Origin of the sequence: Kribbella sp. VKM Ac-2571 (genome assembly GCF_004362255.1) — a bacterium.
GTDB lineage: Bacteria > Actinomycetota > Actinomycetes > Propionibacteriales > Kribbellaceae > Kribbella > Kribbella pratensis.
The window spans coordinates 115,344-228,854 of the sequence record NZ_SNWS01000011.1; the positions used below are offsets into that span (position 1 = coordinate 115,344).

Below are 113,511 nucleotides of genomic sequence, written 5' to 3' on the forward strand. Positions count from 1 at the left end.
GCCGGCGATCTCTTCGTTGGTGAGTGCTCGGGGCGGGTCCTTCGGCCGGGCCTCGATCGCTTCGACCTCGCGGACCGGGTTGACGGTCAGGGCGCCGTACCGGACGGCGAGTTGCATCATGCCCGACACGACCGCGCGGCAGGTCTTCGCTGTGGATCGGCCGGCGTTGCGCTTGATGGTTCCGATCACTCTGTCGATGCGTGGTGTGGTTGCCTCACCGATCAGGAGTTCGCCGAGGGCGGGCCGTACGTGGTTCTTGATGGCTGTGCGGTACGTCGTCAGCGTCGTCGGTGATCGACGGCCGTCTTCGATGCGTTCCTCGAGCTTCTCGATCCACAGGTCGATGAGGTCGTTGATCTTGTCCGTCGGGCTCAGCTCGCCGTACTGCGTGATCTTTGCCCGGTCTCGCAGCTTCGTGAGTAGGCGGTGCTCGGCTGCGCCCTTGGTCTTGGCGGACGCGGTGACCTCACGGGTATGTCCGTCGTGGTCACGGAAGTACGCGGACGCGCGCCAGGAGACCACCTTGCCCTCGGCGTCCTTCCTCTCAGCACGGGATCGGACGTTGCCCCACGTTCCGATCGGAAGGTGCGGTCTGCTCATCTCAGCCCTCCACAGTCCAGCTGCACGTGGCAGCTCAACGTCTGGGCGAGCCGGAGATCGGACGAAACGAGACCAGTGCGACAGGATGCGATACGTCGCTCAGCAACGCGCCGCCAGCTGGCTGCGCGGAGCCGCCGATCCCCCTCAGATGGGCATGCATCGGCCACTCTGAGTATTGGCAGAGTTTGCGCAGACCCAACTTTCCAGACCGAGGCGCCAATGTGCGCCTGACCTGCGGAAAGAGGTAGGCCCCGTGGGACTCGAACCCACAACCCGCGGATTAAAAGTCCGCTGCTCTGCCAATTGAGCTAGAGGCCCTCATCTGGTGAGGGGAACAGTGTGTCAGGTTTGGTGGGGGTTTGCTTGGTGGGGGGTTGGGGTGAGGGGTTGCGTGGCTACCCGGTGTGGTGGTACAGATCGGAATTCGCTCGGGTTGTCCGGGTGCTGACAAGTCCTGCCGCGGGGGGAACCGACGGCGGGTTTGGGGGATGGATCGTGTTGTTGGTTCGTGCTGCGTTGGGGTCGGTTGCGGTGGTGGCGCTCGTGGGGGCGTGTGGGGCGAATGGGGGTACGTCGGGGATGGGTGAGCCGGCTGCGGTCGCGAGTGTGCAGGTCAGCGTGACGCCCACGCCGGTCAGGACATCCGCTCCGGTTGTGACGCCGACGAGGTCCCGTTCGCCCAAGGCGAGTGTCACCACGGCGAAGGAGGTCGTGGAGGTTCGGGTGATTCCGTTCAAGAAGAAGACGGTGACGGATGACTCGTTGGCGAAGGGTGAGCGGACGATCCGTACGGCGGGGGTCGACGGGACGCGGCGGCTCGTGTATCGGGTGACCTACGTGAACGGCGTACAGACGGCGAAGCGGCTGCTTCGGCAGGAGGTTGCGAAGGAGCCGCGTTCGCAGGTGACCGCGGTGGGTACGAAGGTCGAGGCGCCGGAGCAGTCTGGTGGGTGCGACCCGAACTACTCCGGTTGCGTTCCGATCGCCAGTGACGTTGATTGCTCGGGCGGGAGTGGGAACGGGCCTGAGTACGTCGACGGACCGATCGACGTCATCGGCTCCGACATCTACCGCCTCGACGCCGACCACGACGGGATCGCCTGCGAGTAGGTCCGGGTGGCGGTGAGGGACAGGGCCAGGGCTACGTCGGGCTGGATCAGGGCTGTCGTCAGACGGTTCGCGTTGGCGTTCCAGGTGTGGCGGTTGATGGGGTGGGACGCCTTCAAAACCAGTTGGTTGGGGCTTTCGGTGAGGGCGAAGGGGATGGTGACGGGGTGGGTGGTGCCCCGGATCGTCAGGTCGCCGGTGACGTCGACGCGTTGGGGTCCGGTCGGTACGACGGCGGTCGCGACGAAGGTCATCGCCGGGTAGGTCGGCGTACCGAAGAAGTCGCGGCGCAGGTGGGCGTCGCGGCGGTCGTTGCCGGTGTCGACGCTGTCCATCTGGACGCTCAGCCAGCCGGTTGAGGCCGCCGGGTTGGCGCTGTCCACTCGGAACGCGCCCTCGAAGGCCGTGAATCGGCCGTGGACCTTGCCGCCCACGCGGTGTGCGGCCACAAACCCGATCTGGGTCCGCTCCCCGTCGAGTACGTAATAGTCGCTCATACGGGGTACGACGAGGCAGCGCGGTGGACTGTCAGTCGATGATGGCTGAGGTGATGCGGCGGGGGGTGATGTCGAACATCGAGTCCTCGGGTGGGTTGGCCAGGTACGCCGCGCGGTTCTCCTCCGGCAGGTACTTCTCCACCATCGCGTTCAGCAGGTCGGGGTCGAGGGGAAGGAATCGCGCCACCCCCTGCATGTTGACGTACTTCGCCGTCGCCCCGTCGACCGTCTGGATCGAGAGTGACAGCTCGCCTGTGCCGGTCCGGTGCAGTCTGGTCTTCTTCGACTTGGCCGGCGTCATCACCTGGAATCTGTTGTCGTCGGGCAGGTGGCGGAACCACACCGGCGTCACATGCGGCGACCAGCCCGGTTCGTCGACCGCCAGCACGGCCACCAGCGGCTGCGCCAGGAACTCTGCAATTTCGTCGTCGTCCATCGCTCGAAATCCCATGGAAACCACGCTCCCACCAGCCACCGACAATTCCGCCATACTTCGTGTCGTGACTGAATGCGAGGCGCCGTGCTCACCTACGTCCTGAACTCGCAGGATCTGGCCGACGTGCGGTTCGCGGTGTCGCCGGTGGCCGAGATGGTGCTGTCGTTGCGGGCGCTCCGGGATCCCGGCCGCTTCCCGCTGCAGCTCGGCTGGGTTCGCACCGTACAGCCGCAGGTCGCTGCCCTGGATTGGTCCGTACTGCGCTGGCTCGTCAACGACACCATGGGCAGTCCGGACTTCCTGACGCCACGACCGACCTCGCCGCTCACCCAGCTCTCCGACGAGCTCAACCTGATCGCGACCGTCAACCCCGAAACCTTCGAGCGCCAGCTGGTAGCGGTCAACGGCGAGCTGCCAGGAGAGCTGACCGTGGACAAGGTGGTCGAGGCACTCAGCGAGTACTGGGACGCTGTAATGGCGCCGTACTGGAGCCGCATGCGCACCCTCCTCTCCGCCGACATCAGCTACCGCGGCCACGTCGTCACCCAGCAAGGGACGGGCGCGATGCTCAACGGACTGGGCCCGGCAATCACGTACGCCGATGGCCTGCTCAAGGTCGACCGCGTAGCCGAGCAGAGCCGCACCGAACACGTCGATGGTCGCGGGCTCGTACTGCAGCCGACCCTGTTCGGACCGCACGCCGTCATCCCGTTCGACCCCGGCGCCGAACCGCTGCTCGGCTACCCGCCACGCAGTCAGGCCAACCTGTGGTCCGTCGTCGAGCCACCGTCGCGCCACGACCTCGCGCAATTGATCGGTACGCCGAGAGCGCACATCCTCGCGCTCCTCACCTATCCCCGTACGACGACCGACCTGGCCGGCGAACTGAAGGTGACGCCGTCCGCGGTGAGCCAGCACCTGCAACTACTGCGCCGTACCGGCCTCGTCGAACCGCAACGCACCGGCAAACAGGTCCTCTACCGCCCGACGGAGCTCGCGGCCCTCTTGACCGGGACAGCCGTCGATTGAGCTGTCAGCTATAGTCGAAGCGTCCGCGGGAGCTCGCAGGAAGTGGGCTGAGAGGGTGACCGGACCGTCACCGACCGCTGAACCTGAATCGGGTAATTCCGGCGTAGGGAGGAAGCGATGGAATCCGTCTGGGTGAACGGTACGGCGGTCGACGTACCGCCGGGCAAGTCGGTGGCTGAGTTGATCGCGGAGTACTCCGATCGCTCCACCGGGATCGCGGTCGCGGTGAATCAGAACGTGCTGACCAAGGCCGAATGGGCGCAGACCACCCTGCGACCGGGCGACCGGGTCGAGATCGTCAGCGCGACGCAGGGAGGCTGACCATGGATGATCCACTGGAGCTGGGCGGGCGCACGTACACGTCGCGCCTCATCATGGGGACCGGCGGTTCGGCCAACCTGGAAGTGATGGAGGAGGCATTGATTGCCTCCGGCACCCAACTGACCACGGTCGCGATGCGCCGGCTCGGCACCGGTCACGAAGGCTCGGTGCTCGACGTCCTGAAGAAGCACGGCATCGACGTACTGCCGAACACGGCCGGCTGCCACACCGCGGCCGAGGCCGTGCTGACCGCCAAGCTGGCCCGCGAGGCGCTCGGGACCGACCTGATCAAGGTCGAGGTCGTTGCCGACGACCACCTGCTGCTGCCGGACCCGTTCGAGCTGCTCGATGCCGTGGAGGCGTTGGTGGCCGACGGTTTCACGGTGCTGCCGTACACGAACGACGACCCGATCCTCGCCCGCCGCCTCGAGCAGGCCGGTTGCGCGGCCGTGATGCCGTTGGCCGCACCCATCGGTTCGGCGCTCGGGATCCGCAACCCGCACAACATCGCGCTGATCGCCGAGGCGGCGAACGTTCCGGTGATCGTGGATGCGGGCATCGGTACGGCGAGTGACGCCGCGCTGGCGATGGAACTCGGATGCGACGCGGTCATGCTCGCGACCCCGGTGACCCGTGCGGAGAAGCCCGCTCTGATGGCCGCCGCGATGCGCGACGCCGTCTCGGCCGGCCGGAACGCACGTCTCGCCGGCCGGGTGCCGAAGAGATGGCAGTCGGCGCTGGCGTCGTCGCCTACAACCGGCCTGCCAACGTTCTAGCCTCGGCCGCGTCGACCGCCCGGTCCAGCAGGAGCGCGGTGAGCGACAACGTCAGGTCCTGGTTGGGTTGCAGCACCAACGGCTGCTCCCACGCGAGCGCCGGGCACGCGCCGACGTACTCCTCGGATCGCAAGAACCACGGCCAGACCTCGTCCGGCTGCAGCAACAGCAGGCTGACATCGCCTTGGACGAACGCGAGCCACGGGCTACAAGACCCGAAGGCGGCATTCAGCCCTTCGCCGTCGGCGCTGAGCACCGTCGTCTCCGCGGCAGGCAGTCGCCAGAAGAGACCGCCGTACGCCGCTCCCTCGCGACCGTTGGTGGCCGGGCTCTCGATCCGGATCGAGCCGTAGCGGGCGGTGAGGACGCTGCGCCAGTCGAGCCGCCAGCCACCGAACGCGAGATCCCCGAACAGGCGCCGGCGTTCGACGAGTTGCGGCCGCCCTTGCTCGTCGTACCAGGTGATGTCGTCGACCAGCTCGCGGTCGTTGACGGTTACGCCGCGGCTGCGTTGCTGACCGTGGTTCGTGAGGAGGGTCGGGCCCTGACCGCGGACGTACGTCCGGCCGCCCCAGTGCGAGGTGCCGTTGACCTGCGCGACGGCGAGCGAGACGCCGTAGTGATGCCGATGGTCGACCGGGGTGACCTCGGTCAGCGGGTGGCCGCCGAGCGTCCGGACCGGGTGCAGATAAGGACGTGGCGCGTGGACCTGGGGCATGCGCCGTCCGAACTCGTACCGCGCGAGCAACCCCGCCGAGCTCCCGAGCGCGAAGATGTCCCCCTGCTGCTGCCACCCGACCTGATCAGCTGACGCGTCGGAGCGCGGCTCCTGCGGCACCGGCCCCGTACTCGCCCGCACCGCCAACCGCAGCTCGGGTACGCCGCCCACCTCGTCCGGAAGCCCCGTGACCGACGCGTGCAACCGCTGCCACGCCAGTTCGCCGAGGTCCTTCTGCGGCACCCGCACAGTCGTCAGCGACGGTACGGCGAAGCGCGCGAGCCCGATGTCGTCCATCCCGGCCACCGACAGATCGGCCGGTACGGCGACCCCGACCTCGTTGAGCCGCGCGAGCAGCCCGAACGCCACCAGATCGTTGAACGCGACGACCGCGGTGACCTGCGATTCGAGCACCCGCTCCACCGCGGCGTACCCGTCCTCGATCGACCGGCCGCACTCGAGCCGGACGAGCTCCAGCCCCGGGATCTCCCGCTCGGCGACCGCGAGCGCCTGCAGCCGCAGCACGTTGGACGTGCTCGCCGCCGGACCGGACAGGAACGCGAGCCGCCTGTGGCCGAGACCGACCAGGTGATCGACGACGATCCGTACGGCGCGACCGTAGTCGACCACCACCGACGTCACCTCCGCCGGCCCTTGGCGGTTGACCAGGATCACCGGCTGCACCTGGGGCAGGAGTTCGAGCAGCCCCTCCTCGTCGATCCGCGGCGAGACCATGATCAGCGCGTCGCAGCGCCGCCGGGCCTCGATCGCGATCGCCGCCTCGGCCTTCGGGTCCTCGTCGGTCTCGGCGACCAGCACCTTGTACCCGGCCGCCGCGGACGCGTTCGTGATGCCGCGCAGGATCTGCTGGAACAGCGGGTTGCCGAGATCCGGGACGACCAGCGCGACCATGTTCGTCCGGCCCAGCGACAGGCTGCGGGCCAGGTCGCTCGGCCGGTAGTTGAGGCGCTCCGCCGCGGCGCGCACCCGGGCGACGATCTCGGGTGCGACACCGAGGCGCCCGTTCATCACCCGGGACACGGTCGCGCGCGACACCTCCGCCGCCCGCGCGACGTCGGCAATCGTGATCGAGTCCTTCGGTGTCCTGCCCATCAAGCCGTCTTTCTCGCACCCGGGCGGGTCCGAACAAACCCCGCCATCGTCCATGGTCGCCTGTCGCGTTGGGAAACCGCATTCCGAACTCTAGGCGAACTCGGTGCGTCGCGGCGCCGGCGGCGGGTGGAGACGGCGTCCACGGGAGTGAGCTCGAGTGGTCGACCGGCTTCGGTCCGCCGACGCGCGCCTGGTTGCTGCGTCCCGCGGACGGCCCGCTCGGACCCGGTCTGCTGGGGCTGCACTGCCACGCCGGCGTGAAGTCGATCGGCGCGGAGCGGATGGTCGACACGCCTCGGCCGAGCACGAAGGCCCTCCGGGTGCGTGCGGACCTGTACGAGGACCGAGCCGTCGCGAACGAACTCGCCCGCGCCGGTTTCGTGGTGCTGTGCCACGACACCTTCGCGTGGGGCTCCCGGCGATTCGGCCTGGATCCACTGCCGCGGGGCTTGCGCGACCTGATGGCGGCGTACGAGGCCGCCTGGCTCACCGCGGGCCACTCCCCCGATGACGACGAGCGGTACGACGTCGCTGCCGTGCACCACGAGCACACGATCGCGAAGGCGGCCGGAATCCTCGGTACGTCGTTCGCCGGGATGGTCGCGTACGACGACCTGGTCGCACTCGAAGTCCTGCGTGGAATCGACGAGGTGGCTGACGTCGGCGTCTTCGGATTCTCCGGGGGTGGTGCGAGGGCGGCCGCACTGACCGCACTCGATCCGGGCATCCGGGCCTCGGCGGTGGTGTGCATGATGACCACCTTCGAAGCGCTCGTCCCGGCGTACGTCGACGCCCACTCCTGGTTGTTCACGACACCCGGCCTGGCTCGGGATCTCGACCACCCCACGCTGACCGCGGGCCGGGGCCGCCACCATCAGCTCGTCGTCTATGCCGAGGAGGACGAGCTCTTCCCGCCGCGAGGCATGGTCGCCGCCGACCGCGAGCTCACCGAGCACTTCCTCGACCGTCCCGGCACCTACACGGGCACCTTCCTCCCCGGCCCGCACCGCTTCGACCGCGAGATGCAGGATCTCGTGAAGAACTTCTTCGCGGATCGGCTGCTCCCGGCGTAGTTCACCCGCTCATGTGGTCGGATGGGACGGACATCGGTTGGAGGAACATGTGAGCGAGCTGGAGTATCCGCAGGTCGAGGGCGTTGCGCAGGGCAACGGGTACAGCCACGTCGTCACCGGCCGGGGGCAGTGGGTGGCGATCTCCGGGCAGGTGGCGCTGGATCCGGACGGGCAGTTCGTCGGAATCGGGGATCCCGAGGCGCAGGCACGTCAGGTCTTCGAGAACCTGCGACGTTGCCTGTCGGCGGTCGGCGCGACGTTCGAGGACGTCGTGAAGCTGACGTACTTCGTCACTGACATCGGGTTCCTGCCGGCCATCCGTACGGTCCGCGACGAGTACATTCCGGGCACCAAGCCCGCGAGTACTGCGGTCCAGGTGGCCGCGCTGTTCAGCCCGGATGCCCTGCTCGAGATCGAGGCGTACGCGATCGTCTAACGCAGCAGGTCGACGGCTACCCGGGCGGCCTCGCCGATGGCGGCGTCGACGCGGGGCTGGCGGAAGTCGCCGCGGGCGGCGAGTGTGAGGACCGCGATCGCGAACGCCGCTCCGCCGGGCAGGGTGACCACGCCGGCCTCGTGCCGCAACGCGCCGAACGTTCCGGTCTTCCCCGCGACACGTACGCCGTCGTGCGGGAAACCGGACGCCAACCGGTGCAGGAAGACCTGCCGATGCATCGTCGTCTTCACGAACTCGGTCTGCGACGCCGACAGCAACTCCCCCGCCCACAACCGCCGTAGCAACAGGGTCAGGTCGCGCGCACTGGCCGCTGACCCGTTCGCGGCCTCGTACACGCCGGCCGGATCGGTCCTGTCGTTGTCCGCGAGTACGGCGAGGGCCGCATCCGCATCGTTGGCACCCGTACGGCGCTGCAGGTCACGCAGGTTGCCCGCCGTACCGCGGCGGACCCAGGTGCGGCGGAGGCCGAACGACTCCAGGATTTCCGCGAGCCGGCGCAGCCCGACGATGTCCAGCAACGCATCGGCCGACGCGTTGTCCGACACCGTCGCCATCGACAGGGCCAGATCGCGCAGCGACACCGTCACCGGATCCGCGAACGCGGACAGCCCGGTCGGTCCGGCGGTTCGCGCCGAGGGCTCGAGCGTCACCCGCTCGCGCGGATCGAGTTCGCCCAGGTCCACAAGCCGGCAGAATCCGGCGAGCAACGGCAACTTGTAGACCGACGCCAGCGGTACGACGACGTCCGCATCCAGCTCGACGCTCGCCTGCGGATCGTCGAGCGAGATCGCGTGCATCCAGCCGCGGACACCGGCGTCCTCGAAGATCCCACGGATCCGGGCGTTCACGACGCCAGCGCTTCCGTGAGCTGAGCCATCACGTCGTTCGGGCGGAGGAACGGCGTACGCGTCCTCGACCAGACGAGCCGGAGACGCAGCGGCAGCGGATCGTCGGCCAGTCGATGCCGCCCGACGCCCGGTGCGATCAGTGCCGGATCGGCGGTCACCACGATCGCCTGGCCGGCGGCCGCCATCGCGAGTCCGGCGCGCTCGTCCGTCACCACGACCGTCCCACCGTCAGGCCGGTGCAACGCCAACGTGTCCAGGAACAGGTCCCGCGCCGCCGGCGCCTCGGCCCGCGGCCGTACCGCGATCGGCAGCCCTTTCAGCTGCCGCAACGCCACTACCTCGGTGTCGACGGTCGCGGCCGGCACGAGAGCCCAGGTCGGCAGGAGAGATACAGGTCCGGCCTCCAGACCATCCAGAACAGCCGGATGCAGTACGGCGGCCAACGTCAACCGGCCCGTGCCGACCTGGTTGACCAGCGAACTCGTCGGCGCGGTCACCACCGTCACCCGACTGCCCGGAATCACCGAGCCGCAGGCCGCGGCCACCGCCGCACCCGCCGACGGCGGAACCTCGGGCGCCAGACCGAGCCGGATCTCGGGTCCCTCCGGATCACGTGCGATCGCCGCCTGGTGCAGCTCCTCGATCGAGGTCAATGCGCGCCGCGCGTACGGCAGCAGCGCGACGCCCGCGGGCGTGAGTTCGACGCGACCGGCGCCGCGTTCGAAGAGCTTCGAGCCGACCAGCGCCTCCAGGCGGCGCAGGCCCTGGGACAACGGCGGCTGAGTGATGCCGACGGCCCGCGCCGCGTCACCGAAGTGCTGCTCCTCGGCCAGCGCGATGAAGATCTGCAAGTGCCTTTCAGTGATCATGACGTGAATGACCTGCGGTGATATCTCCAGCCAATCGACTCATGCGCAAGAGCATATTCGACATGCCTGCTCGGGCTCGCCTTGACTGAGGTTTCAGACGACGAGAGGAAACAGCGTGAAGGTGAGTCGGAGAGGGATGTTGGCGGGCGCGGCGGCGGCCGGTGCTGCGGGCGTGGTCGGGGCGATCGGGCTCGAGAACCAGAGCGAGGCGGCAACCACGTCCGCGAGACGGTCGACGCGCGAGCAGGTGGAGCTGACCTGGTTCGGGACGCACGCGTGGCAGATCCGATGCGGCAAGAGCGTCGTACTGACCGATCCGTGGCTGACCCGGTTCCACACCGGGACGTTCACGCCGGAGGGCGCCGACCCGAAGACGAAGCTGGTGATCAAGCCCGACGTGATCGACCGGCACCTGAGCGCCGCCGACGCGATCCTGGTCCACCACGGCCACTACGACCACATGGCCGACGTCCCGTACGTCGCACAGAAGACGCAGGCCACCGTGCTCTGCACCGAGACGCACGCGAACATGCTGCGCGCGATGAAGACGCCGAACGACCTGCTGTCACCGGTCCGCGGCGGCGAGTACCTCCCGTTCGAGGGCTTCACGATCGAGGTGTTCCCGTCGCTGCACTCCTGCGGCGGCAAGCGGCACACGTACGCGTACCCGGGCTACCGGTACGAGGTCCCGCCGCGCCCGCGCGTGATCGAGGACCTGGTCGAGGGCGGCACACTCGCGTTCGTCATCACGATCGGCGGCCTGCGCATCCTCAGCCTCAGTACGGCGAACTTCGACCCGAACGCACTGCGCGGACTCCAGGTCGACGTCGTACTGGCTGCTCCGGGCGGCGAGCCCGGCATCACCGACCGCCTGCTGCAGACGATCAAGCCGGTCCGGAAGGTGATCGCCACCCACTGGGACGACTTCGACAAGCCCCTCGACGACCCGGGCATCCCGTGGACCGACCTGACCCCGCTCCGCACGTCGGTCGAGAAGACGGGTGCCGAGTTCGTCGTACTCGATCACCTGCAGCAACTCAACCTTTAGGCAGGAAGTCGTCCAGAACGCCCGCGATCAGATCGGCACGCTCCAGCGTCTGCATATGCGGTACGCCGGGGAGCTCGCGGAACGCCGCGCCGGGAATGCCGTCGGCGACCTGGCGCAGGACGGCAGTCGGCCCGGACACGTCCGCACCGCCGGCGACCACCAGCGCCGGCGCGGCGAAGTGGCCGAGCTTGCCCTGGGCATCGAGTTCCTTCATCGAACGCCACGCCGCCGCCCAGTCCTCGGACCTCATCGCCTGCAGACAACCCCGCGCGTAGCGCACGCCAGCAGTCTCGGCGGCGAGGGCTTCCGGAGTGAACCACCGGGACAGCGTCTCGTCGACCTGGGCCGCCATCCCGTCCACCTCGGCGCCGGCCGCGCGCCGCTCGAAGACCTCCGGGAACGCGCGGTCGGTCGTCGCCAGCAGTGACAGGGAGGCGAACCGATCGGGTGACTCGATCGCCGCGGTCTGGGCGATCGCTCCGCCGTACGACAGCCCGATGACATGTGCGGTCTCCAGTCCGAGCTCGTCGAGGACAACGATCAGGTCCGCGGCCGTGTCGCTCAACGTGAACGGGCGGGGCGGTCCGGCTGCCTCGCCGTGACCTCGCAGGTCGTACGCGAACACCCGGCGCCCGACCGCGAGTTGATCGATGATCGGCTCCCACATGTGCTTGTCGAGCCCGAGCGAGTGCAGGAGCACCACCGGCGGCCCGCTCGTACCGCGTTGCAACAGGCCGGTCCGGTGATCCGCGAGAGTCAGCACGCCGACATCCTCTCCGATCGCGGGGCTACGCCGAAGGCTTCTGCTCAGGGCAGAGGGCGGACGCGGTAGTGGTAGCGCGAGACGGTCTGGAAACCGAGGCTGTCGTACAGGGCGCGGGCCGGTGCGTTGGCCTCGACCACCTGGAGCCAGACGTGGTCGACGCCGACGGTCGTTGCCTTCTGCAACAAGCCGTGGATGGTTGCCTGGGCGAGGCCCTGGCGGCGGTAGGCCGGATCGACAGCGAGGCAGTAGATGCCGGCCCAGTCGTCGACCAGAGCGAGGCGGCCGACGGCCTGGGCCTGCCGGCCGGACGAGACCGTGGCGTACAGCGCGCGGCCGCGGTTGAGGATCTGCCGGGCGGTGGGCTGCGCGGCAGATCCTCCGTGCCCGTCGACCGCCCACCAAAGGTCCATCCAGTCGTCATCTGGTGCCGAGGAAATATTCACTGCAGCTGTCGGCTCGGGCAGCTTCGCGAGCACGTCCGCGACCTCGGCGCACATCACCAGCGTCGGAGTGCGAAGCTCGTAGCCGCGCGCCGCCAGGTAGTCGTCGAGGTCACCGGGCTGCGCGGCCGGACCCACCTGGAAGGACGGTGCGATCTGGTGCGCGGCGTACAGATTTTCCACGTAATCCAAGGCCCTGCCGAGGTCGAACGGCGCACTCGCGGGCAGGACGGAGTTGGCGCGCATGGTGACGCCTGCACTGCGGCGGACCAGCCAGCCGTCCAGCTCGGTGCTGTCCGCGGCGGGCCAGCCCTGGTTCATGAGGGCGTCGATGCTAGCTGTGGCGATCACCTCGCCAAGACTAGAACCGTCCGGATCGAATTGCAACGAAGTGGATAATTATTCATCGGCGGCGGATCGTCGCGACCACGTCCGCGAGCAACTCGATGCCCTCGACAACTTCCTTCTGGGAGAGCGACCCGTACCCGAACACCAGCCCGGCGGGCCCGTCTCCCGACACCCAGTACGGCGCCAGCCCGTACACGCCGAGCCCGCGCTGCAGGGCCGCGTCGCGCAACGCGTCCTCGCCGAGGTCGGGCGGCAGCCACGTCATCACGTGCAGTCCGGCCGAGACGCCGACCGGCTCGAGCTCCGGCAGCCGCGCCGCCAGCTGCTCGACCAGCGTGTCCCGCAGCGTCCGGTACCGCGGCCGCATTCGCCGTAGATGCCGGTCGAACTCGCCCCGCGCCACGAAGTCGGCGAACGCCAGTTGGTCGAGCACCGGCGACCCGCGATCGTCCATCAGCTTCGCCTGCGTCATCGGCTCGACCAGCCACGACGGCAGGATCAGCCACCCCAGCCGCAACCCGGGTGCCAGCGTCTTGCTCGCGGTCCCGGCGTACGCGACGCGGTCGGGCGCAAGCCCCTGCATCGCGCCGATCGGCTCCCGGTCGTAGCGGTACTCCGCGTCGTAGTCGTCCTCGATCACCAGCCCGCCCCACGCGAGCAGCGCGGCCCGCGTTTCCGCCGACGCCACCGCTCCGGTGGGGAACTGATGCGCAGCCGTCACGAGTACGACGTCCGCACCCGACCGCTCCAACGCGTTGACGTCGATGCCCGTCTCCAGCATCGGTACGCCGACCACCTCGAGCCCGGCCGCCTGGGCGACCTCCCGCAAATCGTTGTCGGACGGGTCCTCGACCGCGAGTCGCCGGCGTCCGTGGGCGGCCAGCACCTGCAGGAGCAACCGTGAGCCCTGCGCGAACCCGTTGCAGATCAGCATGTTCTCCGGGCGCGCCGCCGTACCGCGGACCCGGTTGAGATAGTCGGACAGCGCCGTGCGGAGTTCGATCGTTCCGCGTCCGTCGATGTAGGCCAGGCTGCGGTACGGCGTCTCGTTGAGCACTCGCCGTACCGATCGGAGCCACGCGGCGCGCGGGAACTGGGAGACGTCCGGGCGGCTGTAACGGAAGTCGATCCGCGGCGGACCTGCGCCGGGCTTCAGAGCGGTCGCCGCCTCGGTCACGGCGATGTCGGCGACCTGCGTGTATCCGCCGGCGCGGCTGATCAGGTACCCCTCGGCGACGAGCTGCTGGTACGCCTCGACGACCACCCCGCGGGACAGGCCGAGGTCGTGCGCGAGGGCGCGCGTCGACGGCATCACGGTCTCGGCGCGCAGGAGGCCGGCCCGGATCCTGGTCCGGATCCCGCTCTCGAGCTGCTGGTGCAGTGGGACGCCGCTGTCGCGCTGCAGCTCGACTAGGAGCTCGCCGGCCCCGGAACTGGTCCTCATTCGGCTCACAGAACTGGACCTTATCGGCGGACCGCTCCGCTGTCAGGGTTGTGGACAGACCAACTCATCCAGGGAGCTGAGACCGATGACCGTAATGCTGCGCACCGGAGACGCCGGGTACGACGAGGCCCGCACCGTCTGGAACGCGATGATCGACCGCCGCCCCGCCGTGATCGCGCGCTGCGCTTCGACCGCGGACGTCGCCGAGGCGGTTCGGTTCGGGCGCGCGGCCGGTCTGGAGATCGCGGTCCGCTGCGGCGGGCACAACATCGCCGGTCTCGCCGTCCCGGACGGCGGGCTGATGATCGACCTCACGCCGATGAACACGGTCCGCGTGGATCCTGCCGCCAAGCGGGCCTGGGTCCAGGGCGGCGCGCTGCTGGGCGAGCTGGACAACGCGGCGCAGCAGTACGGGCTGGCGACGACGGCCGGGAACGTGTCGCACACCGGGGTCGGCGGGCTGACACTCGGCGGCGGGATGGGTTGGCTGGCGCGGCGGTTCGGACTGGCCTGCGACAACGTCAGCTCGTACGAGGTCGTGACGGCAGACGGTGACGTCGTACGGGCGAGTGCGGACGAGAACCCCGAGCTGTTCTGGGGGCTGCGTGGCGGCGGCGGCAACTTCGGGATCGTGACGTCGTTCGAGTTCCAGCTGCACCAGGTCGGGACGCGGGCGCTGATCGTCGAGTTCAGCTACCCGGTGTCGGCGGGATTCGACGTACTGCGCGGGTGGCGGGAGTTGAACGCCGAAGCGCCGCGAGAGGCGACGTTCACCGCCAACATCACGGCCGAGTCGGTGACGGTCGGGTACGTGTGGGTCGGCGAGGGTGGGCACGAACTGCTGCCGGCGTTCCGCGCGCTCGGGCCGGTGAGCGACGAGCTGGTCGAGGAGACGACGTACCTGAAGCTGCAGACGCGCGACGACAACGTCCAAGGACACCGTTTTCGGCGGTACTGGAAGGGTCACTACTTCAAGTCGCTGCCGGACGCGGCGATCCGCGCGTTGCTGGACAACCCGGGGGTCTCGGCGAGCCTGCAGGCGTACGGCGGCGCGATTGCCGACGTCCCCACGGAAAACGCTGCATTCAGTCACCGGGACACGTTGTTCGAGTTCGTCACCGCGACACGCTGGGAGAACCCGGTCGAGGACGAGGAGCGGATCGGCCGGCTGCGCGGGTACGCTGCGGCGCTGGCGCCGTACGCGAGCGGGGCCTACGTGAACACGCTGAACGACGACCCGATCCACCGGGCGTTCCCGCCCGCGACACTGGACCGCCTGGTCGCGCTGAAGACGGCGTACGACCCGGCCAACGTGTTCCATCTCAACCAGAACATCCGCCCCGGCGAGCCGACCAACGAGTCCGCTGCCTGACTGGTAACTGTGAGGGATGGACTTCGAGCGGGTCTTCGCCGGCGTCGCCCGGACGATCGAGGGCGCCGGCGTGGTCATCATGGCGATCGGACTCGCCGTCGTCCTGATGCGGTACTGCTACGACGTCGTCCGCAAGGGCACCGGGAGCTACCAGCAGCTGCGGGTGAATCTCGGGCGGGTGATCCTGCTCGGGCTGGAGATCCTGATCGTCGGGGACATCATCCGGACGATCATCGTCGAGACGTCGGTGCAGAGTGTGCTGGTGCTGGGCCTGATCGTGGTGATCCGGACCGTGCTCAGTTTCGCGCTCGAAGTGGAGATCTCCGGGTCGTGGCCGTGGCAGGCCCGCCGGACCGACGCTTCATGACGGCGCGGCATGATGGAACTGTGACGACTGAGCTGACGCCGGAACTGGCGGCGACGATCGACGAGGCGTTCGCGCGGCGCGACCGGGCGAACATGGGCCCGACGATCGCCTTCTTCGAGAAGCTGCTGACCGAGCATCCGGACAATCCGTACGTGCTGTACGAGGTCGGCGGGTCGTACGACACCGCCGGCGACGAGGAGACAGCCGTCAGGTACTACGAGCGCGCGCTGCCCGGACTGACCGGGGAGACCCGCCGCAAGTGCCTGCTGCAGTACGGCAGCACGCTGCGCAACCTCGAACGCTTCGACGAGTCGCTCGCGGTGTTCAAGGGCGCGTGCGCGGAGTTCCCCGAGTCGGACTCGCTGCGGGTCTTCAAGGCGCTGACCCTGCACGCCGCCGGGGCGAAGGACAAGGCGCTCGCGACGCTCCTGCTGGTGATCGCCGACAAGGTCGACTCCGCCGAGATCAAGCGTTACGAGGCCGCGATCCGCGGGAATGCCGACTACCTGGCGGGCCTGAGCTAGGACCTAAGGCTTGTGCGCGAGGCCGCCGTAGATGGCGTCGCGGATGTCGACCGGCGGGTCCTCCTCGACGCGGCCGCCCGGAACATGCCAATCGGCCAGCCGGACGACCCCCGGATCGAGGATCTCCAGCCCGTGGAACAGGGACGAGATCTGCTCGACCGAACGGAACGCCAAGGTCGGGAAGGCGTCCTTGACCTTCTCGAGGAGCTCGGTCACGAGTACGTCGACCGGACCGCCGTCGCCCGGGTTGCACGCGTGCGTGATCGCCAGATAGGAGCCCGGCGGCAGCGCGTCGACGTACCGGCCGGCGATCGCCAGCGTCTCGTCGTAGTCGGCGATGTGGTGCAGCATCAGCGCCATCACCAGCGCAACCGGCTGACCGTCGGCCAGCATCCCCGCGACCGCCGGGTCCGCCAGCACCTCGTCAGGCTTGGTGAGGTCCGCCGCGGTGAACTGTGTCCGGTCGTTGTCCAGCAGGAGCGCCCGTCCGTGGGCGACCACGGACGGGTCGTTGTCGATGTACAGCACCGACGCGTCCGGGCTCACCTTCTGGGCGATCTGGTGCGTGTTCTCGGCGGTCGGCAAGCCGGATCCGGCGTCGACGAACCGCCGTACGCCGCCCTCCTCGGCCAGCCAGGTGACCACCTGGTGGAGCCAGCGGCGGTTCGCCCGCGCCCACACAGGCGTCTCCGGCGCGATCTTCATGATCTGCCGGTACAGCTCGCGGTCGGACTCGTAGTTGTCCTTGCCGCCGAGGGCGTAGTCGTAGACGCGGGCGACGCTCGGGCGCGTGGTGTCGATCCCGTGCGCGATCAGCCCACCGTCGTACCTCGGCTGATCGCTCACATTGTCTCCTCGCATCGGCGCTGCAACGAGCGTAACGCACGGAGAGTCAGTGTTTCACCACAGCGAGTTCGATCTGTGTTAAACCTCAACACTCACAGGGATTTCAGCACGCGCACGCCACCCCGCGCGGCGCGGTCAGCGGGTCGGCGAGGCGCCGCTCGATGCCGTCGGCCGTCTCCACCGGCAGCCCTTCACGGACCCAGTACTCGAACCCGCCGATCATCTCTTTCACCGGGTACCCGAGCTTGGCGAACTCCAGAGCCGCCCGCGTCGCACCGTTGCACCCTGGCCCCCAGCAGTACGTCACGACCGCGACGTCGTCCGGTACGACGCTCCCCGCCCGCGCCGCGATCTCCCGCGTCGGCAGGTGCACGGCTCCCGGCACGTGCCCCTGGTCCCAACTCTCCTGACTACGGCTGTCGATCAGAACCCACCCGGTCACCCCGGCCCCGATGTCGGCGGCGACATCGGACACGTCCGTCTCGTACGCCAGCCGTCCGGCGAAGTGCGCGACGGCAGCCTGGTCGATCTGCCTGGTCGTGGGGTCGGTCATGGAGTTGGTCATGGAGTTCGTCATGCAGCCAAGCGTCGAGGATCCGGCAACCCGGCAACAGTGGCAGAAATGCCCTAGTACAACAAGATTCCGCCATCCGTCTTCAGCTATGCCGCGCGGTGATCTTCGCCCGCGCCCGTGCCACCTTGATCGCCTGCTTCAGCGTCTCCACGTCGTATGCCCCGTAATGCCGCTGCCCGTTCACGAAGAACGTCGGCGTACCCGACACCCCGCTCGTGTCCGCCGACTCCACGTCCTGCGCGACCCGCGCCGCCGCCACATGCCGCTTCACGTCGTCGTGCAGCCGATCGATGTCCAGACCGAGCTGTTCCGCGTACCCGATCAGGTCCTTCGGCTGGAGCTTGTCCTGGTTCGCGAGCAACAGGTCGTGCATCTCCCAGAACGCCCCCTGCGCGGCCGCCGCCTCCGCCACCTCGGCCGCGATCTGAGCGCGCGGGTGTACGTCGGACAACGGCAGGTGCCGCCACACGTACCGCAGATCGTCGTCCTGCAGCAGATCCCGTACGACGGGCTCGGCCCTCCCGCAGTACGGGCATTCGAAGTCGCCGTACTCCACCAGCGTCACCGACGCCGTTTCCGGGCCGCGGATGTGGTCCCGCTCCGGATCCACCGGATCGGTGAGGTCGACCAACTGCTCCGAGTTTCCTAGCAGTGCCAGCGCTTTCTTCGGAGGCGACAGCAGCTTCGCCGCGCGGAACACCGCCCAGGTCAGCGCCGACGCGACGATCACCGCGGAGAGCAGCCCGACCTTCGCCTCGGCCAGTTGCGGCCCGTCGAACGCGATCGTTGCGATCAGCAACGACACCGTGAACCCGATCCCGGCGATCGTCCCGCTGCCGACGACCGCGGCCCAGCCGACCCCCGGCCGGATCCGCCCGCCGCTCAAACGTTCGAGCAACCAGGACACCGTCGTCACCGCGAGCGGCTTGCCGACGACGTACCCGAGCAGGATGCCCAACGTGATCGGCGACCTGAACACCTGCCCGAGGAACGCCGCGTCGATCGTGACACCGGCGTTCGCGAGCCCGAACAGCGGGACGATCAGGTAACTGGTCCACGGATGGTACAGGTACTGCAGGCGCTCGTTCGGTGAGATCGTCGTGGTCAGACCGACGGTCGCGGACCGCGCCAGCTCCGGCGTCGGTTGCTCGCGGAACAGCCGGAACCGGCCGGTCGCCTCCTCGAGCTCCTCACGACCGGGCGAGTACGCCGGCGCTGTCAGCCCGATCGCGAGACCGGCGACCACCGGATCCACGCCGCTCTTCAGGAGGGCGGCCCACATGAGGACGCCGAGGATCGCGTACACCCAGGCCTTGCGGACATGGAACAGCGACAACACCAGCACGATCACGAACGCGACGAACGCCAGCACGAGCGGCATCACCCTGATGTCCTCGCTGTAGACGACCGCGATCACCACCAGCGCGAGCAGATCGTCGACCACGAACACCGTCAGCAAGAACACCCGCACGCGATCCGGCACACCGCGGCCGACCAACGCGAGCAGACCGAGCGCGAGCGCGGTGTCGGTCGACATCGCGACACCCCAACCGTGCGATCCCGGACCGCCGACGTTGAACGCCAGATAGATCAGCACCGGCGCGACCATCCCCGCGATGCCGGCCAGCATCGGCAGCACGAACCGGCTGCGATCCCGCAGATCCCCGAGATCGAACTCGCGACGCGCCTCGAGCCCGACGACCAGGAAGAACAGCGTCATCAGTCCGCTGTTGATCCACTCCTGCAGATCCAGACTCAGTACGTCGTGCCCGAGGCCGATCGACAGGTCCGTCCGCCACACCTCGTCGTACGTCCCCGGCGACACGTTCGCCCACACCAACGCCAGCACGATCGCGGCCGCGAGCACGCCCGAACTACCCGACTCTGTCCGCAAGAACGCCCGCATGGGCGCCGCAAACCCCCGTCGCCAGTCAGTCCGCCCACTGAGAAGACCGACCAACTCCGCCATGCCGCACACTGTAATCCGCACAGCACCACCTCGCGGCCAACTGCAGGGCCGTGAGACACGCTCGGGGTGGGATCGGAGCGCGTTGTGGTGGGTTTTGGTCACGGCTAACGCTGGGGGGCGGTTGGGCTGCATTATTACCTTGCCCTACTGCGTGACATGCCCTGGAGTTTCCAGTGACTGAGCCTGAGCTTGCCCGTTCGGCGGATACGTTTGCCCGGCTGGCGATCGAGTTGCACGATGCGCCTGGCGTGGAGGAGACGATCGATGCCGTGGTGCAGTTCGCCTTGCAGGCGGTGAACTGCACGTACGCCGGCGTGGCTCTCTACACGCGTGGTTCGCGGGCCGAGATCGCCGCGGTCACGGATCAGGTCGTCACGGACATCTCCGAACTGCAGATCGCTGCGGAGAGTGGCCCGTTGATCACGGCACTCCGCGAACGCACCACAGTCCTGATCCGCGACACGACCTCCGACGACCGCTGGCCCGAGTGGAGCACGAAGGTCGCGGCGCTCGGGATCCGCAGCGTTCTCGACGTACCGCTGGCGACCGGTGACGCGCCGCGACGTACGGTCGGCGTCCTCGGGCTGTACAGCTCGGAGCCGGAGGCGTTCAGCACCGACGACGAGGCGATCGCGCACATCCTCGCGCGGCACGCGTCCGTGGCGGTGGCCTCGGCGCGGCACGAGGAGACGATGGCCCAGGCGGTCGACGCGCGGAAGCTGGTCGGTCAGGCGATGGGAATCCTGATGGAACGCTTCGACGTGGACGGCGACCGGGCGTTCGCGATCCTCAAGCGGTACTCGCAGGACACCAACACCAAACTGCGCGACGTTGCTCAGCAGCTCATCGATACGCGCAAGCTTCCACACTGACCAGAATCTGACACCGTTGTCCCGGCGCTACCTGCCTCAAACGCCTGCATAATTCGAGATGAGCCTGACGCCGGGACTTGTGCGGCCAGTACCGCGGACCGGGTCACGTCCCGGCGTCTCCGAGGGTTCTCGGACACCCTCTCGAGCCCAGGCTAGTCTGACGCAATGGGTGCGTGGCGGCCGTTGGCGGGGCCCTCGCGGCAGGTGGCGTTGGAGATCCTGCTGGACGGGCCGCTGTCGCGCGCCGAATTGTCCCGCCGGGTCGGCCTGTCGCCCGGCAGCCTGACCCGGTTGACGAAACCGATGGTCGAGTCCGGGCTGCTGGTCGAGGTCGAGGGCGGCCCCACGGACGCCCGCGTCGGCCGGCCCTCGCAGCCGCTCGACCTGGACGCGAACGCCCACCACTTCGTCGGGATCAAGCTCACTGCCGACTCCGCGATCGGCGTACTCACGACGCTGCGCGCGGACGTCCTCGCGAGTGTCGAGCGCCCGATCACCGATCCCACGCCGTCCGCGGTTTCCGACCTCGTCGTCCAGCTCATCGACGAACTGACCGTCCAGGTTCCGGGAGGTACGGCGATCACCGGCGTCGGCGTCTCCCTCGGCGGTCGCGTCGCGGACCGTACCGAGGTCCGCTGGGCGCCGTACCTGAACTGGGTCGACGTACCGTTCGGACAGCTGCTCGCCGCGCACACGAGCGTGCCGATCGTGATCGCGAACGACCTGACCTCCCTGGTCGAGGCCACCCACTGGTTCGGCGCCGGGCGGAACGCGCACCGCTTCGTGCTGCTCACGATCGGCGCCGGTGTCGGGTACGGGCTGGTCGTCCACAACCGGGTGGTCGACAGTCCGGACGTCACGCTCGGACTGGTCGGCCATCACCCGTTGCTCCCCGACGGCCCGCGCTGCGACCGCGGCCACCGCGGCTGTGCGCTCAGCCTGCTGACCGTCAGGGCCGTCACGAGTCAGGTCGGCGCCGCGATCGGCCGGGAGGTCGGGTACGACGAAGCGCTCGATCTCGCGGCGAAAGGCGATCCCGCGGCGCGCGAGATCGTGGGCCGGGCCGGTCGCGCGCTGGGTCAGTTGATCGCGGCGTCCGCGAACTTCACCATGCCTGAGCTGGTCGTCCTCGGTGGCGAAGGCGTCCGGCTGGCGGAGGTCGCGCACGACGAACTGCTGGCCGGTCTGCACGCCGACCGGCACCCGTCGGCCGCCGAAGTGCCGATGGTCCTGCAGCCGGCCGACTTCAGCGAGTGGGCCCGCGGCGCCGCCGTGGTCGCGATCCAAACCTTCGTCCTCGGAACCGAGTAACTGGCTATTTATTAATAGACAGTTACACTAGCGCCATGATGAGGCGATGGCTGGAAGGCTGGCGGCTGTGCCGCGGCCTGGAGCCGGTGATCGAGTACGACGACGCGTACGCCGCCGTACTGGGACTCCCCGGCCGCGACCGCGAACTGTTCACCCGCACCGATGACCCGACGACTGTGGACCGGCTCGCCCGTGCCCTGCCCGCGGACACCTGGCTGACCGTCACCACGCAGCACGGCGCGGAGATCGCCCGCCGGCTGGCCGCTGCCGGGACCCGGCCGTTCGAAGAACAGAAGACGCTGATGTCGATCGACCTCCTCGCGCATCCCCACGCGACGGCCGAGATCGAGACGGACGGCCCGCTGGAGTACGTGAACGTCCTGGTGGACGGCACCGTCGCGGCGCACGGCATGGTGGCGATCGTCGGCGACGACGCCGTCATGCACGACATCCAGACCGAACCGGCGTACCGGAGGCGGGGACTCGGCAGCGTCGTGATGGGCGCCCTGGCCGGGCGAGCGCTCGAGCGCGGCGCACGGACCGGGCTGTTGATGGCCACGACCGACGGCTTTCACCTGTACCGCAAGCTCGGTTGGTCGCCGGAGGCCACCATGGTCACGGCCTCAGGAGTTGCGGACCCGCGCCCGATGGGCGGCGACCTTGGCGCGGTTCTGACAGGCGGTTGAGCAGAACCGCTGGTTCCCGTTCCGCGTCGAGTCCAGGAACAAATCGTCGCACCGGCCCGCCTCGCACCGGCGGAGCCGCTGCCCCTCGTCGCTCCCGAGCAGCATCGCCACGGCGGTGGCGAATTCGGCCAGCCAGCCGGTCGCGTCGTCGGGACTTCCGAAGTGCAGGTGCCAGGGCGCGCCCCCGTCGCGGGTCAACTGCGGCGCGGCCTTGGTTTCCTTGAGCAGTGCGTTCACCAGTTCGACGGCACGATCGACGGCGGGGAGGCTGCCGAGGGCGTCGTACAACGTCTTCCCTCCGGCGGCGTAGTCGGCGGGATCGACGGCGGGCGGTTGGTTGGTGGTCAGGCGCAGTACGGCGTCGACCGCCGCAGCGTCCGGGGGAACCGCCGGGCGCCCCTGCCGCTCGGCTGACCCGAAGGTGTTGGCCAGCGCGATCGCGGCCTGCAAGGACGCCTGCAGATGATCGGTGGCTTGCACCGCTCCAGTATCGCTCATTCTTGTGGAGGAGGTGCGTCATACCAGGGTCGTAGACAGACATCCGCCCGCACTCCGATGATTCCGACCGTTGCCAGAAACAACAATGACGAGTATGAAGGTCGCGGTGGTGATGGGTGGGCCGGGTCCGGAGCGCGACGTGTCGCCGGCCAGTGGCAAGGGGATCCTGAAGGCCGTCGAACTGCTGGGCCACATGGCGATCCCGCTGGTGATCGATGCTGAGGGCAACTGGCTGGACGGGCAGCACGAAGCGATCGAGCTCCTGCAGGCGTGCGATGTCACGATCCCGGCATTGCACGGCGAGGGCGGCCGATTGCAGGGTTTTCTCGAACAGCTGCACATCCCGTACGTCGGCAGCGGGATCGCCGCCAGCGCGGTCGGACTGGACAGGCACCTGACCAAGGCAGTCCTGAAGGCACATGGGATCCCGGTGACGCCCGGTGTAACGCTGCGCGGCACTGAACTGACCGACACCGAAGCGACGTTGCAGAAGCTGAAAGCAGCCGGTCTGGACTTCCCGCTGTTCGTGAAACCGGCGGCCGGCGGCTCGAGTTCGGGCGTGACCCGCGCGACGAACCTGCCGACGCTGCTGGCCGCGATCGCGGAAGCCACCGCGTTCGGTCCGCGGGTGCTGGTCGAGCGCGAGATGGAGGGTCGCGAGATCGACCTCGCGGTGCTGGAGTTTCCGGACGGGCGGGTGGAGACGGCGCCGGCGCTGGAGATCCATGCGGATCCGGAACAGCCTTTCTTCGACTCGACCGCGAAACACAACAGCAACGGCCCGCGGTCCGTCGCACCGGCCCGAATCGATCCCGAACTCGCGGTGCGACTACGCCGTACGGCGATCGACGTGTTCGAGGCACTCGGCTGCGCGGGGATGGCCCAGGTGGACTTCTTCGTACCCCGCGACGGCGAGCCGGTCGTCAAAGAGATCAACACCTTCCCCAACTTCACGCCGGCGTCACAGTTTCCCCGAATGTGGGCCGCGGCAGGCATGTCGTACACCGACCTCGTCAACACCCTGATCCGCACGGCGATGGGGCGCACAGCCTGAGTTGATAGGTGATGGCTATCGGCTCATAGGCAGCATTGCTTTGACCGGGGTGGGTTGGCGACGGAATGTTGTATACATGACGAGTGAGGTCGTGGCCGCCGCCCCTGTCCCGGTTCCCGCGCGGGCCCAGCGAGTGCGGGAGATCGCGGAGGAACTGTGCGGTCTCCGTGGTGCGTTGATGCCGATCCTGCACGCGGTGCAGGAGGAGTTCGGGTACGTCGACCAGCCCGATGTCGCGGTGATCGCCGACGTACTGAACCTCGCGGTCGCCGAGGTGCACGGCGTCGTCACGTTCTACAAGGACTTCCGGCGTACGGCGGCGGGCCGCACGACCGTCGCGATCTGTCAGGCGGAAGCGTGCCGCTCGGTCGGCGCGGTCGAACTCGCCGAGTACGCGCAACGCACGATCGGCTGCGGGTTCGGCGAGACGACGTACGACGGTCGCGTCACCCTCGAAGAGATCTACTGCTTCGGCAACTGCGCCCTGGGCCCGGCAGTCCAAGTCGGCGGCAAACTCCACGGGCGGGTCACCACCACCCGCCTGAACGCGCTCCTCGGGGAGGCCCGATGACAACACCGGCGTCCGGCCTTCCAACTCGGGGAGTCACCCGCGTGTACGTACCGCGCGACTCCGCGGCCCGCTCCGTCGGAGCGGACGAGGTCGCGGAGCGGATCGCGGTGTCGGCGGCCGGAGTTGAAGTCGTCCGCACCGGGTCTCGAGGGATGTTGTGGCTGGAGCCGCTGGTGGAAGTGGAGACGGCCGCGGGACGGGTGGGGTACGGGCCTGTGGCGCCGGAGGATGTGGATGGGCTGATTGCCTCCGGGATGCTGTCCGGCGACGGCGACTCTCTCGGGCTGGTGGAGGAGTTGCCGTGGATGAAGCGGCAGCAGCGAATGACCTTTCAGCGAGTGGGTGTGGTTGACCCGTTGTCGACCTCGGACTACGTGGCGCACGGCGGGACGCGCGGATTGCTAGCAGCGCTAGCGATGCCGCCGGCCGAGGTGGTCGAGACCGTCGTGGACTCGGGGCTGCGGGGACGTGGTGGGGCCGGGTTCCCGACCGGGATCAAGTGGCGGACGGTGCTCGGCGCCGAGGCGGACCTCAAGTTCGTCTGCTGCAACGCGGACGAGGGCGACTCCGGCACGTACGCGGACCGGATGCTGATCGAGGGCGACCCGTTCACCCTGATCGAGGGAATGACGATCGCGGCGTACGCCGTCGGCGCCGCGGAGGGCTATGTCTATCTGCGCTCGGAGTACCCGGACGCCGTCGCGACCCTCAGGGACGCGATCGAGCGAGCGCGCGACGAAGGCTGGTTGGGGCCGGACATTCTCGGCTCAGGGTTCGGCTTCGACCTGCACGTCCGGGTCGGCGCGGGTGCGTACATCTGCGGCGAGGAGACCTCGATGCTCGAGAGCCTGGAGGGCAAGCGCGGCATGGTCCGTGCGAAGCCTCCGATCCCTGCACTGGAAGGGCTTTTCGGCCGCCCGACCGTGGTCAACAACGTGTTGTCCCTGGCAACGGTTCCGATCATCCTCGCGGACGGGGCCGCACACTACACAGCGCACGGCACCGGACGCTCACGAGGCACCAGCGTCTTCCAGCTCGGCGGGAACGTCGCCCGCGGCGGGATCGTCGAGACCGCGTTCGGGATCACGCTCGGCGAACTGGTGAACGACTTCGGCGGCGGTACGTCGTCCGGTCGGCCGGTGCGGGCGGTCCAGGTCGGCGGTCCGCTCGGCGCCTATCTCCCGGTCGAGCAGTTCGACCTGCCGATGGACTACGAGGCGTTCGCGGCGGCCGGCGCGATGGTCGGTCACGGCGGGATCGTGGTGTTCGACGAGACCGTGGACATGGCGGCGATGGCGCGGTTCGCGTTCGAGTTCTGCGCCGCCGAGTCGTGCGGCAAGTGCACGCCGTGCCGGGTCGGCGCGGTCCGCGGCGTCGAGACCGTCGACCGGATCGTGTCCGGCACCGACCGCGCCAAGAATCTGGTCGTTCTCGAGGACCTGTGCGAACTCATGACCGACGGCTCGCTCTGCGCCATGGGCGGCCTCACCCCGATGCCAGTACGCAGCGCCGTCCGCCATTTCGGAGAGGACTTCCACGTATGAACGAGCGAAGCGAGTTCATCATCAAACACAGCCCCACTTGCGCCTCATTCGCGCCCGGAGCGAAGCGAGGACGTGAATGAGCTTGCTCAAGGAACCTGACTTCGGTACGCCGGCCCGCGCCGGTGCGGCAACGGTCGAGCTGACCGTCGACGGCGTTCCCGTCAAGGTGCCACCCGGTACGTCGGTGATGCGGGCGGCGAAGGAGGCGGGCGTCGACGTACCGAAACTGTGCGCGACCGACAACCTGGAGGCGTTCGGGTCGTGCCGGCTGTGCGTGGTCGAGATCGACGGCGTGAAAGGTACGCCGGCTTCCTGTACGACGCCGTGCCGGGACGGCATGGTGGTGCGGACGCAGAACGAGCGGCTCGGGAAACTGCGCCGCGGCGTGATGGAGTTGTACATCTCCGACCACCCGCTCGACTGCCTGACTTGCTCCGCGAACGGTGACTGCGAACTGCAGGACATGGCCGGCGTCACCGGGCTGCGCGAAGTCCGCTACGGCTCCGGCGTGGAGGCCGGCGCCAACCACATGGACCTGCCGACCGATTCCTCCAACCCGTACTTCGACTTCGAGGCGTCCAAGTGCATCGCCTGCTCGCGGTGCGTGCGCGCGTGTGACGAAGTACAGGGAACGTTGGCGCTGACGATCGAGGGGCGTGGGTTCGATTCCAAGGTCGCGGCCGGTGCCGGGGTGTCGTTCTTCGAGTCGGACTGTGTGTCCTGCGGCGCCTGTGTGCAGGCCTGTCCGACCGCGACGTTGCAGGAGAAGTCGGTGGTCGAGCTCGGGATGCCGACCCGGACGGTGCTGACGACCTGCGCGTACTGCGGTGTCGGGTGCTCGTTCAAGGCGGAGCTCCGCGGTGACGAACTGGTCCGGATGGTGCCGTACAAGAACGGCGGCGCGAACGAAGGCCACTCGTGCGTCAAGGGCCGGTTCGCGTTCGGCTACGCGTCGCACCCGGACCGGGTGCTGGAGCCGATGGTGCGGAACACGATTTCGGAACCGTGGCGGAAAGTTTCCTGGGAGGCCGCGATCTCGTTCACCGCGAGCCGGCTCCGGGAGATCCAGGCCGCACACGGCCAGGGCTCGATCGGGGCGATCACCTCGTCGCGGACCACGAACGAGGAGGTGTACGCGGTTCAGAAAATGGTCCGCGCAGTTTTCGGAAACAACAACGTCGACACCTGTGCGCGGGTCTGCCACTCGCCGACCGGGTACGGGCTGAAGCAGACCTTCGGGGAATCGGCCGGAACGCAGGATTTCCGTTCCGTCGACGAGTCCGACGTGATCCTGGTGATCGGGTCCAACCCGACCGACGCGCACCCGGTCTTTGCCTCCCGGATGAAGCAGCGGATCCGGCAGGGCGCGCAGCTGATCGTGATCGACCCGCGCCGGATCGACCTGGTCCGGTCGCCGCACATCGAGGCGGCGTACCACCTGGAGCTCAGCCCGGGCACGAACGTCGCGATCATCAACGCGCTTGCGCATGTCGTGGTCACCGAGGGACTGGTGGATCGCGAGTTCGTCGCGAGCCGGTGCGAGGACTTCGAGGCCTGGGAAGAGTTCATCGCGCAGCCCCAGCACAGCCCGGAAGCGGTGGCCGAGATCGCCGGCGTACCGGCGGCGAAGATCCGCGAGGCGGCCCGGCTGTACGCGACCGGCGGGAACGCCGCGATCTACTACGGCCTCGGCGTCACCGAGCACAGCCAGGGCTCGACCATGGTGATGGGCATGGCGAACCTCGCGATGGCGACCGGCAACATCGGCCGGCCGGGCGTCGGGGTGAACCCGATGCGCGGGCAGAACAACGTGCAGGGCTCGTGCGACATGGGTTCGTTCCCGCACGAGCTGCCCGGGTACCGGCACGTGTCGAACGAGGACGTCCGCGACATCTACGAGAAACTGTGGGGTACGCCGATCCTCGACGAGCCCGGGCTGCGGATCCCGAACATGTTCGACGCCGCGATCGAGGGCTCGTTCAAGGCGCTGTTCGTACAGGGCGAGGACATCGCGCAGTCCGACCCGAACACGCAGCACGTGTTCGCTGCACTCGGTGCGCTGGAGTTCCTCGTCGTCCAGGACCTGTTCGTCAACGAGACGGCGAAGTTCGCGCACGTGTTGTTGCCCGGGACATCGTTCCTGGAGAAGGACGGCACGTTCACGAACGCGGAACGGCGGATCAACCGGGTGCGGCCGATCATGGCGCCGCGCACCGGGAAGCAGGAATGGGAGATCATCTGCGAGATCGCGCAGGCGATGGGATACCCGATGCGCTACGACTCAGCGGCGCAGATCATGGACGAGATCGCCATGACGACGCCGACGTTCATGGGCGTCTCGTTCCAGAAGCTCGACGAGCTCGGGTCGATCCAGTGGCCGTGCAATGTGGAGCATCCGGAAGGTACGCCGATCATGCACGAGGACGAGTTCACCCGCGGCAAGGGCCGGTTCATGGAGACCGTGTACGTGCCGACGTCCGAACGGTCGACGCGCAAGTTCCCGTTGATCCTGACGACCGGGCGGATCCTCTCGCAGTACAACGTGGGGGCACAGACCCGGCGTACGGCGAACGTCGCGTGGCATGCCGAGGACGTGCTGGAGATCCATCCGCACGACGCCGAGGTGCGCGGCATCACGGACGGGGACACGGTGGCGTTGTCGAGCCGGGTCGGACGGACCGAGCTACGCGCGACGATCTCGGACCGGATGCCGGTGGGCGTCTGCTACACCACGTTCCACCATCCGGTGAGCGGCGCGAACGTCGTCACCACGGAGAACTCCGACTGGGCCACCAACTGCCCCGAGTACAAGGTGACCGCGGTCCAGGTCGACCTGATCCCGGCGCCGGTCGCCGCTGAGTCCACCCGGAAGCCTGTCGTTGCCGGCGGCAATCGATGAGCGGCGGCGTACCGTCGTACGTGCGGCTGGCGAACGAGATCGCGGCGCAGTTCGCGCACCGTCCGCCCGCGGACGCCGCCACCGCGATCGCGAACCACCTGAACGCCGTGTGGGACCCCCGGATGAAACGGGCGCTGATCGCGCACGTCGCCTCCGGAGCCGCCGACCTCGACCCGGCCGCAGCGCTCGCCGCCCAGCAGCTCCAGGCCCCCGCATGACCCAGCCCGACGCGACCAAGGCGGGGATACCGTCCGGCGTGCGGGATCGGTTCGACAAGCGGGGGCGGGTCGGAGAGGGTGGGCCTGTGGAGGACGGGCCTGGGCGCAGAACTGAACGTCGGCCACGGCGGGACGTGGTGCCGTGGGACGTGGCTCGGGCCTTGGCTCATGCTGTGGCGCGGCCGGGAGCCGTCGTACGGCGCGCATTGGACGAGGCTGACGGGTGCGTACTGGCCACGCCGCTGGTGTCGCCGGTTGCGGTGCCGCCGGTGGATCGGGCGGCGATGGACGGGTACGCCGTACGTGGCTCCGGGCCGTGGTGCGTGGCCGGGCAGGTGAAGGCCGGGACCGCGGATCCGGGTGAGCTGGCGGACGGTCAGGCGACCGGGATCGTCACCGGTGCGGCGGTGCCCGCCGGTGCGACGTCCGTAGTGCGGTCGGAAGACGCTGTGGTGACGGGCGACCGGCTGGACGGACCGTCCGAGAACGGGCGGCACATCCGGCGCGCAGGCGAGGAATGCCGCCCCGGCGACCAGCTGCTGCCGGCCGGAGTTGTCATCGACCCAGCCGTTCTCGGCCTCGCGGCAACCGTCGGCCTGAACCGTCTCACGGTCATCTCCCCACCCACGGTCGCCGCCCTGGTCACCGGCGACGAACTGGTCCGCCAAGGGCAGTCAACCCCTGGCCGGGTCCGTGACGCCATCGGCCCCATGCTCCCCGGCCTCATCACCCGCTCCGGCGCCAAACCGATCGCGGCGGTGCGGCATCTGCCGGACTCGCTCGATCAATTGCTGAGCGCGCTGCGGGAAACCGAAGCCGATCTCGTCCTTGTCTCCGGCTCTTCCGCCTCCGGACCAGCCGATCACCTCCGGCCGGCCCTCAAGACGCTGGGCGCCGACCTGATCGTCGACGGAGTGGCCTGCCGCCCCGGGCATCCACAGGCGCTCGCACAACTTCCGGACGGACGCCTCGTAGTCGGCCTCCCCGGCAACCCGTTCGCCGCCCTCGTCGCGTTCCTGACCCTGGGCGTCGCCGCCATCACCCGTATGCGCGGCCTCCCGCTCCCCGAGCTCACCAACATCGCAGTCCCCGGCGGGATCCCCTGCCACCCCACCAGCACTCGACTGGTCCCGGTCCGGCTCACCGCGCAAGGCGCCGTACCCGTCGGCCACGGCGGCGCCGCCATGCTCCGCGGCCCTGCCACCGCCGACGCCCTCGCCGTAGTAGCTCCTGGCCCCGCCGAAGCCATCGCTGCCCGCCTCCTCCCCCTCGACCCCGGGTCCCGTCCATGGGGCGGTTGATCGCGCGGCGGCCGGTGGTGCAAGTCACCCCGGCCGGCAGCCGCTCCCGGCCCGACTCGATCGCGGTCGAGGAGCCGCTCGAGTTGCGGGTCGACGGGAAACCGCTGGCCGTGACAATGCGTACGCCGGGCCACGACGTCGAACTCGCACACGGTTTCCTGCACACCGAGGGCGTGATCGGAAACGTCGACGACATCCGTGACGCGCGGTACTGCGACTCCCGCGACGACGAGGGCCGCAACACCTACAACGTCCTCGACGTCGGCCTCGCGCCCGGCGTACCCGCGCCCGTCACCGGCGTCGAGCGCAACTTCTACACCACCTCGTCCTGCGGCGTCTGCGGCAAGGCGTCCCTCGACGCGGTCCGCACCAAGACCCGTCACTCCCCGGCCGCCGACGACGTCACCGTCAGGTACGACGTACTCGCGACCCTCCCCGACGCACTCCGCGCCCGGCAGCAGGTCTTCGACCGCACCGGCGGCCTGCACGCGGCCGGTCTGTTCACGCCGACCGGCGAACTGCTCGTCGTCCGCGAGGACGTCGGCCGCCACAACGCGGTCGACAAGGTCGTCGGCTGGGCCTTGCTCAACGGGCGGATTCCCGCCCGCGGACTGATCCTGATCGTCTCCGGCCGAACCTCGTTCGAGCTCGCCCAGAAGGCGGTGATGGCCGGCATCCCGATCCTCGGCGCGGTCTCCGCCCCCAGTTCACTCGCCATCGACCTCGCCGCCGAGTCCGGCCTGACCCTCGCCGGCTTCATCCGCAACGGCAATCTGAATCTCTACAGCCGCCCCGAACGGGTAAATGTCGAGTCGGCTGAGGTGCGTACGACGTACCGGGCATGAACGACTACGGAGTGACCGGTGCGACCACCGGCGTCGAGGTACTGATCAAGCTGCCGATCCACGAGGTCTGGTCCGGCATCACCGCGATCGAGCGGTACGGCGAGTGGAGCCCGGAGTGCATCTACGGCGCGTGGCTCGAGAAAGATGTCCGCTTCGAGGCGCGGAACCGATTCCCGGACGGGTTCGAGACGTACGTGACCTGCACGGTCACCGTCTTCGAGGAGCACAAGCGCTTCGGCTGGGACGTGTACGGCGACGAATCGGTCCCGTTCGCGCACTGGGAGTACGAGCTGGAGGACCGCGGCGCCGAGACCCTCGTCCGTCAGTCGTTCACCCACGGCCCGGGCCTCAGCGGGATGCGTCTGGGCGTCGTACAGGATCCGGACCACGCAGCCGAGTCCATCCAGCGCCGCCTCGACCAACTGGCGGCGAACATGCGGTCCACGCTCGCAGCCATGGAGTCGGCGCTCAGGTGATCAGGACGCCTCGCTGGCTGTCTGTGTGGTCGGTGTGGTCGGTGTGGTCGGTGTGGATGGCGTCACCCACACACAGTCGGCGGTGCCGGCGTTCACATGCTCCTCGTAGATGTCGACCTTCCAGGTGATCACGTTGAGGCACTCGTTGAGTTCCTCGATCTGCGCGCGCACGTGGTCCTGATGACTCTTGAGCAGGGCCAGCCGGTCCGCCTCGTTGCCGGCCCCCTGCCGGACCAGGTCCGTGTACTTACGGATGGTGTCGAGCGGCATCCCGGACGAGCGGAACTTGATGCACATGTTCAGCCAGTCGACGTCGTCCTCGGTGTAGACGCGCCGCCCGTTCGACTCCCGCCGTACCGGGTCTGCCAGCAGGCCCTCACGCTCGTAGAACCGCAGCGCGTGCACGCTCAACCCGGTCCGCTCCGCGACCTGCCCGATGCTCAGTCCACCCATGTCGGCACCTTAGGGCATGTCTCCCAATCCCACGCCGTCGCGAGCAGGTGCTCGGTGCGGTGCATCGGCGTGCGGGGGTGAAGGTCTCGATGCGGAGCATCGTGGCCTTTGCACCCGTGCGGCGAGGTGCCGTGCCGAGTGCCGCGCAGTAGGCGTGGGGTTGGGAGACATGCCCTAACCCCGGATCAAAGGCTTCAGCGCGGACAGAGCGTGCTGTACGTCGTCATGGGTCGAGTAGATGTGGAACGACGCGCGCAGCTTCCCGTCCCGTACGGCGGCGCGGATCCCGGCCGACGCGAACGCCTCCTGCGCACCGGGCAGGCTCGTGCTGACGATCGCACTGTTCGACGGCTCGAGTCCGAGCCCGGCGCGGAACTCGTTCGCAAGCGCGAGGTTGTGCCGGTTGATCGTCTCGACGCCGATCTCCTCGATCAGCTCGAGCGCCGGCGCCGCGCCGACGAAGCTGAACCAGGCCGGCGACTGGTCGAACCTCCGCGCGGCCGGATCGAGCTCCATCACCGGGCCGTAGTACGACCCGTGGATGTCGCGGGCGGCGTACCAGCCCGCTGCCGACGGCCGGCAGCGCTCCTGCAGCCGCGGCGAGAGGTAGCCGAGCGTCGCGCCGCGCGGTGACATCAACCACTTGTAGCTGTGGGCGATCAGCGCGTCGACACCGTCGACCGCGATCGGATGCCAGCCGACCGCCTGGGTCGCGTCGATCACCACGAGCGCATCAATCTGCTTGCTGGCGGCAACTACCGCGGGAAGGTCCAGGACGGCACCGGTCGACGACTGCACCGCACTCACCGCGACCAGGTCGATCCCCGGCGTGATCGCGGCGACCACCTCGTCACCCGGTACGGCGATCACCTCGACGCCACGGTCCGCGTGCACCTGCCACGGGAAAACGTTCGACGTGAACTCGACGTCGTCGGTCAGCACCTTCGCACCGTCCGGCAACGCGGCCGCGATCGGCGCCAGCGCCGCGGACACCGTGCTGCCGACGAACACGTTTTCCGCCGCCGCCCCGACCAGCCGCGCGAACGACTCCCGGGTCCGCCTCGTCGAGGCGTCCCACGGCTCCCAACTGGTCGCGCCGACCCGCCAATCGGCCAGCGCGGCCTGCAACGCCTCCCACGCCGGCCGCGGCGGCAGCCCGTACGACGCAGTGTTCAACCACCCGGGCTCCGGGTCCCACAGCTCCGCAATCTCCACTCCCCCACCCTATGCACCCAACTTTGAGAAGCCACCAACCGGATTCCCGCCCCGCAAATGGTCGGTGGCTTCTCAAAGTTGACCTAGAGAGGGCTCTAGCTCCTAGCGTTCGGGGGAGCCATTACGAAGGAGTGTTCATGCGTTATCGGATGCTGGGTGGGACCGGGATCGAGGTCAGTACGCACTGTCTCGGGGCGATGATGTTCGGGGCGGTCGGGAATCCGGATCACGACGAGTGCGTCCGGATCATCCACGCCGCACTTGACCAGGGGATCAACTTCGTCGACACCGCGGACATGTACTCCGCGGGCGAGTCCGAGACGATCGTCGGCAAGGCGCTGAAGGACCGCCGCGACGACGTCGTCCTCGCGACCAAGGTGCACTTCCCGTTCACCGAGGGCCGGAACCGGAGCGGGAACTCGCGGCGCTGGATCACCCGCGCGGTCGAGGACAGCCTGCGCCGGCTCGATACGGACTGGATCGACCTCTATCAGATCCACCGGCCGGACCACACCACCGACATCGAGGAGACGCTGTGGGTGCTGAGTGACCTGGTCAGTGCGGGCAAGATCCGCGCGTTCGGGTGCTCGGCGTTCCCGGCGGAGGACATCGTCGAGGCGTACCACGTCGCGGACCGGCGCGGGTACGGCCGCTTCAGGACGATGCAGCCGACGTACTCGATGATGGCCCGCGGCATCGAGAGGTCGGTGCTGCCGACCTGCCGCCGGCTGGGGATGGGCGTGCTGACGTACAGCCCGCTGGCGTTCGGCTTCCTGTCCGGGAAGATCCGCAAGAACCAGCCGATCGACATGACGTCGGGTCGCGCCGCGCTCGCCCCCGAGCGCTTCGACCCCACGCTGCCCGCGAACGCCGTGAAGTACGACGCCGTCGAGCAGTTCATCGAAGTTGCCGACGGCATCGGTACGACGTTGCCCGAGCTCGCAATGGCCTTCGTCACCACGCATCCCGCGGTCACATCCGTGATCTCCGGGCCGCGCACGATGGAGCAACTCGAGGGCCTGATCACCGCCGCGAACCTGACGCTCGACGACAAGACCCTCGACCGGATCGACGAGATCGTCCCACCCGGCACCGACCTGTACCGCGCCGACGTCGCCTGGCAACCCCAGTCCCTCGTCGACGTCACCCAACGCCGCCGCCCCCTGTCCGACCGCTGACTTTGGCGCAGCGGGTGGTTACTGACTGACAGGCCGTACTCTGGCACCAGCGACAACTGCTAGGGGAGGGTGCCATGAGCTTCGACAGGCCCGGCCTGCCACATGCCGGTCACGAGCTGGACCCGACGGTCGAGGACACGCTCCGCGAGGAGGGCGTCGAGCTGGCCGGCGACGAGCCCGACATCCCGGAGCATCCGGGCGGTCCGTCCGCCGGCCCGCAGCCGAACCCGCCACGCCGCCCGCCGCACGACACGGAGGACTGACAGCGTCGGCACCGAGTGCACTACCGTGGCGCTCATGATCGGGATGACGTCGTGGCGGTGACGATGCGCGATGTCGCGCGTAGGGCCGGCGTGTCCCCGAAGACGGTCTCGAACGTGATGAACGGGTACCCGTACATCCGCGAGGAGACCCGGACCAAGGTGCTCGCCGCGATCGATGCCCTCGGCTACCGGATGAACCTGTCCGCCCGGCACCTGAAGTCCGGCCGGACCGGCGTCATCGGGCTGGCCGTGCCGGAGCTCAGCCTGCCGTACTTCGGTGAACTCGCCGACCAGGTGATCGAGGCGGCCGACGAGCACGGGCTGACCGTGATGATCGAGCAGACCGGCGCGGACCGCGACCGCGAGCTGACCGTCCTCCATCGGCCCCGCGGCCACCTCGTGGACGGCCTGCTGTACAGCCCGCTCGGACTCGGCCAGGACGACATCGATCAGCTGAAGGTGAACACGCCGATGGTGCTGCTCGGCGAGCGCATCTTCCACAGCCCGGTCGATCACGTGATGATCGACAACGTCCCCGCCACGAAGGCCGTGGTCGAGCACCTGCTGACCCTCGGACGCAGGCGGATCGCGGTCCTCGGCGTCCACCCCGGCGAGCAGGTCGGCACCGCGGCCATCCGGTACGGCGCGTATGCCGAAACCCTCGCCGCGCACGGCCTCCCGGTACCGGAGGAGCTGGCGTTTCCGGCCGGCCGCTGGCACCGCTCGACCGGAGCCGAGGCGACCGAGCGACTACTCGCCTCGGGCCTGGAGTTCGACGCCCTCCTCGGCCTGAACGACACCCTCGCGCTCGGCGCGCTGCGGGTGCTCGCCCAGCACGGCATCCGGGTCCCGGACGACGTCGCGGTGGCGGGTTTCGACAACATCGACGAGGCCAGTTACAGCACGCCGAGTCTGACCACGGTCGACCCGGGCCGCACGGAGATCGCGAAGAAGGCCGTCGACCTGCTGGTCCGGCGGATGGCCGGCGACGACTCCGACCACGAGGAGATCGCCGCCCGCTACGAACTGCACACCCGCGAGTCCACGCTGGGCATCCACTAACGCAGCACCTGAGGTCTTGACGCCCAAGACAGCTCATGCGATCTTCTACACCGATGTAGTACACCGATGTAGATCGGTACTCCACTCCGCCTGGAGGACAGATGCCCCCTGACCCTGCCCTGTTTCGTCCAGGGCGTCGAGCAGTACTTGGTGGCCTGCTCGGCGCCCTCGCCCTCACCGGTTGCGGCACCCTCCGCACCAAGCCCAAGGTCCGCGAGTGGAACCTGTTCGGCGGCGGCGACGGCGCCCGCCTGCTGCAGATCCACCAGCAGTACGTCGCCGAGCACCCGGACGTCGCGTTCGAGGCGCACACCCTCGCCTGGGGCCCGCCGTTCTACACCAAGCTCGCGATGTCCGCGGCCGGTGGGCGGGCGCCCGAGGTGGCGACCCTGCACCTGTCCCGGCTCAAGGGTTTCAGCCCGACGACGATGCTCGACCCGATCCCGGTGGACCTGCTCGCCGACGCCGGGGTCACCGAGTCCGACTTCCTGCCGACGTCCTGGAACCGCGCGATCGTCGACGGCAAGCTGTACGCCGTACCGCTCGACACGCACCCGTTCGTCCTCTACTACAACACCGAGATCTGCAAGAAGGCCGGGCTGCTCGGTGCGGACGGCAAGATCAAGACCGTCAAAGGCGTCGACGCGTTCTTCGACATGCTGAAGGCGGTCAAGGACGTGACCGGAAAGTTCGGCGCTTCGGTCGAGACCACCAACCCGTGGCGGCTCTGGTGGACGCTCTACGGACAACTCGAAGGAAAGTTCTTCGACGAGACCGGTACGCGGCTGATTCTCGACGACGCCAAAGCGCTGGAAGCCCTGAGCCTGATGGCGAAACTCGCCGCCGACGGGCTCACGCCGCGGTCGTCCAACTACTCCGCCTTGGTCGCGCAGTTCAGCAACGGTGACGCCGGCCTGAGTTTCAACGGGGAGTGGGAAGTCACGACGTACCAGACCGCGAAGATGCCGTTCAGTATGGCGCCGTTCCCGGTCGTGTACGACGTACCGAAGTACGCCGGTGACGCGCACACGTTCGTGCTGCCGCACCAGAGCAACCGGAACAAGGACGACACGAAGGCGACGGTCGAGTACATCGCCTGGATGCTCAAGCACAGCGCGGAATGGGCGGCCGGTGGCCACGTTCCGGCGTACCAGCCGGTGGCGAAGAGTCAGGAGTACCTGGACCTCAACCCGCAAGCGGAGTACCGCAGCGTCGCGCCGGACGTGCTGTTCGACCCGGACGCCTGGTTCAGCGGGTCCGGTGCACAACTGCAGAACGAGGCCGCCGCGGCGTTCAGCGGCGTCTTCTCCGGTCAGGCGACGCCGAAGGCCGCGCTCGCGCAGTTCAAGGCCGCCACCCAGAAGCTCCTCGACACCCCGTCACCGGTTTAAGGAGGTCGGTCATGGCCGTAGAAACACCACCGCGCGTCACCCCCGGTACGTCGCCGACCGCGGCGAAGGCGGGGACCGGACAGCCCTGGCGGGAACGCTGGGGCGGCCTGTTCTTCGTGGCGCCGTTCCTGCTGCTGTTCGTGCTGTTCATGCTCTGGCCGATCGTCTCCGGCCTGTGGAACAGCTTCTTCAACACCAGCCTCGCCGGCGTCAAGCACGAGTTCCTGGGCCTGCAGAACTGGCAGGATCTGTTCGGCGACCCGGCTGTCTGGTCGTCGCTCAAGAACACCCTTGTCTTCACCGCGATGAGTACGCCGCCGCTGGTGATCATCGCGCTCGTCATGGCGCTGCTCGCCAACCGCAAAGGCTTGCTCGGCTGGCTGTTGCGGTTCTCGTACTTCGCTCCGTTCGTCCTGCCGGCCACCGTCGTGACGCTGATCTGGGTGTGGATCTACCAGCCCGGGTTCGGCCTGGTGAACGGCCTGCTGACGGCCGGCGGGTTCGCGGAGATCGACTGGCTGAACACCGAGAACCGGGCGATGCTCGCCGTGGTGATCACCACCGTCTGGTGGACGGTCGGGTTCAACTTCCTGCTCTATCTGGCCGCCCTGCAAGGGATTCCGGCCCAGGTGTACGAGGCGGCCCAGATCGACGGAGCGAACGGCCGGCAGCAGCTGTTCCGGATCACGCTGCCGTTGCTGAGCCGCACCACCGGGCTGATCGTCGTACTGCAGTTGGTGGCGTCGCTGAAGATCTTCGACCAGATCTACCTGATGACCAACGGGGGCCCGAACTACGCGACCAGGCCGATCATCCAGTACATCTACGAGTCCGGCTTCACCAGCTACCGGATCGGCTACGCGTCCGCGATCTCCTACCTGTTCTTCGCGATCATCGTGATCGTCGCAGTAGCCCAGTTCAAACTCTTCTCCGGCCGAGGGGAGGCAGAGTGACGACCGCCACCTTGCCTATAGCAACCAAGCCCAGCCGCCCGCCACGCTGGACCTTTCCGAAGGCGGCGAGTGCCGTTGGAGCGGTGATCCTTGCCATCGTCTGGCTGGTTCCGTTGCTCTGGGCCCTTGATACCTCGCTCAAGCCGGAGCCGGAGACGACTCGTGCTCCGATCACCTGGTTGCCGGAAGCGCCGACCGCCGGCGCCTACCGGAGCGTGATCGACCAGGGCGACCTGATCCGCTGGTTCTTCAACAGCACGATCGTGTCGGTCCTCGTGACGACGCTGACGCTGGTCGTGTCGGTGCTCGCGGCGTACGGCTTCTCCCGGACGAAGTTCCCGGGACGCAAGGTGCTGTTCGGCCTGATCATCGCCGGCATCCTGGTGCCGCCGCAGGTGCTGATCGTGCCGTTGTTCCAGGAGATGACCGGGCTAGGCCTGGTCGACACGTACTGGGGCATGGTGCTGCCGCAGGTGGTCGCGCCGGTGATGGTGTTCGTGCTGAAGAAGTTCTTCGACGGGATCTCCCGCGACTACGAGGACGCCGCCCGGGTCGACGGCGCGTCCCGCTGGCGGATCGTCTGGAGCGTGATGGTGCCGATGTCGCGCCCGATCCTCGTTGCCGTCGGCATCTTCACCTTCATCGGGGCCTGGAACAACTTCCTCTGGCCCTTCATCGTGACCACCGACCCGTCAATGATGACGATCCCGGTCGGCCTCGCCAACGTGCAGGGCTCGTACGGCCTGCGCTACGCCCAGATCATGGCCTCCGCCGTACTGGGCGGCCTTCCCTTGCTGATCGTTTACGCCTTGTTCCAGCGCCACGTCGTCCGCGGTGTCGGCGATGCCGGAATCAAGGGCTAGACACACGACAGGAGCAACCTCGTGCCCACTGCCAACTTGACCATCGATCCTGCCTTCACGGTCGCGCCCGTGAATCGCCGGACCTTCGGAACCTTCGTCGAGCACATGGGCCGGTGTGTCTACACCGGTATCTACGAGCCCGGCCACGCGACCGCCGACGAGGACGGTTTCCGTGAGGACGTCCTGGAACTGACCCGTGAGCTGGGTGTTTCCGTGGTCCGCTATCCCGGCGGAAACTTCGTTTCCAACTACCGCTGGGAGGACGGCGTCGGCCCGCGCGCCGACCGGCCCCGGCGTCTCGACCTCGCCTGGCACAGTGTCGAGACGAACGAGTTCGGGCTGGACGAGTTCAGCCGCTGGTGCGCCAAGGCCGGCGTCGAGCCGATGATGGCGATCAACCTCGGGACCCGCGGTGTCCAGGAGGCGCTCGAACTCCTCGAGTACACGAACCATCCGGGCGGTACGACGTTGTCCGACCTGCGCGAGCAGCACGGTGCGTCGCCGTACGGGATCAAGTTGTGGTGCCTCGGCAACGAAATGGACGGACCGTGGCAGGTCGGGCACAAGACCCCGACCGAGTACGGGCGGCTCGCGGCGGAGACCGCGCGGGCGATGCGGATGATCGACCGGGACCTGCAGTTGGTCGCGTGCGGCTCGTCGTCGTCGAAGATGCCGTTGTTCGGGACCTGGGAGCGGGACGTACTGCGGGAGACGTACGAGTTCGTCGAGTACATCTCGTGTCACGCGTACTACGGCAACGACGACGGTGACACCGCCTCGTTCCTGGCGTCCGCGGTGGACATGGACCATTTCATCGAATCCGTGGTGGCGACCGCCGACCACGTCGGAGCGGAACTCAAGAGCAGCAAGAAGATCGGCATCTCGTTCGACGAGTGGAACGTCTGGTACGGCGAACGCTCCCGCCGTACCGACGGACCGGGCGATCAGTGGGAGGTGGCGCCACGTCGGATCGAGGACGAGTACAACGTCACCGATGCGGTGGTGGTCGGCAACCTTCTGATCTCGTTGCTGCGGCACAGCGACCGGGTCGGCGTGGCCTGTCTCGCGCAGCTCGCGAACGTGATCGCACCGATCATGACCGAGCCCGGCGGCGCGTCCTGGCGGCAGCCGACGTTCCACCCGTTCGCGATCACGTCCCGGCTCGCGGCCGGCCAGGTGCTCCGCGTCGAAACCGACTCGCCCGTCGTGACCACGGCGAAGTACGGCGAGGTGTCCGCTGTCGACGCGGTCGCGACGTACGACGACGGCAAGCTCGCGGTCTTCGCGGTCAACCGGTCGACCGACGGTCCGATCGAGGTCACGGTCGATATCAGCCGCAGCGGGGTGACGACCGTCGACGAGGCGGTGATCGTGCACGACGAGGACGGGCTGGCGACCAACACCGCGGCCCACCCGGATCGCATCACCCCCCAACCGGCCGACGCCCGCCTCGCCGACGGCAAACTGACGATTACGCTACCGGCGATCAGCTGGACAGCGCTTTCGCTGTCGACGAACTGATCAAGCTGGCTCAGACTGTGTCTCCGTGAGCACACAGTCCGACCTTGCCGAGACGGGTCGTCTCGAAGCTTTCAGTGACGGCGTCTTCGCGATCGCGATCACCCTCCTCGTCCTCGAACTCCGCAGCCCCGAGCTCGAGGAGGGTGAGCGGTTGTGGCCGGCGCTGCTGCACGAGTGGCCGCAGTTCGCGGCGTACCTGACCAGCTTCGCGATCCTCGGCATCATGTGGGTCAACCACCACTCGATGTTCCGCCAGATCCAGCGCGCGGATCGTGGGCTGATGTTCCTCAACCTGTTGCTGCTGCTGTGGGCGACGCTGCTGCCGTTCCCCACCAGCCTGTTCGCGGAGCACCTCGAGGACGAGTCGAGCAACGCGCATGTCGCGGCCGCCGTCTACAGCGCGAACCTGACGCTGGCGGCGATCGCATTCAGCCTGATCTGGTGGTACGTGCTGCGCAACCACCTGGTCGACCACGACATGTCCAAGGCGGAGATGCGCAAGTCCCTCATCCGCTACTCGCTGGGCACCGTCATCTACGGAGCCTGCATCGGAATCTCGTTCGTCTCCGCCCAGCTGACCCTGCTGCTCGTGTTCCTGCTGGCCCTGTACTACGGGTTCGAGCAGGTCAGGACCCGCGGCGGAACTGCGTAATGTAGATGCCGGGAGCAACTTCTATTTCGCCGATCGTGGCGTAGTCGCGGGACTTGTAGAGGTTGACGGCCGGAGTGTTGGCTGAGCCCGTGGAGACCAGGCTGACCGGTCGTGGTTCGATCTGGTCGACGTGGTCGAGGAGGGCTCGGCCGTGGCCGCGGCGGGCGTGCGCGGGGTCGACGATCAGACGGGAGATCTCGACGGTGCGGTCGTCCGGCAGCTCATAAGCGACGGCGCCGACGAGGTGTGATCCGTCGTACCGGCCGAGCCAGAGTTCGGTCGAGGACATCAGGCCGTCGAGGTCTTCCTGGAGCGGCGGGATGCCGTCGAAGCCGATCAGCTCGGCCTCCACGGCGTACGCGGCGTGCTGGATCGTCAGCAGTCGCTCGGCGAGAACGCGGTCGGTCAGGTCGAGCGGCGTGATCACAGCCGTCAGATTACGCGGCCTTCCCGGCCATGCCTCACGATGGTGCTCCAGCGAGAATTGCGGTTGTGGGGCGGATCGCCGACTTGTAAGTTAGGGCAGCCTAACTAACTGAAGTGGGGACTGTTGTGAACGCGAGGGTGTTCCGGGACACGTACGGCGTACCGCACCTGCAGGCCGGGGATCCGCTCGCGTTGGTGTACCTGCAAGGAGTGAACGCCGCCCGGGACCGCGCCTGGCAGCTCGAACTGGAGCGCCGGCGGTACCTCGGGACGAGCGCGGCGTTCCTCGGGGCGGAGGCGGCCGGGTGGGACGTGTTCGCGCGGCAGGCGCGATTGGCGGACACAGCGCAGCGGTGTTTCGAGTCGCTCGACGACGAGACGCGCGAGTGGGTCACGGCGTACGTCGAGGGGGTGAACCATGCGCTGCCGGGTGGTGCGTTGCGCGCGCCGGAGTTCGCCCAGACCGGGCTGACGTTGCAGAAGTGGGAGCCGTGGGCGCCGCTCGGGATCTGGTTGGCGGTGCACATCCTGTTCGCCGGGTTCCCTTCGAAGCTTTGGCGCACCCATGTCGCGCAGCGGCTCGGGGACGCGTCGCTGGAGTTGTTCTCGTCGGAGGGTCCGCATGGGGCGGGGAGCAACGGGTGGTTGATCCCGGGATCGCACACCGCCAGCGGTCAGGCGATTGTTGCGGGCGATCCGCATCGGTACATCGAGAGCCCGGGTGTGTATCAGCAGATCCGGCTGACGTGCCCTGAGTACGACGTACTCGGGCTTGCGGTTCCTGGGATTCCGGGGCTCGCGCACTTCGGGCACACCGGCAGCGTCGCCTGGTCCATCACCAACGCGATGGCTGACTACCAGGACCTGTACGCCGAACAACTCCGTCGAACCGACTCGGGCGTAGAAGCGCTCGGCCCGACCGGCTGGGAGCCGGCATCGCTCCACACCGAGGTGGTCGAGGTCGCCGGCGCCGAACCCGTCGAGATCGAAGTGATCGAGACCGAACGCGGCCCGGTGATCATGCAGGATGCCCACGACGCGGAGCGGGCGACCTCTCTGCGTTATCCGCCGCGCGTGACGGGCCGGCTCGGATTCGAGGTGATGAAGCGGTTGCTGCGGGCAACTTCCGTTGCGGATGTCGACGCGGCCTTCGACGAGTGGGTTGAGCCGGTCAACGTCGTACTCGCGGCTGATACCGCAGGTGGTTTGCTCCATCGGACAGCCGGTGTCGTGCCCCGGCGGGCGCGGGAGAACACGTTGCGCGTCGTACCGGCCTGGGAGGCTGAGCACGCGTGGGACGGCTGGCACGAGATGCCGCGGGCGGACGTGGACGGCCCGGCGGTGATGGCCAACGCGCGGGGACTGGCAACGCCGTTGGGTGTCGAGTTCGCCGCACCCCACCGCGCCGACCGCATCCGCGAACTCGTGGAAGCGCGCGACGCCTGGACGGTCGACAACATGCCGACCATCCACCGCGACACGTACCTCGGCTCGGCCGGCTCCGTCCTGGACCTCCTGACCGACCTCGAAGATCTCTCCACCCAAGCAGTTGCCCTCCGCACCGAACTGCTCGCCTGGGACCGCCACATGGATGCCACGAGTACGACGGCATCGACGTACGCCGCGATCCGCAAGGCGCTCGTCTCCCGCCTCACCGACCACTTCACGATGCTCGAGAACGCCGACGTCGCCGAGATCTTCATCCCCTGGATGGACCCGCTCACGCATGTCTCATATGCGCTCGAGAACCTCCTCGCCACCGACCTGCTCCCGCACGTCAACATCCAGTGGCTTGCCCGCGAGGCGTTGGAAGAGGTGGCCGCCAACAGCCCGCGGCCGCCCTGGGGCGAGACCCATCAGCTCACACCGCTGCACGCGCTGCGCGGCGCGGTGTTCGCGCCAGGCGAGGAGCCGTACGACCTCAGCCTCTCCGGGGACCACCATTGCGTGATGTCGACGTCGAGCCTCCCAGGGCTCACCGACGTTTGCATCCGGGCGTCGGCGGCCCGTTATGCGTGGGACCTCGGCGACCGCTCGGCCAGCCGGTGGGTGGTGCCGCTCGGCGCGTCCGGCGTACTCGGAGATCCGCATCACCACGACCAGTTGCCGTTGTGGTTGCGCGGATCGCTCGTGCCGGCGGACGGTGCTGTGGTTCGTGAGGATCGCACGTACTCGGTTGTCGTCGACGGGTTCGGGACCGTGCGCATCGAGGAGGCGGATCCGTCGCGTGATCTCGATCTGATCTACGAGTGGGTGACGGCGGAGCGGGCGGCGTTCTGGGGTATGGGCGCGCTGTCGCGGGAGGAGATCGCGGCCACGTACCAGTTCCTGGACTCGGTGCCGACGCATCACGTGTACGTCGTGCGGCTGGACGACGTACCGGTCGCTCTCTTGCAGACGTACGACCCGCAGGCCGATCCCGCGGGTGCTGCGTACGAGGTCGCGGCGGGCGACCTCGGCGTACATCTGCTGATCGCGCCCGGCGAAACGCGGAGCGGGTTCACGGGTCAGCTGGTCGGCGCGCTGGTCCGCTTCGTGTTCGAGGAACTCGGGCATCCGCGGATCGTGGTCGAGCCCGACGTACGGAACACGCGCGCGATCGAACGCTTCCGACGCAGCGGGTTCACCCTCGGTCCCGAGGCCAAGATCATCCAGCCGGACGGCAGCACCAAGACGGCTCAGTTCGCGTTCCTCATCCAGTCCTGAGCGGGCCGCCGAGGAACTAGTCCTTGACGGCGAGTACCGCGGCGATGAGGCGTTGGTAGTCGGTGAGGTCTTCGGGGGCGTCTTCGTTGCGCCATTCGGAGGCGGGGACGATGCCGGGCTCCAGGACGGTGAAGCCTTCGCCGAGGAGGGCGAGGATCTGGGCGTCGGTGCGCCAGCGGCCGCGGCCCAGGGAGCCTTGGAGGACCTGTTCGAGTTCCTGGCTGCGGGGGTCGTTCTCGCTGCGGAAGTGGCTGATGAAGACGTGGCTGCCGGCGGTGATCCGGTCCTTCCAGAAGCGGACGATGCTCGCCGGGTCCTCGTCGTCGTTCACGTGGTGCAGGGTGGCGCTGAAGATCACGGCGACCGGTAGGCCGAAGTCGATCAGCCGCACGGTGTCCGGGTGCTCGACGATCGCCTTCGGCTCCCGCAGGTCGGCCTGGATGACCGTGGTGTTGTCGTTCTCGGCGAGCAGCGCGCGGCCGTGCGCAAGCACGATCGGGTCATTGTCGACGTACACGACCTTCGCGTCCGGCGCGTACCGCTGGGCGACCTGGTGGACGTTGTCCGCGGTCGGCAGGCCGCTGCCCAGGTCGATGAACTGCCGGACCGGCGTGTTCGCGACGATCTCGCGGACCGCGCGGATCAGCGCGCCGCGGTTGTCGTACGCGATCACCCGGGAACCGGGCAGTTCGTTGATGAACCGGTCACCGAACGCGCGGTCGACCGCGAAGTTGTCCTTGCCGCCGAGCAGGTAGTCGTACGTCCGCGCGATACTCGGCTTCGTCATGTCGAAACCCGGGAACGGCGACTCCTCCGTCACCGGCTCGTCTGCATCGGACATCGCGCGGATCCTTCCTTGTCGAGACAGATGTCACTCTATGCGACGCGCGTACTACCTCGCTCCCGGCCCCGGCCGCTCCTGTCCTGCAACACCTCGCCGGGCGTCGTGAACGCTGGCCACGGTCGCCGCGAACGGCGGGCCCCGCGCGGTCGTTGCGTCCATGCCATGTCTTCCGTCTGTACACCGAACCGCACTGAGCGACGCTACTGATCCCCCGGTCCAGCCACCATGCACAACCGGTCAGCCCCCGACGCAACGGGCGCTACCTCGCGTGTCATCGAAATGTCATCGTCTCCGCGGATCGTATGTGTCATGAACGGTCACACAGCGCACACACCAGACCGGTTGAGCTTCCGGGTCGGCGCGGCAACCACCGCGTCGGACCGTACTGATCCTGACCTCGGTCGCCGCGGTGTCGCTGGTCCTGACCACACTGGCCCGCTCTTTCGGGGTCGAGTCCGAACGCCTCGACGGGCGGCACGCCGCCGGCGTCGCCGCCACGCTACCTCTGGGGGTCCCTCTCTCATGACCGTAACAATGCTCAACCCGCCGCCCACCGGATATCAGCAGATCCCTGCCCACGGCGGGCTCGCCGAATTGCTCGCGTCCGCGGAGGACGAGGTGATCACCATGAGCAGCCTGGCCGGTCCGACGTTCGGGCCGCGCGAGGTCAAGCACGGCGTGCGCTACCGGGCGATCTTCCCCGACCACGCGCGGACCACGCCGACTGTCGGCCGGCACCTCGGTGCGTTGTCGCTCGCCGGTGTCGCCGTACGGACGATCCCGCAGGTACCGATGAACGCGATCGTGATCGACCGTTCGGTCGCCGTGCTCCCCGCCGACACCACCAATGGCAGCATCGCCGTACTGCGGCTGACCAGCGTGGTGGTGACCGCGCTGGAGCTGTTCGAGCGGATCTGGCCGGACGCCGTACCGCTGGCCGACCGGGATCTGCCCGACGAGGCCGACCTGTCGCTGCGCGAGCAGGAGATGTTGCGCCTGCTGGCCCTCGGCGCGACCGATGAGGTGGCCGCGGCGCACCTGAACATCTCGGTCCGGACGGTACGACGGATGGTCGCGCAGATCATGAACCGCCTCGGCGCCCGCAGCCGCTTCCAGGCCGGAGTCAAAGCCGCCGACCGCGGCTGGCTCCTCGAGCGCGCCTCATGAGGATCCTGTCCGTCGCGGCGGATCGGCCCGGGGCGTATCAGACCGTTGGCTCCGCGCTGCTCGATGCGCCGGACGGGGCCACGGTTGCGATCGCCGGCGGGACGTATGCCGTGCACGACACCCGCGGCTCGGCGATCACGTTCGCGCCGGGCTGCGGTGGAGCGGTCGAGGGGCTGCGGGCGACGAACACCGCGGAGCCTGCGCTGGCGATCGCGGCGGGCAGCACGGTCGAGGTGATCGAGGAGAGTACGGCGACGGCCGAGAACGGCCCGGTGGACGATCTGCTCGGCGAACTGGACATGATGGTCGGGCTGCCCGGCGTGAAGGCCGAGGTACGGGCGCTGGTCGACGAGATCCAGGTCAACGAGTGGCGAAGCTCCGCCGGGCTGGCGATCGGCGCGGTCAGCCACCACCTGATCTTCGCCGGTGCGCCGGGGACCGGGAAAACCACCGTGGCGCGGCTGAACGGGAAGCTGCTGAAGGCACTCGGCGTACTGCCGGACGGCGGGTTCAAGGCCCAGTCCCAACGCCTGCGCACCCTCGGCCGCCGCCCGTCCACGGACGAACTCCGCTCGCTCCTGGCCGCCGACGTCATCACCGCCGCCGGCTGAACAGGGCACTCCGGGGTCGTGCGACAGGCAATGGTGGGTCGGCACCTGGTATTGCCTGTCCCCGGTCACCGGGGCCTGTCCACACTCCCGACCGTCGCCCCGGCTCTTATGACGGCGCGCCTCGGACCGCGGTTGTGCAGAACGCGTACGAGGTGAAGAGCCGGCGCGGCCGAGTCGTGGCGTTTGGTTGGCCCCGGGAACCGCGAGTCGTGGATCGAGGCTGCGTTTGACCGCCGAAATCCACGACTCGAGGAACGAGCGTTCGGTTGGCTGAGCAACGTCGTTGGGCATGGCCGGGCGGCCGTCGTGGTTTCGGTCGACGGCCGCTGGGCTCGAACGGTGACCTGGTCTGGCGGGCCCTGCCACCGGGGTTGGGTCAGTTGAGCGTGTGATTCGGCACGTCGTGATCGCGACGGCGCTCGGGGAGAGTTTCGTGCACCGCGTGGTCCGGGGTGCGCGGGGCCGGGCACACGGGACCGCGGCGAATCGGGCCGCCCCCCAGCTTCCGGCTCTTCCACTGCTTCTCTTCGTAATCGTAGTAGGTGTCGACTCCTCCGACTGTCATTCGGTCCTCCCGTCAAACCCCCCGTCCCCTGCTGGCTCATCTACAGTCCGTCAGGAGAGCCCTGGCAGCAAGTGATTCCGGAAATCACCACGGATCAACACGCTCGAACGCCGCGTTGTGTTGGTTTGACCCACAAACGTGCTCTTGTCGAGAAAATCTCAGACGGCGAGGATCGCGACGCCGTGAGGGGGTAACAAGACCCCGGCGGCGGTCAGCTCTGCCCCGGCGAACGACATCACCAGGTACTCCGGGACCGCGTTGACCGGCACCACCGCCTCGGACGCGGTCAGGTTCGCCACCACCCGCAGGCTGCCGCGGGTCACCACCAGCCAGGCCCCCGCCGGGTCGAACGCGATCCTGACGGACTCGAGCCGGTCGTCGCGCAGCTCCGGCATCCGGGCCCGGAAGGTCAGCAGGTGCCGGTACCAGGTGAGGACGTCGCGATGCGGCGCCTCGTCCGGCTCGGACCAGTCGAGCACCGAGCTCCGCCACGTCTGCGGATCCTGCGGGTCCGGGATCTCGTCCGCGTCCCAGCCGAACTCCGCGAACTCGCGCCGCCGTCCGGTCCGCACCGCGTCGGCCAGCGCGGGCTCGGTGAAATCGGTGAAGAACCGCCAGGGCGTCGAGGCGCCCCATTCCTCACCCATGAACAGCATCGGCGTGTACGGCGAGGTCAGCACCAGCGCGGCGCCGATCGCGAGCTGTCCGGGCGTCAGCGCCGGACGGTCGCCGAGCGCCCGGTTGCCGACCTGGTCGTGGTTCGACGTGTAGACGAGGAACTCGCCGCCGCGGTGTTTGCGCGGATCGACCGGCCGGCCCCAGTCCTTGCCGCGGAACGTCGAGTACTCCCCGTCGTGCAGAAAGACCCGCGTCAGCGTCTTCGCGAACACCGCCGGATCGCCGAAGTCCACGTAGTACCCGAACCGCTCGCCGGTCAGCAGGGCGTGCAGCGCGTGGTGGAAGTCGTCGCTCCACTGCGCGGTCATCCCCATCCCGCCCTGGGCTACTGGCTCGACCGTGCGCGGGTCGTTGAGGTCGGATTCGGCCACCAGCTCCAGCGGCCGTCCCAGCTCCTCGGACAACGCTGCGGTCTCTGTCGACAGCTGTTGGAGGAGGTGGGTCGGGCTGTCGTCGACCAGCGCATGTACGGCGTCCAGCCGCAGTACGTCGATGTGGAAGTCGCGGAACCAGCGCAGTGCGTTGTCACAGATCCACCGGCGTACCTCGGCACTGCCCGTGTCGTCGAGGTTGACCGCAGGCCCCCACGGCGTGGAGTGGCGAGTGGTGAAGTAGGGACCGAAGCTGTCCAGGTAGTTCCCACTCGGGCCGAGGTGGTTGTAGACGACGTCGAGACACACGGCCAGTCCGGCGTCGTGACACCGGTCGACGAACCGCTGCAGTGCTTCCGGGCCGCCGTACGGCTCGTGCACGGCGTACAGGTCCACACCGTCGTACCCCCAGCCGTGTACGCCGGGGAACGCGGCTATCGGTAGCAGCGAGACCACCTCTACGCCGAGCACAGCCAGGTAGTCCAGGTGCTCGGCCGCGGCCTCCAGCGTGCCTTCCAAGGTGAACGTGCCCAGGTGAAGCTCGTAGAAGACAGCACCGCGTACGTCGCGACCTGTCCAGCTGTCGTCGGTCCACTCGAAGCGGGTCGCGTCGAAGACCCGGCTGAACCCGTGGACCCCGTCCGGCTGCCACGGACTGCGTGGATCGGGTAGCGGGTCGCTGCCGTCGACGGAGTACGCGTAGTCGGTGCCGTGGTGTGCCTCGACCACCTGTCGTTCCCACCAGCCATGGTCGACGGAGCGCATCGGCAGCACACCGTCCCCAAGGACCAGGTCGACGTTGGTCGCCTCGGGTGCCCAGACTCGGAAGGTGTGCACGCCTGTCAGCTCCTGACCAGCAAGGCGACGGGGAGGTCGGTCAGCAGGTCGACGATCCGGGCAGCGCCGCTACCTACGTCACGGCCGGTCAGCACGTTCTTCCATTGGCCACTCGGCAACACCACCGTGCTCTCACCCCAGCCGCCCAGACGCTGCAACGCAGCCGGCAGCCGGGTCGCAACGGTGATCACCGCGTCTCCCCGGGCGAACGCAACCGCATGTCCGTTTGATGTCGGGAGCGGCGTGTAGCTACCGGCAAAGGCTTCCTGGTACTGCCGGCGCAGGCGCAGCGCCCGCGATGTGACGAGCAGCTTCTCGTCGGACAGGTCCTCCGGCTTGCCGCCGTCGTCCAGTCGCTGCAGCCGACCGATGCGCTGCTCGTAGTCCACGGGACGACGGTTGTCGGGGTCCACGAGGGACAGGTCGACCAGCTCGGTGCCCTGATACACGTCCGGTACGCCGGGCATCGTCAGCTGCACCAGCTTCTGTCCGAGCGTGGCTGCGCGCACGTAGTCGGTCTGCTCGTCAGCAAAGCGACGTACCGCGTCGAGCACAGTGTCGTCGTGGAGGACTGCGCTTGCGAAGGCTACGACGGTCTGCTCGTACTCGCCGTCCGGGGAGGTCCAGCTGGTGTGCCTCTTGGCTTCGCGGATCGCCTTGAGGAGGTAGGCCTGTAGGCGGTCCTCAGCGAGCGGTCCGTCGTGCCAGGTGCCGAAGAGCGTCTGCCAGAACAGGTACTCCGTGCTGCCGTCCAGCAGCGGGCTCCGGTGGTCTTCCGCGAGTCTGCGCCATTCACGCACCGCCTCCGCCCAGGCGGCCGGCTGCTCGGACAGTACGCCGAGACGCGCGCGGACGTCCTCGGAGCGTTTGGTGTCGTGAGTGGACAGCGTGGTCATCGTCTTGGGCCAGTGCTGATTCAGCTGTGCGGCGTACGCGTGGAACTCCTCCGGCGTGACACCGAAATGCTCCGGGTCCCCACCGACCTCGTTGAGCGACGTGAGCCGCAGCCATCGATAGAACGCGGTGTCCTCGACGCCTTTGGCCATCACCGGACCACAGGTCTGCTGGAAGCGCACGATCAGCTCGGCCCGCGCGTCCTCGTCGATCGCGTTCGTCTCACGTCCCAGCAAGAGGTGCAGTACTACGTCCAGCGTCTCCTGCCGGTCCTCGTCGAGTTTGGCCCGCGCCTTCTCCGCCGCACGCTCCATCGCAGCAACCGCAGCAGCAGGCGCTTCTTCACCCGGTACGACGTACGCGCGGTAGACATCGAACTGGACCAGCAGCTCGGCCACGACCTCATGGAACGCCCGCCTGGTGTGGTCACGCAGTCGTACGTCGTCTTGGCAGATGCGGGCCAGCAACTCGACCAGTCGATGCACCTCGGCGTACTGCCCATGTTGGACGATCTCGCGCTTCGCCTCCTCCACCACAGGCCCGAAATCGGCCGGTGCGCCGGTGAGCTCCGAGTGGAGTGCTGCGAGCGGTGCAGCACCGGCCGGGTCCACGAACAGGCCGCCGACGCGCAGCAGGGCGTCGTACCCGGTGGTGCCGGCGCAGGGCCAGTCGCGTGGGAGCTGCTCGTCGCCTTCCAGGATCTTCTCCACCACGACCCAGGCGCCGCCGGTGCGCTCGGCCAGCCGACGCAGGTAGCCGCGTGGGTCCGCCAGGCCGTCGGGGTGGTCGATCCGGAAGCCGTTGAGCTTGCCCTCGTGCAACAGCGCGAGCAGGAGCTGATGCGTCGCGTCGAAAACCTCCTGCGTCTCCTGACGTACTGCGGCGAGCGTGTCGACGTCGAAGAACCGCCTGTAGTTCAGCTCCTCGTCAGCGACCCGCCAGTGTGCGAGGCGGTACCACTGCTCGGTGACGAGCTCCTGGATCGGCAGGTGCTCGGTCCCCGGCCGCAGCGGGTACTCGTGCTCGTAGTACCGCAGTATGTCGCCGTCGACCGACAGCTCTCCGTCCGCCAGCACCTTGCCGATCCGCTGCCCCAGCACCGCCATCAGCAACGGCTGGTTCCCCGCACCCCAGTCGACGTCGAACCAGTCCGCGTACTGCGAACCGGGCCCGAGCCGCAGCACCGACCACAGCGCCTTGTTCAAGCTCTCCGGCGTCGGCACGGCGACGTGGTTCGGTACGACGTCCGCGATGGCGCCCATGCGGTGCTCGGTGAGCCGCGCGGACAGGCGGTCGAACGCGGGGCGGCCGCCCATCGGCTCGGACAGCCGGCTGTGGTCCACCACGTCGTACCCGTGGGTGGAACCGGGTGCGGCCTGGAGGATCGGGGAAAGGTACGCATGGGAGATCCCGAGGCCGGCCAGGTACGGGACCACCGCGGCCGCGGCGTCGAAGCCGAACTCGGCGCGGAGCTGGAACCGGTAGGTGGCCTGCGGGACCCCCGTCATCCGGCGGCCTGCCTCGCGCGGGTCAGGACCAGCGTGCTGTGGGCCTCCAGCTGGACCGTGGTCCCGGCGGCGTGTGGCTCGTCGGACCCGGCGCCGGTGGCACTCGTCGTGTCGACGACGACCGTCCAGTTCTCGCCGTACTCCTCGGGCGGGAGGAGGAAGTCGACCGGTTCGTAGTTGCTGTTCAGCAGGATCAGGAACGAGTCGTCGACCACGGGCTCGCCGCGGAGGTCCGGCTCGGAGATCGCGTCGCCGTTCAGGAAGACCGCGATCGCCCGGGCGTCGTTCTGCTGCCAGTCGCCGTTCTGCATCTCGGCGCCCTTCGGCGCGAACCAGACCAGGTCACCGAGTCCGTCGATCCCGGTGTCGCCGTGGAAGAAGCGGCGACGGCGCAGCACCGGGTGGTTGTTGCGGAGGCGGACCACGGCCCGGGTGAACTCGAGCAGGTGCTTCTGCGGCTCGCCGAGCTCCCAGTCCACCCAGGCGATCTCGTTGTCCTGGCAGTAGACGTTGTTGTTGCCGCTCTGCGTCCGGCCGAGCTCGTCGCCGTGCGCGATCATCGGCACGCCCTGCGAGATCAGCAGGGTGGTGAGGAAGTTGCGCTGCTGCCTCGCGCGCAGTCGCAGTACCTCGGGGTCGTCCGTCGCACCCTCGACACCGCAGTTCCAGGAGCGGTTGTGGCTCTCGCCGTCCTTGCCGCCCTCACCGTTCGCCGCGTTGTGCTTCTCGTTGTAGGACACGAGGTCGCGCAGCGTGAAGCCGTCGTGGGCGGTGACGAAGTTGATACTGGCCAGCGGCCGGCGGCTGTCGTCCTGGTACAGGTCCGACGAGCCGGTCAGCCGGGAGGCGAACTCGGCCAAGGTGTACTGCTCGCCCCGCCAGAAGTCGCGCACGGTGTCGCGGTACTTACCGTTCCACTCCGTCCACAGCGGCGGGAAGTTGCCCACCTGGTAGCCGCCGTCGCCTACGTCCCACGGCTCGGCGATCAGCTTCACCTGGCTCACCACCGGGTCCTGCTGGACCAGGTCGAAGAACGCCGACAGCCGGTCGACCTCGTGGAACTGGCGGGCCAGCGTGGCCGCGAGGTCGAAGCGGAAGCCGTCGACGTGCATCTCGGTGACCCAGTAGCGCAGCGAGTCCATGATCAGCTGCAGCACGTGTGGGTGCCGCATCAGCAGGCTGTTGCCGGTACCCGTGGTGTCGTAGTAGTGCGTCTTGTCCTGATCGACCAGCCGGTAGTACGCCGCGTTGTCGATGCCCTTGAACGACAGCGTCGGACCGAACTCGTTCCCCTCGGCGGTGTGGTTGTAGACCACGTCGAGGATCACCTCGATGTCCGCCTCGTGCAGCGCCTTCACCATCGCCTTGAACTCGGTCACCTGCTGTCCGCGGGTGCCGGTCGACGAGTAGGCGTTGTGCGGCGCGAAGAAGCCGATCGTGTTGTAGCCCCAGTAGTTCGACAGGCCGAGCTCCTGGAGGTGGCCGTCCTGGGCGAACTGGTGCACCGGCATCAGCTCGATCGCGGACACCCCGAGCTCCTTGAGGTGCTCGATGACGGCCGGGTGGCCGATCCCGGCGTACGTGCCGCGGATGTTCTCCGGCAGGCCCGGATGCGTCTTGGTGAGGCCCTTGACGTGCGCCTCGTAGATCACCGTCTCGTGGTACGCGTGGCCCGGCGGGCGGTCGTTGCCCCAGTCGAAGAACGGGTTGGTCACCACCGAGAGCATGGTGTGCTCACGGTTGTCCATGGTGTTCAGCTCGTCCGGCTCCGCGAACCGGTAGCTGAACAGCGACTCGTCACCGTCGAGCTGCCCGTCGACAGCCTTTGCGTACGGGTCCAGCAGCAGCTTGGACGGGTTGCACCGGTGGCCTTCGGACGGGTTGTACGGGCCGTGCACCCGGAAGCCGTAGCGCTGTCCCGGCTGCACTCCGGGGAGGTAGGCATGCCACACGAACCCGTCCACCTCGGTCAGCTGCACCAGCTGCTCGGTTCCGTCGTCGCCGATCAGTGACAGGTCCACTCGATCGGCAACCTCCGAGAACACCGCGAAGTTCGTCCCGGCGCCGTCGTACGTGGCGCCGAGAGGGTAAGGACGACCAGGCCATTTCTGCACCTGACGACAGTAGCCACCCCAACCCCCAGTCCATGCATGGTGGTCCCATTTTCTCCCGAGAGTTCACCATCGCCCACACAAACCGACCCGCCACAGCGGCGTCCGGTCTCAGTTGTAGGGTGACACGATGGGCTATTGGGGCTATCTCGTCGCCGCCAAGAGCGACTTACCGCTGGACGCGCTGCCGACGTCGTCCACATTCGGAGACGAGTACGTCCGGGTCGAGCCGATTGGCGACGGCTGGCAGCTGGCCTGGGTGGCAGGCACGACCGACAACCCGCTGACCGGCTCTCAGGCCCTCGCCAGGACCACCGGACACCCCGTTCTCGCCGCGCTCATCGTCGACAGCGACTGCGGTCCGGTCGCCGCCGCCGACCCTCAGGGCTCCACTTGGTCGGGCACTCTCGCCAAGTCCAGGGCGATCGACTCCTACCACATGCCTGATGACGGAATCAGCCCATCCGCGGCGGTCGCCTCCTTCCGATCCTGGTCAGAAGCCGCCGCCCTCCCCCTCGACGAATCTCTCGCCATCCAGGCCCTGACCCCCGACGCCACCGATCCCGAGCACCTCTTCGGTCTCCTGCTCCAGGCGACAGCCATCGCCCCCTCCCAGCCTTGAGCCGCCGGTTACCGGCCACCCACCTGAGCGGGCTCCTCATAGACGAGGCGTCGATCTCGAGGTACGAGTAGTTCGTCGTCTTCGTGCACGCCGCCGTCAGTTGCTTGCTGAGGAAGCGGGCAGCCGCCTGGCTCTCAGGTCGGCGTGGAGCGTCCGTTGACCGTCGCGGTTCGAAAGGCTGTCAGCATCGCGGTTCCAAGGTCGGTCGCATCGCGCCAGTCGGGCACGGACAGCGATTCGCCCGGCCACCACTGGACCTGCGGTTCACCCCGGTCGACCTTGTGCACCGGCCAGATCGACAGAGCGTACGAATCCGCCTTCCCCTGCAAGTTCACTGTCAACGACTCTGCATAGAAGCGCACCCAGTCCGCGATGCCGGCATACGAGAGGAACTCGTCCATCTCATGCCGAGGATCGTCGTCCAGTATCCGCGGCAGAACCGCTAGCAGCTCCGCGATCGTTACCCCGACCTGATACGCACCACTGTCAGCGGGCAACCGCCCAAAAGGCCGAGTCAGTGGAACCGACGTCCGATCCCGTCGCTGCCGAGCCGAGTGCAACAATATCTCGTCGCGATACAGGTGGCCGCTCACAATGAGCGGCACCCCCAACAGATCGTCGTACTCCGGGCCGAACCCACCAACCTGCCCCCGCCAGGACGCCCCAACCGCAGCATCCAGGCGGCCCGTCAACAACGGGCCTGCCAACTCCTGCGTCCACCGCGCCCGCCGATCAGTCTTCAGCACCACCGGTTCGACGTGCTCCACGAAGGTGGACCGCAGCATCCGGTCCGGAGCCCCCAAGGCCACCTCAACAGTCTCGAACCACCGCACCAGAAGATCCCTGTCGCCCTCGTCGACCCCACTGACAAAGATCTCATCGACAAACACCTCCGCCACCAGCATGTCCGCTGTCACCGCGACAGGATGATTCCGGCTCCGGACATCCCAGATCGCCGCCAGCCACTCGGGAAAAACCTCTTCGAAATATCCCGGCAACGCCTGGCAACTCAGCGGTTCGCTCGGCACGGACACCCCGCTCCACCCTTGGCCGTAGTGATCAGGGCTCAGGCTCATGACACAGTCGGGCAACCGATGATGTCACACAGCATGCTCCCGGGGTACATCGCTGGGTTCGGTGGCTTGCCGGACATCACCCGACCGGCCTCCCAGATGTACGGGAGGTCGCCGACGACACCCACGACGGCGAGCGTCCGACCAAAGAACTGCCCACCACCACCCCGGTAGACGAGCTTCGGATCCCGCGGATTCGCCGTCGCGGAAGCCCATGTCGCACATTGCGGACGACTGGTCCCGTCGTTTGGCGTTGAAACGGTAGACGTTGTAGGGCTCTTTGCCGGGGTTCTGGGCCTCGGGCTTGTCGACGCCGGTGAAGCGGTCGTCGTCGTTCTTGCCGTACGCCGTGTAGCCGTACGTCGAACGGGTGTCGCCGGCTTGCGACGTGATGGTCTCGACGCTGTGCGGGTTGTAGCCGTAGTACGAGTCCTCGGACGTGCCATCAGCCTTGAACTTCACCTGCGACAGTCGCAATCCCACGACGAATACTGGGAACGACGAGGTGACCTGGCCGTTGAACAACTACGCATCAGTAATGTCACTTGCTGCAATCGGTGTAACGGTTGACACTTGAAGCTCGATCGCGCGCGAGAGAATCCCTTGTCATACAGGCGTTTGAACGTCAAAGGAGTGACGAAAGTCGGCCGGAGCGACTAAGCTCTCGCCCTTGTGAAACCGCATTCCCCCCGGCGTCCGGTCTTCCTCGACGCGACCGGGCGTCGCCGTCGCACCATCCGCAGAACTGGCGCTGTCCTCGCCGTACCTACCGTCGGTTACCTCGTGCTCATGGTCAGTAGTCTTCTCGGCGGGCCGCGGATGGACACCCCGCTCATTCCGCTCCCGGAAGCAGCCAAGCCCAAGCACCGGCCGACCGCTCCGCCGGCCGAAATCGCGATCGAAACAGTGCGGCCCACGACCGGGAACACACCCAGTACGCCGGGTGACGGGCCGAGCGAGACCTCCACGCCGCAGACTCCGTCGACCACCCCCACCGGCGTACCGACCTCAGGTCCGACGACCGTCCCGACCACCGTCCCGCCGGTGACTCCGGTGCCGCCGCCGACCGTCGTACCGACGACTGCTCCGACGACGGCCACGGCCACACCGCCGGGCCGGACGAACTCGCCCACGACCGCCACACCCACACCGGCCCCGACGACCACCACGACACACGGCAACAAGCCGACCACGCCACCCGGTAAGACCAAGGCGCCGACTACGCCGTGAGCAGACCAGTCGCGCGGCGGGCCAAGCAGGTCCCGCTCCGCACGCATTGGGTCGTGCTGACCATGTTGCTGGTCTGCCTGGCCAGCATGCTGTTGCTGAACGGCTACACGCACCACATGCTCGGTGCGTTGTCCGAGGGCGCGCTCCAGCAGACCGGCGGCTCCGGAACGGTACCGCGGCAGATCCGCACCGGCGGACCGGTCATCGACGCCGGCGAGGGCACTCCCCGGTCCGTGTCACCGAAGGCCCGCACCATCGCGCTCACGTTCGACGACGGCCCGGACCCGGTCTGGACGCCGAAGATCCTGGACCTGCTGCGGCAGCAGCACGTGCACGCGACCTTCTTCGTCATCGGCACCGAGGTCGCGGCACACCCGGAGCTGGCCCGGCGGATCCTTGCCGAAGGGCACCAGATCGCCCTGCACACGTTCACCCATGCGAACCTGTCGACCGCGGCCTCCTGGCGCCGTGCGCTCGAGTTCCGGCAGAGCCAGCTCATCCTCGCCGGAGCGACAGGTACCAGTACGACACTCTTCCGCCCGCCCTATTCGTCCGAACCGAGCGCATTGAACGACCGCGACTGGGCAAGCCTCCAGGAGATCCGGAAGGCCGGCTACCTCAGCGTGCTGAGCACGCAGGACAGTGAGGACTGGCGTAAGCCCGGGACCGAACAGGTCATCGCCAACTCGATGCCGCGCAGCACGGCCGGACAGGTGCTGCTGATGCACGACGCGGGAGGCGACCGCAGCGAGACCGTCGAGGCACTGAGCAAACTGCTCCCCCGGCTGAAGGCACGTGGCTTCCGGTTCGCCACGGTCAGCGAAGCGGTCGGCCTGCCGGACCCCACCCGCACAGCGAGTGTGCTGGACCGCGGTCGCGGTCTCGCGGTCATCTGGGCGATGCGGATCAGCGACGCCGTGCTCGCCCTGATCGGCTGGTTGCTGTACGCCGCCGGCGCGCTGAGCGTGCTGCGCGCGATCACCACGGTCATCGCGGCCCGACGGCACGTGAAGATGCGTGGCTGGTCGTACGGACCCCCGGTGACGGAACCGGTCAGCGTCATCGTTCCGGCGTACAACGAGAGCGCAGGTATCGAGGCCGCGATCCGCTCGCTGGTGGCCTCGGACCACCCGCTGGAGGTGATCGTCGTCGACGACGGGTCGACGGACGGTACGGCGGACCTTGTCGAAGCGCTGCACATCCCCGGGGTCCGCGTGATCCGCCAGCCCAACTCGGGCAAGCCGATCGCGCTGAACACCGGGCTGCAAGCGGCCCGGTTCGAGCTGATCGTGATGGTCGACGGCGACACCGTGTTCGAGCCGGACGCCGTCCGCAAGCTCATCCAGCCGTTCGGGCACCCGTCCGTCGGGGCGGTGTCGGGCAACGCCAAGGTGGGCAACCGGCGCGGTCTGCTCGGCCGCTGGCAGCACATCGAGTACGTGATCGGGTTCAACCTGGACCGCCGGTTGTTCGATCTCGCCGAGTGCATGCCCACCGTGCCCGGTGCCGTCGGCGCGTTCCGTCGTACGGCGCTGGAGCGCATCGGCGGACTGAGTGACGTGACGCTGGCCGAGGACACCGACCTGACGATGGCGCTGTGCCGGGACGGATGGCGGGTGGTCTACGAGGAGAGTGCGGTGGCGTGGACCGAGGCGCCGGCGTCGCTGGGCGCACTGTGGCGGCAGCGGTACCGCTGGTGCTACGGGACGCTTCAGGCGATGTGGAAGCACCGCGGGGCGATGGTGCAGGGCGGTCGGGCCGGGAAGTTCGGCCGTCGCGGTCTGACGTACCTCATGCTCTTCCAGGTGCTGCTGCCGCTGCTGGCACCTGTGGTGGACGTGTTCGCGATCTACGGTCTGGTGTTCCTCAACCCGGTCCGCGTGCTGTCGGTCTGGGCCGCCTTCGTCGTACTGCAGTTGCTCATGGGCTTCTACGCGTTCCGGCTGGACGGGGAGCGGGCCGGACCGCTGTGGACCCTGCCGTTGCAGCAGTTCGTCTACCGGCAGCTGATGTACCTGGTGGTCATCCAGTCCGTCTTCACCGCACTGGCCGGCACCAGACTCCGGTGGCAACGCATGGAGCGCTACGGCAGCCTGCAAGCACCCGTAGGCCCGGAGGTTCGCTAACCTACTGTGACAGTCGTCGCACGTAGGGTTAAGGAATGTTGAAGCGGGCTGCACTTCTTGTCGGGGTTCTGCTGGTTGTCACGGCAGGTGCGAAGCCGGTGGTCGTCGGGGGGACGGTCGCGAGCACGGCCGAGGCGCCGTGGGCGATCGCGTTGAACAACACGCAGTCCATGTCCTCGAGCGGCCGGTACTGCGGAGCCGCACTGGTGGCACCGAACAAGATCGTGACGGCCGCCCACTGCATGGACGAGCCGGTGTCGACGTACTACGCGGTGCAAGGGCGGGCGGACCTCGCGGACGACTCTGTCGGACGGGTGTCGGCGATCAGCAAAGCGTGGGTCCACCCGGGCTACAACACGAAGGACCATCGGTACGACGTTGCAGTGCTGACGTTGGCGAAGCCGTTCGTCGGCGTACCGGTACTGCCGCTGGAGACCCGAGCGCGAGCCGATCGGGCAGGCGTCGTACCGACTGTGTACGGCTGGGGTGACACGCAGGACACCGGACCGGACGAGACCTTGCAGAAGGCCGCCGTACCGGACCTCGGCGACAAGGCGTGCCTGGCAGTCAAGAGCTACGTCTCCAACGGGTACGCCGCCGCCACCAACGTCTGCGCCGGCTACCTCGCGGGCGGCACCGACGCCTGCCAGGGCGACTCCGGCGGCCCACTCGTGCTGAACGGCCGACTGCTCGGTGTCGTCTCCTGGGGCCAGGGCTGCGCCGAACCCGGCAAGCCCGGCGTCTACACGGAGATCGCGGGCGCGGCGAAGCCGATGCTCCAACAGGTTCGTTAAGCCGAAACATACCTGTCAGTACGAGCGTCTACACGTTACGGTCCTGTCACGCTCCGAAAACACCATGTCCTTACCTTTCTGGTCAGCTACCCAGTTGCTCAGTGAGGAGAAGGTATGGCGCAGACTCGTCGTCAATTCCTGCAGCAGGTCGGAATCACCGGTGGAGCGGGGGTGCTCTACTCCACCATGTCGGCGCTCGGCCTCACGGGCGTCGCCGAGACTCCCGCGTACGCCGCCCCGTCGCGGGCCGATCTCAACGGCCGAGGCGCCAAGCACGTCGTCATCCTCGGCGCCGGGATCGCCGGGCTCACGTCGGCGTACGAACTCCTGAAGGCCGGCTACCAGGTCACCCTGCTCGAGGCCCGGCAACGCCCGGGCGGCCGCAACTGGACCGTTCGCGGCGGCACCGTCGAGACGGACCTGGCCGGAAACACCCAGCGCGCGACGTTCTCGCCCGGCCAGTACATGAACGCCGGGCCGGCGCGGCTGCCGCAGCACCACGTGACGCTCGACTACTGCCGCGAGCTCGGCGTCGCGATCGAGCCGTTCGTCAACCAGAACGCGGACGCGTACCTGTACCGCGAAGGCACCACCAGCCTGTCGAACAAGCCGATCCGGCACCGCACCGCCAAGGCGGACGTGTACGGCTACGTCGCCGAACTGCTCGCAACGGCCGCCGATCAGGGCGCGCTCGACGCCATGCTGACCGCGACCGACAAGGAGGCGCTGATCGGGTTCCTCAGCAGCTTCGGCTCGATCGGGAACAAGGCCTCCGGGTTCGCCTACACCGGGACCGACGGCCGGCGCGGTTACACCGTCGAGCCGGGCGCCGGGATGGAGGCCGGCACGACAGCCGCGCCGTACGCACTGAGCGACGTCTTCGCCAGCGGCGTCGGCAACTACTTCTCGTTCGAGTTCGGCTGGGACCAGGCGGTGATGATGTTCCAGCCGGTCGGCGGGATGGACCGCATCCCGTATGCGTTCGAGCGGGCCGTCGGCAAGGACAAGATCCGGTACGGCGCCGAAGTGACCGGGATGAACAACACCGGCAACGGTGTCCAGGTCACCTACAAGACCGGGTCGCGGACCAGGATGATCACCGCGGACTACGCCATCTGCACGCTGCCGCCGCACCTGGCCGCGAAGGTCTCGTCCAACCTGCCGGCGCCGATCGTCGAGGCACTCAAGTACGCCCGGCCGACGAACGCGGGCAAGATCGGCATCGAGTACGGCCGCCGCTGGTGGGAGGAGGACCACCGGATCTACGGAGGCATCACCAACAGCAACCTCGACACCGTGAACACCTGGTACCCGTCGTACGGGTTCCACGGCGATCGCGGCACCGTGATCGGCTACTACAACACCGGCGCCAACGCCAACGCGTACGGCGCTCTGACGCCGGCGGCCCGCCTGGAGCGCGCGCTGATGCAAGGCACCAAGATGCACGGCGACGTCTACTCGAAGGACGTGAAGGCGTCGTTCTCGGTGAACTGGATGGGCACCAGGTACTCCGAGGCTTCCTGGGTCAGTTGGCCGTCACAGACCGACGGGATCTACGCCCGGCTGCTCGAGGCCACCGGCAACATCTACTTCGCCGGCGACCACCTGTCGCACGCCATCGCCTGGCAGCACGGCGCGATGGTGTCCGCCCGCGCGGCCGTGACCGCCCTGCACAGTCGGGTGGCGAGCCGATGAAGCGCACCTCTCTGATCGCGGGTTCCGTCGCGTTGGTCGTGTCGTTCACAGCAGGCGCCGGTACGGCGGTCGGCTGGTGGGACCGGCCGAAGCCGCCGAAACCCGGCACCGTCGTACCCGCCCTGCCCGCCGGGCAGTCCAACCCGATGATCGCGACCGGTGTCGGCATCGGCGCCAACACCCCGGTCTACAAGACGAGTGGGATCGGGCCGTCGGCGCTCAACACGGGCGCTCCGGCAGGGTCCGAGGCGTCGTACATCGACACCGCGATCTTCCCGGGCGGGACGTTGCCCGCCGGCGTCACCATCACCGAAGCCCAAGGGATCAACGTCCTCCGGCGGATCGGCGAGAACCTCGCGGCCGCCGGGCTGTCCTACGCCGACGTCTACACGATGCGGGTCTTCCTGCAGAACCCGGCCGGCGCGACGGTCGCCGACTTCGCCGGGTGGAACCGCGCATATCGCCAGTACTTCGCGAACACCGACCTCACCACCGGCGCCTACGTCCCCGTCCCCCTCGGTACGGCGGCGCCCGCGAAACCGTTCGTGGTCAACAAGTCCCGCCCGTCCCGCTTCGCCCTGGAGATCGAGAACCTCCCGGTCGGCGGCTGGCTCGTCGAAGTCGAAGTCGACGCGGCCTACCCGACACGCTGACCGTTCCGAATGCCCCGGCAATCCAGCCGGGGCATTCGGGTTACAGAACCGCGCCGCGTGGCGCGATCTCGACTGAGGCGACTCCGCGGGAGTAGAGCACCATGTCCCGGTCGCCATGTCTGCACCGAAGCAGTCCGTTGTCACTCGCGAGTGCTGTGACGGCATGCTGGACAGTCACGTCGTCCGCTGCCCCGGGCTCGTCGTAGGTGACATCCAGTTGGTCGCCACTGATCAGTCGGACCCGCAACACAATCCTCGCCATAGCCGAACCTTACGCGCCGCCCGGTGGCCGGACAGCTCGCGCGGCGGCAGACTGGTGTCATGACTGAGCCGGTCCGTGTGATCAAAGCCGGTGACCTGGTCGCCGCCGACCCGACGGCCGGCATGCTCCGGATGCGAGCCTTCGAGCTCCCGATCCTGTGGGCCGGCCAGGTCATCACCCAGCCCGGTGCGATCTCCGGCTGGCACCACCACGACCGGAACGAGAGCAGTCTCTACATCGTGTCAGGGGTCCTGCGGCTCGAGTTCGAGGGCACCGACGAGTACCTCGACGCGGTCGCCGGCGACTTCGTACACGTACCGGCCTTCACCATCCACCGCGAGAGCAACCCCACCACCGACCCGTCCCTGGCCATCATCGCCCGAGCCGGCGGCGGAATCCCCACCGTCAACGTCGATCCGCCGGTGATCAGGAGGACGGGAGCTCGGTAAGAAGTTCGAGCTTCGGCAACCCGATGTAGATAGCATCGTGCGCAACCAGCGGCAGGCCCCACCGTAGCGCGGTCGCCGCTATCCAGAGATCACCCTGATGCTGCTTCTGATGCAGCGGGCGCGATGGCGATCCGCCGGCCGAAGACGTGCTTGCCGTAGAGCGGCACGAGCGTCGAGCGGGGCTTAAGCCAAGCAGTGAAGACGTTCGTGTCGAGCAGGACCGTCCCAACGGTCACTCGTGGATCGCCCGGACGAACCGGTCCCATTCGTCGTCGGCGAGATCGGGGATCTCGAACGACTCGTCCTCGCGCAGCGGCTCGCTGTCGCGCAGAAGATCCTCGAGATTCTGCCGTTGCCAGTAAGAAGCGTCGGCAGGGTCCACAGCATCCGGCGCTGGTGTTGGTTCAGACATCACCGACCACCTCCTTCTCTTCCAGACTACCGCAATCGATAGGCCTCCAGAGGGCGAAGTCAACAGGCTGTGGACGGCTAATCTGGCTGGGTGTTGATGCTTATCGTGGGTCGAGGACGACGCTGAAATGGCGACGCATGAGCAGGTCACGGTTGGTGTTGTTGGCGCTGAGCAGATTGTGCGCCGGATCATCAACCTGGCTCGCGAGTTGGACAATCCCGGTTTGCGGCTGGTCACCGCGCAGTACGCCGACGAGCACGACGCCCATGAGCAGGCAGTCCGGATCGCCTCCCGTGTCGACTCCTTCCTGTTCGCGGGACCGCTGCCGTACGACGTGGCGGTCGCAGGCGGGCTGCCGGTGCCGGCGACGTACGTGCCGAGCGGCGGGCCGGCGTTGTTCTCGACCCTGCTTCGCGGCGTGCTCGAGAAGGTCTTCGATCCGGCCCGGATCAGCGTCGACACGATGTCGCGGCGCGATCTCACGCATGTCTACGAAGAGATCGGCCTGAGTGCTTCCGGCGTACGGCTGAAGGAATACACCGGCCCCGAGTCGGCCGAGACGTTCCTCGACTTCCACCGCACGCTGCACGAGCGCGGGCGGACCACCGGGGCGGTGACGACCGTGCCGACCGTCGACGTGGCGCTGCGCAAGGCCGGCGTACCGACGCTGCGGATGACGCCGTCGTCGATGACGATCCGGCAGGCGCTGACCACGGCGATCCTGATGGGCAGTGGCGCCAAGCTCGAGGAGTCCCGGATCGTCACGATGATCGTCCGGGTCCCGGCGGCCTCGTTGCCGGCGCATGCGAGCGCCAGCGCGTACTGGTACCAGGAGCTGCGGCTGTCGCTGCACCGCGAGTTGCTGCGCGACGCCCGGCCGATGGACGCGGCGGTGGTGCCGCGGGACGAGCACAGTTTCCTGATCGTCACGACGATGGGCTCGTTGCGGCTGGCAACCGACAACCTGTCGATGGCGCCGTTCCTGGACCGGATCTCCGAGGAGCTGGGGATCCGGCTCGAGGTCGGCATCGGACTCGGTACGTCGACCCGCGAGGCGGAGGTGAACGCGCAATCCGCGGTGGACAAGGCGGCGGGTGGCGGGACCGCGTTCGTGGTCGGGCCGCACGGTTTCGTACTGCAGGTTCCTGGAGAACGCACGCGCGCTGCCGAGCGCCCGGTGCCGGGCGACTCGCGCGCGCTGCAGATCCTGGCCACGCTGGCCGAGCAGCTGGAGAACGCGAACGACACCGAGCGGGTCGTCGACGCGGAGAAGGTCGCCGAACTCCTCGGCGTCACACTGCGAACCGCCCGCCGAACCTTGAGCACGCTCGTCGACGAGGGGCTGGCCTGGCCGATGCCGCCACCCCGCTCGAGCAAGCTCGGCCGGCCCCCACGGCCGTACCAACTGCTGGTCGAGAAGATCCCACGCTAGTTATTACGGTCGTCCATAACAGCTATTTAGGCCTTGCCGATGAAGGGCGCCTGAGGCAGGGTTGGTCGCGTGCCAGAACCCCTTCACGCAGTCGCAGTGGTGGACAACCGGGCGGCGACCGAGCGGGCCCACCAGGCGGGTCAGGACGCCTGGTGGGTCTACCTGGCCGAGGTGCTCGGACACCTGCGCCTGCCGTACCGCTTGATTTCCCCTGGCGACGCGGACGACGACGTCGCCGTGTTGGTCTACGCGACCACACCAGACGACCCCGCCGACGGACTCGAGCAGTGGGTTCGCGACGGCGGTGTGCTGATCCTCGTCGGCGACCCCGGTCCGCTGGCCGCGCTCGCGGGCGTCTCGGCGGGCGAGAGCGTCCCGGACGGCCACGTCGTACTGTCCGAAACCCCCGTTTGGTCATCCCGCCCACCGGTCGCATTGCACGCCGTCGGCGGTCATCGACTCACTGGCCAGGATGTCGAGGTGCTCGCCCGCTGGCAGGACGACGACACGGCCGCGGTCACCCTCCGCCGGCTCGACGCGGGCGTCGTGCTGACGTACGGCGTCGACCTGTGGCAGACCATCGTCCGGATCCAGCAGGGGTACGCCGTCACCGCCGACGGTGCACCGGCCGCCGACGGCACCGCGCCGATCGACGACGGCATCCTCAAGTGCGAGGACGGGATGGTGCTCAGCTTCGAGCGGGACCGGGCAATGCCGCCGGGTGAGCCGGAGTTGCTCCCGACGTACGAGCACACTTATCCGCCGCCGAGCGCCGTACCGATGTTCGACCAGCCGCACGCCGACTGGTGGTGCTCGTTGTTCGCGCAGAGTCTGTGGTGGGGCGCTTCACTGGCCGGCGCGGCAGTGCCGTGGCTCTGGTACTGGCCGGCCGGCGTCGACGCCGTCGCGCACATGTCGCACGACTCCGACCAGAACGTCGAGGAACACGGCCAGGCGGCAATCGACGCGTTCGCCGAGGCCGATGTCCAGGTGACGTGGTGCCATGTGTTTCCGGGCGGGTACTCGCCCGAACTGTACGAGGCGATCACCGCGGCCGGGCACGAGAATGCCCTGCACTACAACGCGATGGGCGATGCGGACCTCGCGGTCTGGGGCTGGCCGCAGATGCGCGCGCAGTACGCCTGGGCGCAAGCCGTCACCGGGACCGAGCAGATCGTCTCGAACAAGAACCACTACACCCGCTGGGAGGGCTGGACCGAGTTCTACACCTGGTGCGAACGACTCGGCATCCAGATCGACGAGTCGCGCGGACCCAGTAAACAAGGTGATGTGGGCTTCACGTTCGGCGCCTCGCACGTTTCGTTCCCGATGGCACCGGTTGCCGAGGGCAACCGGATGTACGACGTCCTCAATCTGCCGCTGCACACCCAGGATCTCGCCTGGGCCGGGCACCCTTCGGTCCGGGACGTGATCCTGGACGGGGCTCAGTCGGTGCACGGCGTTGCACACTTCCTGTTCCACGGGCCGCATCTGCATCTGCGTCCACCTACTCGAGCGGCGTGTATCGAGCTCGCTGCGGAGGCCCGGCGGCGCGGGATGCCGTGGTGGACGGCAACCCGGATCAACAGCTGGGAGCGCAGCCGTCGTGGAGTCGTGCTGTCGGTCGAGCCGCATCCGGACGGTCTCGCCGTACGGGCTGAGGCCTCGGAGCCGGTGCCGGGCGCTGCGGTGTTGCTCGCCGTACCGAGCACTGGCCCCATTGTGAAGGAGGGCAAGGGTTCGGCCCAGACAGTAGTGCGGCTCGGGCGGACCTTCGTCGAGCTGACCGCGGATATCGTTGCCGGAGACAACAGATGGGTGATCACACCATGATGTCCGAGATGTCCGAGATGCCGGAGTGGCCGGAGTACGGCGACGAAGAGGCGAAGGCCCTGCTGGACGTGCTGAACTCGGGGAAGTGGGGTAGCACGAGCGGGGATGTCGTTGCTACCTTCCAGCAGGAGTTCGCGGAATACCAGCAGGCCGGGCATGCGATCTGCCTCGCCAACGGGACGCTCGCCATCGCGGTGGCATTGCGGGCCGCCGGCGTCGGCATCGGTGACGAGGTGATCGTGCCGCCGTACACCTTCATCGCGACCGCTTCAGCGGCGCTGTTCGTGGGTGCGGTGCCGGTTTTCGCGGACGTGAACGCGGACACTCATCTCCTCGATCCGGTCGCGGCCGAGGCTGCGATCACCGAGCGGACGAAGGCGATCGTTGTCGTCCATCTCGCGGGCCGGCCGGCCGACATGGACGCCTTCAACGCGCTCGGCGCCAAGCACGGGCTGACGATCATCGAGGATGCGGCCCAGGCGCACGGGGCGGCGTACAAGGGCAGGCCGGTCGGCGCGATCGGGGATCTCGGCACGTTCAGCTTCCAGAGCAGCAAGAACATCACGGCCGGCGAAGGAGGCGCCGTACTCACCGACTCCTCGGAGTTGGCGGGCGCCGTGTACTCGCTGGTGAACGTCGGGCGGGTGCCGGGCGGTGGCTGGTACCAGCACGAGGCGGTCGGGTACAACCTGCGCCTGACCGAGTTCCAGGCGGCGATCCTGCGCGTCCAACTGCGGCGGCACCCGCGGCTCCAGGAGGTGCGCGAACGCAACGCGCGGCTCCTCACGGACCTGCTCTCAGACGTTGACGGCATACAGCTCGCCCCGGACGACCCGGCGATCACCGCACACGGCCGGCACCTGTTCATGCTCCGAGTTCCCGGCCGCCGCGACGCCGTACTACAGTCCCTCGCCGCCGCAGGAATCACCCGAGCATCCAGCGGCTACGTCCCCCTGCACCGCAACACCGCCGTACTCCAAGAATCCAAAGCAATCGCCACCCGCCTGAGTCAGCCCTACCCCGAGGCCGACTGCCCGAACGCCGACAACGTCTCCACCGACACCATCTGGCTCCCCCAGCCCTACCTACTAGCCACAGAACAGCAAACCCGAACCATCGCAACCACCCTCACCAAGGCATTAGGTAGCTAGATCCGTCACCTGGGGAGGGCTTCCTGCCCAAAACGGGCAGAAACCCTCCCCAACCCCGGCTACGGGGCTGAGTCTTGGCGGATGGGGAGTACGGCGGACAGGAGTTGTCTGGTGTAGTCGTCTTGGGGGGAGTGGAAGAGGGACTCGGTGGTGTTCTCCTCGACCAGGCGGCCCTTGTTCATGACTGCTACGCGGTCGGCCAGGCGTTCTACTACTGCGAGGTTGTGGGAGATGAACAGGAACGACAGGCCGAGGCGATTGCGGAGGTCGGTGAAGAGTTCGAGGATCTGGGCCTGGATCGAGACGTCGAGGGACGACGTCGGCTCGTCGCAGACCAGGAGCTCGGGTTCGAGGGCCAGCGCGCGGGCGATCGCGATGCGCTGCTGCTGACCGCCGGAGAACTGCCGGGGGTACAGCTCCGCGTGGCCGGTATTGATACCGACCAGCTCGAGCAGTTCAAGGGCCTTGGTACGTCGGGACTCCTTGTCGCCACGTTCGTGCAGGCGCAGCGGCTCCATCACGTTGCCGATGGCACTGAAATGCGGCAGCAGCGAACCGTACGGGTTCTGGAAGACCATCTGCATCCGCGGGCGCAACATCCGCAACTCGCGAGCCGGGAGCGTGCCGAGGTCGCGACCGTCGAACGAGACGCGGCCCGACGTCGGGGTCTGCAGGCCCATCATCAACCGCGCCATCGTGGACTTACCGCTGCCGCTTTCCCCCACCAGGCCGAGCGTCTCGCCGCGATGCACCGTCAGCGAGACGTCGTCGACAGCGCGGACCTCGCCGGCGCGGGTCCGGAAGACCTTGGTCACCGACTCGGCACGGACCAGTTCGTCAGGCATCGACGGCCACCTTCCAGCACGCGGCGTCCCGACCGGGACCGATCGTCAGGATCTCTTGCTCCGTCGCACACCTGGGCAGCTCGGCCTGCGCGCACCGCGGGTGGAACGGACAGCCCTCGGGGCGATGCGACAGATCCGGCGGGCTACCCGGAATCGGCCGCAACGGCAGGGCCCGGCCACCGACCTCGACACCGGACCCGAGCAGGCCAACGCTGTACGGGTGGCGCGGGTCGTCGAGCAGCCGGTCCATCGGCGCCCGCTCGACCACGCGACCGGCGTACATCACCACCGCGTCGTCGCAGAAGTAGCGGGCGACACCGAGGTCGTGGGTGATCATGATGACGCCGGTGCCACGGTTCTTCAGCTCCGCCAGCAGGTCGAGGATCTGCCGTTGCACGGTGACGTCGACGGCGGTGGTCGGCTCGTCGGCGATCAGCAGCGCGGGCTCGGTCACCATCGCCATCGCGATCATCGCGCGCTGCCGCATCCCGCCGGACAACTGGAACGGGTACGTGCGGATCCGCTTCTCCGGATCGGGAATCCCGACATCGCCGAGCGCGCGAACCGCACGTTTGCGCGCTTCGGCCTTGTTGCCGATCCCGTGCCAGAGCAGGTGTTCGGTGAGCTGACGCTCCAAGGTCAGCGTCGGGTTCATCGCCTCCATCGCGCTCTGGAAGACCATCGCGATCTCGCGACCACGGACCTTGCGCAGCTCCTTGTCGCCGATCGCCAGCAGGTCCCGGCCGCCGAACAGCGCCTGACCGCCGGTGATCCGCGCGGTCCGCGGCAGGATCCCCATCACGCTGCGCATGGTGACGCTCTTGCCGCTGCCGCTCTCGCCGACGATCGCCAGGGCCTGCCCACGTCGTACGTCGAAGGACACGCCGTCGACCGCCGTCAGCGGCTCGGCGCCGTCGCGCCGGAACGTCGTCCGCAGCTCGCGGACGGACAGCAATGCGTCTTCACTCATCGCTGCTCTCCACTCGGGTCGAAAGCATCCCGTACGCCGTCGCCGATCCAGGTGAACGCCAGCAACGTCAGGGCGAACAGCACCGCCGGCGCGACCAGCATGTGCGGCGCTGCCAGGAGGTACCGGCTGCCCTCGCTGATCATCGCGCCCCAGGACGGAGTCGGTGGCTGTACGCCGAGCCCTAGCAACGCTAGCCCTGCCTCGGCGGCGATCGCGGCCGGGATCGCGAAGCTGGTGGTGACCAGGATCGGCCCGATCGCGTTCGGCAGGATGTAGCGGATCGCGATCGTACTGCCCTTGGCGCCCATCGCCCGGGCTGCCTCGACGTACTCGCGTTCCTTCAAGGTCATCACCTGGGCCCGGACCAGCCGTGCCTGGGTGACCCACGACGCGATCCCGATCGCGACCACCAGCGCGAAGATGCTGCGACCGAGCACGGTGACCATCACGACCGCGAACAGGTAGCTGGGGAACGCGTACATCACGTCGGTGAATGCCATCAGCAACGACTCGACCCGACCGCCGAGGTAGCCCGCGAGCAGTCCGATCGCCAGTGCCAGTACGAGCGCCGTCAACTCGGCGCCGAACGCCACGGTCAGCGCGGTCTGCAGACCGTAGATCAGCCGGCTGAGAATGTCCCGGCCGAGCAGGTCCGTGCCGAGCAGATGCCCCGGGGCACCAGGTCCCGCCAGCTTGTGCTGGATGTCGGTTTCCTCATACCCGTACGGCGCGATGAGCGGCGCCGCGATCGCCGTGAGGATCAGCAGCGCGCAGAAGATCAGGCTCCCGAACGCCAACCGGTGTTTGCGAAACCGGGACCAGGCCCGCGACCAGGGCCCGCCCGCGGTGGTCCCGCGCTCGATCGGCTCCGGTTCGCCGGTACTCATGCTGCCGACCACGGCCTCGACGCCCTCAGTGGCCGTCATGGGACCCACCTCCCACGGTACGGATTCGGGGATCGAGGAGCCCGTAGATCAGGTCCACGACCAGGTTGGTCACCATCAGGATCAGCGCGAAGAACATCGCCGTACCCATCAGCAACGGCATGTCCCGGCTGGCCGCCGCGTTCGCGAAGTACAGGCCGAGACCGGGGATCCGGAGCAGTGCCTCGACGAACACCGTGCCGGTCATCAGTGCGGCGAGCAGCGGGCCGGCCACGGTGACGAGCGGGATCAGCGAGTTGCGCAGCGCGTGCCGGATGATGACCGTCCGCCGCGGACCGCCCTTGGCCAGCGCGGCGGTCACGTACTCCTCGCGGAGGGTCTCCAGCATGCTCGACCGCACGTAGCGCGCCAGCACCGCGGCCGGCCCGAGGCTGAGCGCGAGCACCGGCAGGATCAAATCCTCCGGGCCGTTCCAGCCGCCGGACGGCAGCAACTTCAGGGTCGCGGAGAACAGCAGGATCATGAACGCCGCGGTCAGGTAACTCGGCAGGGCGTGCCCGAGGGTGACCGCGAACATCGTCGCGTGGTCGGTCTTGGTGTTCTGGCGCAATGCCGCGAACACCCCGATCGGTACGGCGATCAGCAGCGCGAGGAGGACCGCTAGCAGCGCTAGCGTCGCCGACACCGGGAACGCCTCCGCGATGATGTCCTGGACGTTGCGGCTGGCGTACTTGTACGACGGTCCGAAGTCCCAGACGACCGCGCCCTTCATGAAGATCAGGTACTGCTTCCAGACCGGTACGTCGGCGCCGTACCGGGACTGGAGCTCGCCGACCATCGACTCCGTGCCGACGCCGCCGAAGTTCGTGGCGCCGCTGTTCACCCGCTGCAGATCGGCGAAATTGCCGGGCGCGAGCTGCAGCAGGGTGAACGTCAGCATCGAGACCGCGATCAACGACAGGACCAGGCGCACTGCGCGCTTGCCGAGGTAACCGGCGAGCCCCACGTCAGCTCCCTACGCTCAGCGGCTTGAGGTAGAAGTAGTCCGGATAGGCCCGCAGTTGCAGCCCCTTCACCTTCGGCTTGACCGCGTGGAAGAGACTCAGCCAGAGCACCGGCAGGTAGAGGTACTGCTCCTCGCGCAGCTTCGCGGCCTGCTTGTACAAAGCCATGCGCTTCGCGTCGTCCGGCTCGGTGTTGGCCTTGTCCACCAGCGCACCGATCTCAAGCGCCGGCTTCGAGGCATGGCTGGCGAGGATGGCATCCAGCTGTGCGGTCTTCTCCGCCGGCTTGAGGTTCTTGTCCTCCTGCACGGCCTGATACTTCTGCCACTGGTCGCTCGGCAGGCTGATCTCCTGAACGTTCTTCGGCGACCAGAGCGAACCGACCATCGTCGGCCACGTCGGCAGTCCGGCGAACGTGCCGTAGTAGAAGCCGATGTAGTTGCCCTTCTGAACCTGCCAGCGCCGTTCGGTGTACACGCCGGACTCGACATGGTCGACACTCGCCTTGATGCCGAGCTGCTTGGTCCAGCTGTCCACCATCGCGTCAGCCAAGGTGGTGTCCGGTACGCCGACGAGGATGCGCACCGGCGGCAGGCCCTGGCCGTTCGGATAGCCCGCCTCGGCGAGCAGGCGCTTCGCCTCGGCGACGTCCTCCTTGATCCCGAGGCTTTCGTCCCAGCCCCCGGTCCGGCTGGTCACCAGCGAGACTCCCGGCTCCTGACCCGGCTGCACACCCGCCAGGGTCTTGCGGTCGAGCGCCAGCGACAAGGCCTTGCGGACCCGGACGTCCTCCATCGCTGGGTGCTGGCTACGCAGCTTCGCGAGGTAGAGGATGCTGTAGTTCTCGGTCTGCTGGAGCTCCTTCGACAGCTTCGCGTCCTTCTGGAACCGCAGTACGTCGGGGCCGGCCAGCTGCACCAGATCGGTCTCGCCGTTCTCGTACGCCACGGTCGCCGTCGCGGCCGCACTGGGCTCGACCAGGTTGACCTGGATCCGTCCGAGCTTGACGTTGCCGCGGTCCCAGTACTTCTCGTTCGGCACCAGGATCAGCTTCGAGTTCTGGACCCACTCGGTCACCGTGAACGGCCCGTTGGACACGTAGTTGGGCGGGTTCTGCCAGTCCTTCGGCTTGCTCTCCACCAAGTCCATCGGCAGCGGCAGCATCGCCGGGTGGGTCAGCGCGAGCAGGAAGTCCGGGTTGGGGTTGGACAGGGTGAGGACGAGCTCGTGGTCCCCGGTCGCCTTCACGCCGACCTTCGACCAGTCGGTCAGTACGCCGGCCAGGAAGTCCTTGGCGCCCTTGATCCCGGTCGAGACCTGGTAGCTGTTCGCGCCGAGCGTCGTACCGCCGGCCGCCGTCGCAGCGGGCGTGAACAGCCGCTTGTAGGTCCGCTCGAAGTCCTGTGCGACGACGGGCTTGCCGTCGGACCACTGCGCGTTGTCGCGCAGCGTGAAGGTGTAGGTCAGGTGGTCGTCGGAGACCTTCCATTCGGACGCGACGGCCGGCAGCACGCCGTCGCCCTTCTCGTTCTGGGTCACCAGGCCCTCGGAGATCCCCCGACTGAGGATCCACATGCCGTTGGTGATCACCTGCGGGTCCAGGACCTCGACCGGTACGTAGTCGATCTTCAGCGTCGACTGACCGTCGGCCGCCTTGCTGTCGTCACCGAACAGACCGCAACCGGTCAGCGACCAGCTACCGCCGATCGCGGCCATGGTCAGACCGGACAATCGCAGGAAGTCACGCCGGGTCTGACCGGCCAGGGGAACCGAGCTCGCGCGCTTCGCCATGGAGTGCCGCCTTTCTGGCGTCCTGAACTCGACTTATGGCGCGACCGTAGGGCCGTACGAGCGTCGATGTCAACGCTTTACGGCCATTACCGAAATTGATCTGGATCGGTTCCCCCGGCGGCAGACTCCAGGTTCAGCTGAAGCGCTCGTACGCCGGGAGCGTCAGGAAGTCGACGTACTCGTCGGCGAGCGCGACCTCCAGGAACAGGGCACGAGCGGCGTCGTACCGCTCCGGCGTACCGAGTTTCGCGATCTCCTCGTCGGCGATCCGCTCGACCAATTCGGTGCTGACCGTTTCCCCGCTGTCGAGGGTGACGTGGTTCTGGCGCCACTGCCAGATCTGCGACCGGGAGATCTCGGCGGTCGCCGCGTCCTCCATCAGGTTGAAGATGCCGACGGCGCCGGTGCCGTCGAGCCAGGCGGCCAGGTACTGGACGGCGACACTAACGTTGCTGCGCAGACCGGCTTCGGTGACCTCACCCGGCGTGGCAGCGACGTCGAGCAGCTGCTCCGCGGTGACGGCGACGTCCTCGCGGAGTTTGTCGAGCTGGTTGGGCTTCGAGCCGAGAACCTTGTCGAAGACGGCCTTGCAGGTCTCGACCATGCCCGGGTGCGCGACCCACGAACCGTCGAAGCCGTCGCCGGCCTCGCGGGTCTTGTCGGCCTCGACCTTCGCGAACGCCTGCTCGTTCACCGCCGGGTCCTTGCTCGGGATGAACGCCGCCATCCCACCGATCGCGTGCGCGCCGCGCTTGTGGCAGGTCCGCACCAGCAGCTCGGTGTACGCGCGCATGAACGGCACCGTCATCGTCACGCTGTTCCGGTCCGGCAGCTGGAAGTCCTTGCCGCGGGTGCGGTGCGTCTTGATCACGCTGAACATGTAGTCCCAGCGTCCGGCGTTCAGACCGGCCGAGTGCTCGCGCAGCTCGTACAGGATCTCCTCCATCTCGAACGCGGCCGGGTAGGTCTCGATCAGCACGGTCGCGCGGATCGTCCCGCGCGGGATACCGAGCGCTTCCTGCGCGGTGACGAACACGTCGTTCCACAGCCGCGCCTCGAGGTGCGACTCCATCTTCGGCAGGTAGAAGTACGGTCCCTGGCCGCGGTCGAGCTGCGGCTGCGCGCAGGCGCTCAGGTAGAGCGCGAAGTCGACCAACGAGCCGGAGGTGCGCTCGCCGTCGACGAGGACGTGCTTCTCCGGCAGGTGCCAGCCCCGCGGCCGTACGACGATGGTCGCGAGCTCCTCGTCCGGCTTCAGCGCGTAGCTCTTCGTGTCGGTACTGAAGTCGATGTTCCGGGTGATCGCGTCCAGCAGGTTCAGCTGGCCGCCGACAACGTTTTCCCAGGTCGGCGTGTTCGCATCCTCCTGGTCGGCCAGCCACACCTTGGCGCCCGAGTTCAGCGCGTTGATCGTCATCTTCCGGTCGGTCGGACCGGTGATCTCCACCCGCCGGTCGACGAGCCCCGGAGCAGCGGGCGCGACCCGCCACTCCGGGTCGTCCCGCACGTCCTTCGTGTCCGCAAGGAACCCCAGCGACGCCCCGGCCGCGATCTCCGCGACGCGCTGCTTGCGCCGCTCGAGCAGCTCCCGCCGCCGTCCGTCGTACGCACGGTGCAGCGTCTCGATCAGTCCGAGCGCCCGCTCGGTGAGGATCTCGTCGTACCGCTCGCCCATCGGGCCGGTGACGTCAACAGACACTGAAGCTCCTCGTGATTGGTGGTCTTCCCCAGACGTTACCTTCAGCCGAGCCTGGGCCGTACGTCGCGCAGGACTTTGGCGTGCTCCTCCGGCCGAGACAGCCCGAGGTTCATCGTGTTGACGCAGAGGTGCGTGGCGCCGAGGTCCCGCCAGCCGTCGGCGAAGGCACGCCAGTCCTGTTCGGGTACGGCGCCGAGCGTCAGTCTGGCCTCGATGCCGACGGACTGCGGGTCGCGGCCGGCCGCCTCCGCTGCCTCGCGGATCGTCGCGATCTGCTCGCGGGCCTTCTCGTCCGGCGCGGATTGCGGCATCCAGCCGTCACCGATCCGCCCGGTACGACGCAGTACGGCATCCGCGCTGCCGCCGAACCAGATCGGGATTTCCCTGCCGGGCAAGGGATTCAGTCCGGCTTCCTCGATCTCGTGGTACTTGCCGTCGATCGAGATCACGGGATCCGCCCAGAGCCTCCGCAGTACGTCGACCTGCTCCTCGAGCAGAGCGCCGCGCTGCTTGAACGGTACGCCGAGCGCCTGGTACTCGACGTGGTTCCAGCCGATCCCCACCCCGAGGCGGAGCCGACCGCCGCTCAGTACGTCGACCTCGGCCGCCTGCTTCGCCACCAACGCCGTCTGGCGCTGCGGCAGGACGAGTACGCCGGTGACGAGCTCCAGCTCCGTGGTGATCGCGGCCAAGTAGCCGAAGAGAACGAAAACCTCGTGAAACAAGGACTTGTCGGTGTACCCGCTCCAGCCCGGGCGATTCGACGGATCCGCGCCGAGCACGTGGTCGTACGCGAGCACGTGGCTGTAGCCGACGCCCTCCACGGTCGTCGCCCAGTCGCGCACGACCTTCGGGTCCGCGCCGATCTCGAGCTGCGGAAACACCGCACCGATCTTCATTTCGCTCCCAACAAGTCGATGAGCCCGTGGATCGCGAGCTCGAACGGTTCGGTCGACCCGGCCGCGCGGGCGAGCACGTACCCGCCCTGCAGGACGGCGGCGATCGTCGCGGCGGTCCGCTCCGGGTCCAGAGACTCGGGAAAGTCGCCCGTACGCTTGCCTTCAGCAACCACCTCGGCGAGCCGCGCCCGCAACCATTCGAACGTCTCCGCGACCGGTGCCCGCAACTCCGGATCCGCAACCACGTCCGGATCCGCCGCGAGGCGCCCGACCTGACACCCGCGCAGCACGTCCCGCTCCCGCCCGAGGTACGCGCTGATCCGCTCGGCCGCCGTACCCTCACCGGCCAACTGCACCTCGGCAGCCGCCCGCAGCTCGGCCCCCGACCGCTCGATCGCCGCCTTCGCCAGCTCCGCCTTCCCGGTGAAGTGGTGATACATACTCCCCTGCCCGGCGTCCGCGGCCCGCTGGATCGCCTTGGGCGAGGTCCCCACGTACCCCCGCTCCCACAACAACTCCTGCGTACTACGAATCAACCGCTCCACCGTCTCCACATTCCCCACTGTACCCACAGGTACAGCCCGGGGAGATGAAGTTGGGGAGGGTTCTGTGCCCGAATCGGCACAGAACCCTCCCCAGCCGTGACTGTCAGCTGACGGTGACGATCTTGTTGACCGTGTACGTCGGGGCGTGGTCGGCGTCGCCGGGGAAGTAGACGCGGTAGGCGATCTGGCCGCGGACTGCGGGCCGGATACCGAAGGCGTACTTGCCCGAGCTGCTCAGCTTCACCGAGGCGATCGACTTCCAAACCTTGTTGCCGTACTGCTGCAGGTAGACGGTCTGCCCGTAGTGCGCCGGAGCGACGTACCCGCTGAACGCGGTCGTTCCACCGAGGCGGATCGACGCCGGCGACAGAGCGGCCGAGATCGTCGGCCTCACCTGGACGGTGACGTCGGGGGTGCGGGTGCCCATCAGGGTCCCGTTGCCCGGGAACGTCAGCATGTAGACCGACGACACGAGCGGCTTGTGCGTCACGGAGAGGGTCCCGGTCGACGATGTCTTCAGCGCCGCGAGCAGCGTGAACTTCGAGGACGTCTTCGGCCGTACGTAGACGTTCACCGGCAACCCGGCGTACGCCAGATTGTCGATCCGCAGCGTGCTCCCCTTGATCGTGATCGAGCCGCCGTAGTTGACGAGCGTCGAGGTCACCGCGATCCCGGACTTCATCCCGAGCAGTTGCTTGACCGCGGCCGGGCTGTAGTGACCGGCCCGGTCCTTGACCCAGGCGGCATACGTGTACGTCGTGCCTTGCGCGAGCCCGGTGTTCTTCACCGCGGTCCCGGTGCCCGCGTACACGAGCGTCCCGGTCGTCGGCGTCGGCGCCTTGCTCCCCACGTTGCGCCGTACGATCACCTGGTCCAGATCCGGCGTCGACGGAATCTTCCAGGACAGGCTTGCCGCCAGGTAGGCGCCGGCCACGGTGAGCTGGACCGGCTGCGGGATCAGGTCCTGCGCGCTGAACACCGAGCTGAACGGTGCGAGCGGGACTCCGCCGGCCTCCTTGATGCCGCTCACAGTCAGCCGCAGCGGAGTTGCCTCCGGCCAGGCGGTCTTCGGCGTAATGGTCGCCTGCCGGGTCGTCGGGTCGTAGACGAGACTCGTGTCGATCACCGCACCGGTCGTCGCGTTGAGCACCCACAGACCGCCGGCACCGAGGGTTTCCGGGTCGATGTCGCGCGCGAACGTGATCGTCATCTTGCTGTTGACGGGCACGTCGGAGGTCAGGTTCCCCGGCTCGAGGTCGCGGACCGGGTACGCCGGGATCGGTGCGGTGTCGACGTTGCCGTCCGCGTTGGTGACCTTCAGCGTGTACTGGCGGCTGTCGCGGGAGCCGTTGGCGTTCCGGACCGCGATATACGTGGTTGCGTCCGGAAGCGTGGCGTAGGTGCTGGCAGTCAGTGCCTGCGGAATCTCGTAGCCGTCGGCGTCCACCGGCGGCTCCGGCTTCTGGGCGAAGGCCAACGGCTCCAGGTTGGCGTCGTACACCGAGACGACCGGACCGAAGTTCTGTGCGTAGGTGCCCGAGTCGAACATCGGGCCGGTGAGGTCGACGCGAACCTGGTGGGCGCCCGCGGCGGGCACCTTGTACCAGTCGACATCGCCTTCGACGCCGATCGTCGAGGACACGGGTACTCCGGCGATCAGTTCACCGGCGCGGGAAGGCTGGTCGTTCTTGTCGGCCACGCCCATCGCGAAGTCCGTGGTGCGCGCCCCGCCGAGGGCCTGGTAGGCGTCCAGGATGCCTGCGCCGTAGTACGGGTCGGTGCCGCGCGGGCCTGCGTCGCGGGCGGTGGCCTTGAGGCGGGCCATCACCTGTGCGGGCGTGTACGACGGCCATTTGTTGCGGACCAGGGCGGCGACACCGGCGACGATCGGGGACGAGAACGACGTACCGGCGAGGCCGAGCCAGTACGGCTCGTAGCCTGGATCGGTCTGGTCGCGGGGCGCGGTGCTCGTGATGTCGTAGCCGGGAGCGGCGATGTCGACCGAGTCGCCCCAGGTGCTGAAGCTGGTCAGGACGCCGGCCGGAGTCGTAGCGCCGACCGACAGGACCTCCGGGTACGCGCCCGGGTAGTGCAGATCCGACGCGCCGGTGTTGCCGGCCGCGGCGACCAGGACGACACCGGCGTTGACCGCGTTCTGGATCGCCTGGTGCAGGACGGGGTTGTCACCCTCGCCGCCGAGCGACATGTTGATCACCCGGACGCCGTTCCTGACCGCCCAGTTGATGCCGTTGATCAGGTTCGAGTCGTCGCCCGAGCCGCGGTCGTCGAGCACCTTGATCGGGCGGACCTTCGCGTTCCAGGCGACACCGGCGATGCCGACCCCGTTGCTGGTACCGGCCGCGATGATGCCGGTCACCGCCGTACCGTGTCCGTCGCCGTCGTTCGGCGGCAGGGCCGTGTTGAACGTGTTGTAGCCGGGCAGCAGGTGACCGACCAGGTCGGGGTGGCCGGCGTCGACGCCGGTGTCGAGGACACCGATCGTCTGGGTTCCGGCGGTCTTCGACAGGTCCCAGGCGCTGTTGACGCGGACGGTCGACAGGTACGTCTGGTAGTTCGTGTACAGCCAGTCGTTCGGCGTCGCGGACTTCTGCCGGATGTAGTTGAGCGAGGCAAGCTCCACCGACGGATCGGCCTTGACCTTCTTCAGCAGGTCGGGTGCCGCTGTGTCGCCGGTCACAGTGACCACGTCGGAGGTGACGGAGACGTCGGGCCTGCCCTTGGCCTTCGCCAGCGCGGCCTTCCGGGCCGAGGCGGTGGCCTTCGGCTTGAACTTCACGATCACGGACTTGGCGTCGTACGCGGGTCCGCCAGCAGTGCTAGGACGGAACTTCGCGTGCAGCACGTTCGGCTCGGCGGAGACCGCGGCGGTGCCGGACGATCCCGAGAGGGCGACCAAGCCGGCTGCGACGAGGGCCGCGGGCCCGGCCAGGCGCAGCATTTGGGTGGGACGGGACAACGGGGGACCCCCAAGATGAGTGAACCGACCACATTCGGTCCTCGCCTTAAATCGTCGGATGTCCCCCCGGCGTTACAACTCTCCGGGATCTGCGAACGCGGACTGCTCTAAATCACCACATGTGGTGACGACTACTCCCCACGTCGCGACCTACGTTCCGATTACACGAACGAAGGAGCGGGAATGACTCTCACCGCAACCACACTGACCCGAGCCGCAGGCGCCGCCGCAGTGGCAGCCGGAGCGATCTTCATCGGGGTGCAGATCGGGCACCCGCACGTCGACGTCAACTCGATCGTCACGACCGAGCTCGCCGTACGGAGCACGCTGAAGCTGCTGATGGCGGCGCTGGCGCTGGTCGGGATCACCGGCCTGTACCTGAGCCAGATCCGCCGCAACGGCGTCATCGGGCTCATCGGGTACGTCGTCCTCGCGTTCGGCTACCTGTTGATCATCGGTACGACATACGTCTCGGGGTACGTCCTGCCGTCGATCGCGGACACCAGCCCCGGGTACGTGCGGGACGTGATCGAGGTGGCGACCGGCGGCCACGCGACCGGCGACATCGGGACGCTCGGGACGGTCTTCAAGGTGCAGGGCTTCGCTTACCTGACCGGTGGCCTGCTGCTCGGGATCGCGTTGTTCCGCGCTCGGGTGCTGACTCGCTGGGCGACGGTCCTGCTGGCCGTCGGCGGTCTCGTCTCCGCAGCGCTGACCGTGATGCCGGACTCGCTCTACCGCCTGCTGGCCTACCCGAACGGCATCGCGATGATCGCCCTCGGCTACTCCCTCTGGCGCACGACAACGTCGCTGCGGCAGCCGGTTACGGTCCGGAGTTGACCGTCTACGAGGTCCGGATCGCCGGGCGACTCGACCCGAGCTGGTCCGGCTGGTTCACCGACTTCATGCTCACCTCTGGACCCGACCACACCACCACCCTCCGCGGCACCATCGCGGACCAGTCCGAGCTCCACGGCCTACTCGCTCGAATCCGCGACCTCGGCCTCCCCCTGATCTCCGTCACACCCACCAACTGACCCAAACGCAGAACACCCCCGTCTGGGGAGCGATGCTATTTTGCCGGAGGCGCCGAAAGAACTGCCACCGCGAAGCGGTGTCCTTTCGACCTGTCGGATGGGAATGTCACACGCGGTGGATGGGCGGTTGTGGGTGGGGACCGATAGTCTCGGGCGGCATGAGCACGAGTGTCGCCATCGCGGTGATTACCTTCAGGCGACCTGCTCTGTTGCGGGGGTTGTTGACCAGTTTGCAGGCTCAGGAGCTGCCCTCGGACGGGGAGTACGCGATCCGGATCGTCGTAGTGGACAACGACGCGGAAGGGTCGGCCGCGCGGGTGCTGGAGGAGTTCGGGGACGGTACGCCGTACCCGATCGAGTCGGTCGTGGAACCGGAGCCGGGGATCCCCTTCGCCCGGGAGCGCTCCGTCGAGCTCTGCTGGAACGACGACGCGCTGATCTTCGTCGACGACGACGAGGTCGCCCCTCCCGGCTGGCTGGCGACGCTGCTCAGGGCGTGGGAATCCTCCGGAGCCGACGTCGTGACGGGCCCGGTGAAGGGCAATCTTCCGCCCGTCGCGCCGCCGTGGAACGCCTACAGCGACGTACACGATTCGACCGGCCGGCACACCACCGGCGAGGAGCTCCGTAAGGCGTACACGAACAACACGCTGGTCAGCCGTCGCGTCTACCACGCGGTCACGCCGGGCTTCCATCCCGCGTTCCGGTACACCGGCTCCAGTGACCTGCACTTCTTCCTCCGCGTGCACCGCGCCGGGTTCCGGATCGTCTGGTGCGAGGAGGCCTGGATCGCCGAGGAGGTCCCGGTCGGCCGCACCACGCTGCGCTGGCTGGTACGGCGGGCGTTCCGTTCCGGGAGCGGCGACACGATCAGCCGCCTGCTGATCCGCCCGGGCGCGGTCAGCTACGTGCTGGTGCTGGCCTATGCTTCGGCGCGGGTGATCTCGGCGATCGGGTTCGCCCTCGCCGGGCTGCTGCTCGGCCGGAAGACGCACCTGCTGAAGGCAGTCCGCCGGTTCTTCTCGGGCGTCGGTAGTCTCGCCGGGATAGTAGGGATCAACCATGACGAGTACCGGGAACGGCACGGCGCCGAGCACACGGCCGACGGTGGCGGAGCTGTGCCGGGCGATCTGGACGGTGGAGCGGGATCTGGAGCTGCTCGCGTGGCAGATTCGGGGAGCGCACCCCTGGCCGATCATCCGGATGCGCGTCTTTCATGAGCTGACCCGTCGCACCGGCATCCACGGCGCGCCACATCCGGTACGACGTACGCCGTACGACAAGGCCGCCCTGGTCGGGAAACACGTCGCCGGGATCGTCTCGCGCACCCCGTTCCCCGGCCGGTACGACGCCCTCGTCGTACCGCACCCGCGGAAACCGAACGGTGTCGAGATCTACACCGATGAGCTCCGCGCCGCGCTCGGCGACCGTGCCCTGATCCTGGACTCGGGGATCAACGGCACCCCGCTTCCGGGCAGCAAGAACCTGGACTTCTTCACGTCGGCCGCCGGCGCGATCCATCGCCGTACGGCGGACGACCGCGGCGTCGCGACCGCCCTGGAGAAACTCACCGGTGTCCGGATCCCGATCGGCGCGCTGCTGGCCCGTGAGGTCCCGAAGCACCTGCGGCTGCGCGCCCTGTACCGCGCGCTCCTCAAGAAGCACCGGATCAGGACGGTCTACCTGGTCGTCGCGTACTTCCACCAGCACATCGTTGGCGCCGCCCGCGATCTCGGGATCCGCGTCGTCGAACTGCAGCACGGCGCGATCAGCCCGTTCCACCTCGGGTACAGCTACCCGGGGCGGCCCGTGGTCGCGGATCAGCCGGACGAGCTGTGGTGCTTCGGGTCGTACTGGACCGATGTCGCGGACCTGCCCGCCGGGATGCGGACCGAGGTGACGGGCGCGCCGTTCCTGCCGCCGCCCGGCCCGAAGGAGCCGCGCCGGGTCGTCTTCTTGTCGCAAGGGACCGTTGGAGCGGAGCTCGTCGACGTCGCGGACGCGGTCGCGAAGGAGCACCCGGACCTGGAGGTTCTCTATCGCCTGCATCCGAGCGAGCGCGCCGAGGACTACACGATTCCGGACGGCGTCCAGCTCTCGACCGGCGGCAGTACGCTCGATCTGCTCGCAACCGCGACGTACCAGGTCGGCGTCTCGACCACCGCGCTGTTCGAAGGCATGGCGCTCGGCTGCCGTACGGCGGTCGCAAACCTCCCGGGCCACGAGTACCTCGACCCGGCGATCGCCAAGGGGCACGCGGTCCTCATGTCTCGTCCCGGGCAACTCACCGAGGCGCCGCTGTGCGACGACCCGAGCAGCTACTACGCGCCGAGCAGCCTGTCACGGCTCGCGGCCGAGCAGGCCGAGTAAGCGGTCCTGGAGCGGGGCGTCTGGCTCGACTGGTACTTCGGGGCCGTAGACCTCGATGCCCTCGCCGGAGGCGCCGGGCGTTCGGTACTTCGTCATCAGTTCCGGCGGGATCGCGACCGCGGTCGCCCAGAGCCGCTCGACGTCGGCCGGGTCCATCGTCTCGTCCTGATCGGTGGCGCGTGCGAGATCCCAGCCGTGCAGGACGAGGTCGTCGGACACCACCTGGTCGATGTGCTGCTCGGTCGTCAGCCGGCCGGACGGCGTGTCGGTCTCGGTCAGCGCGGCGACCGGGTCGTCGAGTACGTCCTCGATCGCGGCTCGTGCCTCCTGGAACGCGGTCAGCGGGTCGTCGGCCGGCTCGAGCTTCCGCGCGACCGGCGTCAGCATCGCCGCGTGCATCGTGACGACGTGCTCGACCACGTCCCGCGCCGTCCACTTCGCGCACGGCGACTGGTTCCCCCACTGCTCGGGGTGCACCGCCGCAACCTTCCGCTCGAACGCCTCGGCCCGCCGGCGGTACCGCTCCGCGATCTCACCCATCTCCGCATGGTGCCGCTTGACCGGCCATCACGGAAGACCGGGCATATGACAGCGCCCTCCGGGTACCGGAATCCCTTCACGGCGAACAAGGAGGAATGCAGATGAGTGGCATCACCCAGTCCGTCGATGTCGACGTTCCGGTGACGACGGCGTACAACCAGTGGACGCAGTTCGAGTCGTTCCCGGCGTTCATGGAAGGCGTCGAAGAGGTGCGGCAGCTCGACAACACGCACACCCATTGGGTGACGAAGGTCGGCGGGGCGCGTCGCGAGTTCGACGCGACCATCACCGAGCAGCACCCGGACGAGCGGGTCGCCTGGCGGTCGGACTCCGGGCCGCAGCACGCCGGCGTGATCACGTTCCACCAGTTGACGCCGCAGCGCACCCGCGTGACCGCGCAGATGGAGATCGATCCCGAGGGGTTCCTGGAGAAGGTCGGCGACAAGCTCGGCGTCGTCGAGGGGCGTGTGAAGGGTGACCTCGAGCGGTTCAAGCACTTCATCGAGGAGCGCCCGGGCGAGACCGGCGCCTGGCGGGGCGACGTACCGCGCTGAGCTTGCCGGGGGGCGTTTAAGGTCAGCGCTATGAGGTACATGCTGCTGCACAAGACCAATGACAGCCTGGAGGCCGGGAATCCGCCCGATCCGGAGATCCTCGAGCGGGCGGACGCCGTGCTGGAGGAGATGCGTCAGGCCGGGGTGCTGGTCCTCGGCGAGGGCCTGATGCCGAGCTCCCGCGGCGCGCGGGTGACGTTCCCGGCGCCGGGCCAGCCGCGGGTGATCGACGGGCCGTTCGCCGAGACCAAGGAGCTCGTTGCAGGCGTCTCGATCATCCGCGTCGACACCAAGGAGGAAGCGGTGCAGTGGGCCCTCCGCTTCGCCGAGGCCGACCCGTACACCGAGATCGACATCCTGGAGGTCGCCGGCTAGGCGAATTTACGGTGCGCTGACGCCTTCCTCTGCGACGACGAGCGAGTCGATCGCCGCGAAGAAGCGCGCGATGCCCGGCAGATTCGCGCCTTTCTCACGAGATGCCGCGAAATCCGCTGGGGTCGCCCAGTCGACGATGTCCAGCCACTCGTTGTCCGGGAGCTGTACCAGCCGTGCGCCGAGGAAGCCGGCGCGGTCCGCCTCGAAGTCCTTCAGCATGTCGGCGCGCGCGGCGAGCAACTCCTCCGTGCGCTCCGGCAGCACGCGAAAGCGGGTCAGTTCGACTGTCGACATCGACGTACCTCTCAGGTGATGTTGGTCGCCGCCCAGCCGGCGACGTCTTCGTGGCGGATGGCCGCGGCCATCAGGTCAGGGAACTTGTCCGGTGTGCAGGCGAACGTCGGTACGCCGAGCTCCGTCAGCGCGGCCGCGTTCTCGGCGTCGTACGACGGCGTACCCGAGTCCGCGAGCGCCAGCAGAGCAATCACTTGTACGCCGGACTCCACCAAAGAACGCGCCCGACGCAACATCTCTTCCCGGACTCCGCCTTCGTAGAGATCCGAGATCAGCACGAGCACGGTCTCGGCCGGTTTCGTGACCAGCTCCTCGCAGTACGCGAGCGCCCGGTTGATGTCCGTCCCACCACCCAACTGGGTCCCGAACAGTACGTCGACCGGATCCTCGAGCTGATCGGTCAGGTCCACCACGGCGGTGTCGAATACGACCAGCGAGGTCCGCAACGTCCGGATCGACCCGAGCACCGCGCCGAACAGCGACGCGTAGACGACGGACTCCGCCATCGACCCCGACTGGTCGATCGCCAGCACGATGTCTCGCTGCACACTGTGGTTGCGTCGCGCGTACCCGACCAGCCGGTCCGGCACGATCGTCCCGAGCGTCGGCGAGAAATGCTTGAGGTTCGCGCGGATCGTCCGATCCCAGTCGATGTCCGAATGCCGTGGGCGCGCCGTCCGTCCGGCCCGATCGAGCGCACCGGTCACCGCCGCCCGCGTCCGCTCCGCCAGCCGTGCCTCGAGCTCAGCCACCACCCGGCCGACCACTTCCCGCGCGGTCTGCTTGGTCTCCTCCGGCATCACCTCGTTGAGCGCGAGCAACGTGGACACCAGATGGACGTCGGGCTCGACCGCGCCCAGCAACTCGGGCTCCATCAACATCCGCGTGATCCCGAGCCGCTCGACCGCGTCCCGCTGCATCACCTGTACGACGGTGCTCGGGAAGTACTGCCGGATGTCGCCCAGCCACCGCGCCACCCGCGGCGCCGACGACCCCAGCCCGGACGTCCGTTGCGTGCCGGACTCGCCGGAGTCGGCGTCGTACAACGCGGCCAGCGCCGCATCGACGGACCGGTCCTCGGCCGACAACGCCGTACCGGTCTCCTCCTCGGCCTCACCGCCCAGCACCAGCCGCCACCGGCGCAGTCGCTCGTCACTCATGAGAACGATGGCGTGCAACCCGTCGTTCACGGCGGGGACGAAAGCGCCATCTCCCTCCCTTCAGGAATTGTCGGTTGGGTCGAGTAGCGTCCTCACCAGTTGCAATAGCCAAGCAACCGGTACACGGACGACCAACAGCAACTGCGGCCGGGCGGGCCGTGTAAGCGCGGGGAGCCTTCTTGCGCAGTAAGGCACGGCTATGAACCGCGAACCTCAACCCGCATGGGTTGGAATCCCCTGCCTTCGGGTAGTGGGAGGACGTCAAGAGACCCCCAGCAGCTGAGCAACAACGGGAAGCACGGAAGCGGCCAGATCGGCGTCCAGATCGTTGTCATCGACAACGACCTGGGACGCCGGGTCGCTCATAACTCGCGCCCGCGCGCCGATCGAGCGTCGCTCCGGGGCCGCGAAGGTCCCGAACGTACGCCGCAGCAACGGCAGCACCTCCACGAACGCGTCGTCCGGGATCGCCGCCAGCCACCCGTCCACCATCGCCAGCAGCCGCTCGTCGTGCACCAACAACAACCCGCCACCGGCCAGGAACCCCTCGACGTACCCGGCCGCGTCCGCCGTCGGGGTACCAGGCGACAGCGAACGCCCGAGCCGCAACGCGACCTCATGATCCGGCAACCGCGATGTGTCCAGCATCAACCGCGTCAGCCGCCCGCGGATCAACGGCGGCACCGAGGCCCGATCGCTCAACCCCTGCAGCGTATTCAGCCACTCCGCCCGCACGTCCTCGGCCAGCAGCACGGTCGCGTCCTGCACCCCGTCGATCAGTTCCTGTACGCCGGCGGCCGCATCGGGATCCAGCCCGTGAACGGTTCGCGCGAGACCCGCACACACCCGCGACACCATCCGCCCCGCGACCGCCGCCAATCCGGCTGTGTCGGTCCCGCGTACGTCGCCGTACCGCGAGGCTCGTGCGAGCGCGGGCAGCGCCGCCATCAGATGCCCGACGTCGGCATCGGCTGCCGCGCGGGTGTCGATACCTTGAAGCAGCGGCGGGAGCGCGTCCGCGAGGTCGGCGAGGAGCGATTTCTCCAACGCGGCCGTGACATCGGCCAGTGTCGGCGAGTCCGCGGACTTCAGCATCACGGACGTCGCCGCGCCGAGCACCGTCGTACCGTGAGCGCCCGCCGCCACCAGCTCGACCTCGAGCCCGGGATCCCAGGCCAGCCGCCACATCTCCCGGAACGTGCCCTGTGCCCGCCGCTCGTCGGCGGCCGGCACACCCCAGTGCACCCCGAGGATCCGCAACCGGTGCAGGAGTCTGGACTTCTCCAGGTCGTTCGACTTCCGCAGGTCGAGCTCGATCACCCGCTCGGCCGCATCCCGTTTCATCCGCAACCGCCGCGCCTGCGCCGCCAGATCCGCCGCCACCGGCGCCTGCGGCGTCTCACTCGGCACCGACCCGAGCAGCTCACCGACAACCGCTTCGCGCGTCACGAGATCCAGCAGTACGTCGTTCCCGCCGCAGAGGACCGCCCGCGTCGCCTCGGTCACCTCGCTCAACCCGGCGAGAGGTCGTTCGCGCAATGCCGCCAGCGTGTCCGCGAGCCGCACCGCCTCGATCACGTGCGCGCTGGAGACGGGCAGGTCCTCGTTGCGCAGCACTTGCGCCACTTTGGAGAGCCAACGGGTCGTGATCTGGTCGGGCGCGGTGAACAGGTGGTGGTACCAGCCGGGTGATGTGATGCCGGCGCCGTACCCGCTCGCCGCCGCCAGCCGGCCGTGCGTCCAGGGCACCCAGGTGCAGGCGACCTTCCGCTTCGGCAGGCCCTTCAGGATCCGTGCGTCATGTGTTGCTGGCGGCAACGATAGCTCCAGAGCGGGCACGTGCCAGGCGCCGCAGACCACCGCGATCCGCTCGAATCCTTCCCGAATCGCCTTCCGCAGAACGGTTCGCATATAGGCCTCGCGTTGCGCCTCGCGGCCGATCGCCTCCTCGCCGTGGCGCAACTCCCGCATCGCGTCGGCGATCACCGTGAACGGCTCGGCACCACCGCGCCGCGACTCGATCACGTCGTCCCACCAGCGCTCGGGATCGTCGTACCCGCCCGCCTCCGCGAGCGTCTTCAGCGGATCCATCGAGACCGACCGCCCACCCGAGGAGCCGAACTGCTGCGCCGCCGGCAGATCGCAGAACCGCACCGGCACGCCGGCGGCCAGCCCGTACCTGATCGCCTGCCACTCCGGGCTGAACACCGCGAACGGCCAGAACGCCGCCCGCGTCGAGTCGTCGACCGCATACGCGAGCAGCGCAACTGGCGGTTCCATCTCCTCAGAGGCAGCCAGCTCGACGATCTTGTCGGCCTCCGGCGGCCCCTCGATCAGGACGACATCAGGCTGGAGCTCGGCCAGCGCGACGGCCACCGCGCGCGCCGACCCCGGCCCGTGATGCCGGATCCCGAACAGGTGGACGGTCATCCGGAAATCTCTCGGCAGGCCCGGTAGAACGGCGCCCAGTCGTCGCGCTCCCGGACGACGGTTTCGAGGTACTCCGACCACACGACGCGGTCCGCGGACGGGTCCTTGACGACCGCGCCGAGGATGCCGCCGGCCACGTCTGTCGGACGAAGTACGCCGTCACCGAAGTGGGCCGCGAGGGCGAGACCGCCGGTGACGACGCTGATCGCCTCCGCGGTGGAGAGCGTGCCGGACGGCGACTTGACCGCCGTACGGCCGTCCTCGGTCCGGCCGGAGCGGAGCTCGCGGAAGATCGTCACCACGCGGCGGATCTCCTCGAGCGCGTCGTCCGGCTGCGGCAGCTCGAGTGCCGAGCCGAGCTGGGACACCCGGCGGGACACGATCTCCACCTCGTCCTCGGCGGAGTCGGGCAGCGGCAGTACGACGGTGTTGAAGCGCCGGCGGAGCGCGCTGGAGAGTTCGTTGACGCCCTTGTCGCGATCGTTGGCGGTGGCAATGACGTTGAATCCCTTACGGGCCTGGACTTCCGTGGCCAGCTCGGCGATCGGCAGCGCCTTCTCGGACAGGATCGTGATCAGCGCGTCCTGGACGTCGGACGGCATCCGGGTCAGCTCTTCGATCCGGGCGATCTTCGCCTCGGTCATCGCGCGCTGCACCGGGCTCGGCACGAGCGCCGCCTCACTGGGGCCCTGGGCAATCAACTGGGCATAGTTCCAGCCGTACCGGATCGCTTCCTCCGCGGTGCCCGCCGTACCTTGCACGAGCAGTGTCGAGTCGCCGCTGATCGCGGCCGCGAGGTGCTCGCTGACCCACGTCTTCGCCGTACCGGGTACGCCGAGCAGCAACAGTGCTCGGTCCGTCGCGAGGGTGGAGACCGCGACCTCGACCAGCCGGCGCGGGCCGACGTACTTCGGCGAGATCTCGGTGTCGCCCGCCTTCCCACCGAGCAGGTAGGTGACGACAGCGCTCGGCGACATCAGCCAGGCCGGCGGTCGCGGCTTGTCGTCCGTTGCACGCAACGCCTGCAGTTCGTCGGCATACTCGACCTCCGCGTGCGGGCGAAGTACTTCAGTCGTCATGTGAGCTCCTCGTACATTTCGCGGCGGAAGGTCAGGGTTTCGACGAGGCGGCGGCGCCAGGTGTCTTCCTCGCCGGTGGGTTCGCGGGTGATCGGGTGGTCGAGTACGTCGGGCGGCGAGGCGAGGGCCGCGATACTGGCGAGGCGGGCCCAGGCGCGATGGGTGCCGACCTTGGCCAGTTGGTCGAGGATCATGATCGCGAGCGGAGCAGGCCACGGCACCGGCAACCCACCGACCAGCTCGGCAACGTCGACATTCTTTCGCAGTACGTCGACCGCGCTCGCCCACTCCTCCGGCGGCAACAACCGCAACAACTCGGCCGGACCACGACTGCCCGTGTTCGATCCGGCCTGCAGGATCGCTCGGGACCACTCGACCGAGCTCTCGCGAATGGTGGCCTCGGTCCAGGCTGACTGCAGCACCTCGACGGCGCACCCCTCGACGGGCGTCTTGAGCCAGGTGAGATCCATTGCCTGCAAGGGCGTGTTGGCGACGATCTGGTGGAACCACCACGCGCGTTTGCCGACACCTTCCGGGTTCTGCGAGTCGATCCCGTCACGCTCCATCGCCTGGGTGAGACGCCGCGGAAGGTCGACGGTGAGCACCCCCTGGCTGGGCAGGAGATGCGCGTGCAGGCGCTCCGTCATACGTACGCCGTACTGCGATCCCGGCAACCGTGCGAGCAGCCGCGCGGCCACCCGCCGTACCTCACGGGAACGGTCGTCGAGCGCGGACTCCAGGAACTCCTCGTCTGCCAGCGAGAGGTTGTCCGCGAGAAGGCCGAGGAAATCGGCCCGGGTGGCGGCGGACTCGGTCGGCCAGACCTCATTGAGCGCCTCCCGTGCGGCGGCGGGATCCTGGGTGCGGGCCGCGCGCAACCAGGTACGACGCTGGATCGCGTTGCCGTGTGTCCACAATTCCGGATCATTGCTCTCAGCAACCGCTGCGTGCAGGAATCGCCACTCCGGGTTGAGATCCGCGAGCCAACGCGCACGACGACCGGCGGCTGCGATGACGAGCGGACGGTACTCCGCACGGTGGCGCGCGTAGTCCGCCAACGCCGGCAGGTGCTCGGGCGGAACGCCCCAGCCGTGCGCGTCCGCCGTACGCAACCACTCCCCCAGCGCGAACGTCTGGAACCCGCCCAGCATCGCGGCCAACCGCCGAACCGCGTTCGCCCGCGGCAACGGCCGATCCTCACCTGGCGCGGCTGGAAGCGGCTCGAGATCGCGGAGCGGCTTGCGGCCGGCCCGCTTGTACACGGTCGCCAGCGCAGCAGCGTCGAGCAGGTTGCCGTCGCCGAGGCGCTCCTGGATGTGCTCGGGCAGCTCGTCGAAGTGCGGCGGCCGCCGATCCGTGCCGAGCAACGCCGAACTGACCAGCCCGTCCCAGCCCTTCACAAGATCACCGGCCGATCGCCGTGCCAGCAGGTCATCGGGCGGAGGCCGGCTCGGTTCCACTCACCGGCGACAGTGAGCGGGTCCCCCGCCGAGACCGCGAGCAGCTTCAACGCATCCCAGCCCGGCAGGATCTCCAGCCCGTCGCCGGCCTCGTCCACCAGCGCCCAACCGTCGCCGTGCCGTGCGGGTCGTACGTCCTGCAGCACCAGCGGCCAGCGTTCGTTCCACGGATCGGCCGCGAGGGATTCGACGTACGACGCCAACGCCTCGCGGACCATCAGTCCAGCCGGACGCGGTGCGGGAAGGCGCGGATCGGTCTGCGTCAGGAGTGCGCGAAGCGGGAGAGCGCCCGGATAGAAGGAGAGCGCGCCGGGGACGTACTCACCCGGGCTGGCCGGAAGCGGGTCCAACGGGCGCCCGGCGGCCGCGAACGTGAGGATCAGCCCGATCCGGCCAGTCGTTGCACCGCGCAACCACACGCGGCGGACCGTGAGGCGGTCGTCCGGCTCGATCACCCGGCCGAGGACGAGCCAGTCGTCCTCGACCTTCTCGCCTTCCTCCCGTACGCGGGCCGTCTCGGTCGTCCAGCCGATCCGGCTCTGGACCGTGTCGGCGAGCGACGGCGGGAGCTCCGCGAGACGCCCGTGCGCCGCTACTACCAGGTGGACGAGGGACAGTTCTTCGAGGAGCTCACCCGGCCAGCCGTGACCACGTCCGACTACACCTGCTGCCCGACGTACCGCTCCTGCCACTCCTGGTGCCTGGGCGTCGACCATCCGCGCGGCGAGGCGGCTCAGCTCGGTGTACGCCCGCTGATCGAATCCGCCGAGGCCCTGCCGGACCTGGTCGTCCAGCCATCCGGCCAGCTCGGTCAGTCCCGCCGAGACCCGATCCGCGCGCCGGGCAGCCCGCTCCTGCGCGGCGATCGGGTCTGCTACCTCTCCGGGCTTCCGCTCCGGGCGCTCAGCGCGCTCGGCCCGCTGGTCGACCCAGCTCTTCACCCAGTCCGGCTCGTCGCCGGGCGACACCTCGTGTTTGGCCCAGAGCAGCAGCAGGCCGAGCGCGTGCTTGCACGGGAACTTCCGCGACGGACAGGAGCATTTGTACGCCGGGCCGCCGAGATCCACGACTGTCTGGTAGGGCTGCTGCCCGCTGCCCTGGCACAGGCCCCACACCGCACGATCCGTCGCACCGGCGCCTGACCACTTCTCGCCCCGAGCCAGCCCCTGCCCAGCCTTCGCGGACGCAGGATCAGGCGCCAGCCCCACCACCTGCTCCACGTCCCACAACCCCACACCACTCCTTCACGCCCTACCCGAAGCATGCCACCCCCCACCGACACCCGAAGCCCCACCGCCCCACGCCGACCCGAACGCGCCCACACCGCCCCAGGCCGACCCGACCCGAACGCGCCCACACAGGCCCCACCCCGCCGCATTTGGCTGGTCAACCCACGAGATGGGGGGTTCCGGACCCTGAATGCGGGTGTGGAACCCCGCATTTGATGGGTCAGCCAGGCAAATGGGGGTCAGCCGAAGGGTTGGCGGTTGGGCAGTTCCTCGGGGTAGCCGTTGCCGGAGGTGGTCGCCGGCGTCTCGTGGGTGGCCGGGGCGTGAGTGGGTGGGTGGGTTTGATGGGCGGAGGTGTGGACGGGCGGGGCGGTGTGGTGGGTGGGTCGAGCAGCCTCGTGCGCCGGTGCGTGGGTGGGTGGGGTGTTGGCGAGGTTGGTGCGGACGGTTGTCAGGAGGCGGTGTTCTACGGCTTCCAGTTCGCGGATTCGGGTGCGGATCTCCTGTTCCTCGGCGCGGGCCTCGGCGAGGAGCTGGTCCGCCTCGGCCTGGGCCGTTTCGCGGAGGTGGTCGGATTCGGCGCGGGCGGTTTCGCGGAGGTGGTCGGCGGTGCGTTGGCTGGCGCTGAGGACGCTGAGCTCGTACCGGCGGAGTTCGTCGACCAGCTCGCCCGCGGGGCGCTGGGCGTCGAGGATCGCCGCGGCCGGCTGCGGGATCTCGGCGTCCGGGAGAGTGCTCTCCAACTCGGCGATCTGCTGGTCCACGCGGGTGAACAGGTCGGCGACGTCGGTCCGCATCTGGCGGATCGTGTTCGCGGCGGCCTGCACTCGTTCGCTGGCCTCCCGCTCGCGTTCACGCGCCGTACGCTCCGCCGACGTGATCACGTCGAGCGCAACCACCGCAGCCCGCTCAGCCGGATCGTCAGCCGGCTCCCGGTACGACGCCAGGCCCGAACCCGCCGTCTCGTCGGCCGTGTCATCGGCCGCCGGGCGTATTGCGACGGTTCGGCGGAGAGGGACTTCGCGGATGAACAGGACCGCCAGGAGGCTCACCACGGCAGCCCCCGCGGCGATCACGAAGATCCGCCCGGTGGCGTCGCCGTACGCGTGCCGCACGATCTCCTGGACCGGCCCCGGCAGTGCGTTCACGTCCAGCAAACTCCCCGAACCGCCCTGTGCCGCAGCCGCCGCCCCCGGCCCGAGCTCACGCAGATGCTCCGTGATCAAGTCGGTCACCCGCGTGGCCAGGATCGCCCCCAGCACCGACACCCCAACCGCACCGCCAAGGCTCCGGAAGAACGTGACCGACGCACCAGCGGCCCCGACCTCGCTGACGTCGACAGTGTTCTGCACCGCCAGCACCAGGTTCTGCATCGACATGCCCATCCCGATGCCCATGGCAAGCATCCCGAGCCCGACATACCAGTACGGCGATGTGTGGTCGATCGTCCCGAGCAACCCGAGCCCTGCGGTCAGGAACAACGCGCCGATCACCAGGTACCGCTTCCACTTCCCGAACCGGGTGATCAGCTGCCCCGACCCCACCGACCCGAGGAACGACCCGAACATCATCGGGATGGTCAGCAACCCGGCCTCGGTCGCGCTGTACCCGCGGGCCACCTGGAAGTACTGCCCCAGGAACACCGCGCTCCCGAACATCCCCATCCCGACCGCAACGCTCGCGAGGATCGCCAGAGCCGTCGTCCGTTCCCGGACCACCCGGATCGGCACGAGCGGCTCGGCCGCGTGCACCTCGACCACCACGGCCAGGATCGCGAGCACCGCCGTACCGCCCAGATAAGCGCCCGTCTGCCACGACCACCACGGGAAGTGCTCACCCGCGAACGAGACCCAGATCAGCGGCAGGCTGGCCGCGCCCGCGATCAGCACCGCGCCGAGGTAATCCATCTTGACCTTGCGCTTCACCACCGGCAGGTGCAGGAACCGCTGCAGGACGATCAGCGACAGTACGGCGAGCGGCACGCACACGTAGAAGCACCACCGCCATCCGAGCCACGAGGTGTCGACGATGACCCCGCCGACCAGCGGTCCGCTGACGGTCGCGAGCGCCATGACAGCGCCCATGTAGCCGGAGTACCTCCCCCGCGATCGTGGTGGGATCGCGGCGCCGATGATCGCCTGCGCGAGCGCCATCAGTCCGCCCATCGCGATCCCCTGCAGGACCCGCGAGCCGATCAGGAACGGCACGTTCTGCGAGGCGCCGGCCAGCACCGAGCCGGCCACGAACATAATGATCGCGAGCTGCACGAGCAGCTTCTTGCTCATGAGGTCGGACAGCTTGCCCCAGACAGGCGTGGACACGGTCATCGCGAGCAGGCTGGCCGTGACCACCCACGTGTACTGCGTCTGGGTGCCTTCGAGGTCCGCGATGATCGTCGGCAGCGCGTTGCTGACGATCGTCGAGCTGAGGACCGCGGTGAACAGCGCGGCGAGCAGCCCGGCGAGGATCTCCAGGATCTCGCGGTGCGAGAGCTCAGGGTCGGCGGCCGGTGAGGTGGCCGGCGACGGTGCGGACTGTGCGGACGGTGCGGATGGCGCGGGGTCGGGGTCGCCGGCGGCGTACCGCGAGCGATAACGGGGTGGCGTGGAGCCGGCAGGTGTGGCCGGGGAGGCCTGGGTGGCAGACATCAGCTTCCGTTTCGTACGGCGGGAACGCGAACGACCGGAGCAGCGGGTGTGCTGCTCCGAGGCGGAAACGGCCGGCGATGCCCTCACCCGACCTGACTATTTGGTTGCGCCTACCAACTTTAATCCCGCACTGTCAGCAACCGTTCACCGGGAGCCACCAAACGCCGGTTCGGCGCATTATGAGACGCACCCTCCTCGGAACGCGATTTCCGACGTACGATCCGGTGCTTGTTGAGTGATCAACACCCGGCCTCCGGCGGAGCTGTCAGGGCCCGCCGGAGGCCTTCACCCGAAGGCGGCCACCAGTCCGTCGACGCACTCGGCGGTCGGTCCCGGTCCGACGACCAGTTGCCCCGGGGCGCTCAGCGGCGGCGCGAACGGGCCCATCCAGAGCGCACCCTCGGCGGCCTCACACGCCGTGCCGTAGACGACGGTCCACGCCGGCGATCCGGTCGACATCTCGACGATCGCGGCCTCGAAATCGTCCGCCGGCCGGCCCGTCCTCGGCTCGAAACCGGCCGCCCGGCAGGCGGCTGTCAACTCGTCCCGCAACCACTGGTCGGACGGCAGCCGCAGCGGCAGATCCGCCAGGTCGATCAGTTTGACGCCGTCGTCGGCTCGGTAGGACGAAGGAAGTAGGACGGACAGCGGATCGCGCCAGAGCTCGATCACCCGCAGATCAGCGGCGGCCACGTCACCGCGGACGAACGCGAAGTCCAGCTCGCCGGCTCGCAACGCCGCGAGGTACTCGGCCGTCGACCCCGAGGTGAGTCGGAGGTCGAGATCCGGCGTCTGGGCTCGAAGGGCCGCGAGCCCACGCTCCAGCCGATCCCGGAGCCCTGGCGCTGTCCCGATCCGCAGTACGCCGGAACGCCCAGAGGCAAGCTCCGCCGCCACCTCACCGGCCCGATCCGCGGCGGACAGCACTGCCCGTGCCTCGCGCAGCATCCGCTCCCCGTCGCCGGTCAGCCGGACATGCCGTGAGGACCGGTCGAGGAGCTGCAGACCCAGTTCGCGTTCGAGCCGGGCGACCTGCTGACTCACAGCGGGCTGCACGATGTTGAGCCGCTCGGCAGCCCGCCCGAAGTGCAGTTCCTCGGCGACGGTCACGAAGTACCGCAGTTGCCGCAGCTCCATTGGACACCTCCGGCGATCACGATTCCTTATCGCTGCACAGCGTAACTGCGTCTGGGTTGGCAGCCTCCGGACCCGTTGACTGGTGGACATGAGGATCGGACTGTGGATCGACGAAGAGGGCCAGGCCATCGACGAGATCGGGGCCGCCGCGAAGGCCGCCGAGGACGCGGGTATCGACCGGATCTGGTTCAGCCAGCGGCTCGGGTGGGACGCGCTGACGCTGATCGCGGGTGTCGCGCCGTACACCTCGACCATCGGGTACGCCGTCGGCGTCGTGCCGGTGTACCCGCGGCATCCGCTGGCGCTCGCGGCGCAGGCACTGAGCGTCCAAGTGCTGACCGGCAGCAGGCTGACGCTCGGCATCGGCTCGAGTCACCCGCACGTAGTGGAAGGCATGCTCGGCCTGTCGATGGACCGCCCCGCGGCGTACGTCCGTGAGTACATCGAGGCGCTCGGCCCGCTGCTGGCCGGTGAGCCGACCGACTACGTGGGCGAGCGGCTGACTGCCCGCGGACACGTCGACATCGCCGGCGCGGAGACGCCCGAGCTCATCCTGGCCGCGCTCGGTCCGCGGATGCTGAAGACGGCCGGCGAACTGACCGCCGGTACGACGACCAGCTGGGCGGGTCCTGAAGTGATCGAAAACTTCATCCGCCCCACGATCGATCGGGCCGCGACCGCGGCGGGACGACCCCAGCCGCAGGTGGTCGCGGGCGTCTGCGTCGCGGTCACGGACGACCCGGACGCGACCCGGCAGTGGATCCACGACCAGTTCGGGGCAGCCGGCGACATGCCGGCGTACCGGGCCGTGCTGGACCGCGGCGGTAAGGCGGGCCCGGCGGATACCGCGGTCCTCGGTGACGAGGAGACGGTGGCCAAGGAGCTGCGGCGGTTCGCGGACGCCGGTACGACGGAATTTCTGGTCTGCCCGGTCGGGACGGACGCGGAGCGAGCACGCACGATCCAGTTCGCGCACGACTACGTTTGAGACATGTCGAACGATCCGCCGCCGCTCCGACGTAGCCGTATGGAGCTTCAGGACGTGGTGCAGCGGCGGATCGACGAACTGGTGGAGACCGAGCTCGGCCTGCAGGTCGCGGTGTATCGGCACGGCGAGCTCGTCGTGGACGCGGTGGCCGGGGAGGGCGTGACGTCGGAAACGCTGTACTTCGCCGCGTCCACCGGAAAGGGCGCGTCCGCGACGGTCGCCAACGTGCTGGTGGATCGCGGCGTGCTCGACTACGACCGGCCGCTCGTCGAGATCTGGCCGGAATTCGGCGCGCACGGGAAGGACAAGGCGACGTTGCGGCACGTGCTGACGCATTCCGTCGGCCTGCCCGCATTGCCGCCCGACACGACGCGGAAAACGCTACCCGAGCAGGCCGAGCGCCTGGCCGCCGCGAAGCCGTGGTGGGAACCGGGCACGAAGATGACCTACCACGCGGAGACCTTCGGCCTGCTGGTCGGTGAGATCGTCCGCCGCGCGACCGGCCGGTCGATCTCCGACGTCCTGCGGGACATCGTGACGCCGCTCGGCCTTCAGGAAAACGTGTTCTTCGCGCTGCCCGTGGAGCAGCGGCATCGGCTCGCCGAGCTCGTGGAGCCCGATGGCGCCGAGGAGACGTTCGCGATGCTGGCCGGGATGTTCGAGCAGGTCGTACCGCGGGCGATGCAGCCGCGGGCCGCCGTACTCAACCGCCCTGAGCAGCTCGCGATCGAGGACCCGTCGAGCGGGATCCTCAACGCTCGTGGGATCGCCAAGCTGTACGCCGGGTTGATCGGCGAGGTGGACGGGGTCCGGCTGGTCCGGCCGGAGGCGGTCCCGGTGATCACCGGGCCGGCGCTGGTCGCGCAGGACGAACTGCTCGGCAACCCGGCGACGATGGCGCTCGGCTACGCGATCGGGCGGCTCGGGTCGAGTGCGGAGGAGAGCCCGGCGTCGTTCGGCTGGCCGGGCATGGGCGGCAGTGTCGCGTGGGCCGACACGCGTTCGGGGGTCACGTTCGCGCTGACCAGGACGCTGTTCGACCCGACGGGGTCAGGGTCGGCGGTCGAGATCGGCAACCTGGTTGCGAAAGCTCTTTGCTGAAACCCCCTTATTTGTAAGGAGATTCAGCTTCGGACGCGCGGACGGAGCTCTGGTCGATCCAGACGAGATGGCCGTGGTGACTGACGAGAACCTCGTCGGTCCCGGCCGTACCGGTCCGGCGACCCAGCTCCTGGCCCGCGATCCAGCGTCCGCCGATGCGGATCTGGACGGCGATCGGCCGCGCCGGTGAGGGGGCTACGGGCATGGGCACCTGCTTAGGGACAGGGGCGGATGATGGAGGAAGTTTGTGGGGGCCGGTTTCCCGACCAGTCGCAAGCGTACAACCGCAACCTGACAGACCGTTAGCCGTAACTCGAATTCATCCAGGAGCCCCATGAGTAAGCCGATCTTCGTAGTGCAATTGCACGACGCCAGGCGGCTGCACTACGACGTCCGGCTCGAGGTCGACGGGGTGCTGAAGTCGTGGGCGGTGCCGCGCGGGCCGTCGCTGGATCCGATCGTCAAAAGGCTCGCGGTGAACACCTCGGACCACGACCTCGAGTACGCGTCGTACGAGGGGGTGCACCGCGACGCGCAGTACGGCAGCGGTGCCGTGATCGTCTGGGACGCCGGCGTCTACACGAACCTCACCCGCGACGACCGGCGGCAGTTGGTCGACCCGGCCGAGGCGATCGAACGCGGACACTTGAAGGTGCAACTGCACGGCGTCAAGCTGAACGGGGCCTGGGCTTTCACCCGTACCGGAGGCGACTGGCTGCTGGTCAAGGTGAAGGACGCCGACGCCGATCCGTCGCTGGACCTGACCGTCAGCGAGCCCCGATCGGTCCTGAGCGGCCTCACCATCGAGGAGATGGCCGCCTCCTGATCACCAGCCGTCGATGTGCAGTACGTCGTCGAGCGGCTGCCGGGGCGCCGGCTTGAAGTTCGTGCCGATCGAGTACGCCGTCGGGATCAGCACCGTCTGGCGGATGTCGTCGGGCAGACCGAGCAACTCCCCGACCTCCTGCTCGTAGTTGAGGTGCAGCGTGGTCCACGCCGTACCGAGCCCGCGAGCCCGGGCGGCGAGCATGTAGCTCCACGCCGACGGGAGGATCGAACCCCACAGCCCGGCCTGGTTCCCCGCGGGCAAGTTCTTCGCCTGGAGGCACGGGATCACCAGCACCGGGACCTGCCCCATCCGCTCACCCAGGTACGCGACGCCGTCGCCGATCCGGCGCTGGATAGGCCCGCGGACGGGATCGTCGGCGTACAGCTTCCCGGCCGCACCCGGACCCTCGAGGTACTTCTCCACCGCTCGCCGGTAGTACTCACCGACCGCGGCGCGCTTCTCGGCGTCCGTGATCACCAGCCAGTGCCACGTCTGCCGGTTGCTTCCCGACGGGCCCTGCAACGCGATCTCGATGCACTCCCGGATCAGCTCCATCGGCACCGGCCGCTCGAGGTCGAGCCGCTTGCGGACGGTACGGGTCGTTGTCAGCAACTCGTCGGGGTTCAGGTCGAGTGTGTAGGTCACGCCGACCAGTTTGTCAGCAGACGTAGGTGCTGTTCGGGTGGACCTTCTCGCAGTACCGGACGTGCAGGTGGTTGTCGTGGGCCGGCCAGTTCTGGGTCAGGCCCTCGCTGATCAGAGTCGGGTCGTTGAACCAGATGTACTTCACGTGCCCCGGCGCCGCGGCCCGAACGGCCTGGATGAGCTGACGAGTAGCCGCCCGGTCGTACGTCGAGGACTCCCAGGTGATGCGGCCCGCGGTGCACTGGGCGTTGTCGGTACGGATCGGCCAGATGTCGATGTCCATCCCGTTGTCGTGGCTGGCGTGCCCCGGGATGTCGCCACCGTGCTCGAACCCCGCATCGCCGTACGGGACCTTGCCCTGACCGGTGGACGCGAAGGAGCGGGCTGCGGCCTCCATCTGTGCCACAGGTGCAGCAGCTGCCCAGTTGGCCGCCGTACCGTTGCCGTCCGGGTCCTGGTCGCACAGGTTCGCAGTGAAGTCCGGGTAGTCGTAGTGCCAGGCCAGGTTGCGCCAGGTGATCGGGCCGACGATGCCGTCCGCGCCGATGCCAGCGTGCGACTGGAAGGACACGACCGCGTCGCGGACCGCCGTACTGAACACACCGTCGACGGGGAGGCTGAGGCGGCGCTTGGCGTTCAACTCGACCTGCAACGCCTTGACGGCGGCGTTGCTGTCGCCGGACCGAATGGTCGGCGCCAACGCTCCCCAGGTCTGCGGTCCGACGATCCCGTCGACACCCAGCCCCTTGGCGGTCTGAAACGCCCTCACCGCGGTGGCAGTGGTTGCGCCGAACACCCCGTCCGCATCAACAGACTGTCCAGCGTGCTGCAGCAGGAACTGGATCGCCTGTACGTCGGCACCACGGTTACCGCTGCTCTGGGTCGGAAAGAAGGCGTTGGCGTAGGCCTGCGCCGACGCAGGCATCAGAGCCGTGACAAGCACCACGGCCACAACAAGCAGAACACGACGCATGAGTCCCTCCGGGGCGGACGAGGAAACTAACTAACGCTCATCCGCCACGATCCGTCATGATCTTCCGGTCTGCAAGACCTCACTCGAACGGGGTCGGGTCGCCGGAGCCGACGCGGACGACCTCGGGGACGTCGTCGGAGAAGTCGATGACGGTGGTGGGTTCGGTACCGGCTTCGCCCTCGATGACTGCGTCGATCTGGTTGTCGAGCTCTTCCTTGATCTCCCAGCCCTGCGTCATCGGGTCCTCCTCGCCCGGCAGCAGCAGTGTGCTGGAGACCAGCGGCTCGCCCAGCTCGGCGACCAGTGCCTGGGTGACGACGTGGTCCGGGATGCGTACGCCGACGGTCTTCTTCTTCGGGTGCAGCAGCCGCCGCGGCACCTCCTTGGTGGCCGGCAGGATGAACGTGTAGCTGCCCGGCGTGGCCGCCTTGATCGAGCGGAAGACGGCGTTGCTGATGTGCACGAACTGACCGAGCTGCGCGAAGTTCTCGCACACCAGCGTGAAGTGGTGCCGGTCGTCAAGGTTCCGGATCGTGCGGATCCGGTCGATTCCGTCCCGGTTGCCCAACTGGCAGCCGAGCGCGTAGCAGGAGTCGGTCGGGTACGCGATCAGCCCGTCCTCACGCAGCAGGTCCACCACCTGTCCGATCGACCGCCGCTGAGGGTTGTCGGGATGGATGTCGAAATACCTGGCCATGACCGCCGAGCCTACTGCGCGAGCCCTGTGGGCAGTGCGGTCACCACCAGGTTGTCCTCGTAACCACCACGCGACGCGTCGTACGCACCCGTGCAGGTGATCAGCACGAGACGGTGGTCGGTGGTCTGGTCGAACGCGCCGCTCTTCGTCGCGAGCGCGTCCTTCCGCACCGACACGACCGAGACGACCCGGTACGACGCCGTGTGCCCGGCCCCGTTCAGTACGACGACCTCACCGCGCCGTACGTCGAGCAACCGGGCGAAGAACCCGAGTCCCTCGGTCTTGGTGTCGACGTGTCCGGCGAGCACCACCGAGCCGAACGGATCACCTGCCTGGGCGCCGCCGTCCCACCAGCCGACCCGCTGCGCCTTGGACGGCACCTGAAGCCGATCGGAGATGGTAGTTGCCGGAAGCACCGATGCGCTGGCTCCTCCGGGCAGCACGACCTGTTCCGGGACGAAACGGATGCGCTGGCTCGGCGCCGGCGTACCGACCCGTCCCGGTGGTGCGGAGGCCGGCGCAGTCGGCTCAACTGCTGACGGCGTACCGCCGTGCTTGAAACTCACTGTGGTCGTGGGTGCAGGCGCCGCACCGTCCCCCTCGGCCGAGCAGCCGGCCAAGGCGATACAGCACAGCGCCGCACCTGCGAGCCGCCGGTTCAGCGACGGACCACCTTCCGGCCCGTGACGACCGCCACCCCGAGCGCGGCGAGGAACACCACGATCCAGAGGCCGGACTGGCCGGCGGGGCTCTGCGCCTGGTCGAGCCCCGCGGCCTGTCCGCCTGTTCCGGTGTTCACCTCGGACGGCTTGCTCGAGCCAGTGGCCGGAACCTTGATCGTGCCGAGCGCGACGGTCATGGTCTTCTGACTTGGAGCGCCGATCGCGAACACCCGGGTCAGGTACCCCGCTTGCACCGGCAGATCCAGCGGTCCGAGCACGACCGGCGACGTCGCACCGGTCGGCACGATGTCGACCTTGTAGGTGCCCGCCGGAACGACCACGTCCAGGGATTCACCGTTCGCGACGTTCTGGAAAAGCACCTTTCCGTTCACCCGGATGTCAGCCGGACCGACGGCCGCATCGTGCGCCACCCGTAATCCGGCTTTGTCCTTCGGCACCGCGGTCAACTTGTTCGCGTACGTCGTGATCAGCGGCGCCCCGGTCGGCGACACCGGCTGATGAACAACGACGTCCAGACTCGCGCCGGAGCCCGCCGAAATCGACCGCTGGATCACCACTTTCCCGTCCTGCTCGGCGGTGATCATGCGCTTACCCGAAGCGACCCCGAACGGTCCGACGAGCTTCCCGCCGGCCACCCCCTTGGCAACCTGACGCCCGTCGACGCTGATGTCCAGGACGCGGCCGGGCAGGCCCTGGACGAAATACAGGTTGGCGCCCGCGGCCGCGTCGGCGGGTGCACCGAGTAGTGCCGGTGCACCCGCGATCAACACCGCGAGCAGCAGCGGAACTACCCTTCGAATTACCGGACCATGAATTCTCGTAACATTTTTGCGCACTGGCCGGAATTGCCCGGACACGCTCCGTCTGCGCATTTTTCCTCCCCCTCGGAGTTCACCGGAAATTGTGAAACAAACGTCCGTACCCTCCAATTGGGGCGTATCGTATGCGCAGGTCGACCTGATCGCCAGGGCCAACCTTTTCGGCTTTGTGGCCAGGTCCGTTTTGGGGGGCGATGGCTTGGTGTCAGGACGCGGGCGGACCGGGTGCCTGGCGGCGGTCGCGATGGTGCTGGGGTACAGCGCGGCCGTCGCCTGCTCGGACGGATCCGTTGCTCCGACCGCCCCGAGCCCGGGAATCGGCGCCGCGCTTCCGTCCGCGCCGGTCACGCCGACCGTTCGGACGACGGTCGCACCGAGTGCCGAGCAGGCCAAGCCGGGGATCAAGCTGACCGCCGTACCGCGGCCGGACGGTTCGTTCGACGTCACCGAGAACGTGAGATTGCCCGCGGCCACTGACATTGTGCCGCTGCAGCTGCCGGGATCCGGTGCGGACCTTCCCGGAATGATGACCCCGACGAAACCGCTGGTGACCGACCTGAAACTGGTCGCCGACGACAAGTCCGTGCCGCTCGCGACGACCACGATCACCGACGCGGACGACGTTCCGCTGTCCTTCCGCGCCACCGAACTCCTGCTGACCTATCGGCTGTCGGGCTCGACGGTGCGCGCCACCCCGTCGCGGACCGCCCGGGCCGGCGCGGCCATTCGTCCTCTCACCGCGAGCGCCGACAGCACCCTGCCGACCGATATCACCGTCACCAGCGGGCTGCTGAACGCGGTCTGCCCGTTGCTGGACGAACCCCGGTGCGCTGTCGGCGATCCGCCCCACCTCACGGTCCGGCCCGGCATCCCGGCCGGCAGGGCCCTCGTCGTACTGCAGCTCGATCTGCCACGCTGACCCCATGAGTGATGAGCGCATCGCGCTGGGGACGGCGCGCGGCCGGTGGGTGCTGGCTGCCACCGCCTTGGGGTCGGGCATGGCGTTCCTGGACGGGACCGTGGTCAACGTCGCGCTGCCGGCGATGGGCGAGGACCTCAACGCCGACATGGCCGGCCTGCAGTGGATCGTGAACGGCTACATGCTGATGCTGGCGTCGCTGGTGCTGCTCAGCGGTTCGCTCGGCGACCGGCTCGGACGGCGGCGGACGTTCGTCGTCGGGGTGATCTGGTTCGCCGCGGCCTCCGTCGTGTGCGCGATCGCTCCGAACCTCGAGGTGATGATCGCGGGCCGCGTCCTGCAAGGCATCGGCGGCGCGCTGCTGACCCCGGGCAGCCTGGCCATCCTGCAGACGACGTTCCAGCACTCCGATCGCGGCAAGGCGGTCGGCACCTGGTCCGGCCTCACCTCGGTCGCCGCGGCCGTCGGCCCGTTCGTCGGCGGCAGCCTGGTCGACAGCGGATCGTGGCAGCTGATCTTCCTGCTCAACGTGCCGCTCGCTCTGGCGACTGTTCTGGTCACGCTCCGGCACGTTCCGGAGACCCGCGACGAGGAGGCCGCCGGCAAGCTCGACATCAACGGCGCGATCCTCGCGACCGTCGGCCTGGCCGGCATCACGTACGGCCTGATCAGCGCCGGCGACCACGGTTTCGGCGATCCGACGGTGCTGACCAGCCTGGCGATCGGGGTCGTCGCCTTCGTGGCGTTCATCGAGGTGGAACGGCGCGGCTCGTACCCGATGCTGCCGTTGAACATCTTCGCCAACCGCCGCTTCACCGGCGCGAACCTGGTCACCGTCGTCGTGTACGGCGCCCTCGGTACGGCGACCTTCCTCGTCGTGGTCTACCTGCAGACCGCCCTGCACTACTCCGCCCTCTGGGCGGGCGCATCCTTGCTCCCGATGACGTTGCTCATGCTCGGCCTGTCCGGGTACGCCGGTGGCCTCGCGGACCGGATCGGCCCGCGCATCCCGATGACCGTCGGGCCGGCGCTGATGGCCGGTGGATTCCTGTTGATGCTGCGGATCGACACCGGCACCAGCTACTACACCGCCGTACTGCCCGCCGTCGTTCTGCTCGGGCTCGGTCTCGTCGCGACAGTGGCGCCGCTGACCGCGACCGTGCTGTCGTCGGTCGAGGACCACCACGCGGGGATCGCGTCCGGGGTGAACAACGCGGTCGCCCGGTCGGCGCAGCTGATGGCGGTCGCGGCGATCCCGATGGCGGCCGGCATCACCGGCGACGCATACCGCGATCCCGTTGCCTTTCACAACGGATTCGGCCACGCGCTGTGGATCTCCGCCGTCCTCGCGGCAGCCGGTGGCGTGATCGCGTGGGTGACCCTCGGCGATCGCGCCGTACCGCACAAGCATCACCTCGTGCACCACCACACGCACTGCGCGCTCGAGGCCCCGCCGTACGCCGACAGCCGTACGCCGAGCTGATTTGTCGACTTATCTTTTGAGGTAGCGCGCGCGACTGTCCGGGTCCAGGCGTTCGATGGCGTAGCGGAGCATGGTGCGGGGCATCCGGGTCGCGTACCGGTCCAGGAAGGCGCGCAGTTCGTCCTCGGAGACCCGCTTGCCCGCCTCCCGCAACATCCAGCCGGAGGCCTTGTGGACAAGGTCCTCCCGATCGTCGAGGACCTCGGCGGCCAGCTTGTAGGTGTCCGCGGTCTGCCCCTGGCCGATCAGGTACTGCGTGGCGATCAGCGCGATCCGGCGTTCCCAGAGCTGGTCGGAGCGGATCAGGGTATAGAGAGGATCGCGCGGCTTGTCGAGCAGATAACCGCCGACAACCTGGGGAGCACTGCAGTCGACCAGATCCCAGTTGTTGATGTACGCCGTACTGCGCATGTACAGCTCGTAGATCGCGGTGAGCTCGCGCGGGTTCACCGTACGCGGCTTGAGACTGCGGGACGCGCGATCGGCCAGCAGGCAAAGGATTGCGAGCCGGTGCTCGTGCACCGGGCTGGTCAGGGCCTTCTCGAGTTCGGGCAGCGGGAGGTCGGCGCGCAGGTACGGTTTGAGGATGCCGCGGATCGTCGAGAGCTTCACGCCGACCATCTGGTCGCCGTGGCCGTAGCCGCCGGGCTGAAGCTGGAAGTAGCGCGCGAGCACCTCCGCCACCGCGGGATCCGCGGCCGCGTCGATGTCGGCGATCAGATCCGACGTAGTCAGACCAGCATCCCTCCGGTCGCGCGGAGGTTCTGCCCCGTCATCCACCGAGCGTCCGGACCGGCGAGGAATGCGACCACGTCGGCGACCTCGGCGGGTTCACCCATCCGACCGAGCGCGGTGATGCCGACGAGAGCGTCCTGCACCGCGGGTGGATTGTGGTCGTGGAACATGTCGGTGTCGGTCGCTCCCGGGGACACCGTGTTGACGGTGATCGCGCGCGGGCCGTACTCGCGGGCGGCGACCTTCACGAACTGCTCGAGCGCTGCCTTGCTCGCTGCGTAGAGAGAGATCCCGGGGCCCGGCACCACGGTGTTGAGGGTGGACAGCGCGATGATCCGGCCGCCGTCGGGGAGGACGCGGCCGGCGCGCTGGATCGCGAAGTACGGACCCTTCACGTTCGTCGCGAACAGCTGGTCGTAGTCCTCGACGGTGACATCGGCGATCGGCTTCACCATCGCCTGCGCCGCGTTGCAGACGAAGATGTCCAGCGTCCCGGTCGGCTCGGCCGCGCGATCGAACAGCCCGTCGATCGCGGACAGGTCCGCCTGGTCCGCCGGTACGGCGATCGCCTCGCCGCCGGCTGCCTTCACCTCCGCGACCACCTCGGCCGCGGCCGCTTCGCTGCTCGCATAGGTGAAGGTCACCACGGCACCGTCCGCGGCCAACCGCCGTACGATCGCCGCACCGATCCCCCGCGAGCCACCGGTGACCAGCGCTGTCTTACCGTCCAGAACGCCCATACTGCCTTGTCTATCACCCCATTAGGTCCGTCGTTTGTTTTACTCTGACAGCGCTTACAGCCGCGAGGTCACGCTCCGGGGTCGATCGTCGGCGCACCCGTTGTACGGCTCGCGCGTTGGGGCATACGGTGTGAGGGCAGGGCAGTTCCATTTCCGCCAGGACCCGCGTTCGTGGCGCTACCCGGGGGAGATACCCGCGTGACCAGGCATCCAGAGCCGCGGGACGGCGAGATGATCAGGACCACTTTCGATGCGGTCACCGAAGAGCTCGAGCCCGGCGTACTTCTGGTCCGGCTGTCCGGTGAGATCGACATCGCCAGCACCGATTTCGCCGCCGAGGCGATCCGCGCCGCGGTCGCGCCGCCGGCCCGGCTGGTGCTGATCGACGTGTCCGCCGTCACGTTCTGCAGCTCGGCCGGCCTCGGCAATCTGGTCGAGGCACGCAACCTCGCCGGCGAGCACAACATCACCCTGGCGCTGGTCGGCGTCGGGCGGCCGGTCGACAGGCCGCTCAGCGTCACCGGTCTCGGCGGTCAGTTCCGCATCTACAGCACGGCCGCCGAGGCGCTCGCCGACAGCTGACCGGCTCGCCGGGGTGGAATCGATTCCAGGTCTGCGCTTAGGGTGCTGGTGTGATCGTGCACGCCATCGAGGACACCTGCGTGGTGTATCTGCTCGTCGACCCGTCGTCGCGGACAGCTGTGGCGGTCGACGCCGGCAGCGGGCGCTGGCTCGACCGACTGCCGTCGTACGGCGTGGACACCGTGACCGACGTACTGGTCACGCATCACCACCGGGACCAGGTCGAGGGCCTGCCGCTGCTGGCGGCCGCCGGGACGCGGATCTGGGTGCCGGAGCACGAGGCCGAGCTGATCGCGGACGCGGATCACCACTGGCAGCGACGAAATCTCGTGAACAATTACGACCTGCACACGGACCGGTTCTCGTTGCTCTCGTCGGTACCGGTGACAGGCGTGATGAAGGACTACAGCACGACACAGATCGGCCATGCGTCGGTGCTGACATTGCCGACGCCCGGCCATACGCCGGGCAGTGTGAGCTACCTGATCGACGGCTACGCGTTCACCGGTGACCTCATCCACAGTCCCGGCAAGGTGTGGTCGGCTGCAGCGCTGCAGTGGTCGTACGTCGGCATGGAGGGCGCCGCAATGACCATGGCCTCCCTCACGCAACTCCTGGATCACTCACCCCGAGCACTGCTGCCCAGCCATGGGTCGCGGATGGACAACCCGGCTGACGCTGTGCGGGAGACCTGTGCCGCGCTACAGGACCTCGTCACCGTGCGGCTCGGCACACCGAGCGGTCTGCTCGACAAGCTCGAGGACCCGTATGTCGAGCTCAGCCCGCACCTGTTGATGAATCGGACCAGCGAGTCCCGCAGCTACGTGCTGCTGAGCGACTCCGGTACGGCGCTGTTGATCGACTACGGGTACGACCTGACCACCAACATCCCGACAGGCGGACCGCGGCACGTGGTCCGGCCTTGGCTGCCGAGTCTGCGAGCACTGCGGCGGGACTACGGCATCGAGCGTGTCGAAGTCGCGATCCCGACGCACTACCACGACGACCACGTTGCCGCCTTCAACCTGATGCGAGAGGTGCACGGGACCGAGGTGTGGGCGTCCAGCCCGGTGGCCCACGTCCTGGAGAACCCGACGCACTACGACCTGCCGTGCCTCTGGTACGAGCCGATTCCGTGCGCCCAGCACATCGAGAACGGCGCCGGGATCCGGTGGCGCGAGTATGAGCTGTCGATGTACGCGCTGCCGGGCCACACGCTCTACGCGTCGGCCATTGGCTTCGAGGTCGACGGACGGCGAGTGCTGGCAACAGGTGACCAGCAAACTGGCAGCTGGTCATCGGACGGGACTCCCGAGATACCCAACTTCCAGTACGCGAACGCGTTCGCGGCCGAGGACTACGTGGCGTCGGCCGCGCTCTACCGGCGGCTGCAGCCGGAGTTGATGATCTCCGGTCACTGGGACCCGCGCCCGGTCACTCCGGCGTACCTGGATGAGCTGGCGCGGCTCGGTGCCGAGGTTGCGCGGGTTCACCGGGCGCTGCTGCCGGCGGACGATCCGGTGTTCACACGTGCTGTGCGCATCACGCCGTACCGGGTGGACGCGGTCAACGGGCAGCCGTTCACGGTGCGAGTCAGCGTGCCCGCGGACCTGGTCGTGCCCGGTGGATGGGAGTGCCGACGGGTCGGTACGGATGAGTTCGTGGTGATCCCGCGGGTGGCCGAAGCCGTACGGCGGGAGCGGATCGCGGCTGCGGTCACGCGGGACGGGATGTACCTGGGGCAGCTGGCTGAGGCCCTGGTCGACGTACGCCTTTCGTGAAAGGAACCTTGTGGACTACAGCGTGGACGTGAATGCCGGGAAGGCGTACGCGACCGTCAGCCGGGACGAACAGGTCCTGTTCAACCTGCGGTTGTTCGCCTCGCTCGACACCGCGGAGGGCTTCGACGAGAGCTCCTCGCTCGAGGTGGACACGTCGGAATCCGGTGTGGTGAGAGTGACGGCTCGCAGTTCCGTTTGGGAGAGCCGGGTCACGACGACGCGGTTCCTGCCGGACCGCATCGAGGTCCAGACGACAGTGACCGGGCAGGGCCGTCTCACGGACGTGCATCTGCTGGGCGGACGCCGTACTCCACGTGGGTTCCTGCCCAGTGGGTCCCGGCTGCGGCAGGTGTACTCGCCCAATCCGGACCATCCGACGCGGGTTGTCCGGGACGCGGTCGAGCCGGCCACGATCAGCGTCTGCGGCGAAGGTGGTGAACCGGGGATCGAGAGGTGGCTGTTCACTCCGGCGCCTTGGTGCTTCGCTGCGGCCGCCTCTTCGGAGTGGATCGGGTTCAGCCTGGTCGCGCCTGTCGTCGAACAGAACTTCACCAGCTACCACTACCGTCCGGTGACTGGTGGATTCAGCCTCCAGCTGGACTACGAGGGTCACACCGCCGTCGACGGCACCTTTACGACGCCGCTCCTGGTCGTACACCTCGGCGGTGAGTCGGCTGAGGACGTGCTGGTTCGGCATCGCGAGCTGCTCGACGCTGCGGGTGCTGTGCCTTCGCGGGCGGCAGAGCGGCCCGAGTGGTGGTCGGGGACGATCTTCTGCGGCTGGGGCGCGCAGTGCGCTCTCGGCGTACGGACCGACCAGGCACCACAGCCGCTGGCCACTCAGGCGAACTACGACACGTTTCTGGAGACCCTCGCCGGCCATGGCATCGTGCCGGAGACAGTGGTCATCGACGACAAGTGGCAGGCGTCGTACGCGACCTGCCGACCCGATCCGGCGCGCTGGACCGACCTGGCCGGATGGATCGCGAAGCGGCACGCGGCCGGCCAGCGGGTGCTGCTGTGGTGGAAGGCGTGGGACTACGAGGGCGCTCCACCGGATGCGTGCATCACTGACGCCGGAGGCGAGCCGGTCGGGCTGGACGCGGAGTCACCGGCCTGTGTCGAGCTGATCCAGGATGCGGTAACGTACATGCTCTCGGCCGACGGGCTGGACGCGGACGGGTTCAAGATCGACTTCACCGCGCGGACGCCGTCCGGCTCGTCACTGCGGCACAGCGGCAACCGGTGGGGAGCTGCCCTGCTGCACGAACAGCTCCGGCTGGTCTACGACACCGCGAAGCAGGTCAAGCCGGACGCTCTGGTCGTCACACACACCCCCAACCCGGCTTTCCTCGACGTCACCGACATGATCCGGCTGAACGACGTACTGCACGATCACTCCGCCGAGCCGGGCTATGTCGCTCGTCACATGAGCTACCGGGCCGGTGTGGTGCGTTCTGTGGTGCCAGAGCTGGGTGTGGACACGGACGGCTGGATGATGCCCAGTCACGCGGAGTGGCGCGACTACCTGCGGATTCAGGACTCCCTCGGGGTGCCCGCGCTGTACTACGTGGACGGCACCGACACGGATCGCTACGACTTCCGCACCGAGGACTTCGACGCCGTCAAGGACACGTGGAACCGGTACAGAGCCGGACTGAGCATCTAGACTGCGGGCCATGAGTCCCCGGGGGCAGGCGGCACGGGCGGTGCCACAACCGGCGCAGCCGCCGGTACGCCGTCCCACGGTGCAGGACGTCGCACGGGAGGCCGGTGTCTCGCCGTCGACCGTGTCCCGTGCACTGCACACGCGCGGGTACGCATCACCCGCCGTACGGGCCCGGGTGCGGGCGGCGGCCGAGCGGATCGGGTACGTGACCGACCACAACGCCCGCAACCTGCGCAGCCGGACGTCGACGTCGATCGGCGTACTCATCTCCGACCTGCGCAACCCGTTCTACGCCGACCTCGCCGCCGGGATCGAGCAGGAGCTGCGTTCAGCGGGGTACCAGATGGTGCTCGTCAACGACAACGGCGATCCGGCGGAAGAGCTGCAGGCGGCCGAGACACTGCTGGCGATGCGGGTGCCGGGTGTGATCGTGACACCGGTGACCGCGAAGTGCCCGCAGGTGCTGCAGGACAACGGGGTGCACGTCGTCTGCGCGGACCGCGAGCTGAGCCGGTCGAAGAGTGACGTCGTGCTGGGCGACAACGAGACCGGTGCACGGGAGCTGACCGAGCATCTGATCGCGCTCGGCCACACCCGGATCGGCCTGCTCATCGACGAGACGAAGTGGTCGACCGGCGCCGGCCGCCTCGCCGGGTTCCGGGCCGCCCATGCGGACAACGATCTCACCGTGGACGAGGACCTGATCGCCTACACGAGCTTCGACGCGGACGCCGCCCGGCTGACGACGCGCAAGCTGCTGAACGACCGCGACGTCACCGCGATCATCTCCGCGAACAACGTGCTCGCGCAGGGCGCGCTGGCCGAGCTGAAGGACCGGCGGCTGAAGATCCCGCGGCAGATCAGTCTCGCGGCGTACGACGACGTGCCGTGGATGTCGCTGGTCCAGCCGGCGCTGACCACGGTCGACCAGAGCACGGTCGAGATGGGCCGTAGCTGCGCGCGCCTGCTGCTCGCCCGGATCCGCGGCGAGCTCACCCCGAAACGCCGGCAGGTCAAGGTACCGGCCCGCCTGATCGTCCGCGGCTCCACCGGACCCGCCCCGCGCTGAGTTCTCCACAAGGTCGTCGCTGACGTCTTGACGACTACTCGGACGCACCCGTACGGTTCCTGCATTCCGGAAATGTGGCATCGATGCCACATTCCGCCGCTCGTCCCCTGTCGACGTTAAGGAGCAACCTCATGAAGCACCTGCGCCTTCCCGTGGTGCTCGCGGCCGGCGCGCTGGCCCTCACCGCCTGCGCCGGCGTCGGGAAGAAGGACGCCGGCGGCGGCAGCGGCGACCAGAGTTCGGCAGCCTCGACTCCGACCGGATCCCTGAAGGTGATGGGTTTCAGCGGTGAGGACGAGGTCGCGCAGTCCCGGATCACCGCCTTCAAGACCGCCTTCCCGGGCGTCACCGTGCAGAACAACAAGGGCGACTTCGACGCCCAGCAGTTCCTCACCGCGGTGTCCAGCGGCAACCCGCCGGACGTCGTCTACATGGCCCGCAACCTGGTCGGCACCTATGCCGCGAAGGGCGCGATCCAGCCGCTCGACGATTGCATCAAGAACACTGGAATCGATACCACACAGTATCGCGAGGCCGCGCTGAACGAGGTCAAGCTGAAGGACAAGACGTACGGCATCCCGGAGTTCTACACGGTGTCGACGAACCTGATCAGCGAGACCGCGCTGAAGTCCGCGGGTGTGCCGGTCAGCGACATCCAGACCGCCGACTGGGACAAGCTCGAGGCGACCACGAAGAAGCTCTACACGGCGAAGAACGGCCGCCCGTCCCGGATCGGGTACGACCCGAAGATGCCGGACTTCTTCCCGCTCTGGGCGATGGCGAACGGCGCGGAGCTGGTGAAAGCCGGCGGCGAGCCGAACCTCAACGACCCGAAGGCGGTCGAGGCGCTGCAGTTCACGATCAAGCTGATCAACGACCAGGGCGGCTGGTCGAACTTCAAGACCTTCCGCGACACCTTCGACCTGTTCGGCGCGAAGAACCAGTTCACCAAGGACCAGCTGGCCGCGTTCCCGATCGAGAACTGGTACGTGAACGTCCTGCGGGACTCCCGGGCGAACGGGCTGAAGCTGCAGTCGACGCCGTTCACCGACCGGCAAGGACAGCCGATCAGCACGATCGGCGGCTCCGCCTGGGTGATCCCGAAGGGCGCGAAGAACCCGAACGCGGCCTGCCAGTGGGCGAAGACGCTCACCTCGAAGGAGACCTGGCACAAGGCGGCCGAGGCCCGGATGCAGACCGTTGCCAAGGACAAGAGCTTCTTCACCGGCCTGTTCACCGGCAACAAGGTGGCCGACGACGAGATCAAGGCGCAGTACCTGAAGCCCAGCGGTGACGCCGGGTTCGACGCCGCGATCAAGAACTACTACGACGTGCTCGACAAGGCGAAGTCGCTGAACCCGTCGCCGGCCGGCGCCGAGATCGACGCCGCCTGGAAGAGCGCGGTCGCCAAGGCCCTGGGCGGCTCGGTCACCCCGCAGGCTGCCCTCGACCAGGCGCAGACCGATGCCAAGGCCGCCTTCGACAAGGCCAGCCAGGGCTGACATGACGACCACCGTCGAGCGTCCGGCGGCCCGCGGGCAGACCGAGCCCGCGCGTCGCCGGCGGCCGAAGCGGAGTCCGCTGGCGAAGCGGGAGGACCGGGCCGGCTGGCTGTTCATCTCCCCGTGGGTGATCGGGTTCCTCATCTTCACCGCGGGTCCGATGATCGCGAGCCTGGTGCTGTCGTTTACCGACTACCAGATGATCCAGACGCCGCACGCGGTCGGCCTGGACAACTACCGCGAGCTGTTCGACGACCCGCGGGTGCTCAAGTCGCTCAGCAACACCTTCGTCTACGCCGCGATGTTCGTGCCGCTCGGCACGATCTTCGCGCTCGCACTGGCGATGATGCTGCAGCGCGTGGGCAAGGCCGGCGGCTTCTTCCGGACCGCCTTCTACCTGCCGGAGATGACGCCCGCGGTCGCGGCGGCGGCGATGTTCCTGCTGCTGCTGAACGGGCAGCAGGGCCTGATCAACAAGGTCCTCGGCTGGTTCGGTATCAACGGGCCGAACTGGACAGCCGATCCGAACTGGCTGAAGCCCTCGCTGGCGGT

General features: G+C 68.3%; 110 protein-coding genes, 1 tRNA gene, 1 pseudogene and 1 riboswitch (2 of these 113 running past the window's edge). Of the genes and pseudogenes, 59 read left to right on the forward strand and 53 right to left on the reverse strand.

All coding sequences use genetic code 11. The annotated features are described in order from the left end of the window. Positions 1-600, reverse strand: the beginning of a protein-coding gene (locus EV651_RS24065; protein WP_133787507.1) for a tyrosine-type recombinase/integrase. It extends 831 nt beyond the left edge of the window; the window shows 600 of its 1,431 coding nt (coding positions 1-600); its start codon is at positions 598-600; the stop codon falls past the left edge of the window. A gap of 245 nt (positions 601-845) precedes the next feature. After that, a tRNA-Lys gene (locus EV651_RS24070) sits at positions 846-918 on the reverse strand. 261 nt (positions 919-1,179) lie between these two features. On the opposite strand from EV651_RS24070, the gene EV651_RS24075 reads away from it, so the two are divergent. Then, positions 1,180-1,710 carry a G5 domain-containing protein gene (locus EV651_RS24075; RefSeq protein ID WP_133787508.1) on the forward strand — a complete coding sequence of 177 codons (531 nt, stop codon included), beginning with the start codon at positions 1,180-1,182 and terminating at the stop codon, positions 1,708-1,710. Here the strand turns inward: EV651_RS24075 and EV651_RS24080 are convergent. Both EV651_RS24080 and EV651_RS24085 read right to left on the reverse strand, forming a co-directional pair. Beyond that, complete coding sequence (locus EV651_RS24080) at positions 1,668-2,204, reverse strand: YceI family protein (protein WP_133787509.1); 537 nt, start codon at positions 2,202-2,204, stop codon at positions 1,668-1,670. The two genes, EV651_RS24075 and EV651_RS24080, sit on opposite strands and share 43 nt — an antisense overlap. 31 nt (positions 2,205-2,235) lie before the next feature. Beyond that, a complete protein-coding gene (locus EV651_RS24085) occupies positions 2,236-2,655 on the reverse strand; it encodes a pyridoxamine 5'-phosphate oxidase family protein (protein ID WP_166658746.1) in 420 nt (139 codons plus the stop codon). A 57-nt stretch (positions 2,656-2,712) separates the two neighbouring features. On the opposite strand from EV651_RS24085, the gene EV651_RS24090 reads away from it, so the two are divergent. The 3 genes from EV651_RS24090 to EV651_RS24100 all read left to right on the forward strand — a co-directional run bounded on the left by EV651_RS24090 (position 2,713) and on the right by EV651_RS24100 (position 4,766). After that, positions 2,713-3,669 carry a DUF5937 family protein gene (locus tag EV651_RS24090; protein ID WP_133787511.1) on the forward strand — a complete coding sequence of 319 codons (957 nt, stop codon included), beginning with the start codon at positions 2,713-2,715 and terminating at the stop codon, positions 3,667-3,669. A gap of 15 nt (positions 3,670-3,684) precedes the next feature. Further along, positions 3,685-3,796: riboswitch (TPP riboswitch) on the forward strand. Then, complete coding sequence (thiS, locus tag EV651_RS24095; RefSeq protein ID WP_133787512.1) at positions 3,787-3,990, forward strand: sulfur carrier protein ThiS; 204 nt, start codon at positions 3,787-3,789, stop codon at positions 3,988-3,990. It overlaps the preceding riboswitch by 10 nt. 2 nt (positions 3,991-3,992) lie before the next feature. After that, positions 3,993-4,766, forward strand: a complete 774-nt coding sequence (locus EV651_RS24100; RefSeq protein WP_166658747.1) for a thiazole synthase — start codon at positions 3,993-3,995, stop codon at positions 4,764-4,766. Here EV651_RS24100 and EV651_RS24105 read toward each other — a convergent pair. After that, on the reverse strand, positions 4,741-6,597 hold the full coding sequence (locus EV651_RS24105; protein WP_133787514.1) for a DUF6807 family protein: 1,857 nt from the start codon (positions 6,595-6,597) through the stop codon (positions 4,741-4,743). The two genes, EV651_RS24100 and EV651_RS24105, sit on opposite strands and share 26 nt — an antisense overlap. 194 nt (positions 6,598-6,791) lie before the next feature. Here EV651_RS24105 and EV651_RS24110 point away from each other — a divergent pair, with 194 nt between their 5' ends. Both EV651_RS24110 and EV651_RS24115 read left to right on the forward strand, forming a co-directional pair. Further along, on the forward strand, positions 6,792-7,670 hold the full coding sequence (locus tag EV651_RS24110) for an acetylesterase (RefSeq protein WP_133787515.1): 879 nt from the start codon (positions 6,792-6,794) through the stop codon (positions 7,668-7,670). A 49-nt stretch (positions 7,671-7,719) separates the two neighbouring features. Then, positions 7,720-8,106, forward strand: a complete 387-nt coding sequence (locus EV651_RS24115) for a RidA family protein (protein ID WP_133787516.1) — start codon at positions 7,720-7,722, stop codon at positions 8,104-8,106. Here EV651_RS24115 and EV651_RS24120 read toward each other — a convergent pair. Continuing rightward, positions 8,103-8,975, reverse strand: coding sequence for a serine hydrolase (locus EV651_RS24120; RefSeq protein WP_133787517.1), 873 nt, complete (start codon positions 8,973-8,975; stop codon positions 8,103-8,105). The two genes, EV651_RS24115 and EV651_RS24120, sit on opposite strands and share 4 nt — an antisense overlap. Then, positions 8,972-9,844: a LysR family transcriptional regulator gene (locus EV651_RS24125; RefSeq protein WP_133787518.1), complete on the reverse strand. Its 873-nt coding sequence runs from the start codon at positions 9,842-9,844 to the stop codon at positions 8,972-8,974. The genes EV651_RS24120 and EV651_RS24125 overlap by 4 nt, the downstream gene beginning before the upstream one ends. A 115-nt stretch (positions 9,845-9,959) precedes the next feature. Here EV651_RS24125 and EV651_RS24130 point away from each other — a divergent pair, with 115 nt between their 5' ends. Continuing rightward, positions 9,960-10,892 carry an MBL fold metallo-hydrolase gene (locus tag EV651_RS24130; protein WP_238157152.1) on the forward strand — a complete coding sequence of 311 codons (933 nt, stop codon included), beginning with the start codon at positions 9,960-9,962 and terminating at the stop codon, positions 10,890-10,892. Here EV651_RS24130 and EV651_RS24135 read toward each other — a convergent pair. Genes EV651_RS24135 through EV651_RS24145 form a run of 3 tightly spaced genes read right to left on the reverse strand, consistent with a single transcriptional unit; the run spans position 10,882 to position 13,890 of the window. Then, the gene (locus tag EV651_RS24135) at positions 10,882-11,655 is read right to left on the reverse strand and encodes an alpha/beta fold hydrolase (RefSeq protein ID WP_133787519.1); all 774 of its coding nucleotides are present in this window, start codon (positions 11,653-11,655) and stop codon (positions 10,882-10,884) included. The genes EV651_RS24130 and EV651_RS24135 overlap by 11 nt on opposite strands. 44 nt (positions 11,656-11,699) lie before the next feature. After that, entirely contained in the window at positions 11,700-12,449 is a 750-nt protein-coding gene (locus EV651_RS24140; RefSeq protein ID WP_133787520.1) for an N-acetyltransferase, read from the reverse strand. A 52-nt stretch (positions 12,450-12,501) separates the two neighbouring features. Then, positions 12,502-13,890: a PLP-dependent aminotransferase family protein gene (locus EV651_RS24145; protein WP_238157153.1), complete on the reverse strand. Its 1,389-nt coding sequence runs from the start codon at positions 13,888-13,890 to the stop codon at positions 12,502-12,504. A gap of 85 nt (positions 13,891-13,975) precedes the next feature. On the opposite strand from EV651_RS24145, the gene EV651_RS24150 reads away from it, so the two are divergent. Genes EV651_RS24150 through EV651_RS24160 form a run of 3 tightly spaced genes read left to right on the forward strand, consistent with a single transcriptional unit; the run spans position 13,976 to position 16,153 of the window. Then, on the forward strand, positions 13,976-15,262 hold the full coding sequence (locus tag EV651_RS24150; protein WP_133787522.1) for an FAD-binding oxidoreductase: 1,287 nt from the start codon (positions 13,976-13,978) through the stop codon (positions 15,260-15,262). A 16-nt stretch (positions 15,263-15,278) separates the two neighbouring features. Next, positions 15,279-15,629 carry a DUF1622 domain-containing protein gene (locus tag EV651_RS24155; RefSeq protein ID WP_133787523.1) on the forward strand — a complete coding sequence of 117 codons (351 nt, stop codon included), beginning with the start codon at positions 15,279-15,281 and terminating at the stop codon, positions 15,627-15,629. 20 nt (positions 15,630-15,649) lie between these two features. Continuing rightward, complete coding sequence (locus tag EV651_RS24160; RefSeq protein ID WP_238157154.1) at positions 15,650-16,153, forward strand: tetratricopeptide repeat protein; 504 nt, start codon at positions 15,650-15,652, stop codon at positions 16,151-16,153. A 3-nt stretch (positions 16,154-16,156) separates the two neighbouring features. Here the strand turns inward: EV651_RS24160 and EV651_RS24165 are convergent, their stop codons facing one another. The 3 genes from EV651_RS24165 to nhaA all read right to left on the reverse strand — a co-directional run bounded on the left by EV651_RS24165 (position 16,157) and on the right by nhaA (position 19,542). Beyond that, a complete protein-coding gene (locus EV651_RS24165) occupies positions 16,157-16,999 on the reverse strand; it encodes an SAM-dependent methyltransferase (RefSeq protein WP_166658748.1) in 843 nt (280 codons plus the stop codon). Positions 17,000-17,102: 103 nt separating this feature from the next. Then, a complete protein-coding gene (locus tag EV651_RS24170) occupies positions 17,103-17,576 on the reverse strand; it encodes a rhodanese-like domain-containing protein (protein WP_238157155.1) in 474 nt (157 codons plus the stop codon). Between the two features lie 79 nt (positions 17,577-17,655). Beyond that, positions 17,656-19,542: a Na+/H+ antiporter NhaA gene (nhaA, locus tag EV651_RS24175; RefSeq protein ID WP_133787526.1), complete on the reverse strand. Its 1,887-nt coding sequence runs from the start codon at positions 19,540-19,542 to the stop codon at positions 17,656-17,658. Positions 19,543-19,715: 173 nt separating this feature from the next. Between nhaA and EV651_RS24180 the strand changes: the two genes are divergently transcribed. The 3 genes from EV651_RS24180 (at position 19,716) to EV651_RS24190 (ending at position 22,411) form a co-directional block, all read left to right on the forward strand. Continuing rightward, positions 19,716-20,414: a GAF and ANTAR domain-containing protein gene (locus EV651_RS24180; RefSeq protein WP_133787527.1), complete on the forward strand. Its 699-nt coding sequence runs from the start codon at positions 19,716-19,718 to the stop codon at positions 20,412-20,414. A gap of 165 nt (positions 20,415-20,579) precedes the next feature. Beyond that, positions 20,580-21,725: an ROK family transcriptional regulator gene (locus tag EV651_RS24185; RefSeq protein WP_133787528.1), complete on the forward strand. Its 1,146-nt coding sequence runs from the start codon at positions 20,580-20,582 to the stop codon at positions 21,723-21,725. Between the two features lie 35 nt (positions 21,726-21,760). Continuing rightward, a complete protein-coding gene (locus EV651_RS24190; RefSeq protein ID WP_133787529.1) occupies positions 21,761-22,411 on the forward strand; it encodes a GNAT family N-acetyltransferase in 651 nt (216 codons plus the stop codon). On the opposite strand, the gene EV651_RS24195 is transcribed toward EV651_RS24190, so the two are convergent. Beyond that, positions 22,349-22,891 (reverse strand): CGNR zinc finger domain-containing protein, encoded by a 543-nt coding sequence (locus tag EV651_RS24195; RefSeq protein WP_166658749.1) that lies wholly within the window; start codon positions 22,889-22,891, stop codon positions 22,349-22,351. The genes EV651_RS24190 and EV651_RS24195 overlap by 63 nt on opposite strands. Before the next feature lie 112 nt (positions 22,892-23,003). Between EV651_RS24195 and EV651_RS24200 the strand changes: the two genes are divergently transcribed. The 8 genes from EV651_RS24200 (at position 23,004) to EV651_RS24235 (ending at position 31,817) form a co-directional block, all read left to right on the forward strand. Further along, on the forward strand, positions 23,004-23,963 hold the full coding sequence (locus tag EV651_RS24200) for a D-alanine--D-alanine ligase family protein (RefSeq protein ID WP_166658750.1): 960 nt from the start codon (positions 23,004-23,006) through the stop codon (positions 23,961-23,963). Positions 23,964-24,039: 76 nt separating this feature from the next. Next, positions 24,040-24,534, forward strand: a complete 495-nt coding sequence (locus EV651_RS24205) for an NAD(P)H-dependent oxidoreductase subunit E (protein ID WP_166658751.1) — start codon at positions 24,040-24,042, stop codon at positions 24,532-24,534. Continuing rightward, positions 24,531-26,078: an NADH-quinone oxidoreductase subunit NuoF gene (locus tag EV651_RS24210; protein ID WP_133787532.1), complete on the forward strand. Its 1,548-nt coding sequence runs from the start codon at positions 24,531-24,533 to the stop codon at positions 26,076-26,078. Before EV651_RS24205 ends, EV651_RS24210 begins: the two co-directional genes overlap by 4 nt. Before the next feature lie 76 nt (positions 26,079-26,154). Next, on the forward strand, positions 26,155-28,977 hold the full coding sequence (gene fdhF / locus EV651_RS24215) for a formate dehydrogenase subunit alpha (protein WP_133787533.1): 2,823 nt from the start codon (positions 26,155-26,157) through the stop codon (positions 28,975-28,977). After that, positions 28,974-29,195 carry a formate dehydrogenase subunit delta gene (locus tag EV651_RS24220; protein ID WP_133787534.1) on the forward strand — a complete coding sequence of 74 codons (222 nt, stop codon included), beginning with the start codon at positions 28,974-28,976 and terminating at the stop codon, positions 29,193-29,195. The genes fdhF and EV651_RS24220 overlap by 4 nt, the downstream gene beginning before the upstream one ends. Then, positions 29,192-30,496, forward strand: a complete 1,305-nt coding sequence (locus EV651_RS24225) for a molybdopterin molybdotransferase MoeA (RefSeq protein WP_133787535.1) — start codon at positions 29,192-29,194, stop codon at positions 30,494-30,496. Before EV651_RS24220 ends, EV651_RS24225 begins: the two co-directional genes overlap by 4 nt. Continuing rightward, complete coding sequence (gene fdhD / locus EV651_RS24230; protein WP_133787536.1) at positions 30,484-31,341, forward strand: formate dehydrogenase accessory sulfurtransferase FdhD; 858 nt, start codon at positions 30,484-30,486, stop codon at positions 31,339-31,341. The genes EV651_RS24225 and fdhD overlap by 13 nt, the downstream gene beginning before the upstream one ends. Beyond that, positions 31,338-31,817: an SRPBCC family protein gene (locus EV651_RS24235; protein ID WP_133787537.1), complete on the forward strand. Its 480-nt coding sequence runs from the start codon at positions 31,338-31,340 to the stop codon at positions 31,815-31,817. Before fdhD ends, EV651_RS24235 begins: the two co-directional genes overlap by 4 nt. Here EV651_RS24235 and EV651_RS24240 read toward each other — a convergent pair whose 3' ends face one another. Further along, positions 31,818-32,270 carry a MerR family transcriptional regulator gene (locus EV651_RS24240; protein WP_133787538.1) on the reverse strand — a complete coding sequence of 151 codons (453 nt, stop codon included), beginning with the start codon at positions 32,268-32,270 and terminating at the stop codon, positions 31,818-31,820. 174 nt (positions 32,271-32,444) lie between these two features. Continuing rightward, on the reverse strand, positions 32,445-33,485 hold the full coding sequence (locus tag EV651_RS24250; protein WP_133787539.1) for an aminotransferase class V-fold PLP-dependent enzyme: 1,041 nt from the start codon (positions 33,483-33,485) through the stop codon (positions 32,445-32,447). A 137-nt stretch (positions 33,486-33,622) separates the two neighbouring features. On the opposite strand from EV651_RS24250, the gene EV651_RS24255 reads away from it, so the two are divergent. The 8 genes from EV651_RS24255 to EV651_RS24290 all read left to right on the forward strand — a co-directional run bounded on the left by EV651_RS24255 (position 33,623) and on the right by EV651_RS24290 (position 41,368). Beyond that, complete coding sequence (locus tag EV651_RS24255) at positions 33,623-34,663, forward strand: aldo/keto reductase (RefSeq protein WP_133787540.1); 1,041 nt, start codon at positions 33,623-33,625, stop codon at positions 34,661-34,663. Between the two features lie 74 nt (positions 34,664-34,737). Then, positions 34,738-34,926, forward strand: coding sequence for a hypothetical protein (locus tag EV651_RS24260; protein WP_133787541.1), 189 nt, complete (start codon positions 34,738-34,740; stop codon positions 34,924-34,926). 51 nt (positions 34,927-34,977) lie between these two features. After that, positions 34,978-35,988 (forward strand): LacI family DNA-binding transcriptional regulator, encoded by a 1,011-nt coding sequence (locus tag EV651_RS24265; protein WP_133787542.1) that lies wholly within the window; start codon positions 34,978-34,980, stop codon positions 35,986-35,988. A gap of 101 nt (positions 35,989-36,089) precedes the next feature. Next, positions 36,090-37,379, forward strand: a complete 1,290-nt coding sequence (locus EV651_RS24270) for an extracellular solute-binding protein (protein WP_133787543.1) — start codon at positions 36,090-36,092, stop codon at positions 37,377-37,379. 11 nt (positions 37,380-37,390) lie between these two features. Next, positions 37,391-38,332 (forward strand): carbohydrate ABC transporter permease, encoded by a 942-nt coding sequence (locus EV651_RS24275; RefSeq protein ID WP_133787544.1) that lies wholly within the window; start codon positions 37,391-37,393, stop codon positions 38,330-38,332. Next, entirely contained in the window at positions 38,329-39,195 is an 867-nt protein-coding gene (locus EV651_RS24280; protein ID WP_133787545.1) for a carbohydrate ABC transporter permease, read from the forward strand. The genes EV651_RS24275 and EV651_RS24280 overlap by 4 nt, the downstream gene beginning before the upstream one ends. 21 nt (positions 39,196-39,216) lie before the next feature. Beyond that, complete coding sequence (locus EV651_RS24285) at positions 39,217-40,716, forward strand: alpha-N-arabinofuranosidase (RefSeq protein WP_133787546.1); 1,500 nt, start codon at positions 39,217-39,219, stop codon at positions 40,714-40,716. A gap of 25 nt (positions 40,717-40,741) precedes the next feature. Continuing rightward, positions 40,742-41,368, forward strand: coding sequence for a TMEM175 family protein (locus tag EV651_RS24290; protein WP_133787547.1), 627 nt, complete (start codon positions 40,742-40,744; stop codon positions 41,366-41,368). Here EV651_RS24290 and EV651_RS24295 read toward each other — a convergent pair. After that, positions 41,343-41,795: a GNAT family N-acetyltransferase gene (locus tag EV651_RS24295; protein ID WP_133787548.1), complete on the reverse strand. Its 453-nt coding sequence runs from the start codon at positions 41,793-41,795 to the stop codon at positions 41,343-41,345. The genes EV651_RS24290 and EV651_RS24295 overlap by 26 nt on opposite strands. A gap of 125 nt (positions 41,796-41,920) precedes the next feature. On the opposite strand from EV651_RS24295, the gene EV651_RS24300 reads away from it, so the two are divergent. Continuing rightward, entirely contained in the window at positions 41,921-44,500 is a 2,580-nt protein-coding gene (locus EV651_RS24300) for a GNAT family N-acetyltransferase (RefSeq protein ID WP_133787549.1), read from the forward strand. A gap of 16 nt (positions 44,501-44,516) precedes the next feature. Here EV651_RS24300 and EV651_RS24305 read toward each other — a convergent pair whose 3' ends face one another. Beyond that, positions 44,517-45,341, reverse strand: coding sequence for an SAM-dependent methyltransferase (locus EV651_RS24305; protein ID WP_133787550.1), 825 nt, complete (start codon positions 45,339-45,341; stop codon positions 44,517-44,519). 525 nt (positions 45,342-45,866) lie between these two features. On the opposite strand from EV651_RS24305, the gene EV651_RS24310 reads away from it, so the two are divergent. Both EV651_RS24310 and EV651_RS43115 read left to right on the forward strand, forming a co-directional pair. After that, on the forward strand, positions 45,867-46,511 hold the full coding sequence (locus EV651_RS24310; protein WP_133787551.1) for a helix-turn-helix transcriptional regulator: 645 nt from the start codon (positions 45,867-45,869) through the stop codon (positions 46,509-46,511). Then, on the forward strand, positions 46,508-47,122 hold the full coding sequence (locus EV651_RS43115; protein ID WP_202870490.1) for a hypothetical protein: 615 nt from the start codon (positions 46,508-46,510) through the stop codon (positions 47,120-47,122). The genes EV651_RS24310 and EV651_RS43115 overlap by 4 nt, the downstream gene beginning before the upstream one ends. 376 nt (positions 47,123-47,498) lie before the next feature. On the opposite strand, the gene EV651_RS24320 is transcribed toward EV651_RS43115, so the two are convergent. The 4 genes from EV651_RS24320 to glgX all read right to left on the reverse strand — a co-directional run bounded on the left by EV651_RS24320 (position 47,499) and on the right by glgX (position 54,089). Then, a complete protein-coding gene (locus EV651_RS24320) occupies positions 47,499-47,687 on the reverse strand; it encodes a hypothetical protein (RefSeq protein WP_133787552.1) in 189 nt (62 codons plus the stop codon). A 158-nt stretch (positions 47,688-47,845) separates the two neighbouring features. After that, positions 47,846-49,573, reverse strand: coding sequence for a malto-oligosyltrehalose trehalohydrolase (treZ, locus tag EV651_RS24325; RefSeq protein WP_133787553.1), 1,728 nt, complete (start codon positions 49,571-49,573; stop codon positions 47,846-47,848). Positions 49,574-49,578: 5 nt separating this feature from the next. Beyond that, positions 49,579-51,975 (reverse strand): malto-oligosyltrehalose synthase, encoded by a 2,397-nt coding sequence (treY, locus tag EV651_RS24330; RefSeq protein WP_133787554.1) that lies wholly within the window; start codon positions 51,973-51,975, stop codon positions 49,579-49,581. Continuing rightward, complete coding sequence (gene glgX / locus EV651_RS24335; protein ID WP_133787555.1) at positions 51,972-54,089, reverse strand: glycogen debranching protein GlgX; 2,118 nt, start codon at positions 54,087-54,089, stop codon at positions 51,972-51,974. Before glgX ends, treY begins: the two co-directional genes overlap by 4 nt. Positions 54,090-54,216: 127 nt before the next feature. On the opposite strand from glgX, the gene EV651_RS24340 reads away from it, so the two are divergent. Beyond that, on the forward strand, positions 54,217-54,708 hold the full coding sequence (locus EV651_RS24340; RefSeq protein ID WP_133787556.1) for a hypothetical protein: 492 nt from the start codon (positions 54,217-54,219) through the stop codon (positions 54,706-54,708). Between the two features lie 134 nt (positions 54,709-54,842). Here EV651_RS24340 and EV651_RS24345 read toward each other — a convergent pair whose 3' ends face one another. Further along, the gene (locus tag EV651_RS24345) at positions 54,843-55,742 is read right to left on the reverse strand and encodes a hypothetical protein (RefSeq protein ID WP_133787557.1); all 900 of its coding nucleotides are present in this window, start codon (positions 55,740-55,742) and stop codon (positions 54,843-54,845) included. 66 nt (positions 55,743-55,808) lie between these two features. Further along, positions 55,809-56,264 carry a hypothetical protein gene (locus EV651_RS24350; protein WP_133787558.1) on the reverse strand — a complete coding sequence of 152 codons (456 nt, stop codon included), beginning with the start codon at positions 56,262-56,264 and terminating at the stop codon, positions 55,809-55,811. A 306-nt stretch (positions 56,265-56,570) separates the two neighbouring features. Here EV651_RS24350 and EV651_RS24355 point away from each other — a divergent pair, with 306 nt between their 5' ends. The 5 genes from EV651_RS24355 to EV651_RS24375 all read left to right on the forward strand — a co-directional run bounded on the left by EV651_RS24355 (position 56,571) and on the right by EV651_RS24375 (position 62,279). Then, positions 56,571-57,011, forward strand: coding sequence for a hypothetical protein (locus tag EV651_RS24355; protein ID WP_133787559.1), 441 nt, complete (start codon positions 56,571-56,573; stop codon positions 57,009-57,011). After that, positions 57,008-59,137: a bifunctional polysaccharide deacetylase/glycosyltransferase family 2 protein gene (locus EV651_RS24360; RefSeq protein ID WP_238157156.1), complete on the forward strand. Its 2,130-nt coding sequence runs from the start codon at positions 57,008-57,010 to the stop codon at positions 59,135-59,137. The genes EV651_RS24355 and EV651_RS24360 overlap by 4 nt, the downstream gene beginning before the upstream one ends. A 35-nt stretch (positions 59,138-59,172) precedes the next feature. Next, positions 59,173-59,931 (forward strand): trypsin-like serine protease, encoded by a 759-nt coding sequence (locus EV651_RS24365; protein ID WP_133787560.1) that lies wholly within the window; start codon positions 59,173-59,175, stop codon positions 59,929-59,931. Between the two features lie 114 nt (positions 59,932-60,045). After that, positions 60,046-61,626, forward strand: a complete 1,581-nt coding sequence (locus EV651_RS24370) for an FAD-dependent oxidoreductase (protein WP_133787561.1) — start codon at positions 60,046-60,048, stop codon at positions 61,624-61,626. Further along, the gene (locus tag EV651_RS24375; RefSeq protein ID WP_133787562.1) at positions 61,623-62,279 is read left to right on the forward strand and encodes a Rid family hydrolase; all 657 of its coding nucleotides are present in this window, start codon (positions 61,623-61,625) and stop codon (positions 62,277-62,279) included. Before EV651_RS24370 ends, EV651_RS24375 begins: the two co-directional genes overlap by 4 nt. A 40-nt stretch (positions 62,280-62,319) precedes the next feature. On the opposite strand, the gene EV651_RS24380 is transcribed toward EV651_RS24375, so the two are convergent. Further along, positions 62,320-62,541 (reverse strand): hypothetical protein, encoded by a 222-nt coding sequence (locus EV651_RS24380; RefSeq protein WP_133787563.1) that lies wholly within the window; start codon positions 62,539-62,541, stop codon positions 62,320-62,322. Positions 62,542-62,600: 59 nt separating this feature from the next. Here EV651_RS24380 and EV651_RS24385 point away from each other — a divergent pair, with 59 nt between their 5' ends. Next, positions 62,601-62,990: a cupin domain-containing protein gene (locus EV651_RS24385; RefSeq protein ID WP_133787564.1), complete on the forward strand. Its 390-nt coding sequence runs from the start codon at positions 62,601-62,603 to the stop codon at positions 62,988-62,990. 89 nt (positions 62,991-63,079) lie between these two features. Here EV651_RS24385 and EV651_RS41510 read toward each other — a convergent pair whose 3' ends face one another. Together EV651_RS41510 and EV651_RS24390 are read right to left on the reverse strand one after the other, a co-directional pair. Next, on the reverse strand, positions 63,080-63,226 hold the full coding sequence (locus EV651_RS41510; RefSeq protein WP_166658752.1) for a hypothetical protein: 147 nt from the start codon (positions 63,224-63,226) through the stop codon (positions 63,080-63,082). After that, positions 63,223-63,402 (reverse strand): hypothetical protein, encoded by a 180-nt coding sequence (locus EV651_RS24390; RefSeq protein ID WP_133787565.1) that lies wholly within the window; start codon positions 63,400-63,402, stop codon positions 63,223-63,225. The genes EV651_RS41510 and EV651_RS24390 overlap by 4 nt, the downstream gene beginning before the upstream one ends. 127 nt (positions 63,403-63,529) lie before the next feature. Here EV651_RS24390 and EV651_RS24395 point away from each other — a divergent pair, with 127 nt between their 5' ends. The 3 genes from EV651_RS24395 (at position 63,530) to EV651_RS24405 (ending at position 67,818) form a co-directional block, all read left to right on the forward strand. Then, positions 63,530-64,834 carry a transcriptional regulator gene (locus EV651_RS24395; protein WP_133787566.1) on the forward strand — a complete coding sequence of 435 codons (1,305 nt, stop codon included), beginning with the start codon at positions 63,530-63,532 and terminating at the stop codon, positions 64,832-64,834. 69 nt (positions 64,835-64,903) lie between these two features. Beyond that, a complete protein-coding gene (locus EV651_RS24400; RefSeq protein ID WP_133787567.1) occupies positions 64,904-66,667 on the forward strand; it encodes a hypothetical protein in 1,764 nt (587 codons plus the stop codon). Then, positions 66,649-67,818: a DegT/DnrJ/EryC1/StrS aminotransferase family protein gene (locus EV651_RS24405; protein ID WP_133787568.1), complete on the forward strand. Its 1,170-nt coding sequence runs from the start codon at positions 66,649-66,651 to the stop codon at positions 67,816-67,818. Before EV651_RS24400 ends, EV651_RS24405 begins: the two co-directional genes overlap by 19 nt. Positions 67,819-67,877: 59 nt before the next feature. On the opposite strand, the gene EV651_RS24410 is transcribed toward EV651_RS24405, so the two are convergent. The 9 genes from EV651_RS24410 to EV651_RS24450 all read right to left on the reverse strand — a co-directional run bounded on the left by EV651_RS24410 (position 67,878) and on the right by EV651_RS24450 (position 79,432). Further along, positions 67,878-68,663, reverse strand: coding sequence for a dipeptide/oligopeptide/nickel ABC transporter ATP-binding protein (locus tag EV651_RS24410; RefSeq protein WP_133787569.1), 786 nt, complete (start codon positions 68,661-68,663; stop codon positions 67,878-67,880). Continuing rightward, entirely contained in the window at positions 68,656-69,633 is a 978-nt protein-coding gene (locus EV651_RS24415; protein ID WP_133787570.1) for an ABC transporter ATP-binding protein, read from the reverse strand. Before EV651_RS24415 ends, EV651_RS24410 begins: the two co-directional genes overlap by 8 nt. After that, a complete protein-coding gene (locus EV651_RS24420; RefSeq protein ID WP_238157157.1) occupies positions 69,630-70,559 on the reverse strand; it encodes an ABC transporter permease in 930 nt (309 codons plus the stop codon). The genes EV651_RS24415 and EV651_RS24420 overlap by 4 nt, the downstream gene beginning before the upstream one ends. Continuing rightward, positions 70,546-71,523, reverse strand: a complete 978-nt coding sequence (locus EV651_RS24425) for an ABC transporter permease (RefSeq protein WP_238157158.1) — start codon at positions 71,521-71,523, stop codon at positions 70,546-70,548. The genes EV651_RS24420 and EV651_RS24425 overlap by 14 nt, the downstream gene beginning before the upstream one ends. Before the next feature lies 1 nt (position 71,524). Then, positions 71,525-73,312, reverse strand: coding sequence for a peptide ABC transporter substrate-binding protein (locus tag EV651_RS24430; RefSeq protein WP_133787571.1), 1,788 nt, complete (start codon positions 73,310-73,312; stop codon positions 71,525-71,527). Positions 73,313-73,445: 133 nt separating this feature from the next. Continuing rightward, positions 73,446-75,011, reverse strand: a complete 1,566-nt coding sequence (gene aceB / locus EV651_RS24435) for a malate synthase A (RefSeq protein WP_133787572.1) — start codon at positions 75,009-75,011, stop codon at positions 73,446-73,448. Between the two features lie 41 nt (positions 75,012-75,052). Further along, positions 75,053-75,910, reverse strand: coding sequence for an LLM class F420-dependent oxidoreductase (locus EV651_RS24440; RefSeq protein WP_133787573.1), 858 nt, complete (start codon positions 75,908-75,910; stop codon positions 75,053-75,055). Further along, positions 75,907-76,464 carry a TetR/AcrR family transcriptional regulator gene (locus EV651_RS24445; RefSeq protein WP_133787574.1) on the reverse strand — a complete coding sequence of 186 codons (558 nt, stop codon included), beginning with the start codon at positions 76,462-76,464 and terminating at the stop codon, positions 75,907-75,909. Before EV651_RS24445 ends, EV651_RS24440 begins: the two co-directional genes overlap by 4 nt. Positions 76,465-76,558: 94 nt before the next feature. After that, positions 76,559-79,432, reverse strand: a complete 2,874-nt coding sequence (locus EV651_RS24450; RefSeq protein WP_238157159.1) for a S8 family serine peptidase — start codon at positions 79,430-79,432, stop codon at positions 76,559-76,561. A 183-nt stretch (positions 79,433-79,615) separates the two neighbouring features. Between EV651_RS24450 and EV651_RS24455 the strand changes: the two genes are divergently transcribed. From EV651_RS24455 to EV651_RS24470, 4 genes are all read left to right on the forward strand, one after another. Further along, the gene (locus tag EV651_RS24455; RefSeq protein WP_133787576.1) at positions 79,616-80,272 is read left to right on the forward strand and encodes a hypothetical protein; all 657 of its coding nucleotides are present in this window, start codon (positions 79,616-79,618) and stop codon (positions 80,270-80,272) included. Then, entirely contained in the window at positions 80,269-80,469 is a 201-nt protein-coding gene (locus EV651_RS24460; protein ID WP_133787577.1) for a hypothetical protein, read from the forward strand. Before EV651_RS24455 ends, EV651_RS24460 begins: the two co-directional genes overlap by 4 nt. 158 nt (positions 80,470-80,627) lie before the next feature. Continuing rightward, the gene (locus tag EV651_RS24465) at positions 80,628-81,689 is read left to right on the forward strand and encodes a glycosyltransferase family 2 protein (RefSeq protein ID WP_133787578.1); all 1,062 of its coding nucleotides are present in this window, start codon (positions 80,628-80,630) and stop codon (positions 81,687-81,689) included. Continuing rightward, complete coding sequence (locus EV651_RS24470) at positions 81,673-82,839, forward strand: hypothetical protein (RefSeq protein WP_133787677.1); 1,167 nt, start codon at positions 81,673-81,675, stop codon at positions 82,837-82,839. The genes EV651_RS24465 and EV651_RS24470 overlap by 17 nt, the downstream gene beginning before the upstream one ends. On the opposite strand, the gene EV651_RS24475 is transcribed toward EV651_RS24470, so the two are convergent. Then, positions 82,810-83,379 carry a TIGR03086 family metal-binding protein gene (locus EV651_RS24475; protein ID WP_133787579.1) on the reverse strand — a complete coding sequence of 190 codons (570 nt, stop codon included), beginning with the start codon at positions 83,377-83,379 and terminating at the stop codon, positions 82,810-82,812. The genes EV651_RS24470 and EV651_RS24475 overlap by 30 nt on opposite strands. Before the next feature lie 101 nt (positions 83,380-83,480). Here EV651_RS24475 and EV651_RS24480 point away from each other — a divergent pair, with 101 nt between their 5' ends. Together EV651_RS24480 and EV651_RS24485 are read left to right on the forward strand one after the other, a co-directional pair. Then, positions 83,481-83,933, forward strand: coding sequence for an SRPBCC family protein (locus EV651_RS24480; protein WP_133787580.1), 453 nt, complete (start codon positions 83,481-83,483; stop codon positions 83,931-83,933). A gap of 30 nt (positions 83,934-83,963) precedes the next feature. Continuing rightward, positions 83,964-84,308 (forward strand): YciI family protein, encoded by a 345-nt coding sequence (locus tag EV651_RS24485; RefSeq protein WP_133787581.1) that lies wholly within the window; start codon positions 83,964-83,966, stop codon positions 84,306-84,308. Positions 84,309-84,314: 6 nt separating this feature from the next. Here the strand turns inward: EV651_RS24485 and EV651_RS24490 are convergent, their stop codons facing one another. The 8 genes from EV651_RS24490 to EV651_RS24525 all read right to left on the reverse strand — a co-directional run bounded on the left by EV651_RS24490 (position 84,315) and on the right by EV651_RS24525 (position 95,745). Then, on the reverse strand, positions 84,315-84,602 hold the full coding sequence (locus tag EV651_RS24490; RefSeq protein ID WP_133787582.1) for an antibiotic biosynthesis monooxygenase: 288 nt from the start codon (positions 84,600-84,602) through the stop codon (positions 84,315-84,317). Between the two features lie 11 nt (positions 84,603-84,613). Beyond that, positions 84,614-85,762 (reverse strand): VWA domain-containing protein, encoded by a 1,149-nt coding sequence (locus EV651_RS24495; RefSeq protein ID WP_133787583.1) that lies wholly within the window; start codon positions 85,760-85,762, stop codon positions 84,614-84,616. Between the two features lie 261 nt (positions 85,763-86,023). Further along, complete coding sequence (locus EV651_RS24500) at positions 86,024-88,192, reverse strand: DUF5682 family protein (RefSeq protein WP_133787584.1); 2,169 nt, start codon at positions 88,190-88,192, stop codon at positions 86,024-86,026. Beyond that, the gene (locus EV651_RS24505; protein ID WP_133787585.1) at positions 88,189-89,271 is read right to left on the reverse strand and encodes an AAA family ATPase; all 1,083 of its coding nucleotides are present in this window, start codon (positions 89,269-89,271) and stop codon (positions 88,189-88,191) included. Before EV651_RS24505 ends, EV651_RS24500 begins: the two co-directional genes overlap by 4 nt. Then, complete coding sequence (locus tag EV651_RS24510; RefSeq protein ID WP_133787586.1) at positions 89,268-90,671, reverse strand: DUF5691 domain-containing protein; 1,404 nt, start codon at positions 90,669-90,671, stop codon at positions 89,268-89,270. Before EV651_RS24510 ends, EV651_RS24505 begins: the two co-directional genes overlap by 4 nt. Continuing rightward, positions 90,668-91,966, reverse strand: coding sequence for an SWIM zinc finger family protein (locus EV651_RS24515; protein WP_133787587.1), 1,299 nt, complete (start codon positions 91,964-91,966; stop codon positions 90,668-90,670). Before EV651_RS24515 ends, EV651_RS24510 begins: the two co-directional genes overlap by 4 nt. Before the next feature lie 233 nt (positions 91,967-92,199). Further along, entirely contained in the window at positions 92,200-94,608 is a 2,409-nt protein-coding gene (locus EV651_RS24520; protein WP_202870491.1) for an MFS transporter, read from the reverse strand. Between the two features lie 285 nt (positions 94,609-94,893). Continuing rightward, positions 94,894-95,745, reverse strand: a complete 852-nt coding sequence (locus tag EV651_RS24525) for a LysR substrate-binding domain-containing protein (RefSeq protein ID WP_166658753.1) — start codon at positions 95,743-95,745, stop codon at positions 94,894-94,896. Positions 95,746-95,833: 88 nt separating this feature from the next. On the opposite strand from EV651_RS24525, the gene EV651_RS24530 reads away from it, so the two are divergent. Together EV651_RS24530 and EV651_RS24535 are read left to right on the forward strand one after the other, a co-directional pair. Beyond that, positions 95,834-96,733 (forward strand): TIGR03564 family F420-dependent LLM class oxidoreductase, encoded by a 900-nt coding sequence (locus EV651_RS24530; protein ID WP_133787589.1) that lies wholly within the window; start codon positions 95,834-95,836, stop codon positions 96,731-96,733. Between the two features lie 3 nt (positions 96,734-96,736). Further along, complete coding sequence (locus EV651_RS24535) at positions 96,737-97,834, forward strand: serine hydrolase (RefSeq protein ID WP_133787590.1); 1,098 nt, start codon at positions 96,737-96,739, stop codon at positions 97,832-97,834. 7 nt (positions 97,835-97,841) lie between these two features. On the opposite strand, the gene EV651_RS24540 is transcribed toward EV651_RS24535, so the two are convergent. Next, the gene (locus tag EV651_RS24540) at positions 97,842-98,039 is read right to left on the reverse strand and encodes a hypothetical protein (protein ID WP_133787591.1); all 198 of its coding nucleotides are present in this window, start codon (positions 98,037-98,039) and stop codon (positions 97,842-97,844) included. A gap of 123 nt (positions 98,040-98,162) precedes the next feature. Between EV651_RS24540 and EV651_RS24545 the strand changes: the two are divergent. After that, positions 98,163-98,660 (forward strand): annotated as a pseudogene (locus EV651_RS24545) (DNA polymerase ligase N-terminal domain-containing protein); the annotation flags it as partial. Here EV651_RS24545 and EV651_RS24550 read toward each other — a convergent pair. The 5 genes from EV651_RS24550 to EV651_RS24570 all read right to left on the reverse strand — a co-directional run bounded on the left by EV651_RS24550 (position 98,661) and on the right by EV651_RS24570 (position 102,431). Further along, positions 98,661-99,308 carry a nitroreductase family protein gene (locus tag EV651_RS24550; protein ID WP_202870492.1) on the reverse strand — a complete coding sequence of 216 codons (648 nt, stop codon included), beginning with the start codon at positions 99,306-99,308 and terminating at the stop codon, positions 98,661-98,663. A 13-nt stretch (positions 99,309-99,321) separates the two neighbouring features. Further along, a complete protein-coding gene (locus tag EV651_RS24555) occupies positions 99,322-100,281 on the reverse strand; it encodes a penicillin-insensitive murein endopeptidase (protein WP_133787593.1) in 960 nt (319 codons plus the stop codon). A 79-nt stretch (positions 100,282-100,360) separates the two neighbouring features. Further along, positions 100,361-100,978: an L-threonylcarbamoyladenylate synthase gene (locus EV651_RS24560; protein WP_133787594.1), complete on the reverse strand. Its 618-nt coding sequence runs from the start codon at positions 100,976-100,978 to the stop codon at positions 100,361-100,363. A gap of 11 nt (positions 100,979-100,989) precedes the next feature. After that, positions 100,990-101,544: a class F sortase gene (locus EV651_RS24565; protein ID WP_238157160.1), complete on the reverse strand. Its 555-nt coding sequence runs from the start codon at positions 101,542-101,544 to the stop codon at positions 100,990-100,992. A gap of 92 nt (positions 101,545-101,636) precedes the next feature. Continuing rightward, positions 101,637-102,431, reverse strand: coding sequence for a DUF4397 domain-containing protein (locus EV651_RS24570; RefSeq protein ID WP_238157161.1), 795 nt, complete (start codon positions 102,429-102,431; stop codon positions 101,637-101,639). A gap of 250 nt (positions 102,432-102,681) precedes the next feature. Here EV651_RS24570 and EV651_RS24575 point away from each other — a divergent pair, with 250 nt between their 5' ends. Next, positions 102,682-103,398 carry a hypothetical protein gene (locus tag EV651_RS24575; RefSeq protein ID WP_238157162.1) on the forward strand — a complete coding sequence of 239 codons (717 nt, stop codon included), beginning with the start codon at positions 102,682-102,684 and terminating at the stop codon, positions 103,396-103,398. Positions 103,399-103,402: 4 nt separating this feature from the next. Beyond that, a complete protein-coding gene (locus EV651_RS24580) occupies positions 103,403-104,881 on the forward strand; it encodes an MFS transporter (RefSeq protein WP_133787597.1) in 1,479 nt (492 codons plus the stop codon). A 9-nt stretch (positions 104,882-104,890) separates the two neighbouring features. Here EV651_RS24580 and EV651_RS24585 read toward each other — a convergent pair whose 3' ends face one another. Together EV651_RS24585 and EV651_RS24590 are read right to left on the reverse strand one after the other, a co-directional pair. After that, complete coding sequence (locus tag EV651_RS24585) at positions 104,891-105,661, reverse strand: DNA alkylation repair protein (RefSeq protein ID WP_238157163.1); 771 nt, start codon at positions 105,659-105,661, stop codon at positions 104,891-104,893. Then, positions 105,613-106,356: an SDR family oxidoreductase gene (locus EV651_RS24590; RefSeq protein ID WP_133787598.1), complete on the reverse strand. Its 744-nt coding sequence runs from the start codon at positions 106,354-106,356 to the stop codon at positions 105,613-105,615. The genes EV651_RS24585 and EV651_RS24590 overlap by 49 nt, the downstream gene beginning before the upstream one ends. 198 nt (positions 106,357-106,554) lie before the next feature. Between EV651_RS24590 and EV651_RS24595 the strand changes: the two genes are divergently transcribed. The 6 genes from EV651_RS24595 to EV651_RS24620 form a co-directional block, all read left to right on the forward strand. After that, a complete protein-coding gene (locus EV651_RS24595) occupies positions 106,555-106,938 on the forward strand; it encodes an STAS domain-containing protein (RefSeq protein WP_238157164.1) in 384 nt (127 codons plus the stop codon). Positions 106,939-106,988: 50 nt separating this feature from the next. Further along, on the forward strand, positions 106,989-108,719 hold the full coding sequence (locus EV651_RS24600; protein ID WP_133787599.1) for an MBL fold metallo-hydrolase: 1,731 nt from the start codon (positions 106,989-106,991) through the stop codon (positions 108,717-108,719). 10 nt (positions 108,720-108,729) lie between these two features. Further along, on the forward strand, positions 108,730-110,388 hold the full coding sequence (locus EV651_RS24605; RefSeq protein ID WP_133787600.1) for a hypothetical protein: 1,659 nt from the start codon (positions 108,730-108,732) through the stop codon (positions 110,386-110,388). Between the two features lie 10 nt (positions 110,389-110,398). Further along, positions 110,399-111,457: a LacI family DNA-binding transcriptional regulator gene (locus EV651_RS24610; RefSeq protein WP_133787601.1), complete on the forward strand. Its 1,059-nt coding sequence runs from the start codon at positions 110,399-110,401 to the stop codon at positions 111,455-111,457. Positions 111,458-111,588: 131 nt separating this feature from the next. Continuing rightward, positions 111,589-112,959, forward strand: a complete 1,371-nt coding sequence (locus EV651_RS24615) for an extracellular solute-binding protein (RefSeq protein ID WP_166658754.1) — start codon at positions 111,589-111,591, stop codon at positions 112,957-112,959. 1 nt (position 112,960) lies between these two features. Continuing rightward, positions 112,961-113,511: the 5' portion of a carbohydrate ABC transporter permease gene (locus EV651_RS24620; RefSeq protein WP_166658755.1), read on the forward strand. Its footprint extends 418 nt past the window's final position; the window shows 551 of its 969 coding nt (coding positions 1-551); it begins with the start codon at positions 112,961-112,963; its stop codon lies beyond the right edge, outside the window.

What these genes read in the sequence shown, in the direction of transcription:
- EV651_RS24240 (WP_133787538.1), bottom strand. Translation starts at nt 32,270, where the DNA reads ATGGGTGGACTGAGCATCGGGCAGGTCGCGGAGCGGACCGGGTTGAGC.
- EV651_RS24495 (WP_133787583.1), bottom strand. Translation starts at nt 85,762, where the DNA reads ATGAGTGACGAGCGACTGCGCCGGTGGCGGCTGGTGCTGGGCGGTGAG.
- EV651_RS24555 (WP_133787593.1), bottom strand. Translation starts at nt 100,281, where the DNA reads ATGCGTCGTGTTCTGCTTGTTGTGGCCGTGGTGCTTGTCACGGCTCTG.
- EV651_RS24420 (WP_238157157.1), bottom strand. Translation starts at nt 70,559, where the DNA reads ATGACGGCCACTGAGGGCGTCGAGGCCGTGGTCGGCAGCATGAGTACC.
- EV651_RS24500 (WP_133787584.1), bottom strand. Translation starts at nt 88,192, where the DNA reads ATGACCGTCCACCTGTTCGGGATCCGGCATCACGGGCCGGGGTCGGCG.
- EV651_RS24580 (WP_133787597.1), top strand. Translation starts at nt 103,403, where the DNA reads ATGAGTGATGAGCGCATCGCGCTGGGGACGGCGCGCGGCCGGTGGGTG.
- EV651_RS24125 (WP_133787518.1), bottom strand. Translation starts at nt 9,844, where the DNA reads ATGATCACTGAAAGGCACTTGCAGATCTTCATCGCGCTGGCCGAGGAG.
- EV651_RS24365 (WP_133787560.1), top strand. Translation starts at nt 59,173, where the DNA reads ATGTTGAAGCGGGCTGCACTTCTTGTCGGGGTTCTGCTGGTTGTCACG.
- EV651_RS24405 (WP_133787568.1), top strand. Translation starts at nt 66,649, where the DNA reads ATGGGTGATCACACCATGATGTCCGAGATGTCCGAGATGCCGGAGTGG.
- EV651_RS24505 (WP_133787585.1), bottom strand. Translation starts at nt 89,271, where the DNA reads ATGACGACTGAAGTACTTCGCCCGCACGCGGAGGTCGAGTATGCCGAC.
- EV651_RS24480 (WP_133787580.1), top strand. Translation starts at nt 83,481, where the DNA reads ATGAGTGGCATCACCCAGTCCGTCGATGTCGACGTTCCGGTGACGACG.
- treY (WP_133787554.1), bottom strand. Translation starts at nt 51,975, where the DNA reads ATGACGGGGGTCCCGCAGGCCACCTACCGGTTCCAGCTCCGCGCCGAG.
- EV651_RS43115 (WP_202870490.1), top strand. Translation starts at nt 46,508, where the DNA reads ATGAGGATCCTGTCCGTCGCGGCGGATCGGCCCGGGGCGTATCAGACC.
- fdhD (WP_133787536.1), top strand. Translation starts at nt 30,484, where the DNA reads ATGGGGCGGTTGATCGCGCGGCGGCCGGTGGTGCAAGTCACCCCGGCC.
- EV651_RS24440 (WP_133787573.1), bottom strand. Translation starts at nt 75,910, where the DNA reads ATGAAGATCGGTGCGGTGTTTCCGCAGCTCGAGATCGGCGCGGACCCG.
- EV651_RS24410 (WP_133787569.1), bottom strand. Translation starts at nt 68,663, where the DNA reads ATGCCTGACGAACTGGTCCGTGCCGAGTCGGTGACCAAGGTCTTCCGG.
- nhaA (WP_133787526.1), bottom strand. Translation starts at nt 19,542, where the DNA reads ATGGCGGAGTTGGTCGGTCTTCTCAGTGGGCGGACTGACTGGCGACGG.
- EV651_RS24490 (WP_133787582.1), bottom strand. Translation starts at nt 84,602, where the DNA reads ATGTCGACAGTCGAACTGACCCGCTTTCGCGTGCTGCCGGAGCGCACG.
- EV651_RS24145 (WP_238157153.1), bottom strand. Translation starts at nt 13,890, where the DNA reads ATGAGGACCAGTTCCGGGGCCGGCGAGCTCCTAGTCGAGCTGCAGCGC.
- EV651_RS24615 (WP_166658754.1), top strand. Translation starts at nt 111,589, where the DNA reads ATGAAGCACCTGCGCCTTCCCGTGGTGCTCGCGGCCGGCGCGCTGGCC.
- EV651_RS24080 (WP_133787509.1), bottom strand. Translation starts at nt 2,204, where the DNA reads ATGAGCGACTATTACGTACTCGACGGGGAGCGGACCCAGATCGGGTTT.
- EV651_RS24210 (WP_133787532.1), top strand. Translation starts at nt 24,531, where the DNA reads ATGACAACACCGGCGTCCGGCCTTCCAACTCGGGGAGTCACCCGCGTG.
- EV651_RS24305 (WP_133787550.1), bottom strand. Translation starts at nt 45,341, where the DNA reads ATGTCCGATGCAGACGAGCCGGTGACGGAGGAGTCGCCGTTCCCGGGT.
- EV651_RS24415 (WP_133787570.1), bottom strand. Translation starts at nt 69,633, where the DNA reads ATGAGTGAAGACGCATTGCTGTCCGTCCGCGAGCTGCGGACGACGTTC.
- EV651_RS24270 (WP_133787543.1), top strand. Translation starts at nt 36,090, where the DNA reads ATGCCCCCTGACCCTGCCCTGTTTCGTCCAGGGCGTCGAGCAGTACTT.
- EV651_RS24090 (WP_133787511.1), top strand. Translation starts at nt 2,713, where the DNA reads ATGCGAGGCGCCGTGCTCACCTACGTCCTGAACTCGCAGGATCTGGCC.
- EV651_RS24590 (WP_133787598.1), bottom strand. Translation starts at nt 106,356, where the DNA reads ATGGGCGTTCTGGACGGTAAGACAGCGCTGGTCACCGGTGGCTCGCGG.
- EV651_RS24190 (WP_133787529.1), top strand. Translation starts at nt 21,761, where the DNA reads ATGATGAGGCGATGGCTGGAAGGCTGGCGGCTGTGCCGCGGCCTGGAG.
- EV651_RS24185 (WP_133787528.1), top strand. Translation starts at nt 20,580, where the DNA reads ATGGGTGCGTGGCGGCCGTTGGCGGGGCCCTCGCGGCAGGTGGCGTTG.
- EV651_RS24075 (WP_133787508.1), top strand. Translation starts at nt 1,180, where the DNA reads ATGGGTGAGCCGGCTGCGGTCGCGAGTGTGCAGGTCAGCGTGACGCCC.
- EV651_RS24320 (WP_133787552.1), bottom strand. Translation starts at nt 47,687, where the DNA reads ATGACAGTCGGAGGAGTCGACACCTACTACGATTACGAAGAGAAGCAG.
- EV651_RS24485 (WP_133787581.1), top strand. Translation starts at nt 83,964, where the DNA reads ATGAGGTACATGCTGCTGCACAAGACCAATGACAGCCTGGAGGCCGGG.
- EV651_RS24560 (WP_133787594.1), bottom strand. Translation starts at nt 100,978, where the DNA reads ATGGCCAGGTATTTCGACATCCATCCCGACAACCCTCAGCGGCGGTCG.
- EV651_RS24155 (WP_133787523.1), top strand. Translation starts at nt 15,279, where the DNA reads ATGGACTTCGAGCGGGTCTTCGCCGGCGTCGCCCGGACGATCGAGGGC.
- EV651_RS24170 (WP_238157155.1), bottom strand. Translation starts at nt 17,576, where the DNA reads ATGACGAACTCCATGACCAACTCCATGACCGACCCCACGACCAGGCAG.
- EV651_RS24150 (WP_133787522.1), top strand. Translation starts at nt 13,976, where the DNA reads ATGACCGTAATGCTGCGCACCGGAGACGCCGGGTACGACGAGGCCCGC.
- EV651_RS24220 (WP_133787534.1), top strand. Translation starts at nt 28,974, where the DNA reads ATGAGCGGCGGCGTACCGTCGTACGTGCGGCTGGCGAACGAGATCGCG.
- thiS (WP_133787512.1), top strand. Translation starts at nt 3,787, where the DNA reads ATGGAATCCGTCTGGGTGAACGGTACGGCGGTCGACGTACCGCCGGGC.
- EV651_RS24275 (WP_133787544.1), top strand. Translation starts at nt 37,391, where the DNA reads ATGGCCGTAGAAACACCACCGCGCGTCACCCCCGGTACGTCGCCGACC.
- EV651_RS24105 (WP_133787514.1), bottom strand. Translation starts at nt 6,597, where the DNA reads ATGGGCAGGACACCGAAGGACTCGATCACGATTGCCGACGTCGCGCGG.
- EV651_RS24470 (WP_133787677.1), top strand. Translation starts at nt 81,673, where the DNA reads ATGCGCGTCTTTCATGAGCTGACCCGTCGCACCGGCATCCACGGCGCG.
- EV651_RS24385 (WP_133787564.1), top strand. Translation starts at nt 62,601, where the DNA reads ATGACTGAGCCGGTCCGTGTGATCAAAGCCGGTGACCTGGTCGCCGCC.
- EV651_RS24260 (WP_133787541.1), top strand. Translation starts at nt 34,738, where the DNA reads ATGAGCTTCGACAGGCCCGGCCTGCCACATGCCGGTCACGAGCTGGAC.
- EV651_RS24455 (WP_133787576.1), top strand. Translation starts at nt 79,616, where the DNA reads ATGACTCTCACCGCAACCACACTGACCCGAGCCGCAGGCGCCGCCGCA.
- EV651_RS24380 (WP_133787563.1), bottom strand. Translation starts at nt 62,541, where the DNA reads ATGGCGAGGATTGTGTTGCGGGTCCGACTGATCAGTGGCGACCAACTG.
- EV651_RS24310 (WP_133787551.1), top strand. Translation starts at nt 45,867, where the DNA reads ATGACCGTAACAATGCTCAACCCGCCGCCCACCGGATATCAGCAGATC.
- EV651_RS24085 (WP_166658746.1), bottom strand. Translation starts at nt 2,655, where the DNA reads ATGGGATTTCGAGCGATGGACGACGACGAAATTGCAGAGTTCCTGGCG.
- EV651_RS24395 (WP_133787566.1), top strand. Translation starts at nt 63,530, where the DNA reads ATGGCGACGCATGAGCAGGTCACGGTTGGTGTTGTTGGCGCTGAGCAG.
- EV651_RS24520 (WP_202870491.1), bottom strand. Translation starts at nt 94,608, where the DNA reads ATGTCTGCCACCCAGGCCTCCCCGGCCACACCTGCCGGCTCCACGCCA.
- EV651_RS24525 (WP_166658753.1), bottom strand. Translation starts at nt 95,745, where the DNA reads ATGGAGCTGCGGCAACTGCGGTACTTCGTGACCGTCGCCGAGGAACTG.
- EV651_RS24430 (WP_133787571.1), bottom strand. Translation starts at nt 73,312, where the DNA reads ATGGCGAAGCGCGCGAGCTCGGTTCCCCTGGCCGGTCAGACCCGGCGT.
- EV651_RS24465 (WP_133787578.1), top strand. Translation starts at nt 80,628, where the DNA reads ATGAGCACGAGTGTCGCCATCGCGGTGATTACCTTCAGGCGACCTGCT.
- fdhF (WP_133787533.1), top strand. Translation starts at nt 26,155, where the DNA reads ATGAGCTTGCTCAAGGAACCTGACTTCGGTACGCCGGCCCGCGCCGGT.
- EV651_RS24225 (WP_133787535.1), top strand. Translation starts at nt 29,192, where the DNA reads ATGACCCAGCCCGACGCGACCAAGGCGGGGATACCGTCCGGCGTGCGG.
- EV651_RS24540 (WP_133787591.1), bottom strand. Translation starts at nt 98,039, where the DNA reads ATGCCCGTAGCCCCCTCACCGGCGCGGCCGATCGCCGTCCAGATCCGC.
- EV651_RS24535 (WP_133787590.1), top strand. Translation starts at nt 96,737, where the DNA reads ATGTCGAACGATCCGCCGCCGCTCCGACGTAGCCGTATGGAGCTTCAG.
- EV651_RS24475 (WP_133787579.1), bottom strand. Translation starts at nt 83,379, where the DNA reads ATGGGTGAGATCGCGGAGCGGTACCGCCGGCGGGCCGAGGCGTTCGAG.
- EV651_RS24100 (WP_166658747.1), top strand. Translation starts at nt 3,993, where the DNA reads ATGGATGATCCACTGGAGCTGGGCGGGCGCACGTACACGTCGCGCCTC.
- EV651_RS24355 (WP_133787559.1), top strand. Translation starts at nt 56,571, where the DNA reads ATGGTCAGTAGTCTTCTCGGCGGGCCGCGGATGGACACCCCGCTCATT.
- EV651_RS24255 (WP_133787540.1), top strand. Translation starts at nt 33,623, where the DNA reads ATGCGTTATCGGATGCTGGGTGGGACCGGGATCGAGGTCAGTACGCAC.
- EV651_RS24205 (WP_166658751.1), top strand. Translation starts at nt 24,040, where the DNA reads ATGACGAGTGAGGTCGTGGCCGCCGCCCCTGTCCCGGTTCCCGCGCGG.
- EV651_RS24375 (WP_133787562.1), top strand. Translation starts at nt 61,623, where the DNA reads ATGAAGCGCACCTCTCTGATCGCGGGTTCCGTCGCGTTGGTCGTGTCG.
- EV651_RS24200 (WP_166658750.1), top strand. Translation starts at nt 23,004, where the DNA reads ATGAAGGTCGCGGTGGTGATGGGTGGGCCGGGTCCGGAGCGCGACGTG.
- EV651_RS24390 (WP_133787565.1), bottom strand. Translation starts at nt 63,402, where the DNA reads ATGTCTGAACCAACACCAGCGCCGGATGCTGTGGACCCTGCCGACGCT.
- EV651_RS24610 (WP_133787601.1), top strand. Translation starts at nt 110,399, where the DNA reads ATGAGTCCCCGGGGGCAGGCGGCACGGGCGGTGCCACAACCGGCGCAG.
- EV651_RS24530 (WP_133787589.1), top strand. Translation starts at nt 95,834, where the DNA reads ATGAGGATCGGACTGTGGATCGACGAAGAGGGCCAGGCCATCGACGAG.
- EV651_RS24235 (WP_133787537.1), top strand. Translation starts at nt 31,338, where the DNA reads ATGAACGACTACGGAGTGACCGGTGCGACCACCGGCGTCGAGGTACTG.
- EV651_RS24370 (WP_133787561.1), top strand. Translation starts at nt 60,046, where the DNA reads ATGGCGCAGACTCGTCGTCAATTCCTGCAGCAGGTCGGAATCACCGGT.
- EV651_RS24340 (WP_133787556.1), top strand. Translation starts at nt 54,217, where the DNA reads ATGGGCTATTGGGGCTATCTCGTCGCCGCCAAGAGCGACTTACCGCTG.